This window comes from Nonomuraea sp. NPDC050733 (assembly GCF_040654215.1).
Taxonomy (GTDB): Bacteria; Actinomycetota; Actinomycetes; order Streptosporangiales; family Streptosporangiaceae; genus Nonomuraea.
Genome location: NZ_JBFAHO010000009.1, coordinates 54,365 through 164,827, shown reverse-complemented (window position 1 = coordinate 164,827; position 110,463 = coordinate 54,365). Strand labels below are relative to the sequence as shown.

Genomic DNA, 110,463 nt, shown 5'->3' with positions numbered 1-110,463 from the left:
TATTTCACGCGGCCTTCCGGCGGGCGCCCGTCTGTCACGCCGCCGAGGGGGCGCGGAAGGCCGGAGCCCCCGCCGCGCGCCGCGTTGCACGATCTTGGGCTCGGCGGCTACCCTGGGGCCATGCGAAACCGCGTCGAGCTTCAGTGGTGGCGCCGCTTCTAGGCGGCGCGAGTTTCGCACATCTTCGACGGACGGCCGCCCCGGAAGGCGGCCTTTCTCATGTCCGCCCCCGGGATTCGGCGTTGTGGCAGTTCACTCGACAGTGACTTCGACAAGGGGCAGCAGTGGAGACGAGCGGATATACCAGCGGTTACGTCACGGCCGGCGGCATCGGCGTCGAGCGCGAGACGCGCGAGGTGTCCGAGGACGCGCTCGAGGAGATCGTGAGCGCCCTCGACGTACGGCGCGGGGGCGCCTTCTCCTCCGGCATGGACTATCCCGGCCGCTACAGCAGGTGGGCGTTCGGCTACGTCGACCCCTGCGTCGAGCTCGTCGCCAAGGGCCGCACCATCTCCGCCCGGGCCCTCAACGCCCGCGGCCGCGTCGTGCTGCCCGCCGTGACGTCGTGCCTGCTGGCCGCCGGCAAGCCGGTCGAGGAGCCGACCGCCGACCGGGTCGAGGTGTTCGTCCCCGAGTCGGAGGACCTGCTGCCCGAGGAGATGCGCAGTCGCCGGCCCACCGTGTTCAGCGCGATCCGCGAGGTCATCGCCGCCTTCCGCGGCGACGACCCGCACCTCGGCCTGTACGGCTCCTTCGGCTACGACCTGGCCTTCCAGTTCGAGCCGATCAGGCAGGAGCTCGCCCGCCCCGCCGACCAGCGCGACCTCGTGCTGCACCTGCCCGACCGGCTCGTCGTGATCGACCGGCAGCGCGAGACCTGCGTCGAGCACCGCTACGAGTTCACCGTCGACGGGGCGAGCACCCGCGGACTGGAGCGCACCGGCGACTCCACGCCCATCGCCACGCCCGCCGAGATCCCGTCCGACCCGCCGAAGGGCGAGTACGCCAAGGTCGTCGCCGCGGCCAAGGAGAAGTTCAGGCGCGGCGACCTGTTCGAGGTCGTGCCCGGCCAGTTGTTCCACGCCGTGTGCACCGAGCCGGCCGCCTTCTACCGCAGCCTGCGGCACAGCAACCCGGCGCCGTACGAGTTCATCATCAGCCTCGGCGAGGGCGAGCACCTCGTCGGCGCCTCGCCCGAGATGTACGTCCGGGTCACCGGCGATCGCGTCGAGACCTGCCCCATCTCCGGCACCATCGCCCGCGGCAGCAACCCCGTCGAGGACGCCGAGGCCATCCGCACCCTCCTGACCAGCGTGAAGGAGGAGTCGGAGCTGACCATGTGCACCGACGTGGACCGCAACGACAAGTCGCGCATCTGCGTCCCCGGCTCGGTCCAGGTCATCGGCCGCCGCCAGATCGAGCTGTACTCCCGGCTCATCCACACCGTCGACCACATCGAGGGCCGCCTGCGCCCCGAGTTCGACGCCCTCGACGCCTTCCTCACCCACATGTGGGCCGTCACCGTCACCGGCGCGCCCAAGACGTGGGCCATGCAGTTCATCGAGGACCACGAGGCGACCACCCGCCGCTGGTACGGCGGCGCGATCGGTTTCATCGGCTTCGACGGCTCCATGAACACCGGCCTGACGCTGCGCACCGCCCAGATCAAGGACGGCCTCGCCACCGTGCGGGCCGGGGCGACGCTGCTGTTCGACTCCGACCCGGAGGCCGAGGAGCGTGAGACCGAGCTCAAGGCCAGCGCCCTGCTCGGCGCCCTGGCCGCCGTCAACCAGCCGCACGCCGTGGCCGCCGCGCCGGTCCGCGAGCAGCCGGGCCAGGGCATGAAGGTGCTGCTCGTCGACCACGAGGACTCCTTCGTCAACACCCTGGCCGACTACTTCCGCCAGGAGGGGGCCGACGTGGTGACGCTGCGCCACGGGTTCCCGCCGGCGACCTTCGACGAGGTCGCCCCCGACCTGGTGGTGCTCTCGCCCGGCCCCGGCTGGCCGTCCGACTTCGGCATGGCCGAGCTGATCGGCGAGATCTACGCCCGCGAGCTGCCGGTCTTCGGCGTGTGCCTCGGCCTGCAGGCGATGGTGGAGCAGGCGGGCGGCTCGCTGGAGCTGCTCGACTACCCCGAGCACGGCAAGCGGGGGCAGGTGACGCGGCTCGGCGACAGCGCGCTGCTGGAGGGGCTGCCCGCCGAGTTCACCGCCGCGCGCTACCACTCGCTGCACGCCAAGCGGCCCGGCGTGGTCGGGTTCGAGGCCACCGCGGTGACGCCGGACGGCAACGTCATGGCCATCGAGGACGTCGGCAACCGGCGGTTCGGGGTGCAGTTCCACCCCGAGTCGATCCTGACGGCCGAGGGCGGCGCCGGCGCCAAGATCATAGCCAACGTCCTGCGCCTCTCCCGCCGCTGACCCCGCCGCCCTCCACGCGGGCCCGCGCGTCTGCGACGTCCGGGCCCGCGTGGGGAACGCTGCGCGGCCGGCGGGGGAACGGCCGGCGGGGGAGAGGTGTGGGGAAAGCGGAGCGGCGGCCCGGCCGTACGCCCTAGAGTCTCCGCATGCTCCCCCTCGGCCTGCCCGACACGGTGCGTGAAGCGCTGCTCGCCCCGCTGGTCGACCACCACTGCGACGCCGTGCGCCGCGACGACCTGTCCCGGGCCCAGTACGAGCTGCTGATCGGCGGCGGCGTGCCCGCGCCGCCCGGCACCACGCACTTCGACACCCCGGTCGGCGTCGCCGTGCGCCGCTGGTGCGCCCCCGTCCTCGACCTGGCGCCGCACGCCCCGCCCGCCGTCTACCTGGCCCGGCGCGCCGAGCTGGGCGCCGGCGAGGTCAACCGGCGGCTGCTGGGGGCCGCCGGGGTGGCGGCGTTCCTCGTGGACACCGGCACGGAGAGCGGCGACCTGCTGCCGGCCGCCGAGATGGGGCGGCACGGCTCCGCCGCGGCCGACGAGGTCGTCCGCGTCGAGCAGGTCGAGCACGACGTGGCCGAGATGGCGGGCACGGCCTCCGACTACCTGGACGGCCTGGCCGAGGAGCTGTCCGCCCGCGCCGCCAGGGCCGTGGGCCTGAGCACGGTCACCGCCCACCGCCACGGCCTCGACTTCGACCCGGCCCGCCCCAGCCGCGGGTCGGTGATCGCCGCCGCGAACCGGCGGCTCGCCGACCCCAAGGAGCCGCTGACGGACCCGGTGGCGCTGCGCCACCTGCTGTGGACGTCCGTCGACGTGGCCCGGGAGCGGGGGCTGCCCCTCCAGCTCCACACGGGCGCGGGTCCCGACTCCGGGCACGCGCCGCCGCACCGGACCGACCCCGCGCTGCTGACCGGCTTCCTCCAGGCGCTCCAGCCCGCCGGCGTGACCGTCGTCCTGCTCCACTGCTACCCGTTCCACCGCCAGGCCGCCTACCTGGCCGCCACGTACCCGCACGTCCATGTGGACGTCGGGCGGGCGCTGGCCCGCACCGGCGCCGCGTCGTGGCGGATCGTGGACGAGCTGCTGGAGCTGGCGCCGTTCCACAAGCAGCTCTTCGGCTCCGGCTGCTCCGGCGTGGCCGAGACCGCCCACCTCGGGGCCGTGTCGTTCCGGCGCGCCCTGGGCCGGGCGCTGAAGGAGCGGCTCGACGCGGGGGAGTGGAGCGCCCCCGACGCCGCCCGCGTCGCGTACATGATCGGCTCGGGCAACGCCCGCCGCGTCTACCGCCTCTGACGTCGGCGGGAACGACGCGCACGGCGGGGGACGGGCGGGGCACCCCGGAGTTCGCGCCCGGCCGCCCGACCTGGTTTGCTTGGGCCGTCACATCGCCTAACCGAGCGGGGGCTCGCCATGCGCACCGTCGAACCCGAGGTCTTCATCGTCGCCCGTCCGCAGCTCGACTACGACGAGCTGGCCCGCTACCTGGGCGAGGTCGGCGGCGAGCGGTGGCTGGAGCGGCTCGACCGGGGCGACCTCGACGCGCAGAACCTCGCCGAGTTCGCCGGGCGGCTCTGCTACCGCTCGTTCGAGCCCGGTCTCAACCCCAACGTGGTCCGCATCCGCGAGAACCAGGACGAGTACCTGCGCAACATCCTGGCCAGCGCCCACGGCTCGGTCCTCGAGCACGTCAGCTTCAGCTTCGTGCTGCACAACGTCAGCCGTGTCCTGACGCACGAGCTGGTCCGCCACCGGCCGGGCGTGGCCATCTCCCAGGAGTCGCTGCGCTTCGTCCGCCTGGACGAGCTGCCGTTCTGGTTCCCCGACTGGGCCCGCGAGGACTCCGAGCTGATGGAGCGGGCCACGGCGGTGCTGGAGGAGCTGGAGCGCTTCCAGCTGTGGATGGCCGACCACTTCGAGCTGGACGAGGAGGGCAAGCCGTTCTCCGAGAAGAAGCACCGCACCTCGTTCATGCGCCGCTTCGCCCCCGAGGGCCTGGCCACCGGCCTGGTCTGGACGGCCAACGTCCGCACGCTGCGGCACACCATCGAGGCGCGCACGGCCGTCGGGGCCGAGGAGGAGATCCGGCTGCTGTTCCAGCGCATCGGGGAGCTCATGCTGAAGGAGGCCCCGGCCCTGTTCGGCGACTACGTCGTGGAGGACGGCGCCTGGGTCCCGGGCTGGCGCAAGGTCTGAGCCCGCGTCAGGCCAGGGTGGGCAGCACGTACACCTCGGCGCCCGGCGGCAGCGCGCAGTCGAGGCTGCCGAGCCCCCGCGCGTCCTCCCCGGAGACGATCATGCTGATGTGGCGGCGGATCCGCCCGTAGTCGTCGCGCAGCCGCTCCTCCAGCAGCGGATGCGTACGGCGCAGCATGTCCAGCGCCGATCCCAGCGTGGGCGAGGTGTCGGAGTCGGCCGCGACGGCGAACACCTTCACCTCGCTCCTGCCGCTCACCCAGCGCCGCAGCGAGCTGGGCAGCACGAACACGACCATGGTCACGGGTCTGGCCCGTCGGGTGCCCATGTGCTAGAGCACCGCCGCGCGCACCGTGAGGACGTCGGGCAGGTGCCTGGCCACCAGGCTCCAGCTTTCGCCGCCGTCGGTGGAGGCGTGCACCTCGCCGTCGCGGGTGCCGAAGAACAGCCCCGCCTCCGAGGCGGTCATCGCGTCGCGCAGCACGGTCACGTGCACCGGCGGCTCCGGCAGCCCGTGGTCGAGGGGCCGCCAGGTGTCGCCGGCGTCGTCGGAGCGGTAGACGCGCAGGCGGTGCTCCACCGGGGTGCGGTCGACGTCGGCCTGGAGCGGCAGCACGTACACCGTGTCGGGGCGGTGCGGGTCGACCACGACGGGGAAGCCGAAGTCCGACGGCAGGGACCCGCCCACGCCGTGCCAGGCGCCGCCGAAGTCGTCGCTGCGGTAGACGCCGAAGTGGTGCTGCAGGAACAGCCGGTCGGGCCGTGAGGGGTGCAGCGCCACCTTGTGCACGCACTGGCCGAACTCCGGGTACTGCTGACCCTCCGGCAGGAACGGCACCCGGATGCCCTGGTTGGCCGCCTCCCACGACAGGCCGCCGTCGGCGGTGCGGTAGAACCCGGCCGCCGACACCGCCACGCCCATCACCCGCGGATCGTCCGGATGCGGGACGATCGTGTGCAGGCACAGCCCGCCGCCGCCCGGCTGCCAGCGCGGCCGGTGCGGATGCTCCCACAGCCCCTCGACCAGCTCGTAGGTGACGCCGCGGTCCTCCGAGCGGAACAGCGCGGCCGGCTCCGCCCCGGCCCACACCACGTCCGGCTCCGACGGCGACGGCTGGAGCTGCCACACGCGGGCCAGCGTCGCGCCGGCCTTGTCCGGGAACGCGACCGGCGGCCGGGACGCCTCCTGCCAGGACTCGCCCAGATCGTCGGAGTACATCACCGAGGGACCGAAATGGCCGTACTCGATACCGGCGAGCAGCCGGGGCGAGGGGCCGCGCGTGTCGATCGCCACCGAGGGGACGCCGACCGTGGAGAACCGGATCGGCTGGACCTCGAACGGGCCGCCGCCGGTCGAGCGGGCGAGGAACAGCCCTTTGCGGGTGCCGATCGCGAGCATCGCGTCACTCATTGCAGACTCCCATCGCCGCCGCTGTCGCCGCGCCGTTTCTGTGCCGTCTTCCGGCCGATCGTCCTGTGGCCCCTCGCCTTTTGGGCCTGGTTTGTCGTTTTTGGTCGTCCTCTGTGCCGTCTTCCGGCCATCGTGTCACGCCGCACTCGGGGCCGCCCGGCAGTGCGGCATTCGCGTCCGGACCGTTCCCGGGACGTGATGTGATCCCGCTGAGCAGCGGCTTTGCGCAACCCGTCACCGGCGGGGGGCTACGCGACGGCGCGGGCGGGGTACGCCCACGGGACCGGCGAGGCGCGCCCGGCGGGGGAGTCCGGCGTGCCCGACAGGGGGGAGTGTCCCGTGAGGGTGGTCATCGACCTGACGCGCTGCCAGGGGTACGGCCAGTGCGCCTACCTCGCGCCGGAGGTCTTCACGATGCACGGCGAGGAGGCCGTCGCCTACGACCCCGAGCCCGACGACGCGCAGCGCGAGCACGTCCTGCGGGCCGCGGCGGCCTGCCCGGTGCAGGCGCTGCACGTCGACCGGATGGCGCTGCGGCACTGGACGGCGCCGGTCCGGCGGCTCGGCGGCGGTTCCGGAAGCGTCCGGCGCGACGGGCACATCGTGATCGTCGGCGGCTCGCTGGCCGGCGGCCGGGCGGCCGGGGTGCTGCGCAGGGAGGGGTTCACCGGCCGGCTGACCGTGATCGGCGAGGAGACGCACGAGCCGTACGACCGGCCGCCGCTGTCCAAGCAGATCCTCACCGGCCGCGCGCCCGCCGAGCACGCCCGCCTGCCCCGGCTGCGCGAGGTGGACGCCGAGTGGATCCCCGGCAACCCGGCCACCGGCCTGGACCTGGCCGCCAAGAGCGTGCGCCTGGCCGACGGCCGCGACGTGCCGTTCGACCGGGTGCTGATCGCGACGGGCACACGCGCCCGGCCCTGGCCGGACGAGGCCGAGGGCGCCCTGGAGGGCGTCCACGTGCTGCGCACCCTGGAGGACGCCGCCCGCCTGCGCGAGGCGCTGGCGGCGGGCCCCGAGCGGGTGCTGGTCATCGGCGGCGGGTTCACCGGGTCGGAGGTCGCCTCGGCCTGCCGCGAGCTGGGCCTGCCCGTGACGCTCGTCGAGCGCGGCCCCGCGCCGCTCCTCGGCGCGCTGGGCGGCGTCATCGGCCGCATCGCCGGCGAGATCCAGCGCGAGCACGGCGTGGACCTGCGGTGCGGCCTGACCGTCACCGCCCTGGAGGGCGACGACGCCGGCCGGCTGCGCCGGGCCCGCCTGTCGGACGGGAGCACGGTGGAGGCCCAGGTGGCGGTCGTCGCGCTCGGCGCGGTCCGCAACGTCGAGTGGCTGCGCGGCTCCGGCCTGGCCGCCGGCGTGTGGGGCGTGGCCTGCGACGCGGGCTGCCGCGCGGTGGACGCCAACGGGCTGGTCACCGACGACGTGTTCGTGGCCGGCGACATCGCGCGCTTCCCGCACCCGGTCTTCCACTACGAGTTCATGTCACTGGAGCACTGGGGCAACGCCGTCTCGCAGGCCGAGATCGCCGCCCACAACATGGTCAGCGACCAGGCCCACCGCTGGCCGCACCTGGCGCTGCCGGTGTTCTGGTCCAGCCAGTTCGGGGTGAACGTCAAGTCGGTGGGCGTGCCCACGCTCGCCGACCAGATCGTCGTCACGCAGGGCTCGGTGGCCGAGCGCCGCTTCGTCGCCGTCTACGGCTACCGCGGCCGGATCACCGCCGCGGTCACCTTCGACCAGGCGATCTGGCTGGAGTTCTACCAGCGGCTCATCGAGCGGGCCGCGCCGTTCCCGCCGGACTTCCGTCATGTGGACATGAGAGGCGACATGGGGCCGATGCCGGCGGAGGTCCCCGAGCGCGCGGTCGCCAGTGAGGGCGCCACCGTCGTGGTGACCGGCCACGACCCCGGCGAGCGCCGCGCCTCGCTCGTGTACGGCGAGCAGTGACCATGTCCGCGCCCGCACGCCACCGCCCCGGGAGGAACCGGAATGTCCGCAGATAGGGCGTCGGACGACGTCTTCGAGCAGATCCTCGACTTCTCCAGCCGCGCCGACCCGTACCCGCTGTACGCCGGGCTCCGCGAGACCCCGGTGGTGCGGCGCGAGGACGGCACGTGGGTCGTCAGCACGTACCGGGAGATCGTGGCGCTGCTGCACGACCCGCGGCTCAGCTCCGACCGCCGCAACCTCGCCCATCGGCCCGAGGGGGACGCGGCCGGGGCGGGCGGCGTGTCGTTCATCGGGCAGGACCCGCCCGAGCACGACCGGCTGCGGCGGCTGGCGATGCGCCACTTCGGGCCTCCGCACACGCCCGGCCGGATCGAGGCGCTGCGCCCGGAGATGCTGGCGATCACCACGGAGCTCATCGACGGCCTGGCCGGCCGCACCCGCGCCGACGTGGTGGACGACGTCGCCTACCCGCTGCCCGTCACGGTGATCTGCCGGGTGCTCGGCGTGCCGCGCGAGGACGAGTCGCGCTTCCACGCCTGGGCCGACGAGATCGTCGAGACGCTCGGCCCGGGGGAGTCGGACCGCGCCGAGCGGGAACGGGCACGGGCCGAGGCGGCCTCGAAGCTCCAGACGTACCTCGCCGACCTCGCCGCGGCGCGACGGGAGTCGCCGGGCGACGACATGCTGTCGGGCATGGTCACGTACGAGGGGCCGGAGGGCGGGATGACGCCGGCCGAGGTGGTCGCCACGTCCGCGCTGCTGCTGGTCGCCGGCCACGAGACCACGGTCAACCTCATCGCCAACGGCATGCTCACGCTGCTGCGCCACCCCGGGCTGCTCAAGCGGCTGCGCGCCGAGCCGGACCTGATCATCACCACGGTGGAGGAGCTGCTGCGGTACGAGCCGCCGGTGCACTTCCTGTCGTCGCGGGTGGCGCTGGCCGACATCCCGGTCGCCGGGACCACGATCCCGGCGGGCGCGCCGGTCGTGCTCGTCCTCGCCTCGGGCAGCCGGGACCCGGCGCACGTCAGCCACCCGGACACCTTCGACCCGGACCGCCGCTACAGCGAGCACCTGGGCTTCGGAGGCGGCATCCACTACTGCTTCGGCGCGGCGCTGGCCAGGCTGGAGGCGCAGATCGTCCTGCAGCAGCTCGTGAGCCGCCTGGTGAACCCGCGTCTGGTCGAGGACCCGCCGCCCTACCGGCCCAGCGCCACGCTGCGCGGGCCGCGGCACGTGCTCGTCGACTACGACGGGATCACTCCGGCCGCTGTCTGACGGTCCCCTCTGCGGCGGCGTCTTCTGCGGCGGCCTCCTCTGTGACGGTCTGCTCAGTGACGGGCTGCTCTGCGGCGGTCTGCTCTGCGGCGGTCTCGCCGGTGAGGATCTTGCCGGCCAGGGCGCGCAGTCCCGAGCGCTCGGCGGCCGTGAGCGGGGCGAGGGTCCGCTCCTCCACGGCCGCGACGACGGCCCGGCCCCGGTCGAGGGCGGCCCGGCCGGCGTCGGTGAGCGAGGCCCGGTAGCGCCGCCGGTCGCCCGGGTCGCGGTCGCGCTCGGCCAGCCCGTCCTCCACCAGGCCGTCCATCAGCCGGGCCATGTCGCTCGGGTCGAGCCCGAGCGAGTCGCCGAGCTCGCGCTGCGCCGCCGGGCCGTGGTCGGCCAGTGCCGCCAGCGCCGCGAACCGCCACAGGCTGAGCCCGGTCTCCGCGGCGAGCCCCTCCGCCACGGCGCGCCGGGCGGCGACCGCGACCTTGTGCAGCACGAACGTCGTGATCCCGAGCAGGGTGGGCGGCGGCTCCATGACTCCCTAGTGTAGGGTTTCACCAACCATTGGTAGTTACCCACTAATTGGGAGATCCTCGCCATGGACGCCCTCTACCCGCGCCTGCTCGTCCGCGACTTCGCCGCCTCGGTGGCCTTCTACCGGGCCGCCCTGCGTGACCTGCACGGAGTCGAGCCCGTGAAGGTCCTTCCCGAGGCGTCGTACGCCAACTGGGACATCGACCGGCAGGCCGGGCTCGTCCTGTTCGGGCGGGCCGCGATCACCGCCGCCGTCGGCACCTCGGACCTGCCGGAGACCTTCGCCGCGCAGGACACGTCCATGCTGGTGATGAGGGTGGACGACGTGGAAGCCGCCGCCGCCCGCCTGACCGGCCACGGCGCCCGGCTCGTCGCCCCGCCGCAGGACCGCCCCGCCTGGGGTCCCGCCCTGCGCACCGCCCACCTGCGCGACCCCGAGGGCAACCTCATCGAGCTCCAGTCGTACCAGCCGCCCTTACCTCCCACGTCATCGCGGCCCTTCCCTCGGGTGCCGTAACGTTTCCGCCATGGGAGCGCTTGCCGTACATCAAGAGGAGACCTTCGGTGAGCTGCTGCGCGCCTGGCGCCAGCGGCGCCGGGTGAGCCAGCTCGACCTGGCGATCGAGGCTGACGTGTCGTCCCGCCACGTCAGCTTCCTGGAGACGGGCCGGGCCCGGCCGAGCCGCGAGATGGTGATGCGGCTGGCGGAGGAGCTGGAGGTGCCGCTGCGGCACCGCAACCGGCTGCTGGTGGCGGCCGGCTACGCGCCGGTGTTCCCCGAGCGCGAGGTGCGGGCGCCCGAGATGGCCGCGGTGCGGCAGGCCCTCGACCGGATCCTCGCCGGGCACGAGCCGTTCCCCGCACTGGTCGTGGACGCCGGCTGGAACCTGGTCGCGGCCAACGCGGCGGCCGGGATGTTCATGGAGGGGGTGCCCGCCGAGCTGCTCCAGGAGCCGGTCAACGTGATGCGCCTGTCGCTGCACCCCGACGCGATGGGCGGCCGCCTGCTCAACCTCGCCGAGGTCCGCGCGTACCTGCTCAACCAGCTCCGCCGCCAGGCCGAGGCGTCCGGCCACGGGGCGCTGGCCGAGCTGCACGACGAGCTGGCCGCCTACACCTACCCCGGCGTGGAGCTGAACGTGACCCGCGTCCCCGGCCCGGCCGACATCCTGCTGCCGCTGCGCATCCGCCACGGCGACCGGGTGCTGTCGATGTTCACCACGATCGCCACCTTCGGCACGCCGGTGGAGGTGACGGTCTCGGAGCTGGCCATCGAGACGTTCTGGCCGAGCGACGAGGAGACCGCGGCGGCCTTCGGCCGCCCCGCCGCCGCGAGCTGACGCCGCCGGGAGCGGCAGGGAGCGGCAGGGAGCTGACGGGGCCGGGAGCGGCCGGGAGCCGGCGCGGCCCGGTGGTGGCGCCACCGGGCCGGCCCTCACCGCTCGTCGTGGACGATGTCGCGGTGGACGCGGGCCGGCGGCACCCCGTCGTCCTGCAGGCGCCGGACCGTCTCGTTCACCATGGCCGCCGGCCCGCACACGTACACCTCGTGCTCGGCCCACGAGTGGAAGCGCCGCGTCACCTCCGGCAGATGGCCGTGCATCCCCTCATGGTCCGGGTCGTCGGAGACCACGGGCACCACCCGCAGCCACGGGAAGGCCTTCTCCATCCGGAGAAGGTCCGGCAGGTCGTACAGCTCCTCCGCGGTCCGGGCGCCGTACAGGAGGTGGATGTTGGGGCGGCGGCCCGAGGCGATGATCTGCTCGACGATCGCCTTCAGCGGTGCGAGCCCCGTGCCGCCGGCCACGCACAGCACGTCGCGGCAGCCCTGCTCGGGCGCCGTCATCGTGCCCATCGGCGGGCCCAGCGTGATCGCGTCGCCGATGCGGGTGTCGCGGGTGAGCGTGGTCGACACCCATCCGCCCGGCACGGAGCGCACGTGCAGGCGCAGCGTGTTGTCGGGGCGGGGGGCGTTCGCGATGGAGAAGGCCCGCCACACCCGCGGCCAGCGCGGGACCTGCACGGTCACGTACTGCCCGGCCGTGTACGGCAGCCGCTGGCTGGGCTGGAGCGTGATCACCGCGATGTCGGGCGTGCGGCGTTCGTGGTCGATCACCTCCGCGACCCACCACGCGGGCGATATCCCGGCGTCCGCCTTGGCGGCCTCGATCATCAGCTCGGCCGCCGCGTTGTAGGCCGCGACCCAGGCGGCCTCGATCTCGGAGGTCCAGATGTCGGCCGCGAACGTGCGCACGGTGGCCAGCAGCGCCCTGCCGATCGCGCCGTAGTGCTCGGCGACCACCCCGTACTTGCGGTGGTCGCGCCCCAGCTGGCCGAGGAAGGAGGCCATGCTGTCGGGGCTGTCGAGGCTCCACACGATGCGGGTCAGCGCGCCGAAGAGCCGGTCGCGCTGGGTGTCCATGCCTGGCGGGAACATGCCCCGCAGGTGCGGACTCTCGGCGAACAGCCGACCGTAGAAGTACGCGGCCGCCTTGCCGGCCACGGGCTCGATGACGGAGAAGCTCTCTTTTACCAGGCGCGGATTCAACGACATTTCCACATCAACCCCACCCCATAGCCCGGAATCGCATTCCGGTCGTGTCGTTCCACCTCCCTGACGGCTCCGGGTGACGAGCGTCCGGCGGGCCCCGGCTCGGCCGATCGCTCGGAAATCGAGTCTTACACCACCACAGGGACGTCACAACCGTTTCGCACCGATACGGTGCGAACCCGAACTATGCGTAACGCTCCTGTTATTCCCCGCAGTCAAGGCGGCGCGTATTTCGGACGTGAAACGTGAATATGTATTGCATTCGCATTTTCTGACTATTTCCCGGTTTGTCAGGAACCCCTATCGGGGCAGGGCCGGGGACGGCCGGACGGATGCATGTCCGGGGGTGACATGAGCGAAACGCCGTGCGCCATGATGGCCTGGCGGACGCCGCACCACCGGACGCCGTACCGACTCGTGCCGTACCGACTCCTGCTCGCACCTGGAGATCGCATGTCCCGACCGCTGATCGGCATCACCGCCTACTTCGAGGCCGCCCGCTGGGGGGACTGGGTGCGGGAGGCGGTCCTGTCGCCCCCGGCCTACGCCAAGGCGGTCGAACGCGCCGGCGGGGCGCCCGTCCTGCTGCCGCCCCTGTCCTCGCACACCGCCGCCGACCACGTACGCGGCCTGCGCGGCGTCGTCCTGGCCGGAGGGACCGAGGTCGGCGGCGACGCCTACGGGGAGGACCAGGACGGCCGGGCCGCCCCGCCGCAGGCCCACCGCGACCGCTACGAGGTGGCCCTGGCCCGCGCCGCCGTCCAGGCCGGCCTGCCGATCCTCGCCGTCGCCCGCGGCATGCACGTGCTCAACGTCGCCCAGGGCGGCACGCTCATCCCCTGGCTGCCCGACACGCTCGGCGACGACCGCCACGGCGAGCCCGGCGTCCCCCACTCCATCCAGGTCAGCGCGTCCAGCAAGCTCGGCAAGGCCGTGGGCGACCACGTCGAGGTGGTCGCACCGCACCTGCAGTCCGTGCGCCGGCTCGGCTCGGGGCTGCTGGCCGTGGCCTGGGCCGAGGACCAGATCGTCGAGGGCGTCGAGCTGCAGGGCCACCGGTTCGCCGTGGGCGTGCAGTGGCATCCCGAGCGGGGCACGGGCGCCGCGTTGTTCGATGCGCTCGTCGAGGCGGCCCGCTAGGCTCCGACCATGCCGCTGAACCCTCAGGCGCGCGAGTTCCTCGCGCGCTACCGGCCGGACGACGGCGGCGGCCTGGACAGCCTCGACCTCGCCGCCATCCGGGAGGCGCGCGCGGCCGACCCGATGGCCGCGCACCGTGGCCCCCTCACCCGCATCGCCTCCGTCCGCGACGAGACCGCGGAGGGCGTGCCGATCCGGATCTACCGGGCCGACCGCGGCGACGGGCCGCTGCCCGTGCTCGTCTCCTTCCACGGCGGTGGCTGGGTGTTCGGCGGCGTCAAGCGCGACGACGCCACCGGCCGCGACCTCGCGCTGCGCACCGGCGCCGTGGTGGTCTCCGCCGACTACCGGCTGGCGCCCGAGCACCCGTTCCCGGCCGCGGCCGACGACGCCTGGACGGTCGTGCGCGACGTCTTCGCCCGGCCCGCCTTCTACCAGTGCGACGGCTCCGTCGCGGTGATCGGCGTCAGCGCCGGCGGCAACCTCGCCGCCGTGGCCGCATGGCAGGCCCGCGACGCCGGGCTGACGCTGACCCACCAGGCGCTCGTCACCCCGGTGCTGGACCTGGCCCGCGACACGCCGAGCTACGCCGCGTTCGGGCGTGGCTTCGGGCTGGACGCCGCCGAGATGGCCTGGTTCGCCCGGCAGTACGCGCCCGGAGCCGACCCCGCCGACCCGCGCCTGTCGCCGCTGCGGGTGCCGTCCGCCGCCGGGCTGGCGCCCGCCACGATCGTCACCGCCGAGTGCGACGTGCTGCGCGACGAGGCGGAGCGCTACGGCGAGCGCCTGACCGGGGCCGGGGTGCCCGCCGAGGTGGCCCGCTACGAGGGGGCCGTGCACGGGTTCTACTCGTTCCCGGGCCTGTTCGACCAGGCGCTGGAGGCCCGCGAGCTCGTCGCCCGCCGCCTGCGCGACGCCTTCGGCCTGGAGGGGGAGCCGTGACCGTGCCCGGCTACGAGGCGTACGAGCGGCTGCGCGTCGACCTGCCCGCCGAGGGCGTGCTGCGGGTCACGATCAGCGAGCCCCGCAGGCTCAACGCCGTCGACATGACCGGCCACCGCGAGCTGGCCTCGATCTGGCGCGACGCCGACCGCGACGACGCCGTCCGCGCCATCGTCGTCAGGGGCGAGGGCGAGGCGTTCTCCGCGGGCGGCGACCTGTCCATGATCGAGGAGATGACGCGCGACCACGCCACCCGCATGCGGGTCTTCGCCGAGGCCCGCGACATCGTCTACAACGTGGTCAACTGCTCCAAGCCGGTCGTCTCAGCCATCCAGGGCCCCGCCGTCGGCGCCGGGCTCGCGGTGGCGCTGCTCGCCGACGTGTCCGTCGCCGGGCGCACCGCCCGGATCATCGACGGGCACACCCGGCTCGGCGTCGCCGCCGGCGACCACGCCGCGATCGTCTGGCCGCTGCTGTGCGGGCTGGCCAAGGCCAAGTACCACCTGCTGCTCTGTGAGGCCGTCACCGGCGAGCAGGCCGAGCGGATGGGGCTGGTCAGCCTGTGCGTCGACGACGACCAGGTGCACGAGACGGCGCTCGGCCTCGCCTCCCGGCTGGCCGCCGGCGCCCAGGAGGCCATCAGGCTCACCAAGTACGCGCTGAACAACTGGCTGCGCATGGCCGGCCCGTCGTTCGACGCCTCGCTGGCGATGGAGTTCCTCGGCTTCACCGGACCCGACGTCGCCGAGGGTGTGCGGGCCCTGCGCGACAAACGGCCCCCGTCCTTCTCCTGATCAGGTGATGTCCCCGCGGCGGTGGGTAGGCGCAGCCTCATAGAGGACAAGGAGGTCGTCGACCTGCCGAAGCGCCGGCGCTGGACGACGACGGGCCGGTCCGCCGAGGCCGAGAACGCCGCCCCGGGGGAAGGTCCGCGGCAGGTGGTCCGCGGCCGTGCACGACCACGCGCACCGGCCACGCGCGTGGGGTGAGGGGCCGCACAGGGATCGGCGCCGGGGGCGCGGGAGGGTTGAGACCAAGCTCTCCCCGCACCGGACCCGGTCAGGCTCACGGACGATGGGCGACGGGCGACGGGCGTGCCGGTCAGGCGCGCGGGCGGCGGGCGTGGAAGACGAACGCCGGCGGCGCGTTCCGCCACACCGTGCGGCTCGGCACCACCTCCTCGAACCGCTCGGCCAGCAGCGCACGGAACCGGCGGGCCGAGCCCAGCGGGATCGCGTGCACGTACGAGAAGGTCGTGAAGGCGCCCGCCGGGCTCATCGCCGTGACGACCGCCTCCATCAGGCGCCGCTGCAGAGCGTCGGGGAAGGCCGCCCAGGGCAGGCCGCTCACCACCACGTCCGCCTGGCTCAGCCCGCGCGCCCCGAGCAGCCGCGACAGCCCGGCGGCGTCGCCGTGGACCACGTCCACCCCCGGGAAACGGGAGGCCAGCAGGCCCGCCATCCGCTGGTTGAGCTCCACCGCCAGGTGCCGGCCGCGTCCGGCCAGCCGCCGCTGGATCTCCGCGGTGAACGGCCCGGTGCCGGGACCCAGCTCGACCACCACCGGCTCGCCCCGCTCGGGCACCGGGGCGCAGACGGACCGGGCCAGCCGCCGGGAGCTGGGCGCGAGCGCGCCGACCGTGACCGGGTCGCGCAGGAACTGGCCGAGGAACAATGCGGTGTCGTTGGGCATGACTCGACCGTAGGGGCGCGGGGGACGCCGCATTATCCGCCGGATGGACATGGATCCGGCCAGTTGGAGGAGGCCGCATCCTCCGCGGGGAGGATCGGGAAACGGCGTCGCCCGGATAGTTTGCAGGGCATGCGTTGGCGTGGCGTGGCGCTCGATGCGCTGCTGGCGGTCTCCGGGATCGCGCTGGACCTCCTTCTGTCGGGCAAGGTGGTCGGGTTCGGCGACCTGCCCCCGGCCATGACCGTCCCGATGGCGGTGCTGGCCGGCCTGCCCATGGGGTTCGCCCGCACCCGGCCGCCGTGGGCGGCGCTCTGTCTGGCGGCGTTCCTCGTCTTCGCCGACCACGTGGGCTCCTACAGCTCCAACACCGCGCAGATGCTGCTCTGCGTCGCAGTCGGCCGCGTCGCCTACCGGTCCGGGCCGGGAGCCGTCGCCGTCTCCCTGGCCGCCGCCGTCCTCGCGACCGGGCTCAACCTGACCGACCCCGGCGTCCCGCTCGCCGGCAACTGGTGGATGTACACCCTGCTCGTGCCCGGCTTCCCGGCCCTGGTCGGCGGCTACCTGCGCGGCCGCTCCAGCCGGTTCGAGCCGGGCGACATCACGCCCGACGTGCTGCTCGCCGGCGCCGGGGTGGCCGTCGGGGTCCTCAGCACGTGGACGTCGTGGGACCAGGGCTCCCTGCCGGTGTGGGTGGTCGGGCTGCTGGCCGTCTGCGGCGGCCTGTCGCTCGGCGTGGCCCGCCGGCTGCCCGGCATGGTCCTCATCCTCCAGGGCGCCCTGCTCCTCTCCGCCGACCAGTACCTCCACCAGGCCGTCAACTCGTGCCTCATCCTCACCATGATCGCCCTGGGCGTGTTCGCGCTGCGGGTCGCGTCCTGGTTCTGGACCGTTGTCGCGTACGCCTCCGGCTGCGCGCTCGCCACCGTCGCCGTGGTCGACCACCAGACCGAGATCACCCCGTTCCGGGTCCTCGTGCTCATGCTCCTGGTCGTGGCGCCCATCGCGATCGGCCGTTACCTCGGCGTCCGGCAGACCGCGGCCGCCGCCGAGCGGCGGCGCGACGAGGAGTCGGCGCGGCTCGCCCTCGCCCAGGTCCGCGCCGACCAGCTCGCCGAGCGCGAACGGATCGCCCGCGAGGTGCACGACATCGTCGCCCACCACGTCGGCGCCATGGTGCTGCGGGCCGGCGCCGCCCGCTACGCCGCCCCCGAGGGGCCGGTCGCCGACGCGCTGGCCGACATCCGCGACACCGGACACCAGGTGCTGGAGGACCTGCGCGGCCTGCTCGACGTGCTGCGCGACCCCGGCGCCCGGCCCGGCCTGCTCGCCGACCCGGCCGACGTGATGCGCGAGTCCGCTGAGCGGATGGCCGCGGCCGGCCTCGTCGTCGACCTCCGCCTCGACCCGGCCACCGACCGGGCCCCGCTCGTGGCCCGCGCCTCCGCCGCCCGCATCGTCCAGGAAGGGCTCACCAACGTGCTCAAGCACGCCGGGCCCGGCACCGAGGTCGTGGTCGCCCTCACCGCCCGGGGCAAGGGACTGACCGTCGACGTCGTCAACGGCCGCCCGCCGGCGAGGATGGAGCGCCTGCCGTCCTCCGGGCGCGGGCTGGCCGGCATGCGGGAACGGGTCCGCGCCCTGGGCGGCACGCTGACGGCGGGTCCGGGCGAGAACGGCGGCTGGCGCCTGACCGCCACCCTGCCCGGCGCTCGCGACGACCCCGCCGGAACTCCGGCCGACCGGTTCCGCGCGAAGGAGGGTGTCACGTGATCCGCGTCCGGGCGGCCGACATCGCCCACCGGTGCGGCCGGGCCGACGTCTTCGTCCGTCCGGTGCGGCCCGTGCGTCATCCCGCGGGCGGACCCCGGAATAATCCGGCAGGCTGACGACCGTCCGTGTCTCCGGCCGCCAGCATGTGATCCTCACTTCTCCAGGAAGGACCACATCATGCAGGAGACCGCGCCCGCGCCGCACGGGCCCGCGCCTCAGGTATCCGCGCCTCAGGTATCCGCGTCCCAGCGGTCCGGGCAGGTGTCCGCCGGGCTGCTGTACGCGCTGCGCATCGTCGTCGTCGCCCAGGCGGCGTCCCTCCTCGTCGCCGCCTCCCTGGCCGGCCAGGCGGTCGGTGCGGGGGAGGCGATGCGCGAGTCCCACGTCATGGCCGGGATGGTCGTCCACCTGGTCGCGCTCGTGCAGGTCGTCCTCGCCGTACTCGTCTGGCGGCCGGGACGCGGCGCCGGCTGGCCCGCGCTGGCGAGCGTGGCGCTGCTCGTCGTCGGCATGGCCCAGCACGTCACCTGGCTCTGGCTCGGCGCGCACGTCCCGAACGGGGTCGCCCTGTTCGGGCTGATCGTGGCCATGCTCGTCTGGGTGTGGTCGCCGCGGGCGGGCGTCCGCCGCTAACCTCGACCGTGTGTATGTGAAGATCTGCGGGCTCAGCGAGCCCGGGCACGTGACGGCGGCCGTCGAGGCGGGCGCCGACGCCATCGGGTTCGTGCTGACCCGCAGCCCGCGCCGGGTGACGCCGGAGCGGGCGGCGGAGCTGGCCGCGCTGGTGCCCGGCCACGTGCTGACCGTGGGCGTCTTCCGGGGAGAGGACCCGGCGCAGGTGCGCGCCGCGACCCTCGCCGCCGGGCTGCGGGCCGTTCAGCTGCACGGCCACCACCCCCACGCCGACTTCACCGCGCTGAAGGACCTCGGCCTGACCCTGGTCCGGGCCGTGGACGCCGAGGCCGACCTGCGGTGCGGCGCCTACGACGAGGACCTGCTCATCGTCGACGCGCCCCGGCCCGGCTCCGGCGAGCCGTGGGACTGGGCGGCCGTGCGGGGACGCCCCTCGGGCCGCTGGCTCCTCGCGGGGGGCCTCGACCCGGCCAACGTGGCCACCGCGATCGCCGCGGCCCGGCCGTGGGGGGTGGACGTGTCGAGCGGCGTCGAGGTGGCGCCGGGCGTCAAGGACGCCGGCCTGATCCGGGACTTCCTCGCGGCGGCCCGCGATGCGCGATGACCGCCCGCCGGGCCCGAGCACGCCCGGCCCGATGAGCGACGCCCTTTCATCCCGCCTCCCCGGCCTGACCGCCGAGCAGGGACCGACCGCGGAACAGGGACCGACCGCCGAGCTGGGCCCGAGCGCCGAGCTGGGACCGACTGCGGAGCCGGGCCCGGTGCTGGCGCGGGTGCTGGCCTTCACGCACGCGTTCGCCCGGCGCAAGGCCGGGCGCGTCGTGGAGGTGCCGGGCGGCTTCGCCGTGCTGAACGACCGCTACCCCGGCTCCCACGACGACAACCGCCTCGTCATCGTGTCCCCTGCCATGGACGGGCCGGTCCGGGCCGAGGACGTGCTGCGGACCGCCGACGAGGTGCTGGCCGGACGCGACCACCGTCACGTGTGCGTGGACGACGACGCGCTGGGCGCCGCCTTCGTCCCCGCCTTCACCGCGGCCGGTTACGACCACGAGTCCAACGTGGTCATGGTCTTCCGTGGCGACCCGCCCGCCGACGTCCCCCCGGCCGAGGAGCTGACGCTGGAGGAGCTGCTGCCCGTCGTGCGCCATGACTGGCGCGAAGCCCTGCCGAGCGTCTCCGACGAGGCGGTCGACGGGCTCGCGCAGCGGGTGGCGGAGCGGCTGCGCGGCGCCGACGTGGTCCGCTTCCGCGGCGTGCGCGCCGAGTCCGGAGAGATCGCCGCCCGGGCCGAGCTCTACGTCCAGGACGGGGTCGCCCAGATCGAGAGCGTCCACACGGGCACCCGCCACCGGGGCCGGGGACACGCCCGCACCCTCATGCGGGCCCTGCTCGCCGAGGCGGCCGGCTGCGAGCCGATCTTCCTGCTCGCCGCCGAGGAGGACTGGCCGAAGGACTTCTACGCCCGCCTGGGCTTCACGGCCGTCGGCCGCACCCACGCCTTCCTCCGCGCCTGACACGCCCGCGCCTGACCGACCCCACACCGGGCACACCCACACCGGGCACACCCACGCGCTCCTCCGTGCCGGGGAACACCCGCCGGACGGGCCCGCTGCCCGGACATACGACGCAGTAGGGTCTCCAGCGTGAGCGAAACTTCCGCCGAGGACCGGATCTGGACGGTCCCCAACCTGCTGAGCTTCCTGCGACTCCTCGGCGTGCCCGTGTTCCTCTGGCTGGTTCTCGGGCCCCGGGCGGACGGGTGGGCCATCGGGGTCCTGGCGGTCGCCGGGTTCACCGACTGGCTCGACGGGAAGATCGCTCGCGCCTTCAACCAGACGAGCAGACTCGGGCGGATCATCGACCCGGCCGCCGACAAGCTGTACGTGTTCGCGACCATCCTGGCGCTGCTGGTGCGGGAGGTCATCCCGTGGTGGCTGGTGGCCCTGATCCTCGCGCGTGAGCTCTTCGTCGCATGTTTCTTCCCCGTACTCCGCAAACACGGCTACAGGGCACTTCAAGTGCATTTCCTCGGTAAAGCGGCCATGTTCAATCTCATGTACGCCTTCCCGCTCCTCTTCCTCGCCTCCCACGCCGGGTGGTATGCCGAGATGGCACGTGTCACAGGATGGGCCTTCGCCGTGTGGGGAACAGGTCTGTACTGGTGGGCGGGCGTGTTGTACGCCGTTCAGGTGCGCCGGCTCATAACTGCGACCACAAAGGAGTGATCGGGTGAAGGCGGTCGTCATGGCGGGCGGGGAGGGCACTCGGCTGCGTCCGATGACCGCCAACCAGCCCAAGCCACTGCTTCCCGTGGTCAACCGGCCGATCATGGAGCACGTGTTGCGCCTGCTCAAGCGGCACGGGGTGACCGAGACGGTGGTCACGCTCCAGTTCCTCGCCGCGCTCGTGCGCAACTACTTCGGCGACGGCGACGAGCTGGGCATGAGCCTGCAGTACGCCACCGAGGACATCCCGCTGGGCACGGCCGGGAGCGTCAAGAACGCCGCCGACCGGCTGCGGGACGACCGTTTCCTGGTGATCTCCGGCGACGCCCTCACCGACATAGATTTGTCGGATATGGTGCGTTTTCACCGAGAAAATGGGTCTCTTATTACCATTGGGTTGAAACGCGTACCGAATCCGCTGGAGTTCGGGATCGTCATCATCGACGAGGCGGGGCGCGTGCAGCGCTTCCTGGAGAAGCCCACCTGGGGCCAGGTCTTCTCCGACACCGTCAACACCGGCGTCTACGTCATGGAGCCCGAGGTCCTCGACCACGTGGCCGCGGGGGAGCCCGTCGACTGGTCCGCCGACGTCTTCCCCCGCCTGCTGGAGAGCGGCGCCCCCATCTTCGGCTACGTCGCCGACGGCTACTGGGAGGACGTCGGCACCCACGAGAGCTATCTCAAGGCCCAGGCCGACGCCCTGTCCGGCAAGGTCAGGCTGGACGTCGGCGGCTTCGAGCTGTCACCGGGCGTCTGGGTGGCCGAGTCGGCCTCCGTCGACCCCGACGCGGTGCTCAAGGGACCGCTGCTCATCGGCGACTACGCCAAGGTCGAGGCGGGCGCCGAGCTGCGCGAGTTCACCGTGCTGGGCAACAACGTGGTCGTGCGCGAGGGCGCCTTCCTGCACCGGGCCGTCGTCCACGACAACGTCTACCTCGGCCCCGGCGCCCATCTGCGCGGCTGCGTCGTCGGCAAGGGCACCGACGTGATGGCGGGCGCCCGCATCGAGGAGGACGCCGTCATCGGCGACGACTGCGTCATCGAGCCCGAGGCGTACATCTCCAGCGGCGTCAAGGTCTACCCGTTCAAGACCATCGAGGCGGGGGCCGTCGTCAACACCAGCGTCATCTGGGAGTCGCGCGGACAGCGCAGCCTGTTCGGGACGCGCGGCGTCAGCGGGCTGGTCAACGTCGAGATCACCCCCGAGCTGTGCGTACGGCTGGCCAGTGCCTACGCCACCACCCTGAAGAAGGGCGCGTACGTCGTCACCTCGCGCGACTCCTCGCTCGCGGCCAGGGCGCTCAAGCGGGCCGTGATCAGCGCGCTCACCGCCAGCGCCATCAACGTGCTCGACCTGGAGGCCGCCCCGCTGCCCGTGGCGCGCTTCCACACCGCCCGCGACGCGGCGGCCGGCGGCATCGCCCTGCGCACCACCGCCGGCGACCCGCAGAGCGTGGACATCGTCATCATGGACGACCGGGGCGCCGACCTGTCCGCCGCCGCCCAGCGCAAGCTGGAACGGGTCTTCTCCCGCCAGGAGTTCCGGCGGGCCTTCCCCGGCGAGATCGCCGAGCTGACCTACCCGGCGCGCGTCGTCGAGGACTACACCCACGAGCTGATGCGCCGGATCGACATGAGCGGCATCGCCGGCATGAAGGTGGTCGTGGACTGCGCCGGCGGGACCTCCTCCTTGGTCCTGCCGACCCTGCTCGGCCGCGTCGGCGTCGAGGTGCTCACGGTCAACGCCCGGCTCGACGACGCCTCGCCGACCGAGACGCTGGCCGAGCGCCGCCGGGACCTGCAACGCCTGTCGGAGCTCGTCAGCTCCTCCCGCGCCGCGTTCGGCGTCCGCTTCGACCCGGTCGGCGAGCGGATCGCGCTGGTGGACGAGATGGGGCAGCTCATCGGCGAGGAGCGGGCCCTGCTCGTGGTGCTCGACCTCGTGGCCGCCGAGCGCCGGGGCGGGCAGGTGGCGCTGCCGGTCACCACCACCCGGGTGGCCGAGCAGGTGTGCCGCTTCCACGGCGTGCAGGCGCAGTGGACCTCCACCGCCCTGGACGCCCTCACCTCGGCCGCCGCCGGCGAGGACATGATCTTCGCGGCGGACGGGCGGGGCGGCTTCGTCGTGCCCGAGTTCAGCCCGGCCATCGACGGGCTGGCCGCGTTCATGCGGCTGCTCGGCCTGGTGGCCCGAACCCGGCTGTCACTCAGCCAGATCGACGCCCGCATCCCCGAGGCGAGGCTGCTCAAGCGCAGCGTGCCGACGCGCTGGGCGGCCAAGGGGGCGGTCATGCGCTCGGTCATCGAGGCGGTGGAGGCCTCCGGGGAGGGACAGCGCATCGACACGACCGACGGGGTGCGCGTCGTCGGAGAGGACGGGGCCTGGGTGCTGATCCTGCCCGCCGCCACCGAGCCGGTCACCGATCTGTGGGCCGAGGCCCACGACATGGACACGGCCCAGGCCCTCATCGAGCGCTGGGCCCGCATCGTCGAGGCCGCCGCCTCCTGAGCGTCCCCTGAGGGCACCCTGTGCGTCTTCTGTGCGTCTCCTGGGTGTTTTCCGCGCGTCTCCCAGGCCCTTTACGCCCTGAGACCGGGGAAGGGGCGCCTTTTGGCCAGCTCTTGAGAGGAATGTCACCGCGTGTAACGGCCTCAAGGGTTCGCGCGGCGCCCGGCAAGATCGTATTGTGTAAAGGTGCGGCGGCATGGACCATCAGGCGCGGGCGGCGGTAGCTTTGTCACCGTCCGAACCTGTCGTCCAGCGCCCCGCCTTGACCTTTGCCGTTCAGCAGCGTAAGTTGCGGCATTCGCAAACTTGAAGAGCGAAGCGAGGCGCGCCGAGCACCGTCGCCGCGTCTTCGCGGTAGGAGGCCGAGCCGATCGATGCCGAGCGTCTACTGCACGCAGTGCGGGCACGCCAACCCCGAGGATGCCCGTTTCTGTTCCCGCTGTGGGTCACCGCTGGCCAGAGCCGAGGTCGCCGGGGACACCACCTCGACGATCTCCGTAGCGGGAATCGAGGCGTACGAGGCTGAGACAGGCGACATGCTCCTCGCCGAGCGGGCGCTGGTGGAGCAGCTGCCGCCCGGCACGGCGTTGCTCACCGTGACCAGGGGTCCCAACCAGGGGAGCCGGTTCCGCCTCGACAAGGACCTCACCACCACCGGCCGCCACCCGGAGAGCGACATCTTCCTCGACGACATCACGGTCTCGCGCCGTCATGTCGAGTTCTACCGGCACCGGGGCGGCCAGTTCTCGGTGCGCGACGTGGGCAGCCTCAACGGCACGTACGTCAACAGGGAGCGCATCGAGGAGGTGCCGCTGCACTCGGGCGACGAGGTGCAGATCGGCAAGTTCCGTCTGCTGTTCCTGATGCGGACCGCCGCCACAGCATGAGTTCGCAGGCGGCGCGCTCGCACATGAGCATCGGGGAGGTGCTCGCCCTCCTGCGGGGCGAGTTCCCCGACGTCACGATCTCCAAGATCCGGTTCCTGGAGGGCGAGGGCCTCATCGAGCCCGAGCGGAGCCCGTCGGGCTTCCGCAAGTTCACCCACCTGCACGTGGAGCAGCTGCGCTACATCCTCACCGAGCAGCGCGACCACTACCTGCCGCTGCGGGTGATCAAGGACAAGATGGCCGAGGACTTCGGCCGCCCGCGCGCCGTTCCCGACGCGGACGCCGAGCCGGAGATCCGGCTCAGCCGCGCCGAGCTGCTGGAGACGGCCGGGATCGACGACGAGACGCTCACCGAGCTGGAGGACTACGGGCTGCTCGCGGCCCGCGCCCGGCGCTACGACGAGGACGCCCTGACCGTGGCGCGCACCGTCGGGGCGCTGGCCCGCTTCGGCCTGCACGCCCGCCACCTGCGCGCCGTCAAGGCGGCGGCCGAGCGGGAGTGCGGCCTGGTTGAGCAGGCGGTCGCACCGGTGCTCAAGCGGCGCGGCCCGGGTGCCATCGGCGAGGCCGACGAGGCGGCCAGGGAGCTGTCGGCGCTGCTGCTGGACCTGCACGCCGCGCTGGTCCGCGAGGGCGTGCGCACCGTCCTGGGACGCTGACCCCGGCCGGCCCGGTCCACCGGCCCGCCCCACCGGCCCTCCCCGCCGGGCCTGACGGCCGGGCCCGTCGGTGAGATTCGGGACCGCACCGGCGGGACATACGGCACCCGCCGGGTGTTACGTTGAAATGCATAAGCGAACCAGCAATGAGCTGTGCCGGGTCGCCGGCCAGTCGAATACGGAGCAGCCCGTGTTGCAGATGGAGGTCGTGGGCGTTCGGGTAGAAATGCCCACAAATCAGCCGATCGTCCTGCTCAAGGAGGCACACGGGGAGCGGTTCCTGCCCATCTGGATCGGCATGACCGAAGCCACGGCCATCGCGCTGGCCCAGGCGGAGGAGCCCCCGCCCAGGCCCCTGACGCACGACCTGTTCAGAGACGTGCTGAGCGCGCTGGGCGTCGGCCTGCGCGCCGTCAACATCGTCGCCCTGCGCGATGGGATCTTCTTCGCCGACCTGGTGTTCTCCAACGGCGTCGAGGTCAGCGCCCGGCCGTCCGACTCGATCGCCCTGGCCCTGCGCACCGGGGCGCGCATCTTCGCCAGCGAGGAGGTCGTCCAGGAGGCCGGTGTGATCATCCCCGACGACCAGGAGGACGAGGTGGAGAAGTTCAGGGAGTTCCTTGACACGATCACCCCCGAGGACTTCGGCAGGGCGGGGTAGGTATTTCAGTGCATTTACGCTTCACGACGCGCCGAGCCGGATCGTTGACTGAGCATGGTCACGGTCCTACGGTGCAAGTGAAACCCGTGGCCGCCTTTTTACGAACCCCCAGATCAGGTCACGGGATGAGAGAAAGCCGGAGGTCCGCGTGGCGGTCAGCAGCGGCGAGGGAAAGACGGCCGGCCAGGAAGACTCGGTACGGCGCGAGAGCGCGCGTCAGCGTGCCGGGGAGCAGGGACTGCTCTTCGACGAGCGGCCGGCGTCGCTGCCGGCTGACATCGGATACCGTGGCCCGACGGCCTGCGCGGCGGCCGGCATCACCTACCGGCAGCTGGACTACTGGGCACGCACCGGACTGGTCGAGCCCACGATAAGAGCGGCGCAGGGCTCCGGCTCGCAGCGGCTCTACAGCTTCCGCGACATCCTGGTGCTCAAGGTCGTCAAGCGGCTTCTCGACACCGGGGTCTCCCTCCAGCAGATCCGTACGGCCGTGCAGCACCTGCGTGAGCGCGGGGTGGCCGACCTCGCCCAGATCACGCTCATGAGCGACGGCGTCAGCGTCTACGAGTGCACCTCGGCCGACGAGGTGATCGACCTGCTCCAGGGCGGTCAGGGCGTCTTCGGCATCGCCCTCGGCCGGGTCTGGCGCGAGGTCGAGGGCTCCCTCGCGGAGCTGCCGGGGGAACGAGCGGCGGTCGCGGACTCCGTCCCGGCCGACCACCCCGCTGACGAGCTGGCCCAGCGGCGGCGTGCGCGCCGCACAGGGTAATGTGAGAGCGCAAGGCTGACGACCCCGTGCGGGAGAGTCCCCGGGCTTCGTCCCTGGGGCGCCGAAGGAGCAACCCTCCCCGGAATCTCTCAGGCACCTGTACCGCTCGGGTGAGGCGACTCTGGAAAGCAGGCGCGCCCGCCAGGCGCGTCTCACCGACGGTGCAAGCCCTCCGGGGTGAAGCTCTCAGGTCCGCATGACAGAGGGGGAGACCCGGCATACGCCCGCGCCCTGGCGCCGGTCTCCACAGCCTCGGGAGGCATCTCCATGACCGACCTGTCAGCTCCGCCGTTCTCGGCCCGGCACATCGGCCCCTCAGCCCCGGAGCAGCAGCGCATGCTCGAGGCCGTCGGCTTCGAGTCCGTGGCCGACCTCGTGGCGGTGGCCGTGCCCGAGGCCATCAGGGCCAAGGACCGGCTGAAGCTGCCCGCCGCGGTCGGCGAGACCGGCGCGATCGCCGAGCTGCGCGCGCTGGCCGGCCGCAACCAGGTCCTCACCTCCATGATCGGCCTCGGCTACCACGAGACGGTCACGCCCGCGGTCATCCGCCGCAACCTCCTGGAGAACCCCGGCTGGTACACCGCCTACACCCCGTACCAGCCCGAGATCTCCCAGGGCCGGCTGGAGGCGCTGCTCAACTTCCAGACCGTCGTCTCCGACCTGACCGGCCTGCCCGTCGCGGGCGCCTCCCTGCTGGACGAGGCCACGGCCGCCGCCGAGGCGATGACCCTGGCCCGGCGGGCCGGCAAGGTCAAGAGCCCCGTGTTCGTCGTCGACGCCGACACGCTGCCGCAGACCAAGGCGGTGCTCGCCACCCGCGCCGAGCCGCTCGGCATCGAGCTCGTCGAGCACACCCTGGAGGGCGAGCTGCCCGAGTGCTTCGGCGTGCTCGTCCAGTACCCCGGCGCCTCCGGCCGCCTGCGCGACTTCCGCGCGGTCGCCGAGGCCGCCCACGCCTCCGGCGCCCTCGTCGTGGCCGCCGCCGACCTGCTGGCGCTCACGCTCGTCGCCGCGCCCGGTGAGCTGGGCGCCGACATCGCCGTGGGGTCCTCCCAGCGCTTCGGCGTCCCGCTCGGCTTCGGCGGGCCGCACGCCGCGTACATGTCGGTGCGCGAGGGCCTGCAGCGGCAGATGCCCGGCCGACTGGTCGGCGTCTCCGTCGACGCTGACGGCGACCCCGCCTACCGGCTCGCGCTGCAGACCCGCGAGCAGCACATCCGCCGCGAGAAGGCCACCAGCAACATCTGCACCGCCCAGGTGCTGCTCGCCGTCATCGCCGGCATGTACGCCGTCTACCACGGGCCCGAGGGGCTGCGCCGCATCGCCGCCCGCACCCACCGGCACGCCGCCGCCCTGGCCGAGGCGCTGCGCCGCGGCGGCGTCGAGGTCGTCCACGGCGAGTTCTTCGACACCGTGCTGGCCCGCGTCCCCGGCAAGGCCGCCGACGTCGTACGGCTGGCGGCCGAGCGTGGCGTGAACGTGTGGCCCGCCGACGCCGACCACGTCGCCGTCGCCTGCTCCGAGACCACCACCGCCGATCACCTGGAGCGGGTCGCGTCGGCCTTCGGCGAGACGCTCGGCCACGAGTCCGCCTCCCGCGCCGAGCTGGACGCCTTGGTCGCCGACGAGGGCCTCGACCGGCTGCCCGCCGGGCTGGCCCGCGAGTCCGGCTACCTCACCCACCCGGTCTTCCACAGCCACCACTCCGAGACCGCGATGCTGCGCTACCTGCGCAGGCTCCAGGACAAGGACATCGCGCTCGACCGGTCCATGATCCCGCTCGGCTCCTGCACGATGAAGCTCAACGCGAGCACCGAGATGGAGCCGATCACCTGGCCCGAGTTCGCCGCGATCCACCCCTACGCGCCGATCGAGCAGGCCGCCGGCTACGTCGAGCTGGTCGAGACGCTGGAGCGCTGGCTGGCCGAGATCACCGGCTACGACGCGGTCTCCATCCAGCCCAACGCCGGGTCCCAGGGCGAGCTGGCCGGGCTGCTGGCCATCCGCGCCTACCACCGGGCCAACGGCGACACCGGCCGCGACGTGTGCCTCATCCCGTCCTCCGCCCACGGCACCAACGCCGCCAGCGCCGTCATGGCCGGCATGCGCGTCGTCGTCGTGGCCTGCGACTCCGAGGGCAACGTCGACCTGGCCGACCTCGACGCCAAGATCGCCAAGCACCGCGAGACGCTCGCCGCCATCATGGTGACCTACCCGTCCACGCACGGCGTGTACGAGGAGGCCATCACCGAGATCTGCGCCAAGGTCCACGACGCCGGCGGCCAGGTCTACGTCGACGGGGCCAACCTCAACGCGCTGGTCGGCCTGGCCAAGCCCGGCGAGTTCGGCGCGGACGTGTCCCACCTCAACCTGCACAAGACGTTCTGCATCCCGCACGGCGGCGGCGGGCCCGGCGTCGGCCCCGTGGCCGTCCGCGAGCACCTGGCCGGCTACCTGCCCGGCCACCCGCTGCACAACGACTCGCCGGTCGGCCCGGTCTCGGCCGCCCCGTACGGCTCGGCCGGCATCCTGCCGATCTCCTGGGCCTACATCCGCATGATGGGCTCCGACGGGCTCACCGCGGCCACCGAGCAGGCCATCCTGTCGGCCAACTACCTCGCGCGGCGGCTGGCCCCCCACTTCCCGGTCCTCTACACCGGGCGCGGCGGGCTGGTGGCGCACGAGTGCATCATCGACCTGCGCCAGATCACCAAGGAGACCGGCGTCACCGTCGACGATGTCGCCAAGCGGCTCATCGACTACGGCTTCCACGCGCCGACCATGTCGTTCCCCGTGGCGGGCACGCTCATGATCGAGCCGACCGAGAGCGAGGACGTCGCCGAGCTCGACCGGTTCGCCGACGCCATGATCGCCATCCGCGCGGAGATCGCCAAGGTGGCCTCCGGCGAGTACGACATGAACGACAACCCGCTGCGCAACGCCCCGCACACCGCCGAGGCCGTCACCGCCGACGAGTGGACCCACCCCTACACCCGCACCGAGGCCGCCTACCCGGTGTCCTCGCTGCGCGACGGCAAGTACTGGGTGCCGGTGCGCCGCATCGACCAGGCCTACGGTGACCGCAACCTGGTGTGCTCCTGCCCGCCTCTGGAGGCGTACGAGGACTGACGTCCCGCTGTCACCGCGCGTCCCGCACGCCCGGTCCCGCCACGGCCCCTTCCCGCTCGTCGGGGAGGGGCCGCGGCGTTCCCCGCGGGGGAGGTGTCGCGGGGGTGCGGTTCCCGTGGCCGGGCCCGGCCAACCGGGACAAGTCGGCAGACATGATCGCCAGAAGTCGTTAGGCTCGGTCCGATCGTCGCCGAAGGAGCCATCTTTGACGTCCTCAGAGCTGCGGACCCCGCCTCTCGACACCGCCCGCCGCCTGGCCGAGGACGGCGACCTCGACGGCGCCGCGGCCATCCTGTCCGAGCTGGCGGCCGACCCCGACGAGCCCGACCGGGCGCAGGCCGCCGTGGGCCTGGCCGTGGTGCTGGAGGAGCGCGGCGACCTCGACGGCGCCCGCGCCGCGGCCCGGGCCGCGCTCGCCACCGGCCACCCCGAGTACGCGGCGCAGGCGGCCTGCCACCTGGCGCAGGGCTTCGAGCGGGAGGGCCGGGCCGAGCAGGCACGCGGCGCGTGGCAGGCCGTGCTGGGACTCGGCACCGCCGCGTACGTGCCGCTGGCCCACCTCGCGCTGGCCCGGCTCGCCGTACAGGCCGGAGCGCTGGACGAGGGTGAGGCGTCGCTGCGCGAGGCAGGCGCGGCGGCGGTGGCGGCCGGCGACGACGAGACGGCCGCGCACGCCGCGCAGCAGCTCGCCGACCTGATGCTGGAGCGCGGCGAGCCGGGGGAGGCGGCCGAGGTGCTGCTCGACGCGCTGGAGGCCGCACCGGCCGAGGTGGCGCCGCGGCTGCGGGTCCAGCTCGGGATCGCCCACCTGGAGATGGCGTGCGCCGAGTTCGCGGGGGCCGTCGAGGACGGCGCCGACGCGGGGACGAGCGCCCTCGCCATCGAGCTGCTGGCCCGCACACTTCCCTTACGGGGGCGGGACGACGACGCCGCGCACGTCTGGGCGTACGGGCTGGACCACGAGGACGAGACGCTGGCCGCCGACGTCCGCCTCCGCCGCGACCGCGACACGTGACGACCCTCTCCGGGTGCGCAGGGCGGCCAGGTACGGCGCCGCGGCTGCGGGGCGCTGGTCGTCCGGGGGCGAGCCCGCGGGCGCTGCGGCTCGACGCGCTCCGCCCGGCACCGGAGGGTCAGGCCGCGATCATCACGAGTCGAGATACTCGCGGTCAGCCTGCTCCACGCGGGTGACTCCTCCGTAAGCTGAGGGGGTGTCCCCCGCACTGGTCCTGCTCGACGGCGTTCGATGGCGGGGCGTGCGCGTGGTCGGCGACCGCGCGCGGACCCTGCTGGCCCTGCTCGCCCTGTCCGGGCGCGCAGGGGTCAGCGACGAGCGCCTGGTCGAGGAGTTGTGGCCCGACGAGACGCCGGCCAACCCGACCAAGGCGTTGCAGGTGGTCGTCTCGCGGACCAGGGCGGCGACCTGCGCCGATGCCGTGGTGCGGATCCCGCGTGGTTACCGCCTCGGGCTGCCCGCCGACCAGGTGGACGCGCTGCTGCTCGGCGCGCTGGTGGAACAGGCGCGGGCCGCGCTGGCCGAGGACGACACGGCGCTCGCGCGTCGCCGCGCCGAAGAGGCCATGGGTCTCGTGGCCGGCGGCATGGACGGCGGCACGGGCGCGCTCGCCGATCTGAGGGGCGTCGCAGCGGGACGGGTGTCCGAGGCGCGACGGGTGGCGGCGCTCGCGCAGGGCCGGAGCGGCGCCCACGACAAGGCGCTGCCGCTGCTGGAGGAGGCCGCGGCCGATCGGCCGCACGACGAGGAGCTGCTCGCCTGCCTGCTGCGCAGCGAGGCCGCCGTACGTGGCGCCGCCGCGGCTCTGGAGCGCTACGAGCGGTACCGCGCGGGCCTGGTGGCGCGGCTCGGCACGGAGCCAGGGCCGGAGCTCGCCCGCGTGTACGCCGCGCTCCTCGTCGCGGATCGGCCGGTCCGCGAGGGCATCCTGTACGACGGTTCCTCGCTGCTCGGCCGCGACGGCGACATCCGTGCGGTGCACGCCCTGCTGCAGACCAACCGGGTGGTCTCCGTCATCGGTCCCGGCGGGCTGGGCAAGACGCGGCTGGCTCATGTCGTCGGCAGGAACGCCGCGCAGCCCGTCGCTCACTTCGTCGAGCTGGTCGGCGTCTCCTCGCCGGAGGGCGTGGTGGGCGAGGTGGGCTCGGCGCTCGGGGTCCGGGACTCGGTCAGCGGGCGTCGTGCCCTGAGCGCCGAGCAGCGCTCCGACGTTCGCGCCCGCATCGCCCAGCATCTCGACCAGGCTCCGGCGCTGCTCATCCTGGACAACTGCGAGCATGTGATCGAGGCCGTCGCCGACCTGGTGGCGTTCCTGACCGTGACGACCCGCGACCTGCGGGTCCTCATCACCTCGCGCGCCCCCCTGTCGATCCCCGCCGAACGCGTCTACCTGCTCGGCGAGCTGCGCACGGGCGACGCGGTGGAGCTGTTCCGCCAGCGCGCCACGGCCGCCCGCCCGGGGGTCCGGATCGACGAGAGGGTGGTCGAGGACGTCGTCGCGCGCCTCGACGGGCTGCCGCTCGCGATCGAGCTGGCCGCGGCCAAGGTGCGGGTGATGTCGGTGGAGGAGATCGCGCGGCGGCTGGCGGACCGGTTCGCTCTCCTGCGCGGCGGGAACCGTGCGGCTCCGGACCGGCACCAGACGCTGCTCGCGGTCATCGACTGGTCGTGGAACCTGCTGGAGGAGCCGGAGCGGCGGGCGCTGCGGTGGTTGTCGCTGTTCGGCGACGGTTTCACGCTGGCCGCGGCCGAACACGTACTCGGCACGGACGCCCTGCACGTCGTGGACGCGCTGACCGAGCAGTCGATGCTGAGCGTCCGCGAGACGACGTACGGCCTGCGCTACCGGATGCTGGAGACCGTCAGGGAGTTCGGACGGATGCGGCTGAAGGAGGCCGGCGAGGAGGCGCCCGCGCGGGCGGCGCAGCGGGCCTGGGCGACGGCGTACGCCCTCGCACACGCGTTGGAGCTGTTCAGCCCGGCGCAGTTCGCGGCGGCCGACGCGTTGCACGCCGAGGAGAGCAACCTCGCCGATCTGCTCCGGCAGGCTCTCGGCGAGGCCGATCCCGTGACGACGGTCCAGTTGCTGGCAGGCGTCGGCGCGTTGTGGTCGATCCGCGGCGACCACGCCCGGATCTTCGTGCACCGGCACGCGATCGCCCAGGTGATCACCGGCTGGGTGCCGCCGCCGTGCCTGGTCGAGGTGGCCAGGGCCGCCATGCTGATCACGCTCGTGAACACCATGATCGTCAACGACCGCAGTGTCGATCCGCTCCGCGACTTCCTCCGTACGCTGCCCATCAGTGACACGACGAATTCCCGCGTGGCGGCGATGGCCACGGTGGCGCTCGCGTGCGACGGGGCCGACGGCGAGGTGCGCCACCGGCTGGCCGAGTTGTGCCGCAGCACGGACCATGACGTGGCCCTGGCGGCGACGCAGATGAGCGTCCACGCCTTGGAGAACGCGGGAGACGCGACCGGAGCGATCGAGGCCGCCGAGCGGACCCTGACGATGCTCCGCGAGGACGAGGGGCCGTGGTTCCCAGCGGTCATGCACGCCGAGCTGGCCCACCTCGCCATGCAGCTCGGCGACCGCCGGCGGGCGGTCGGACACGCGCGGACCGCCATCCCGGTGCTGAGCCGGCTCGGCGCCACCGACGACGAGACCCAGCTCCGCGCGGTGCTGCTGATCTCCGCGCTCGCCGACGGCGACCTCGGCACCGCGGAGAACGAGCTCGCCGAGATCAGCCGGATCAACGACAACGAGGCGGTGCTCGGCGGGGTGGCGATCGTCTCGTTGTGCGCGGCCGAGCTCGCCCTCGCCCGTGGCGAGACGGCCGCCGCGCTCGCGGAATACCGTCTGGCCGTCCAGCGGGCACAGGACATGCGCCTGCCCGGGGTGCCGCGCACGGACTTCACGCCGTGGACGATCATCGCGAGGTCGGTCACCCTGACGGCGTACGCGTACCACGCCCCGCCGGAAGACGTCCGGTACGGCGAGGAGCTGTTCGCCACCGCCCGGAGCTACGACCTGCTGACCTGGGGCAACCCCGTCATGGACTACCCGATGTGCGGCTCGATGATCTTCGCGCTCGGCGCCTGGGGGCTGCTGCGCGGAGCCATGGCCCCCCGCGACGCGATCGGGTTGCTGGTGCTGGCCGAGCGGTTCGCGTACAACAACACCATGCCCAGCATGGCCTTCGAGCGGATCGAACCGTACGCGGAGCGGGCCGCGCCCGGGATGATCGCCGCCGTGCGGGCCCGTTACGGCGACCGACGCGGCCCCGACCTGCTCGACGAGGCGCTGAGTCTCCTCGAGCAGGTCTCGGGCCGTGACGGGCGGAGGTCACATGTGCCGCTTGTAGCTGCGTACCGACAGCGGAGCGAAGATCGCGATGACGATCAGGCACGCCAGGAGCGTCCATGCCACCTCTCCGCTGACGAGGGCGCTGTTGGCCAGGTCGCGGGCGGCCGTGACCAGGTGTGAGACCGGGTTGACCCGGACGAACGCGGCCAGCCAGCCGGGCAGGGTCTCGACGGGGACGAAGGCGTTCGACAGGAACGTCAGCGGGAACAAGATCATCATGGAGATGCCCTGCACGGCCTGGGCACTCCGGGCGATCGTGCCGACCCAGGTGAAGACCCACGCCAGCGACCAGCCGGTGAAGATCGCCAGCAGGATCGCGGCGAGCACACCGCCCGCCCCGCCGCCCGGGCGGTAGCCCATCACCAGGCCCATGCCGAAGGTCAGAGTGGCCGCGATCGCGTAACGCAGCAGGTCGGCCACCATCGGGCCGGCGAGCGGCGCGATCCGGGCGATCGGCAACGACTTGAACCGGTCGAAGACGCCCTTCTCCATGTCCTCGCGCAGTTGCGTGCCCGTGGCCATGCACGTCGTCAACACGGTCTGGGCGAGGATGCCGGGGATCATCAGGGGCAGGTAGCTCTCCACGTCGCCGGCGATGGCGCCGCCGAAGATGAAGGCGAACATCGCGGTGAACAGGATGGGCTGCAGCGCCACGTCGAAGAACTGCTCCGGGTTGCGGCGCATCTTCTTGAGCGCCCGCCACGCCATCGTCAGGGTCTGGCTGAGCGTCTCCGCCAGTGAGACGCGCCGCCGGGCGGCCGCCACGCGGTCGGCGGCCCGGACCGCCTCGCGGGCGGGTGCGATCATGGTGCTCATCGGTTCTCCTCCGTGCCGGTCTCGTGCTCCCGGTCCCTCTTGTCCTCGTCCGCCTCGTGGCCGGTGAGGGCGAGGAACACCTCGTCCAGGCTGGGCTTGGCCACGCTCACCGAAGAGATCGACACCCCGGCGTTGCGCAGCGCGATCAGTACGTCGGCGGCCAGGTCGGCCTGGTCGAGGGCGACGTTGAGGCGGCCCTGCTCCGGGCTGAGGACCGGGTCGGAGCCGAGGACGCGCCGCACGACCTCCACGGCGGCGGGCACCTCGCCCGGCTCGGCGAGCAGCAACTGGAGGGCGGAGTTGCCGACCGCGGTCTTCAACTCGTCGGGGGTGCCCTCGGCGACCTTGCGGCCGTGGTCGATGACCGCGACGCGATCGGCGAGCTGGTCGGCCTCGTCCAGATACTGTGTGGTCAGCAGCACCGTGCAGCCGTCGGCGACCAGACCGCGGATGGTGTCCCACATCTGGCCGCGCGTGCGCGGATCGAGACCGGTGGTCGGCTCGTCGAGGAAGATCAGCGGTGGCCTGGTGATCAGGCTGGCCGCCAGGTCGAGGCGCCGGCGCATGCCGCCGGAGAACTGCGCGATCGGTTTGTCGGCGGCCTCCTCCAGGCCGAACTGGCCCAGCAGCTCGCCGGCGATGCGCCGGGCACGCGGCCCGGCGATGCCCTGCAGGCGGCTGAAGAGCCAGAGGTTCTCGCGGGCGGTCAGGTTCTCGTCGACCGACGCGTACTGTCCGGTGACGCCGACCAGTTGGCGGATCACGTGCGGGTTGCCGGCCACGTCGACCCCGAAGATCTCGGCACGGCCCGCGTCGATCGTCAACAGGGTGGCCAGCATCCGCAGGGTGGTGGTCTTGCCGGCGCCGTTCGGGCCGAGGACGCCGAAGATCTCACCGGGGCGGACGTCCAGGTCGATCCCGTCGACGGCGCGGTGCCGGCCGAACGTCTTCACCAGCCCTACCGCGTGTACGGCCAGATCGGTGCCCCCGTCGGAGGCCGGCCCGCCCCCGGTGCGGCCGAGTTCTGTGATGCTCATGGCTTCACTCTCGGTGGCGCCGGTTTCACGGCACCCTCGACCGGGTTTCACCGGTTTCAGGCAGAGCGCCGGTCGCCGTGACCTGGGTGGGATGCCCTCGCCCCTACGGTCGCCCGTTCTCAGGTGTCGACGAGGGGCGGCGGCGGGTCCGGGGTCCGGTCGTGGGGCGGAGCCCGATACGGTTCTCGCATGGAGGTCATGACGCCGCGCGGGCCCGCGTCGGTGCAGGTGGACGAGGCCGACAGGCCCCGGTTGCTGCTCGTGCTGACCCACGGGTCGGCCGGGGGAGTGGACGCGCCCGACCTGCTGGCCGTGCGCGACGCCGCCCTCGCGGCGGGGGCCAGCGTGGCTCGGGTGACGCAGCCGTTCAGGCTCGCCGGGGCCCGCGCTCCGGGCTCGGCGGCCCGGCAGGACGAGGCGTGGTGCGCCGTACTGGCCGAGCTGCGGTCGAAGGCGCCGGGCCTGCCGCTGGTGCAGGGTGGCCGGAGCAACGGGGCGCGGGTCGCCTGCCGTACCGCCAAGGACGTCGGGGCGGCGGCGGTGGTCGCCCTCGCGTTCCCGCTGCACCCGCCCGGCAGACCGGAACGCTCCAGAGCCGACGAGCTGCGCGGGGCGGGTGTGGACGTGCTCGTGGTGAACGGGGACCGCGATCCGTTCGGAGTGCCGGACGCCGCCGACGCGGCACGGCTCGTGGTGCTGCCGGGGGAGGGGCACGACCTGAAGAAGGACCCCGCCCGGGTGGGCGAGGTGGTCGCCGGCTGGATCATGTCGTACGCCTGACCCGGACGCCCGGACGGCCTGCGTACAGGTGGACGATCCGCGTAGGGCGCGTTGCGGGGGCCTTCCTGCGGCTGGGCGCGTGTCCGGTCTCTCGCTGGATCCTCCGCCGGGGTGGACCGTCCTCCGAGTGATCTCCACCGGGCCTCTACCAGGTGGCCCCCGCCCGAGTGGACGCTCTGCCCGGTACGGAGCGGCTGAGCCGCGGGTGTGGCCGGGGTGGTGACCGGGCGGCGCGTGCCCGGTGACCTCAGGCCCGTGACTTCAGGACTACGACGGCGGAGCCGTGACCGCCGTGTGGCCACGTCTGGTGAGGCGGCTCGCTCAGGCGGCGCCCACGACGGGGCGGTGCGGGGCGATGGCGGTGCCGCCCGGCAGCAGTTCCCCGGTGTCCTCGAACAGGACCACGCCGTTGCAGAGAAGGCTCCACCCCTGTTCGGGGTGGCACGCGACGGTGCGTGCGGCCTCACGGTCGGGCGCCTCGGCGGACGGACAGACCGGGTCGTGCGGGCACATCGGCGTGCCTCCGATATCTCGTGAAAAGCCCCCGTGGCACGGGAGCGGCTCGGGCTGTTGGACGTAGTAAGTGTGCGACGTATGTCACATAATCCGACATAGTCCGTTCGGACTGTTAGAGGAGGATGCGCGGATGGTGTGACCCTCGACACAGCGTGCCTTATGCAGGATAACGGTCCAAGCTCGACACGCCACTAGGTTCGCAACCCTTTGCCCGATCGCTGCGCGAGATCTCGACGAATGCGGCCTTTTCCTGCGGGGACGGCGGCCGGCGAGCTCCCGGCCGCCGTCGATCAGGGGAGCGCGGCGGGCCGGAGCGGCCCTTCTAGGCGCGCAGGCCCCTGAGCAGCGCGTCCAGGCCCCGCTCGAAGTCGGCGTCGGCGCGCTCGTCGCGGCGTACCCACTCGTCCACCTCGGGGTCGGCCCAGCCCGACTGCTGCACCTCCACCGCGACGCTGCCGAAGACGAACGCCCGAAGCGCCCGCACCGCCTCGGCCGCGTCGGGCAGGCCCGCCTCGGCGAGCTGGTCCGTCTGCTCCCTGATGGAGATCGCGGTGCCGCCCTTGGGCGGTTTGGTCAGCGCGAGCGCCAGCACGCCCGGGTGGTCGCGCAGCAGCTCGCGGCTGGCCCGGCACCACGCCCGGGCGGTGTCCTGCCACGTCCTCCCGGGCTCGACGTGGATGGCGGTGACGTGCTCGGCCAGCGCGTCCATCAGCGCCTCCTTGCCGAGCGGCAGGTGATGGTAGATGGCCATGGCCTCCACCTGCAGGGCGTCGCCGAGCCGGCGCATGGTGAGCCGGCGCAGGCCCTGCGTGTCGGCGATGTGCAGCGCGGTCTCGATGATGCGCTCACGGGACAGGGGAACGGGCGGCCTCTTGGCGGGCATGCGATGATCTTACTATGTAAAGGCGGTTGCCGTGGTCCGATGACGTGGTGTGTCGCGGAGAGGCGTACCCTTGTCGCGAACAACAGAGCGACTTGCGCGAAGGGGCAGAGCCGATGGCGTTTTTCCGTCCGCGGGTGAGCCGGGAGGCCGAGGTCCGCTACCACGCGGATCTGGAGATCTCCAAGAGCTATCCCGAGCTGCTGGAGAAGGCCAGGCAGGCCGAGCGGACGCTGCGTGAGCTGCGGGCCGCCGACGCCGACGAGGTGGAGCTGCTGGGCGCCGGGCTGGCGTTCGACAAGGCGCTGACCGAGGCGCTGCGGGGCGCCGAGGCGGGGCAGCGGTCCACGTTCGGCGTCCGGGCGTACGACGACCGCATCGCCCGCCGCAAGGCCAAGGCGACGCCCGCGGGGGCGATGTGGACGGCCGAGGTCGACCGGCTGCGCACGCTCCGCGAGGAGAACCGCATGTGGGGCATCCCCCGCATCCCGCGCCCGGTCCCCGCGGTCCGCTAGAGCCCGGCTCCAGCGCGTCCCGCGGCAAGGCAAGGCAGCACCGGCAGGGGCGGTCCGGCGGCTGGCAACGCAGCCCGGCAGGGCGGTCCGGCGGTCTCACCAGGCAGCGCGGCAGCAAACGGACGAGGTGTTCCGTTACGTGCGACGCATGAGAGCTGTTCAGTTTTCGGACTATGGCCCGGCCGGCGTCGTGCATGTCGCCGGGGTCGAGGAGCCGCATGCCGGGCCGGGGACGATCCGCATCGCCGTACGGGCGTCCGGATCGTCGACGGGAGAGACGTCCATCCGCTCGGGGAAGATGCGTGACGTGGTGCCCGTGACGTTCCCCTACCCGACCGGGTTCGACGCCGCCGGCGTGGTGGACGAGGTCGGCGACGGCGTCACGGGTGTCGGAGCCGGCGACGAGGTGTTCGGCATGACCGCGGCGACCGCGTCGCGGCGCCGACGCCGATCACGCGATCCTGGTCGTCTGGGCGCCGAAACCAGCCGTGTGGAGCTGGGAGGAGGCTGGTGGTGCCGCGGGCGGCGTCGACATGAGTGCCCTGGCGCCCAGTGGCCGAAGCCCCCGTGTGGCGGCGTTCACCGTCCGGGCCCTCTCCGACCGGGGTCAGGCCCCCGACGAGGAGTTTGCGCAGGAACTCGTCGAAGGCGCCACACGTGCTGTCAGGCCGCGTTGCCCGCCACCCGTCGCGGCGTGATCCGGATCGTCACGCGCACCGCTTCCGGAGGCAGTTGAAGGTATGCCTCGCCGGCCCCTTCGCCCTCGTACTTCTCCGCCAGCCTCGCCGCCAGCCGCCTGCCCTCGTCCTCGGTGACCGTCGCCACCCCTCGGATCTCGACGTACCTCTCGGGGTCCGCAAGGTCGAACACGCTGAGGCTGGCGCGTGGGTCCCGTTCCAGGTTCACGACCTTGCGCCTGCCGGCCTGGGAGGAGATGACCACGTCGTCGCCGTCGGTGCCCACCCAGACGACCGAGGTCTGGGGACTGCCGTCGGGGTTGAGGGTGGCGAGCACGCCGATGTTGGCGGCGTCGAGGATCTGCTTGGCGGAGTCGCTGAGGGTGACGCTCATGATCGGCAGCCTAATGTGACGGTCGCCTGCTCGGTCGGGCGGGCGCGGGCATGACAAAAGCCTCGGCCGTAGAGGCCGAGGCTTTCGGGGTGCGCCGGGTGGTGGCGCGGCCGGTCGTCGTCAGTGCGTGACGGCGGGTGCCGCGCCGCCGGGGGTCAGCTCGCCCAGTCGAGCAGCGGGCGGGTGTTGCTCGGGTGGCGCAGCTTGGACAGCGACTCCTTCTCGAGCTGACGGATGCGCTCCCGGGTCAGCCCCAGGTGCTTGCCGATCTCGTCGAGGGTGTGCGGCTTGCCGTCCACCAGGCCGAACCGCAGCGCCATGATCTTCGACTCGCGCGGCGAGAGGTTGTCGAGCACGCCCCGCAGCTGGTCGCCCAGCAGCTGGCGGTCGACGATCTCGGACGCCTCGGGGGAGTCGACGTCCTCGATGAGGTCGCCGATCGTGGTCTCGCCGTCCTCGCCGATCGTCGCGTTCAACGAGATCGGCTGGCGGCTGGTGCGCAGCAGCTCCTCGATCTGGTCGGGCGTCTTGTCCAGCTCCTTGGCCAGCTCCTCGGGCGTGGGCTCGCGGCCCAGGCGCTGGTGCATGTCGCGCTCGATGCGCGACAGCTTGGACAGCATCTCCAGCACGTGGACCGGCAGCCGGATCGTCCGGGCCGAGTCGGCGAAGCCGCGCTGTATGGCCTGGCGGATCCACCACATGGCGTACGTGGAGAACTTGAAGCCCTTGGTGTAGTCGAACTTCTCCACCGCCCTGATGAGACCCAGGTTGCCCTCCTGGACCACGTCGAGCAGCGACATGCCGCGGTCGGTGTACTTCTTGGCGACCGAGACGACCAGCCGGAGGTTGGCCTCCAGCATGTGGTCCTTGGCGTCCTTGCCGTCCTGGATGACCAGGTCGAGGTCCTCGCGGGCGGCGGGGGACAGGGTCGGGTCGGTCTCCAGCTTGTACTCGGCGTACAGGCCGGCCTCGATGCGCCGGGCCAGCTCGACCTCCTGGGCGGCGGTCAGCAGCGTGCGGCGGCCGATCGACTTGAGGTACGTGTGGACCGAGTCGCCCATGGCCGACTGGGTGTCGTCGAGGTCCATGACCTCGGTCTCCAGCTCGGGCTCCTCGGAGCTCATGGCGAGGGCTTCGGGGTCCGGCTCGGCGTCGGCGGACACCGGGGCGTCCGGGGCGGCCTTCACCGCGGGCCCGGCCGTGGAGCCGCCCGCGGACCTGCCGGTGGATCGGGTCGTGGACCTACCGGTGGACCGGCCGGTGGGCCTGGTGGACTTCGCGGAGACGGGCGCGTCGTCGTCGGGGGAGTCGGCCGAGGGAACGGCCGAGATGTCGGTCTTGGACCCGGCGACGCCGGAGCCGGTAGACTTCGGCTTGGCCGGGCGCTTGGTCGTGGTCTTCCTCGCGGCCGTGCGGGCGGGCCTGCCGAGGGACGGCTCGTCCTCCGCGGCCAGGCTGACACCCGCCTCGGTGAGCTCGCGCAGGATCGACCGGCCTTCGGCAGGGTTGATCCCGGCCTCGGCGAACGCGTGACGCAGTTCCGCGAGAGAAAGGTGACCCTGTGCTCGCCCTCGGTCAAGGAGCTGGTCGAGGGTCGCGGGTGGGGTCGCCACGGCGGTTCGGGGCATGAGGACACCTCCTCCATACGGAGTAGAAGCGATCAGGCAGATTGTGGTGGGGCGGTACGTGCCGCTCAGCGCACCAGTATCAATAACGCGATTTGCCGTTATTTGTTCCCGTTGGGAGGAAAAAGGGGCGGACCGCCTCTTTGGCGGCCCACCCCGCGTACGGCTGCCGGGCGGGCGGCTAGTGGCCGCTGACCTGGCCCGGGTCGCCGTCGGGGGTCACTCCCGAGGGGCCCTCGGTGACCTTCCCGGGCTCACCCTCGGGCATCGGCATGGGCTCGGCGCCCTCCATGCGCTCGTCGGTCCAGTAGTCGAGGACCGCGTCGGGGTCGGGGTTCACGTCCTTGGACACCACCACGTCGGGCGTGGACTCCGGAGCGGCCGACTCCCCGGCGAGCTCGGCCACGCGGGAACCGTCCACCTCCATCACCGCCCTGGTCTCCTCGGCGACCTGATCGAGCCTGCCCGCCGAGGCGGCCGCCGCGACCGAGACGCCGCCGACGACGATGACGCCGACGACCGCCGCGGATGCCCACATCTTGCGGGTCTGATCCATGAAGGCTCCTTCCTTGCTCTTCCCCACTATGACGCACCGGCTGGTCGTCAGGTTCCTGGGAGCGGCCCGTCCCAGGTGAAGCGGCCGCGACCCGGCCGGGCACAGGGAGACGGGCACAGGGAGACGGGCGCGGGCGCGTGCTCAGATCTGCGAGCGCAGCCGTACGAGGTCGGGCTTGCCGTTGGGCAGCAGGGGCAGGCCCGGCGTGAGGCGCAGCTCACGCGGCGCGGCGTAGGAGGGCAGCCGGTCGGCGCAGTAGGCGCGCAGCTGCGCCAGCGTCGGCGGGCGGGAGGGGTCGGCGGGCACCACCACGGCCACCACCACCTCGCCCCACTCGGGGTCGGCCCGGCCGACGACCGCCACGTCCGCCACCTCGGGGTGGCCCCCGAGCACCGTGGTCACGGCGCCCGCCACGACCTTCTCGCCGCCCGTGTTGATCACGTCGTCGGCCCGGCCCAGCACGCGCAGCCGTCCGCCGGACAGCTCGCCCAGGTCGGAGGTCACGAACCAGTCGCCGTCGCGCGGGACGGGCTCCCCCGAGCGGTACCCGGAGAACAGCACCGGCCCCGCCACGCGGATCCGGCCGTCGTCGCCCACCTTGACGTCCACGTGGTCGAGGGGCCGGCCGTCGTACACGCAGCCGCCGCTCGTCTCGCTCATCCCGTACGTCGTCACCAGCCGCGCGCCGAGGTCGCGCGCCTCGTCCAGCAGGCCGGGACGGGCCGCCGCGCCGCCGAGCAGGATCGTCGCGAACACCGACAGGTCGGCCCGCAGCTCGACCAGCCGGTGCAGCTGTGTCGGCACCAGCGAGACGTGGTCGGCGCCCGAGGCCAGCACCCGCTCCGGGTCGAACCGCTCGTGCACGACCGGCTCGGTCCCGCTGAGCAGCGCGCGGACGAGCACCTGGAGCCCGGAGACGTGGGAGGGCGGCAGGCAGCACAGCCACCGCTCACCTCTGGCCGCGCCGAGGCGCCGCAGGGACGCGGCGGCCGAGGCGCGCAGGGCCGCCGCCGAGAGCATGACGCCCTTGGGCGCGCCCGTGCTGCCGCTGGTGGCGATCACCACGGCGACGTCGGCCGGCACGCCGGAGCCGCCCTCCAGGGGCCGCCCGTCGACGTCGGAGGGGCGCAGGGCGGCGATCGCGGCGGCCTCCTGGCCCGGTGCGAGCGGCAGCACGGCCGGGCCGTCACCGCTCAGCGCGTCGCGCACCGCCGCGAACAGCTGGGGGCCCGGCGGCATGACGACGGCCCGCAACGGGCGATCCGGATGCGACGACGTGCTCGGCATGCTCGTAAGGTTAGTGGCGACAGATCGGTACTGACTCAGTGGTGACGCGGTGGTGGCAGGGCGGGACGCGCGACCCGGCACGGTCGATGGCACACGAGACGGCACGGTCGACAGCACAGGCGACAGCACAGGCGAGAGCACGGATGAAAGCGCGGACGTACGCGCGGACAGGAGCGCGGGCGTGGACGCGGACGGGGGCGTGACGCCCGGCACGGGCGGCGGCGCGAAAAAGACGGGCGACCGGACACCGCGGGGGCTGACCCGTGCCCCCGTGGTGTTCCGGATCCCGATGCCCACCCGGTTCCGCGGGCAGACCGCCCGGGAGGGCGTGCTGCTGCGCGGCCCCGCGGGGTGGGGCGAGTTCTCGCCGTTCCCCGAGTACGGGCCGCGCGAGTGCGCCCGCTGGCTGGCGTGCGCCCATGAGGCCGCCTTCGAGGGCTGGCCGGCGCCGGTCCGCGACACCGTCCCGGTCAACGCCACGGTCCCGGCCGTCCCGGCCGAGCGGGCGTTCGAGCTCGTCCGGGCGTCCGGCTGCGCCACCGCGAAGGTCAAGGTGGCCGAGCCCGGCCGGCCGTTCGCCGACGACCTGGCCAGGGTGGAGGCCGTGCGCGACGCCCTCGGCCCGTCCGGGAGGCTGCGCGTGGACGCCAACGGCGCCTGGAGCGCCGACGAGGCGGTGCGGCGGCTGAAGGAGCTCGACCGGTTCGGCCTGGAGTACGCCGAGCAGCCGTGCGCCACCCTGGAGGAGCTGGCCCTGGTGCGGCGGGCCTGCGACGTGCCGATCGCCGCCGACGAGTCGATCCGCCGCGCCGAGGACCCGCTGCGCGTGCGGGCCGCCGAGGCCGCCGACATCGCCGTGGTCAAGGTCCAGCCGCTCGGCGGGGTGCGGCAGGCGCTGCGCGTCGTGGAGGCGTGCGGGCTGCCGGCCGTCGTGTCGAGCGCGGTCGAGACGTCCGTGGGGCTGGCCGCCGGCCTGGCGCTGGCCGCGGCGCTGCCCGAGCTGCCGTACGCGTGCGGGCTGGGCACGATGGCGCTCCTGTCCGGCGACGTCACCGCCGACCCCCTCACGCCGGTCGGCGGGGTGCTGACCGTGCGGCGGCCCGAGGTGGACGAGCGGGCCCTGTCAGAGTTCGCCATCGAATCGCCCTGGTGGCTCGGCCGAATGGAGGAGGCGTCCCGGTGAACCCCGCGACCGCGCTGGCCACGGTGCTCGTCGACGAGCTGGTGCGCTGCGGCCTGACCGACGTCGTGCTCGCGCCCGGCTCCCGGTCGGCGCCGCTGGCGCTGGCGCTGCACTCCGAGTCGCGGGTACGGCTGCACGTGCGCGTGGACGAGCGGTCGGCGTCGTTCCTGGCGCTCGGCCTCGCGCGGCGCTCGGAGCGGCCGGTCGCGCTGATCTGCTCCTCCGGCACGGCCGCCGCCAACTTCCACCCGGCCGTCATCGAGGCGAGCGAGTCCGGCGTCCCGCTGCTCGTGCTCACCGCCGACCGCCCGCCCGAGCTGCGCGGCACCGGCGCCAACCAGACCATCGACCAGATGAAGCTGTACGGCACGGCCGTCCGCTGGTTCGCCGAGGTGGGCGCGCCCGAGGACCGGCCCGGCCAGGTCGCCTACTGGCGCTCGCTGGCCTGCCGCGCCTACCAGCGCGCCGCCGGCCCCGCCGCCCCCGGGCCCGTCCACCTCAACCTCGCCTTCCGCGAGCCGCTGATCCCCGACGGCGACACCACCTGGAACGAGTCGCTCGACGGCGACGCGACCGGGCCGTGGGTGCGCACCCGCGTCGCCCCGCCGCCCGTCGCCCTGCACATCCCGCCCACCCGGCGCGGCGTGCTCGTGGTCGGCGACGGCGCGGCCAACGTGCGCCGCTACGTCGCCGCCGCCGGGATGGCCGGCTGGCCCGTCCTGTCGGAGCCCAACGGCGGCGGACGCTACGGCGACCACGCCGTCTCCACCTACCACTACCTGCTGGCCACCCCGGAGTTCGCCGACACGTACGCGCCCGACGTGGTCGTGACGCTCGGCCGGCCGGGGCTGTCGCGGCCGCTGCTGTCGTGGCTGAAGCGCGCCCAGGAGCACATCGTCGTCGCCACCGACCTCGACCGCTGGCCCGACCCCACCCGCTCGGCCACCCAGGTGGCGCAGGCCGTGGAGATCCCGGTGGCCTCCGGCGACGACGGCTGGCTGCACGCCTGGCGCCACGCCGACCAGGCCGCGCGGGCGGCGGTGGACGAGGTGCTCGACACCTCGGGCACCAGCGAGCCGCGCCTGGCCCGCGACCTGGCCGACACGCTGCCCAACGGGTCCCTGCTGTTCTGCGGGTCGTCCATGCCGATCCGCGACCTCGACCAGGCCATGCGGCCCCGGCGCGGGCTGCGGCTGCTGGCCAACCGGGGCGCCTCCGGCATCGACGGGGCCGTCTCGACGGCGATGGGCGCGGCGCTGGCCCACAACGGGCCGTCGTACGCGCTGCTCGGCGACCTGTCGTTCCTGCACGACCAGAACGGCCTGGTCCTCGGGCCCCGCGAGCCGCGCCCCGACCTGTGCCTGGTGGTGGTCAACAACGACGGGGGCGGCATCTTCTCGCTGCTGCCGCAGGCGGCGCTGCGCGACCCGTTCGAGCGGGTGTTCGGCACGCCGCACGGGGTGGACCTCGGGTACGTGGCCGCCGCGACCGGCACGCCGTACCGGCTGGTGGAGGAGCTGGGGGACCTGTCCAAGGCGCTGCGGGGCGACGGGCCGCGCGTGGTGGAGGTGCGTACGGACCGGGAGGAGAACGCGGCGGTGCACGCCCGGCTGCGGGACGCCGCCCAGGAGGCGATCCGCGCGGCCCTCGCCTGAGCCGGGCTCCCGGACCGGTTTCCGGCTTCTGCGGAGCCATGAAAGTGTACCGGCTGGCCTGTATAGTTTCGGGCATGCCGAGACCGAGTTCACGCGACCGGCTCCTGGACGCGGCGGCCGAGGTGCTGCTGTCGGACGGGGCCGAGTCGCTCACGCTGGAGGCGGTCGCGCAGCGCGCGGGCGTGTCGAAGGGCGGGCTGTTCTACCACTTCCCGACCAAGCAGGCGCTGGTCAGGGCCATGGTGGCGCGGCTCACCGACGCCTTCGACGAGGCGCTGGCGCGGGCCGGCGACGGGCCGGGCGACTTCCTGCGCGCCTACGTGGAGGCCACGGTCCCCGAGACGCACACCCCGGAGGCGCCCGACCGGGTCACGGCCGCGCTGCTCGCCGGCGTGCTGGTCGACCCGGCGGGCCTGGAGCCGCTGCGCGAGCGGTTCGCCGCCTGGCAGGAGCGGCTGACCCGCGACGGCGTGGACCCCGCCGCGGCCACCGCCGTCCGGCTGGCGGTGGACGGCTGGTGGGCCGTTCGGCTGCTCGGCCTCGGCGAGCCCGACCCCGCGCTGCACGCCCGGACGCGTGCCTACCTGATGGAGCTGATCGAGCGTGCTCAGAACGACTAAGGCGCTGATGCTGGCGACGGACGTCGGGTTCGTCGTCTACTTCACCGTCACGGGCCTCGGGCTGATCCCGCCCGAATGGGCCTTCGCCGGGTACACCGACCCGGTGATGGTGGCCTGGAACTGGTCGTTCCTCTTCATCGACCTGGCCGCCAGCGCCACCGGCCTGACGAGCCTCTGGCTGCTCAGGCGCTCCGACACGGCGTCTGTGGGGTCTCCGGCGTCCGCGGGGGCCGGGGTGCCGCTCATGCTCGTGTCCCTCGTGCTCACCATGGCCTCCGGGCTCATGGCCGTCGCGTTCTGGACGCTGCGCGGCGACTTCTCCCTGGCCTGGTGGATCCCGAACCTCTACCTCATGCTGTTCCCGCTGCCCGCCGTCGTGGCGCTGGTCGTCGCGCCGCGCGGCAGCCCCGCGACCGGAGGGTGACGGCTCCCCGGCCGGGCCGGGTATCCGGATGCCGTATATCCGGATGCGGGCGAGCCGGGGCGCCCGGCAGACTGGGCGGCGTGATCGTCAGCGCGTACGAGGGCCCGGAGGACCTGCGGGCCATGCAGGAGCTGTGCAGCCGCCTCTGGTCGCCCGGGTCGCGGTGGCACGTCGGCGACCTCGCCTGGGGCAGGTTCCAGCACACCGGGCGGGAGTCCGAGTGGCCGACCCGGCTGTGGCGCGACGGCGGCCGGACCGTGGCCTGGGGGTGGATCGACCTGCCCGGCTCCCTCGACCTGGCCGTGGACCCCGCCCGGCCGGAGCTGGCGGGTGAGGTGCTGGAGTGGTTCGCCCGCACGGCGCCCGCCGGGACGCTCCACGTGACCGTGCTCGACGCCGAGACGCATCTCGCCGCGGCCCTCCAGGAGGCGGGCTACCGGCCGGCCGGCGACGGTCCCTTCTTCCGGCACCTGCTCCGTGACCTGGCGGACCTGGCCGAGCCCGCCCCGCCCGCGGGCTACCGGCTGCGGGCCGTGGAGGAGGCCGACGTGCCGGGGCGCGTGGCGGCGCACCGGGCCGCGTTCCACCCGTCGCGGGTGACCGAGGAGAGCTACCGGGCCGTGCGGGCCGCCTGGCCGTACCGTGCCGGGCTGGACGTGATCGCCGTGGCGCCGGACGGCGAGGTCGCCGCGTACTGCCTGGTCTGGCTGGACGAGGCGCGGCGCGTCGCGGAGATCGAGCCCATCGGCGCCCTGCCCGCCCACCGCCGCCGCGGGCTCGCGCGGGCGGTCTGCCTGGCCGGGCTGCGCGCGGCCCGGGAGGCGGGCGCCGAGCTGGCGGTCGTGTACGCCCGGGGGGACGACGCCTACCCCGCACCGGAACGGCTCTACCGGTCGATCGGCTTCCGCCCGGCCGCCCGCACCGTCACCTGGGTCAGGGACCGCCCAGGAGGCGGGTGACCTCCTCGGCCACCACGGCGCAGGCGTCCGCCGCCGGGTCGATCAGCGGGAAGTGACCGGCGTCCTCGATCAGCCTCAGCCGCACCGCATCACCCGCTCCGGCCGCCGCGCGCACGTAGGCCCCGGTGACCTCGACCGGCACCACGATGTCGGCCCGGCCGTGGACGATGGTGGTGGGGACGCCGGTGGGCAGGAGCGCCGACGGGTCGGCGGACCGGCGCCGCTCCTCGAAGCGTTCCGGGCCGCCCAGGAGCTGGAGCGCGGCGCCGGAGCACACGGACAGCTCGCGCGCGGTCCTGAGGTCGGCGATCGGGGCGAGCGCCACCACGCCCGCGACGGACGAGCCGGGGCCGGGAAGCCGCCACGGCGACCCCTGCGGCAGCACGTGGCGGGCCGCCGCCCACAGCGCGAGGTGACCACCCGCCGAATGCCCGGTCACCACGATGCGGCTCACGTCCACCGAGGACAGGCCGCCCACCCGGGACAGGCCTCCCACCGGGGACCGTGCGTCCTCCCGGGACTGCGCGTCCCTCTGGGGCGGTGCGTTCGTGACGAGGCCGGGCAGGGCGTCCATGGCGGCGGCAACGTCGTCGAACGTCTCCGGCCAGCGTCCCGCCACCCCGGGCCCGGCGCCTCCCCGCCGGTACTCGACCGAGGCCACCGCGAACCCCCGCCGCGTGAGGAAGGCCGCGAAGGGCGACACGTGCCGCCGGTCGTAGGCGGCCCGCCACGCGCCCCCGTGCAGGACGGCGACCAGAGGCGCCCCGGCCCCGCCGCCGCCCCGTGGGGCGTAGAGGTCGACGACCTGGTCGGGGTGCCGGCCGTACGGGACGGTGACGTCCGGCTCCACGTGCGGGTGGGAGAAGGCCGACTCCTGCTCGGCGGCGTCCCGCTCCCGCGCCGCGATCACGACGGGACCGTCACGGCGGGACCGTCACGGCGCCAGCACCTCGGCCAGCACGCGCGCCGCCCGATCCACGTCCGCGAACGACACGTACAGCGGAGTGAAGCCGAACCTCAGCACGCCCGGATGCCGGAAGTCGCCGACGACCCCGCGGGCGATCAGCGAGGCCATCACCTCACCCGCGCCGGCGCAGCGCAGCGCGACCTGGCTGCCCCGCTCCGCGTGCGCGGCCGGGGTGATCGGCTCGACGCGCCCCGCGGGCACGTACGCCGCGACGCACTCCAGGAAGAAGTCCGTCAGGGCCAGGCTCTTGTCCCGCACCGCCTCGATCGAGACCCCGTCCCACACCTCCAGCGCCGCCTCCAGGGCGAGCATCGACAGGATGTCGGGAGTGCCCACCCGGCCCCGCCGCGCGCCGTCGGCGGCCTCGTACCGCGGCGACATGCCGAAGGGCTCCCGGTGGGAGTTCCAGCCGGGCAGCGGGGAGTCGAAGCGGGGTTGAAGGTCCCGGCGGACGTACAGGAAGGCGGGCGAGCCGGGGCCGCCGTTGAGGTACTTGTAGGTGCAGCCGACGGCGAGGTCGACGCCGTGCTCGTCGAGACCGACCGGGAGCGCGCCCGCGCTGTGGCACAGGTCCCACACCACCAGGGCGCCCGCGGCGTGCGCGGCGGCCGTCACACCCGGCAGGTCGTGCAGTCGCCCGCTGCGGTAGTCCACGTGGTTGACCAGGGCGGCGGCGGTGCGCGGGCCGAGGGCGGCCGGCAGGTCGCGCGGGTCGGCGGCGACCAGCCGGCGGCCGGTCATCCGCGCGGCCGACTCGGCGATGTAGCCGTCCGTGGGGAACGTCGTCGCGTCGACGACGATCTCGTCCCGCTCCGCGCCGGCCATCCGCACCGCGCCCACCAGCGCCTTGAAGACGTTGACGCTGGTCGAGTCGCCGGCCACGACCTGGCCGGGCGCGGCGCCGACCAGCGGGGCGATGCGGTCGCCGACGCGCTCCGGCGCCGTCCACCAGCCGGACTCCGTCCAGGACCGGATGCGCAGCCGCCCCCACTCCTTGGCCACCACGTCGGCCACCCGGCCCGGAACGGTGGCGGGCAGGGCGCCGAGGGAGTTGCCGTCGAGGTAGACGGTGTCGTCGTCGAGGACGAACTCGGCGCGCTTGGCACGCAGCCCGTCCGACTCGTCGAGCTTGCGGGCCTTCGCCGGCAGGTACGCGGGATCAGACATGGCTGCGCGCCGTCCACAGCTCGGGGAAGACGTACTTGGCGGCCCGTCTCTCCAGCCAGGCCACGCCCGCCGAGCCCCCGGTGCCGGTCTTGGCCCCCATGGCGCGCCGGGTGGCCACCAGATGGTCGTTGCGCCAGCGCCACACCTGCTCGGCGACGTCCGTCAGCGCCTCTCCCAGCCGCGCCAGGTCGCTGTCCCGGTCACCGGAGTAGATCTCGGCCCACACCGCCTCGACCTCGGCGCGGGGCTCGTACCGCTGCGACAGGTCCCTCTCCAGCACGGCGCGCGGCACGGCGTGACCGCGGCGGGCGAGGAGGTGCAGCACCTCGTCGTACAGGCTCGGCTGGTGCAGCGCCTTCTCCAGCTCCTCGTGGACGCGCGGCGCGCCCCGGTGCGGCACCAGCATGGACGCCGACTTGTCGCCGAGCAGGAACTCCATCCGCCGGTACATCGCCGACTGGAAGCCGGAGCCCTCGCCGAGCGCCGCCCGGTACGCGTTGAACTCGGCCGGGGTGAGCCGCGCCAGCGGCCGCCAGGAGGCGTTCAGCGCCTCCAGCTCGCGCACGCTGCGCTCCAGCGCGGCCACGGCGACGGGCAGCCGGTCCTCGCGCAGCGCGCGGCCGGCGGTCTCCCACTCGTGGACGATCACGGTGAACCACAGCTCCATGACCTGGGTCGTGACCAGGAACGCCATCTCGCCCGGATCATCGGACAGGGGGTGCTGGAGGTGGGTGAGGACGTCCGCCCGGACGTAGTCCTCGTAGGGGGTCGTGCCCGCGAAGTCGAGGTTCGGGGAGTCCGAACCGATGCCGGCTTCTCGGGACCGTGTGCGATGCGTCATCGCTGTCTCCTCGAGACGTGCCACCGGGTAGCGGTCCGCTCCCTTCCTCTCGGCGCTGGAGCCCCGGTCCCCTCGGACCCGGTCGCCGCGGACGGCGCCGAGCCCATCAGGCATGATGCGTGATCTGTCCCGATCTGGCAAGGGTCAGCCCTGGCCGGCGTGCGTGTGGCCGTGCGCCACCTCCGGCGGGCACGGACCCGGCGTGGCCGCGCGGCCGTCCCGCCGCCACTCCGCCACCGCGATCGCGAAGGCGACCAGCAGGCCGGCGACCGCGGCGCCCAGGGCCACGGTCACGGCCTCGGAGATGTCGCCGCCCGTCGAGGAGAGGACCAGGTAGTACACGCCGGGCAGCGCCGCCGTGCCGACCGCCCCGCCGAGGCGCTGCCCCGTCTGCAGGGCGCCGCCGGCCGCGCCCGCCATCCGCACCGGCACGTCCTTGAGCGTCATCGTCACGTTGGGCGAGATCACGAAGCCGCTGCCGATGCCGCCGACGAGCAGCGCGGGGATCGCGGCCCACACGGCGACGCCCGGCGAGGCGAAGCCCAGCAGCAGCGCCGCCGCGGACAGCCCGACCACGACCGCGGCGAGCCCGAGCACGGTCAGCAGCCGCCCCAGCCGCTCCACCAGCCGCCCGGCGACGACCGCCGCGCAGGCCGAGCCGATCGCGAACGGCGTGACGCACAGCCCGGACATCAGCGGCGTGAAGCCCCGTCCGTTCTGGAAGTAGAGCGCGAAGACCAGCCAGACGCCGCTGAAGCCGATGAAGTACACGGTCGCCAGCGCCGCCCCGGGCGCGTAACCGCGGGTCTCGGTGATCAGCTTGGGGGCGAGCAGCGGCTCGGCGCCGCGCGCCGCGACGCGCCGCTCCCACAGCGCGAACGCCACGAGGAGCGCCGCCCCGACGGGGAACATCCACCAGAGCCGCTGGACGCCGCCCGAGTCGGCCTGCACGAGCGGGAACATCATCAGGAACACGCCGGCGCCCAGCAGCACGACCCCCGTCAGGTCCAGCGCCCCCCGCGGGGCGCTGCGGCCGTGCGGCAGCAGCCGGGCGGCGAGGACGAGCGCGGCCACCCCGATCGGCACGTTCACGAAGAAGATCCAGCGCCAGCCCTGGTCGCCGCCCGCCAGCGCGAGGATCACGCCGCCGGTGATGGGGCCGACCGCGCTGGAGATCCCGACGGTGGCGCCGAAGAAGCCGAACGCCCGGCCGCGCTCCGCGCCCCGGAACAGCTGCTGGATCAGCGCCGAGTTCTGGGGGGCCAGGCAGCCGGCGGCGACGCCCTGGGCGAGCCTGGCCAGGACCAGCAGCCCGATGGTCGGCGCGGCCCCCGCGGCCATGCTGCACAGCACGAAGGCGCTCAGCGCGACCAGGAAGATGCGCCGCCGGCCGATCGCGTCACCCAGCCGCCCGGCCAGCACCAGGGAGAGCGCGAACGTCAGCGCGTACCCGGACACCACCCACTGGACCTGGGCGGGCGAGGCGTGCAGGTCGCGCTGCATGGACGGCAGCGCCACGGCCACGATGGTCACGTCCAGCAGGATCATGAAGCCGACGACGAGGGTGACCGCGAGGGCCTTCCACCGGCGCGGATCCGGTCCGGCGTTCGCGGGCCCTGATTGCATGGGACCTCCCTCCGAGGCGGTGGCCGCGGACGGGCCCGGCCTGGACGCCGGTCCCGGGCGGCATGGACGACCTGCGGTGATCGGGGCAGAGACGCGGATCACGCCTCTGGGGTGAACAACGCCGATCCGGCGGTCCGCATTTCGCTCCCTCCGCTGTTCCCCGCGCCCTGCCCCTCATGCGCGGAGGCGTCGGGCACCTGCTGGGCGGCGGCGTACGCGGGGTGGCGCAGCTGCTGGAGGCGGCCCGCCGGGCTCAGCCCCGGGACGGGATGCCGGGTGGGATCGAACCGGGTGGGCACGGCCGCGTCGGGCATGGCCGGCGGCAGGAGCTTGACGAGGCCGAAGAGGAGCCAGGGTCCCGCCGGGGCCGCGACGAGGAGGTCGAGGACCAGCGGCTCCTTCGCCACGGCGGCGGAGAGCGCGTCGAAGCGCGCCGGCAGCGGCCGGTCCGCGCGGGGAGCGCCCCGAGCAGCACCCGCCGGCCCCCGTCGTCGCGCGCGCCGCGGGCCTCGTACGGGAAGAGTGAGCCGTACAGGCCGGGCGCCCACCGGGTGGCGGGCCGCAGGAGGCGGCGCCCCAGCGTGGTGCGGCCGGTGGTGGCGAGCAGCAGCTCGGCGTCGGCGTCCGCCTGCCGCCAGCGCAGCGCGATGCCGAGGATGTCCGGCAGGGGCGGCGGCAGGCCGGCCGAGCGCGAGAGGCGGGCGATGCCGCGCAGCTCCAGCCGCTCGTCGAGGAACGGGCTCCCCCAGGTGCGGGCCGCGTCGCCGTGCAGGTGGAGCTCGGCGTCGAAGAGCAGCCCGTGGGGGTGCAGCGGGCGGCCCCCGCGCAGGCCCGCCGCCAGGCGGAATCCGGCCGCCAGTGCGGCCCCGGTGGTGGTCATGAGCGGCCCTGCCATGGCTCCCCCTGCGATCGCCGGTGTCGTTCGCCGGCGTGACCGCTACCCGGGGCGCGGAAGGGTGAACAGGGGTCAGCGCTCGATCAGGGTGACCTCCAGGGAGTAGTGTGAGGCGCGGTAGACGTGCGAGCCGTGCTCGACCGCCCGGCCCTGGTCGTCGTACGTGGTGCGGACCATGGTGAGCAGCGGCGCCCCGCGCCGCTCCCGCAGCAGCCTCGCCTCGGTCTGGCCCGCCGCGCGGGCCCCGATGCGCTGGTTGGCGACCCGCATGCGCACACCCGCCCCGCGCAGCAGCTCGTACAGGCCCCGGTCCTCCAGGTCGGAGGCGCCGAGCTGGGCCAGGCCGAGCGGCAGCCAGTTGTGCAGCAGGGCCAGCGGCTCGCCGGCCGCGAACCGCAGGCGTTCGAGGTAGAGCGTCTCCGAGCCCGGCTCCACGCCCAGGATGGCCGCGATGTCCTCGTCGGCGGGGCGCGGCTCCAGCGCGAGGACCTGGGTGGCGGGCTCCTGCCCCGAGCGGCGCAGGTCGTCGTACAGGCTCGTCAGCTCCACCGACCGCTTGACCTGGCCGTGGACCACCTGCGTGCCGACGCCGCGCTTGCGCACGAGCAGGCCCTTGTCCACGAGATACTGGATGGCCTGGCGGATGGTGGGCCTGGACAGGCCGAGCTTGTCGGCCAGCAGGATCTCGTTGTCGAGCCGGGCGCCGGGCGCCAGGTCGCCTCGCCGGATCGCTTCGGCGATCTGCTCGGCCACCTGGAAGTAGAGCGGCACGGGGCTGGATCGGTCCAGGTCGATCGCCAGATTCGCGGTCATGCCGATCAGGTTAACGCAGGTCATAATGTCCAGACAAACCAGACGGGCATGGGCGTCATGAGGCATGATCGGAAGGGGGGAGCCCGCGGGAATGGGCAGGGGAGCCCCGAGGGTGCTGTAAGGCCGTGATGGGGAGGACGCATGGACGCCACGCGACACGAGGACACGCCGTTCCCGCACGACGCGCTGCTGGAGACGGCCGGAGAAGCGGCCAGGGCCGTCGGTCCGCGGCTGCGCAAGGCGTTCCGCTCCCGCCCGGAGGTGGCCACCAAGAGCGACTTCCACGACCCGGTGACCGAGCACGACAAGGCGGCCGAGGAGACGATCCGCGCCGTCATCGAGAGCCGGTGGCCCGGCAGCGCCGTCCTGGGCGAGGAGGGCGGCGAGAGCGGCTCCGGCCCGCTGCGCTGGTACGTCGACCCGATCGACGGCACCGCCAACTTCGCCGCCGGGCTGCCCTTCTTCTGCGTCTCGATCGCCGCCGCCGTGGAGGGCGAGCTGGTCGCGGGCGTCGTGTACGACCCGGTGCGCGACGACGAGTTCACCGCCTCGACGGCGGGCGCCTGGTGCAACGGCACGCCCATCCGCAGCACCGGCGCCAGCCGCGACCGGGAGGCGATGCTGCTGACCAGCTATCCGACGCCCCGCGACCTGGCCGCCCGGCGTGACGAGGCGATGCGGCGCTACGGACGGCTGCTGGAGTCGTTCGCGGCGGTGCGCCGGGTGGGCAGCGCCGCGCTCAAGCTCGCGCACGTCGCAGCCGGGTGGGCGGACGTCGCGTACGGCACGGGCGCCAGCCCGTGGGACGTGGCCGCCGGGGCCCTGATCGTCCGGCAGGCGGGCGGCGTCTACCTGGGCGACCCGCTGGTCAAGAGCGACTACCTCGCCTGCGTGGGCGGCTTCGACCTGGCCGCCTCCGCCCTGGCCGACCTCGCGCCCTGACCACCGGCCACGCGGCGGCGGGCCGCGCCGTTCACGGTGTGGCCGGCCCGCCGGAGCTCCAGTACGGTCGCCGGCCCGATCCCGGACGAGGCGCCGGTGACGAGGCATGCCTTCATCGTTCACACCTCCCAGGTGACGGGCAGACGGTGCACGCCGTAGATGAGCATGTCGGAGCGCATGGCGATGTCGGCGGCGGGGACCGCCAGGCGCAGCGTGGGGAACCTGGTGACCAGGGCGGGCAGCACCACCCGCAGCTCCACCCGCGCCAGCTGCTGGCCGAGGCACTGGTGGACGCCGTGGCCGAAGGCGACGTGTCCGGCGGTCGAGCGCAGCAGGTCGAGCGTGTCGGGATCGGTGAATCGGGCGGGATCGCGGTTGGCCGCGGGAATCGACACGGTCACGGTTTCGCCGGCCCTGATCTGCTCGCCGTGCAGCTCGAGATCCTCCAGCGCGGTGCGGACCGTGAACGGGATGACGCTCAGGTAGCGCAACAGCTCCTCGACGGCGCGGTCGGCGATGCCCGGGTCCGCGCGCAGGAGCTCGAGTTGGCGGGGGTTGCCGAGCAGCGCGAAGGTGCCGAGCGCGAGCATGTTGGCGGTGGTGTCGAGGCCGGCGCCCAGCAGCGTGAAGCCGATGTTGACCAGCTCCTCGTCGGTGAGATCGCTCGTGGTCAGGCCGCTGATCAGGTCGTCGGTGGGGTTGGCCCGCTTGTCCTGCACCAGCTCACCCATGAAGCCCAGTACGGCGGCGTAGGCGGCCGCCGTCTCCTCGGGCGTGGAGCCGAGGCGGAAGAGATCGAGCACGTGGCCCTGGAAGCGGGCGCGGGCCGCGTACGGCACACCGAGCAGCTCGCAGATCACCTGGGCGGGGATCGGCTGCGCGAGCGCCTCGACCAGGTCGATCGTCGGCCCGGCCTGCTCCATGGCGTCCAGGTGTTCGGCGGTGATGTCCTGGATGTGCTCGGTGAGCATACGCATGCGACGGACGGTGAACTGGCCGGTGAGCAGACGCCGGTACGGGCTGTGTTCGGGGGCGTCCATCGAGCCGAACATGCCGGGCGGCGCCGGCCGGTTGCCGCCGGGAGCGCCGGGGACGGGCAGGTGCCGCAGCTCGAGCCGCACGCTGAAGCGCGGATCGGCCAGCACCTCGCGCACCAGGGCGTGGCTGGTCACCAGCCAGCCCTCGTGTCCGTCGGGGTAGCTCATCCGGCTCAGCGGGCCGCGCTCGCGCAGCCCGGCGGGCGGATCGAACGGCCGTTCGCCTGATCGTTCGGTCGGCAATGACGGGATCATGTCGGTCTCCTGTCGTTCGCGATGCTGGAACGTTAGGAGTAGGTTTCACCCGTCGACAACGTGAAATGGACAGACGGCCAGGTGGAAGCGATATCAGAGGTGCAATGACCTTGATGTTGAATGCACCGGATCGGAGATGAGATGCCGGGAGGCCGGCTGAGCTATGAGGACCGGCGGCGTATCGCCGCAGGGCTGTCGGCCGGGCACAGCTACGCCGAGATCGCCCGCGACCTGGAGCGGCCCAAGTCGACGATCAGCCGCGAGGTCGCTCGCAACGGCGGGGCCGGCCATTATCGGGCCAACCTGGCACAGCAGGCGACCAGCTGGCGGGCCCGCCGCAAGCCCGGCCCGCTCCCGGCCGCGCCGGTGGCCGCCGACACCCACGGGCGTGACCTGGAGGCGGTGCGCCAATTCGAGGAGCGCTTCGCCGGAATGATGATCCAGACCGGGGTCCCGCCGATGGCGGCCAGGGTGTTCGTCAGGCTGTTCACCAGCGACGCCGGGAGCTGCACCGCCGCCGAGCTCGTCGCCCTGCTGCAGGTCAGTCCCGCCTCCATCTCCAAGGCCGTCGGCTGGCTGGCGGCGCGCGGCCTGCTCAGGCGCGAGCGTGACGGCCGGCGCGAGCGCTACGTGATCGACGACACCATCTGGTACCAGACGTGGCAGGCCAGCGTCCGGTCGATGATGATGTGGCGTGACCTCGCCCAGGAGGGCGGCGAGCTGCTCGGGGCCGACAGCCCGGCCGGCACCCGGCTGTGCACCACGAGCCGGTTCTTCCAGCTCCTCGGCCACGACATGGTCCAGGCGGCCGAGCACTGGCGGCGAACCCTCCGCTGAGGGCAGGACGCCGCGGATCACACCCCTGTCCTCGCACTCTTCTCCGCGAGGATGCGGGCCGCCGTCTCGTGCGGCGGGTAGCCGAGCGTGAGCCCGCGCACCGACAGCGGCGCCCGCCGGAACCCTTCCTCGGCGTCGTCGCGGAGCACGTAGCGCAGGGCGGGGGAGGACGTGCGGTGCGCGGCCAGGGCCTCGGCCTCCGCCTCTGCCAGGTCGCCCGGCAGCGCCCGCCGGTAGTCCGCGATCAGCGCGTCCACGTCGAACAGGTCCCCGTACGACTCCGACACCCCCGCCACCACCCGCACCAGCCCCTCCCCGTCCCGTCCGCCGGCCCGCTGGGCCCGGTAGACAAGGGCGGTGCCGCCGCTGCGGGTGAACCAGCGCATCGCCTCCTCCACCGGCAGCGTGAACACCCCGAAGGGCTTGCGCCCGTACAGCAGCGCCTCGGCGATCCACCGGTCGCACCACCGCTCGTCCCGGTACGGCGACGGCGCGCCCGGGCCGGCCGTCAGGCCCTGTGCCAGCACCGGGTTCCAGGTGGACACGAGAGGGCTGCTGAAGCGCGGCATCCGCGGGCCGTCGCAGCGGCTGAGCAGGTAGCCGTACCAGATCGCCAGCACCTCGACCCGCCGGCCGGGGCGGAAACGCTCGTAGACGCCGTTCATCACCTGCCCGTTGTCGGCGTGGCGCCACGGGCCCGGCGGGACGGGCCCGTCCGCGGGCACCGGGGGCGTCCGGTAGTCGGGACGCAGCATCCACGTGTAGGCCACGGCGTCGGCCCTTCCCGGTCGGCGTATGCATGACGGGTCTAGATCACGAGGTGGCCATCGTGCATCAACCGCGGGTATGTTGCAACACACCAGGTCTCAGCCGAGATCACTCTCACTGTCGTGGGGGATCCGACGTATGCATGCGATCGTGGCGGCGCGGCTCGCGGCGCTCAGGAGCGCCCGGCGCATGTCCATGAGGACGGCCGCCGAGGCGGCCGGGCTGAACACGTCCACGGTCTACCGCATCGAGCACGGGCACGTGGCGCCGCGCGAGTCCACCACCGCCACCCTGCTGGAGCTGTACGGCGTGCACGATCCCGCCCAGCGGTGGCACGTGCTGGCACTGCTGCGCGGCGAGCGCAAGCCCGGCTGGTTCGACGCGCCCGAGGTGCCGCTGTGGCTGTCGCGGTTCCTGGCGCTGGAGGACGAGGCCGAGACGGTCCGCGCGTACGCGCCCATGTTCGTCCCCGCCCTGCTCCAGACGCCTGCCTACGCCGAGGCGACGGTCCGCGCGTGCAGCCCGCCGGGGATCACGCCCGAGCAGATCACGGCCGGCGCCGGCCTCATCCTGCGTCGGCAGCGGCTGCTCGACCGCGACGGCGGCCTCCGCCTGAGGACGGTCCTCGACCGCAAGGCGCTGCTGGACCCGCCGCTGGCGCGACGGGAGGACCGGGTGGAGCAGGTGGACGCGGTCGTGTCGGCGGGCGGGCGGCCCGGGGTGAGCGTCCAGGTGAGCCGTCCGTGCACCGAGACCGGCCATCTCTACCACGGGCCGCCGTTCACGCTGCTGGGGTTCGCCGGTCGGGGGCGGCCCGACGTGCTGGTGCTGCACCTGCTGCACGGCTCGACGGTGGTGGACGACGCCGAGACGGTCGAGGCGCACCACGAGGCGTTCGCCCGGCTGTCGCTGTCGGCCCACGACGCGGGGGAGAGCCAGGGCGTGCTGCACGAGATCCGCGCCGAGCTGTCCGCCTGACCGGCCGCGCCCGCCTGGCCGGGCCGCGCCCGTCCGATCCGCCGAGCCCGTCCGATTCACCGAGCCCGCCTGGCCCGTCGCGCGATGGCATGATGCGGCGTGGCGGGCCCGGTCAGCCGTCCGGGGGCTCGTGGTCTCTGCGGTGCTCGCCTGCCCGCCGTACGTGCTCGATCATGAGGTGCTCGGCCGCGGCGCCGTCGCCCCGCTCCAGGGCCGCCAGGATGCCCTCGTGCGCCTCCAGCTGGCCCGGCACCTGGGCCGGGTCCAGCCACAGCGAGGCCGCGGGGGGCACCGGGAAGCTGTCGTGCACCGCCCGGGCCTGCTGGCCCAGGAAGGCGGGGCCGCCGATGTCGGCGATGCGCAGGTGGAAGTGCCTGCTCTGCTCGCCGAGGCGGTTCAGCCGTCCCTCGGCGGCGTCGCGCGCCATCGCGGCGTGCAGCTCGCGCAGCCACTCCAGCTCCTCCGGCGTGACGCGGCTGGCGGCCAGCCGGGCGCCCAGCCCCTCGACCACCGCGCGCAGGCCGTAGAACTCCTCCAGCGCGTCGTCGCCCAGGTCCACCACCGTGGCGCCGTGATGCGCCTCGTAGCTGATCAGCCGGTCCTTCTCCAGCCGGCGCAGCGCCTCGCGGACCGGCGTCACCGACACCCCGAGCCGGCGCGCGATCGCCGCCGCGCGCAGCGCCGTCCCGCCCGGGATGCGGGCGGAGCGGATCTCCTCGGCCAGCACGCCGTAGACGTAGTCCGCCTTGCTCATGGGGGGACGCGGCTCAGGGGTCGGCATGGCTTCAGTCTCCCTCACGAAGTGCCCAGGTTGACCGGAAAGGTATTTCTTATACGTTATAAGTCATGACGAGCCTCGCCGACCTGCGGGTCATCGACGCCGCGACGCTGTTCGCGGGCCCCTCCGCCGCGATGATGCTGGGCGACTTCGGCGCCGACGTGATCAAGATCGAGCACCCGCGCCGCGGCGACCCGTCGCGCGGGCACGGTGCCTCGGTGGACGGCGTCGGGCTGTGGTGGAAGTCCCTGTCGCGCAACAAGCGCGCCGCCGCGGTGGACCTCTCACAGTCCGAGGGGCAGGAGATTCTGCGCCGCCTCGTGGCGCGCTCCGACGTGCTCGTCGAGAACTTCCGGCCCGGAACGCTGGAGCGCTGGGGGCTCGACCCCAAGGACCTGCTGGAGCTCAATCCCCGGCTGATCGTCGCCCGTATGACCGGCTTCGGGCAGAGCGGGCCGATGGCCCGGCAGCCAGGGTTCGGGACGCTGGCCGAGGCGATGAGCGGGTTCGCGGCCATGACCGGCGAGCCGGACGGGCCGCCCACGCTCCCGCCGCTCGCGCTGGCCGACGGCATCGCGGGCCTCGCGATGTCGTACGCGATCATGGTGGCGCTGCACGCCCGCGAGCGCACCGGGCGCGGGCAGGTGGTGGACATGGCGATCATCGAGCCGATCATGGGCCTGCTGGGCCCGCAGATGACCGCCTACCGGGCGCTCGGGGCCGTGCCCCGCCGCACCGGCAACCGCTCCAGCAGCAACGCGCCCCGCAACACCTACCGCACCCGCGACGGCCGCTGGCTGGCCGTGTCCACCAGCGCGCAGGCCGTCGCCGAGCGCGTCGTCACGCTCGTCGGCCGGGCCGACCTGGTGGCGCAGCCGTGGTTCTCCAGCGGCAGCGGCCGGGTGGCGCACGTGGACGAGCTGGACGAGGCCGTCGCCACCTGGATCGCCGCCCGCGACGCCGACGAGGTCATCGCCCGCTTCGAGGAGGCGCAGGCGGCGGTCGCGCCGATCTACGACGTCCGGGACATCGCCGAGGACCCGCAGTACGCGGCGCTGGGGACGTTCGTCGAGCTGCCCGACGAGGAGCTGGGTACGGTGACGATGCAGAACGTGCTGTTCCGGCTGTCGGACACGCCCGGCGAGGTGCGCTGGCCCGGCCGGTCGCTGGGGCGCGACACGGACGAGGTGCTGGGGGAGCTGGACTACGGGGCCGAGGAGATCGCGGGCCTGCGCGGCAAGGGCGTGATCGCATGACGTCGCCGTCGTCCCGGCCGCCCGCCGGCTCCTGGCTGCCCGCGGTCTCCTGGTTGTACGTGCCGGGGGACCGGCCGGAGAGGTTCGCCAAGGCCGCCGCGTCGGGGGCGGACGTGGTGATCATCGACCTGGAGGACGCGGTCGTCCCCGCCCGCAAGGACGAGGCCCGCGCCAACGCCGCCGCCTACCTGCGTGAGCGCGCCGCCGGGGACGCCGGTGCGGTGGCCGTCCATGTCCGGGTCAACGACGTGACCACCGCGAGAGGGCTGGACGACCTGGCCGCGCTCGCCGGCCTGCCGGGGCTCGGCGGCGTCCGGCTGCCCAAGGTGGAGTCCGCCCGGGTGCTGGACGCGCTCGACGGCCTCGTGGTCCCGGCGTACGCGGTGCTGGAGTCGGCCGCCGGGATCCTGTCGGCCCCTGCCGTCGCCGCCCATCCGCGGGTCGCCGGCGTGGCCCTCGGGGAGCAGGACCTGGCCGCCGAGCTGTCCGTCACCGACGAGACCGCCCTGAACCACCTGCGGCTCCAGGTCGTGCTGGCCGCGGCGGCGGCGGGCCTTCCGCCCGTGCCCATGTCGGTCTATCCGGACGTACGCGACGAGGCGGGGCTGCTGGCGTCGTGCGCCGCGGGGCGGGGGATCGGGATGTTCGGGCGGGCGGCGATCCACCCGCGTCAGATCCCGGCGATCCGGCGCGCCTTCACGCCCACGGCGGAGGAGACCGCGCGGGCCGCGGAGATCGCCGAGGCGGCCGAGCTGGCGGAGCGGGAGGGGCTGGGGGCGGTAGCCCTGCCGGACGGCCGCTTCGTGGACGCCCCGATCGTCGCCCGCGCCCGCCGCACCCTGGCCCTCGCTCGCCGCCTCACGCCGCCACCCGCCTAGCTTCTCGCGGACCTTGCGGCCCGTACGTGCCTCCATCGCCGCACCTCGCGGGCTCCTGTGACGGTCCGTGACGGGGTGGTGGTGAACGTGGGCGCCGAGCAGCTCGGCGCGGAGGCGCGGCGGGAGCGGTCAGGGGATCCAGCGGGTGGAGAGCTCCGCGTCCTCCGGGGCCGGGCCCGGCAGGGCGGCGTGGGAGGCGGGCACGCGCAGGGCGTCGAGCAGCAGCGCCAGGTAGCGGTGGCGCAGTTGCCCGGTGCGCTGCTGATCGCCCAGCTTCACCGACGCCACCTGCTCGAACAGCAGCGCGATGTCCGCCGTCGTGACGTCCGGACGCAGCACCCCCGCCTCCACGGCACGCGCGTGGACCCGGGTCGCGAGGTCCGAGGCGCGGGCCGCCGCCGCGCCCAGCTCCGGCGTGGGCTGGAAGGTGCCGGCCAGCTTGACGGTCAGCGAGCTGCTGTCGGCGTCCACGATGCCGCGCATGTAGCCGGCGAACGCCTCCCACGGGTCCCCCTGGTCGTCGAGGGCCCGCTCCGCCACCGCGCTGTAGCGGCTCAGCCCGTCGAGGCACAGCTTGCGCAGCAGGTCCTCCTTGCCGGGGTAGCGACGGTAGAGTGCGCTGATCCCGACGCCGGCCCGCTCCGCCACCGCCGAGATGGGCGCCCCCGGGTCAGAGGTGAACACGGCCCGCGCCGCCTCCAGGATCAGCTCGTCGTTCCGCGCGGCCTGCGCCTTGCGCCCGCTCATGGATGAGGTCGTCATACCTCCAGCATATTGGAACGGAAACTTCCGTTCAGGGTATCGCCGATCCGCACGCATTGGTCCGCATGTCTATACAAAGAGTTGACATTGATGTACAACCGGGGCGAGCCCGATGGTCATGGAGGTGTCCTGTGAGACGAACCCGTGTCGTGCTGGCCCTGCTCTGCGCTTTGACGCTCGGCGCCTGCTCCTCCTCCGGCGGGGCCGGCACGGAGAGTGCTCCCGCCTCCGGCTCCGCGCCGCCCGCGGCCGGCGGCGCCACCTTCGCCGTCATCACCCACGGCGGCGCGGGCGACGCCTTCTGGGACGTGGTCAAGAACGGCGCCGAGGCGGCCGGCAAGCAGTACGGCGTCACGGTGACGTACCAGGGCGACGGCGACCCCGGCAAGCAGTCCCAGCTCATCGACCAGGCCGTCTCGCAGAAGGTGGACGGTCTCGTGGTCTCCATGGCCAACCCCGACGCGCTGAAGGAGGCCGTCGGCCGCGCCGTCGCCGCCGGCATCCCGGTCGTGACGATCAACTCGGGGGCCGACTCGTCCAAGGCGTTCGGCGCGATCACCCATGTCGGCCAGTCCGAGGACGTGGCGGGGCGCGGCGCCGGCGAGCAGCTCAGGGCCGCGGGCGTCACCAAGCTGCTGTGCGTCGTCCACGAGGCCGGCAACGTCGGGCTGGACCAGCGGTGCAAGGGCGCCGAGCAGGGGCTCGGCGGCACGGTGGAGCGGCTCCAGGTGGACGTGGGCAACCTCGCCGACGTCACCTCCAAGGTCACCGCCAAGCTCCAGTCCGACAAGCAGGTGAACGGCGTGCTCGCGCTCAACCCGGCCGTCGCGATCGCCGCGCGCGACGCCGTGAAGGACTCCGGGTCGCCGGCCAAGCTCGCCACGTTCGACCTGTCCGGCGACGTGGTGACGGCCGTCAAGGACAGCGAGATCCTCTTCGCGGTGGACCAGCAGCAGTACCTCCAGGGCTGGCTGCCCATCACCTTCCTCACCCTGTACGACCGGAACCTCAACACCGTCGGCGGCGGCCTGCCGGTCAACACCGGCCCCGGCTTCGTCACCAAGGACAACGCCGAGCAGGTCGCCAAGCTCGCCGAGGCGGGCACCCGATGACCCGTGCCGGAGAGCGGTCATGACCGCGGTGGCCGGCGGCGCCGACGAGCGGGTCGCCGGCGCCGGCCTGCTGCGGCGGCTGCTCATCCGCCCCGAGCTCGGCGCGGTCGTCGGGATGGTCGCGGTGTTCGCGTTCTTCGCCGCGCAGTCGGCGGTGTTCCGCTCGCCCGAGGGCGTCGCCAACTGGCTCGATCCGGCCGCCACGCTCGGCATCATGGCCGTGGCCATCGCGCTGCTGATGATCGGCGGCGAGTTCGACCTGTCGGCCGGCGTCCTGACCGGCACGAGCGGCCTGATCCTCGTCACGCTCGCCACCCGCTACGGGCTGGACGTGTGGACGGCGATGCTCGTGAGCCTCGTCGTGGCGCTGGCCATCGGGTTCGCCAACGGGATGATCGTCACCAGGACCCGGCTGCCCAGCTTCATCGTCACCCTCGGCACGTTCCTCATGCTCCAGGGCGTCAACCTCGGGGTCACCAAGGCGCTCACCGGCACCGTGCAGGTCAGCGGGCTGCGCCGGGCGGCCGGCTACGAAGGGGCGCGCACGGTCCTGGCGGGCACCGTCGAGATCGGCGGCACCCCGTTCCGCGTGGCGATCCTGTGGTGGCTGGCGGTCACCGCCGTCGCGACCTGGGTGCTCATGCGGTCCCGGGCGGGCAACTGGATCTTCGCGGTCGGCGGCGACGAGCAGGCGGCGCGGGCCGTGGGCGTACCGGCCGCGCGCACCAAGATCGCGCTGTTCATGACGACCGCGTTCGCCGCCTGGCTGGTCGGCTCGATCCTCGCGCTGCGCTACACCTCCGTGCAGGCCAACATCGGCATCGGGCAGGAGTTCATCTACATCATCGCCGCGGTGATCGGCGGCTGCCTGCTCACGGGCGGGTACGGCTCCGCGATCGGCGCCTCCATCGGCGCGGTGATCTTCGGGATGGCCGACAAGGGCATCGTGTTCCTGGGCTGGGACGCCGACTGGTTCAAGTTCTTCCTGGGCGCCATGCTGCTGCTGGCCACGCTCGCCAACCGCCTGGTCAGGCGGTACGCCGAGGAGGTGAAGCATTGATCATCGAGACCCGTGGCATCGGCAAGACGTTCGGCTCGGTGCTGGCCCTGCGCGACGTGTCGATGGGGGTGGGCGCGGGCGAGGTCACCTGCGTGCTGGGCGACAACGGCGCCGGCAAGTCCACCCTCATCAAGATCCTGTCGGGGGTGCACCGGCACGACGCCGGGACGTACCTCGTGGACGGCGCGGAGGTGCGGCTGGGCAGCCCGCGCGAGGCGCTCGACCGCGGCATCGCCACCGTCTACCAGGACCTCGCCATGATCCCGCTGATGTCAGTGTGGCGGAACTTCTTCCTCGGCTCCGAGCCGCGCAAGGGCATCGCCTTCGACGTGGCGAAGGCCCGCAGGGTCGCCCGGGAGGAGCTGCGGGCCATGGGCATCGACATCCGGGACGTGGACCAGCCGGTCGGCACGCTGTCGGGCGGCGAGCGGCAGTCGGTGGCGATCGCGCGGGCCGTCCACTTCGGCGCCCGGGTCCTCATCCTCGACGAGCCGACCTCCGCGCTGGGCGTCAAGCAGGCGGGCGTCGTGCTCCGGTACGTCGCCCGGGCCCGCGACCGGGGGCTCGCAGTGGTGTTCATCACCCACAACCCGCACCACGCCTACCCGGTCGGCGACCGGTTCCTGCTGCTCAACCGCGGGACGAGCCTCGGCGAGTACGGCAAGGCCGACATCACCCGGGAGGAGCTGACGGCGCTGATGGCCGGGGGAGCGGAGCTGGAGGAGCTGACGCACGAGCTGCGGCGGGAGTGAACCGCACCATCCTCACCCGCGGGAGCGGGCCAGCGGCAGGATGACGTGGTCGACGAGGCGGCGGGCCAGGTCGCCGTCCACCGGCTCGCCGGTGATCAGGCCCCGGAAGAACAGGGTCGCCGGCCCGAGCTGCCACAGCAGCTCGGTGTCGGCGGCGGCCGCCAGCTCCCCTCTCTCCCACGCCCGCTCGAACACCCTCATCGCCAGCCGCCTGCGGCCCGCCACGTAGTGCCGGTCCACCGCGGTCGCCAGCTCGGCGTTGTGCCGGATCTCGCCCACCAGGCCCGCGACGACGTCGCCGAGCGGCTCCAGTTCGGCGACGAGGAACTCCATCAGCGCCAGCAGGTCTCCCCGCAGGCTCCCGGTGTCGGGCACCTCGGGCAGCGGAGAGGCGGCGTTGACGAACGCCGCCACCACGAGCTCCGCCTTCGACGGCCACCGCCGGTAGACGGTCTGCCTGCTCGCCCGGGCCCTGGCCGCGACCACGTCGACGCTCAGCCGGTCGTAGCCTGTCTCGCGTAACACATCGAGGGCGGCGCCGAGCAGCTCGGCCTCACGTGCGGGACCTCCCCGCAGAGGGGTCACGGACATGACCACCAGAGTAAGCGCGATGCCGCCCCGACTGTAAGAGCTGTCAAGGCGCGGACCGTGTCCCGATGCCTGCCCGTCTGCCCGCCGGTCAGCGCAGTGACGTGAAGAAGGCGCGGACGTCCTCGGCGAAGACCTCCGGCTGCTCCAGCGCCGCGAACGTGCCGCCGCGCTCGTGCTCCACCCAGCCCACGATGGCGTTGTCGCGCTCGGCGAAGCGGCGGATCGGCCGCAGGATGTCCTTCGGGAACACCGAGATCGACGTGGGCACCGTCGCCGGCTTGAGTTCCCACTCGACGCTGGTGTCCTGGTCGGTGTCGGGTGTCTCCACGAAGGAGCGGGCCGCCGACCCGGCCGTGTTGGTCAGCCAGTAGAGCATGACGGTGGTGAGCAGCCGGTCGGCCGGGACCTCCTCGTCGCTCCACTCGTGGTAGACGCCGGCGAACCACGCCAGCAGCGCCACGGGGGAGTCGGCCATGCCGTACGCGAACGTCTGCGGCCGGGCCGACTGGATGAGCTTGTAGGCGTACTGGTCGCTCAGGTAGCGCTCGCGGAACGCCATGCGCTCCTGCTCCACCTCGGTCAGCCCGTCCAGCTCGCCCGGCGCTCCGATCGGGAAGCAGATGATCCCGTTGCCGTGCATGCCCACCACCCGATCGGGGGCGAGCACGCCGATCTCGCGGGAGATCCACGTGCCCCAGTCGCCGCCCTGCACGCCGAACCGCTCGTGGCCGAGCCGCGTCATCAGCTCCAGCCACGCCTTCGCGATCCGGGTGGAGCCCCAGCCCAGCTCGCGAGTGGGACCGGACAGCCCGTAGCCGGGCAGGGACGGGATGACCAGGTGGAAGTCGCGGCTGAGCGGCTCGATGACGTCGAGGTACTCGACCGGGGAGCTGGGCCAGCCGTGCGTGATCAGCAGCGGCAGCGCGTCCTCCCGCTCGGAGCGGATGTGCAGGAAGTGGACGCGCTGGCCGTCGATCTCGGTGACGAACTGGTCGTGCGCGTGGAGCTCGGCCAGCGCGCCGTCCCAGTCGTATCCGGTGCGCCAGTGCCGGACGAGGTCCTTCAGGTGGGCGAGCGGGACACCGTGTCCCCAGCCCATCCCCGGGACCTCGTCCGGCCAGCGCACCCGGTCGAGCCGCCCCCACAGGTCGTCGAGGTCGGCGCGGGCGGGCTCGAAGCGGAAGGGGCGGATGTCGTTCGGGGTCAAGCCATGCCTCCATCGTCTCGGTACGGTGTACCGTACACCATACGGTTCAATGGACGCAAACGGTCGCCGGCGCGGTCAGCGGTCGTGGACGGTGACGACGTAACCGTCGGGGTCGGCGAAGGAGAACGTCCGGCCGAACGGCCCGTCCACCGGCTCGGCCACGATGGGCACGCCCGCCGCCGCCAGCTCGTCGCGCAGCGCCTGCGCGTCGTCCGCCTTCAGCCACAGCGCCACGCCCAGGCCCGGACGCGGCGTCGCGTCCAGATCCACGCCGGGCAGCGGCTCACGCACGGCGAACGGGATCGGCCGCGTGGCGAACACCACCGCGTGCGGCGGGCCGGCGGGGTCCCGCTCCAGGCCGAGGTGGTTCTCGTAGAACGCGGCGGACGCCTCGAGGTCGCGAACCTGCAGTGCCACGAAGTCGATTCCGGTGACGGTCATGATGTGCCTCTCATGTCAGAACTTTGACATGAAGGACTGTATGTCAGAATGCTGACATGGAGCAAATCGGCCTGGATCTCGACCGGAGCGTCGGCTATCAGCTCAAGCGCGCGCACGCCGCCCTGCGCGCGGCCATGGACGCCGTCCTGCGACGCCATGGGCTCACCACGCCCCAGTACGCCTGCCTGGAGCTCCTCGACCAGCGGCCGGGGCTGTCGAACGCCGAGCTGGCCCGGGGGGCGTTCGTCACGCGGCAGTCGATGAACGTGGTCCTGCGCAATCTCCAGGACGCCGGCCTGGTGGAGCGCCCGCAGGCCGCGCCGCACGGCCGGGCGCTGCCGGCCACGCTGACCGAGGCCGGCGGCGCCCGGCTGCTCGCGGCCCGCGCGGACGTCCTCGACGTCGAGCGGCTCATGGTTCGCGGCCTGGACCCCGCCCGTACCGGTCTGGTGGTGGACGCCCTGATCGGCATGGCCGCCGCCCTGGGGGAGCCCGCCCCAGACAGTTGATCTACGATGTAAAGGCGGTAGCGTGGTGACGTGTCCTCTTCGTACCTCACCCTGAAAACCGGCATCGAGCACGAGACGGAGGCGCGGCGGTCCCGGTTCGTATGCGCGATGGCGCCGGTGAGCGGGGTGGAGGAGGCGCAGGAGTTCATCGCCGGGCGCCGCAGGGCCCATGCGGGAGCGACGCACAACTGCACCGCGTACGTGATCGGGCAGCGCCTGCAGAAGGGCGACGACGACGGCGAGCCGGGCGGCACGGCCGGCACCCCCATGGTGCAGGCCCTGGTCGGCCGGGGATTCAGCGACGTGGTGGCGGTCGTCACCCGCTACTTCGGCGGCGTCCTGCTGGGAGCCGGCGGCCTGGTCCGGGCGTACGGATCGGCGGTGACGGAGACGCTGGACCGGGCGGAGGCCGTCCGCATGGTGCCGGCCCGGCTGGTGCGCGTGTCGGTGGCGCACGACCAGGCGGGCCGCGTCGAGAACGGCCTGCGCGCCTCACGGTACGCCGTGCGGGACGTCGCCTACGGGGCGGCCGTCGAGTTCGCGGTCGCGGTGGGCGAGGACGAGGTGCCGGCGTTCACGGCGTGGCTGGCGACGCTCACGGCGGGGCGGGCCCGCGTGGAGACCGGCGAGGGCATCCACGTCCCCGGCTGACGCCGCACGGGCCGGGGTCAGCCCTCCAGCGCGTACTGCATGACGCGGAACTTGGCCTGGGCCTCGGCCAGCTCCGAGCTGGGGTCGGAGTTGCCCATGATGCCGCCCCCCGCGAACAGCCGGGCGCGGCGCCCTTCCACGACGGCCGAGCGCAGGGCGATGCCCCACTCGCCGTCGCCGTGGGCGTCGATCCAGCCCACCGGACCGGCGTACCCCGCGCGGTCCATGCCCTCCAGCTCGCGGATCACCTCGATCGCCGTGCCCGTCGGCGTGCCGCCGACGGCGGCGGTCGGGTGCATGGCCGCCACGACGTCCAGCACGGACGCCCCGTCGGCCAGCCGCCCGGTGACGTGGCTGGCCAGGTGCTGGACGTTCGGCAGGACGAGCAGCTCCGGCTCGTCGGGCGTGTGCAGCGAGGAGCACAGCGGCGCGAGCGTCTGCCGGACGGACGCGATGGCGCACTCGTGCTCGTGGCGGTCCTTCTCCGAGGCGAACAGGGCCGTGCCGCGGGCGAGGTCGTCGGCGGCGCTGGTGCCGCGCGGCGTCGTGCCGGCCAGGACGAGCGACTCGATGTGCTTGCCGGTACGGCGGACCAGCAGCTCGGGCGTCGCGCCGACGAGGCCCGCGACGGAGAAGGTGTAGCACTCCGGGTAGCGGCGGCTGAGCCGGTCCAGCAGCAGCCGGATGTCGATGGGGCGCTCGGCTGTGGCCAGCAGGTCGCGGGCCAGCACCACCTTCTCCAGCTCGCCGGCGCGGATGCGGCGGGCGGCCCGGGCCACGATGGCCTCCCACTCGGGCGCGGTCAGGCTGCCGTCGCTGTAGCGGATGCGGCCCGGCGTGCGGATCGGGGTGAACGGCTGCAGGCCCGGCTCGCCGACCGTGGTCAGCCAGGCGCGGCCGTCGCGGCGGGCCAGGATCGTCCGGGGCACGATCAGGGTGGAGCCGGGCGCGTCCTCGTCGAAGGTGAACGTGCCGAAGGCGACGGGCCCGGAGCCGGGCGTCTGGACGGCGTCCTCGATGCGGGCGTCGCCCAGCACGTCGGCCAGCCACTGGCGGGCCCACGCGAAGCGGCGCGGCCCCGGCGGCACGGTGACGCGAGCGGCCTCCCCCCAGCCGACGAGCCCCTCGCCGTGACGGATCCACGCGAACGGCGCGGTCCTCGGCAGGGAAGCCAGCAGGTCACCGGGGTCGCCCACGGGGGTGGTGCGAACCGGTAGCGGGCGGGTGGTTCCGAGCGCGACACTCACCCAAGACACTCTATGCGGGAACTGAACACGTTCGACTGTGACCCCCTGGAATGGGTGGTAACGGTCATGGATCCAAGAAAAACCTCGACATTTGCCAATTTGGGGTCCTAGCGGGCTGGACCCCTGGGCCCGCCGGGCCTCGGGGCGACTGTCAAGCCGCGATATGAAGTCGGTTGTGAAATGGCCGACCTTCCCCGCCGGTCATAGCCGGTCCAAGATCGGGTCCCTACCTTGAGGGCCATGATCCCTCGCCTGCTCGCCGCCCTGGTCCTCCTGTCCGGCCCCGGTGCCGTGCAGGCCGCCGCGCAAGTCGCCGCGCGGGCCGACACCGGCGTCCCGGCGCCGACGTCGATGGTGGCTCTGGGCGACTCGATCTCCGCGGGGTTCAACGCCTGCGGCTGGTACGTCTCGTGCACCTCCCGCTCCTGGTCGGCCGGCGACAACGCCGACGTCGCCAGCCACTACCTGCGGCTGCTGCGGCTCGACGGCGACCTTCGCGGGCACAACCGCAACCTCGCCGTGCCCGGCGCGACCAGCGCCGGCCTGATGAGCCAGGTACGCCAGGCGATCGACCTCAAACCCGGCTACGTGACGATCCTCATCGGCGCCCAGGACGCGTGCGTGGGCACCGAGCGGGAGATGACGCCGGTGGAGGTGTACCGGCAGCGGCTGGACGCGGCGCTGGCGGCGCTGCGTGACGGGGTGCCCGGCGTGCGGGTGTTCGTGGCCGGCATCCCGGACCTGCGGCGGCTGTGGCACGTCGGCAGGGGCAACGTGCTCGCCCGCACGTTCTGGACGGGCGGGCGGATCTGCCAGTCCATGCTGGCCCGCCCCTCGTCGGTCAAGCGCGCCGACGTCGCGCGGCGCGAACGGGTGCGGAATCGGGTGATCGCCTACAACCAGGCGGCGGCCGAGGCGTGCGCCGCGCTGGGGGAGGCCTGCCGTACGGACGAGGGGGCGGTGTTCCGGTTCCGGTTCACGCTCGACCACATCAGCAAGTGGGACTTCTTCCACCCGAACGTCGCCGGGCAGCGGGCGCTGGCCGAGACGACGTTCGGCCACGGCTTCGCATGGCTGGACGGCCGGTAGAAGCCCCGGACGGCCCTTTCCCTTCCCGCGGTCGTCAGCGGCACTGGGTGAGCATGGCCTGCTTGTCGGCCGGGATGACCGGCACACCGTACTTGAGCGCGACCTGGGCGAACCGGGTCACGTACGCGCAGCGGATGCGGCGCCGGGGCGGCAGCCAGCTCGCCGGGCCTGAGGCGTCCTTCTGCTCGTTGGCGGCGCCGTCCACGGGCAGCAGGTTGAGCGGGTCGTTGGCGAAGTCCAGACGCTTGGACATCGGCCAGCGGGTGGCGGCCATCCGCCAGGCGTAGGCGAGCGGGACCACATGGTCCACCTGCACCTCGTCGGCGCGGGCCTTGCGCCACTCGATGGACCGGCCCGTGTACGGGTCGGTCAGCCGCATGGCCACCACCTCGCAGCGGGAGCCCTTGCGGTAGCGGACCTCCTGGCCGTCGCGGGTCAGCAGGTCGTCACGGGTACGGCAGCCGTTGCCCGCGTACGGGACGCCGGAGGCGGTGTCGGCCCAGTTGTCGCCGTACCGGGTGCGCGCGTACCCCGTGGAGGGGCCGCGGCCCTTGACACGCAGGCGGGAGATGAGCTTGCGGGCGGCGGCCCGGTCGGCGCCGGAGGTGACGGGGGCCAGGCCGGGGCGGGTGCCGCCGGCGTTGGCGAGCGGGCTGGTGGCGGTGTTGACGGCGGAGCCGGTGGCCTGGGTGCTCTTCGCGGTCCCGAACAGGGAGACCACGAGGACGCCTCCCGCGATGAGCGCGACCGTGTCCTTCGTGCTCAAGCACGCCTCCGAAGTGGGGGTGACGGGGTGTTGGGCACAGATCTCTAGAGAGATTCCCGCCATGGCCGACTTTGACACGGTAAGGCATGGACATCGGGCAGGGCAGGAAGGTGTGACTTGCACGGCCCGAACCCGCGTGACGTCGGCCTCAGCGGGTGATCGTGCGAAGGGATTCCACACGACCCGGGCCGGCCGGGTCGGTGTCCCACCGGTGCGGCCCGCAGGAAACCTGCGGGCCGCGCTGCGCCGTCCGGCCGCGACGCCGGCGCCGGGGTGAAGTGAGGTGCGGTTACGCGGACGAGGCGGGGGCCTGGTTCACGGCCGGGCCGTGCAGGTCGTACGCCATCCGTCCCGGCTCCTCCCGGTCACGGCCGGCGCCGGCCTCACGGGCGGCCTCGCCGTCAAAATCGTCGCCGGCCTCGTCCGCGCTCTGCGGATCGTCCTCGTCCCGGGGGTCGTCCTGCGAAGAGTCCTCGGGGCCGTCCGGGGTCTCCGGGGTGGCGGCGGTCGCGGGTTCCGGCTTGACCCAGGTGCCGTTGCGGCGGGCCAGCAGCTCCTCCAGCAGGGCGTCCCACTGCGCGCCGACGGCGTCGATGTCGTACGTGCGGGCCGTCTCCAGCGCGCCGGCGGCCAGCCGGCGGCGCAGGTCCTCGTCCTCGATCACCCGCATGATCGACGTCGCCAGGTTGGCGTTGGTACGCGGCTTGACGAGCAGCCCGTCGACCTCGTCGGTGATCATCTCCTTGGGCCCGTGCGGGCTGTTGAAGCTGACGATCGCCAGCCCCTTGGCCATGGCCTCCAGGATCGTCATCGGGAAGCCCTCGTGGCGCGAGCTCAGCACGAAGATCGACGCCTTCTCCAGCTCAGCGCCCACGTCGGACGTCGGGCCGGGCAGCACGACCTTGCCCTCCAGGCCGGCCTCGGCGATCTGGGTGCGCAGGTTGTCCTCCTGCGGACCGGCGCCGAAGATGCGCAGCTGCCAGTCGGGGTGCGCCTGCGCGACCTGCTCCCAGGCGGTGATCAGCCGGTGGAAGCCCTTGAGCCGGGTCATCCGGCCGACGGCCACGACGACCTTGGCGTCCAGTTTGGACACGCCGCCCTCCATGGGCGGCACGGCGTTGGGGATCCGCACCAGGCGCTTGGGCTTCTTGGGCAGCGTGGCGCGATAGTCGCGCAGGTCGGCCTTGGTCAGCGTGGTGAGCGCGTCGAAGCGGCGGTAGCGCCACTTGATGAGCTCCTGCATCGGCTCCACCTGCGTGCGCAGGGCCACGTGCTCCTGGCCGACCGTGATGACGCTGGGCAGGGCGAGCTGGGCCATGGCCAGGTTGAGGCCGGGCCGGGTCGCCATGAGCACGCCGGTGTCCAGCGAGCGTATGTAGCGGGCCAGCTTGAGGTCGGTCCACAGGTTGAACCGGTGGTAGGCGGTCTCCTCCTTGGGGATCAGCCGGCTCGGCATCTTCGACAGCATCGCCCGCACGGGATCCGGGCTGGGGTTCAGCCGGTCGTCCAGGAAGCGGAACTTCACCCGCGGGTCGATCGGGAAGAACGGCTGCTCGGCTTCCTTCAGGATGGAGACGATCTCCACGTCGTGCTCACGCGCCAGGTAGCTGGCCAGGTTGAACACGGTTCTGATCGTCCCGCCCATGCCGTTGGCGTGCAGCAGCAGGATCCGGACCTGATGAAGGGAGGGGGGCGGCGCCTTGCGCACCTTGCGCCGGTTGTAGCCCTTGTACAGCCGGACCATCGCCGACCTGCCCTTGCGTGCCAGTGCGCGCACCTGCGGGATCCCCCTTGGCTCGAGAGTGTCACAACACACGTGGCCGGTGGTGAGCCATTCTCACCACCGGCTTATTGTCTCGCTTCGGCGGAGTGCACCATTCATCCCCGTGGCACTATCCCCACCTATGATCATTAGACGCCCCAAATGCCGCTAAGGTTGCACCGGTGATGGAGCCGAGATCTTGCGCCACGTGCGCGTGAGCGGCCCGGGACGGAGAGTGCGCGGGGGGCGGGCAGCCGGGCCGGGGCCGCGGCTGCCCGTCATCTCACCGGCTACGCCTCGTCCGGCTTCCGGCTGTCCTTCTTGGCGTCCTTGACCTGCCTGCTGGTCTTGATCGCTTCCTTCTTGGACTTGCCGGACTTGGTCGCCGGTTTCTTCTTGGCCTCTGCCATCGTTTCCCCCGAGTGGCTATGGTGCCCGAATGGCACACTAGGCCGCTTAATACCCGTTTAGCGCTGAAACCCGACATCGCATCATGGGCGAGTCCAGTCAGGGCTGCCCCATACGCCGCAAAGTGTCACAGCAGAGGCAGTTGTTCGGCCGCCGGAGGCTTGGCGGCCGGTGTGTCCGCGGGGCGCGGCCGGCGGACGCGGCGGGTGCGGCCGGAGGTGGTGGCGCCGACCCCGTGGTGCTCGGCCAGGCGCCTGACCTGCTCCGTGATCCGCCGCTGGTACGCCTGCGGCGCGTAGGCGCCTCTGCCGTACAGCTCCAGGTAGCGCGGCACGAGGCGCGGGTGCTCGCGGGACAGCCACGTCAGCCACCACTCGCGCGCCCCCGGCCGCAGGTGGAGCACGATCGGCGCGATGTGCGTCGCGCCCGCCTCGGCGATCTCCTTGACCGTGCGGTCGAGCTGGGCGGGGGAGTCGGTGAGGTAGGGCAGGATCGGCGCCATCAGCACCCCGCAGTCGATGCCGCGCTCGTTGAGCGTCGCGCACACCTCCAGGCGCCGGCGCGGGTCGGGGGTGCCGGGCTCGGCGGAGCGCCAGGCGTCGGCGTCGAGGAAGCCGACCGAGACATTGGCGCTGACGTCGGTGACCTCGGCCGCCTCGGCGAGCAGGTCGAGGTCGCGCAGGATCAGCGTGCCCTTGGTGAGGATCGAGAACGGGTTGGCGGCGTCGCGCAGCGCCTCCAGGATGCCCGGCATGAGCCGGTAACGGCCCTCGGCGCGCTGGTAGCAGTCGACGTTGGTGCCCATGGCGACGTGCTCCCCGCGCCAGCCGGGGGCGGCCAGTTCCCTGCGGGTCAGCTCGGCAGCGTTGACCTTCACGACGATCTTGGAGTCGAAGTCCGCCCCGGCGTCGAGGTCGAGATAGCGGTGGGTGTTGCGGGCGAAGCAGTAGACGCAGCGGTGGCCGCAGCCCCGGTAGGGGTTGATCGTGCGCTCGAACGGGACGCGGCTGGCGGCGGGCACCCGGTTGATGATCGAGCGGGCGTGGATCTCGTAGAACGTCATCCCCCGGAACTCGGGGGTGTCGAACGTGCGCGTGACCGCGCCGCGGGCGAACAGCGGCACGACCGGATCGTCCGCATCGGTGCCCGTCAGGCGGAGATTGTCCCAGCGCATGTCCTTGATTGGAACATAAGTTCGATGATGATCGCAAATGGAAAGAGGCGGCAATTACCTGACAGGGCGGGGGCTAATGATCTTCAGGGTTGGGCAGAACACCCGCACAGAGCTTGCGTTCCGGAGGTGCACCCATGGCCTGGTCGCAGGACGAGGAGCGATTGCTGGCACAGATCGAACGGCACCTCGTCGACGACGATCCCCGTCTCGTGGCACGACTGGAGTCGTTCAACGAGCGAGTCCGACGCAACGAGGCCAAGGCCACAGGCCAGGGCCGGCTCCGGCCGAGGCCGCGCCGCTCGACGGTCATCATCCTGATCAGCTGGGTGCTCATCGCCACGCTCGTGGCTACCCTGCTGGTCATGGTCCTCCAGCACGGAAGCGCCACGTCCTTCTGATCCGCATTTCCCCATCTCGGCCCATGTGTAGCCGTCTTGGGTGGATTTTTGAGCCTTTGTTGGATGATCGGGCCCGGAGCTCCCGCCGGGGGCGAGGCTGGAGCGATCGGGTCGTCCGCCGGTGCGGTTCCCCACCGTGCACGGCTTGGCCTGCTCCGACAGCGGCGCTCACGGGTGAACAGACGCCCCGTCTCGCCATAGGTCTCTCTTTGTAGTCAATGCCCCACCGAACTCCACTGGCCATGGGCTGCTCGCGTACGTACACTCGTAGACGAGTATTCGTACACGAGCAACCGATCGGAGGCGCGCGAGATGGCGAAGCGGCGGAAGGTGGGAAGCCTGCTGGCCCTCGCCGTGCTGTCCGTCATGGCACAGCGCCCGATGCACGCCTACGAGATGGCCTCCGTCCTGCGGGCCCGCGGCAAGGACCAGGACATGGCGATCAAGTGGGGGTCCCTCTACACCGTCGTGCACAACCTGGCCCGGCACGGCCTGCTGCGCGAGGCGGGCAGCGACCGGCAGGGCGGCCGGCCCGAACGCACCGTCTACGAGATCACCGCCGAGGGCCGCGCCGAGCTGGCCGACTGGACGCGCGAGCTGCTGGCCGACCCGGAGGAGGCGCCGCGCAGGTTCGAGGCGGGTCTGTCGGTCATGGGCGGGCTTCCGCCCGAGGAGGTGACCGCCCTGCTGCGCCGGCGGCTCGACGCCCTGGAGCAGCTCGTCGCCGCCCAGCGGGCGGCGCTGGAGCACGACGCGGGTGACCTCCCGCGGCTGTTCGTCCTGGAGTCGGAGTACGGCCTGGCGATGCGCGAGGCCGAGGCCGCCTGGACCCGGTCGCTGCTGGAGGAGCTGGCCGCGGGCACGTTCCCCCGGCTGGAGGAGTGGCGGGCCTTCCACGGGACGGGCCACCTGCCCGCGGACGTCGCCGAGATGGCCGAAAGGGGGAGCGTCACGGACTGACCTGAACACGGAGGAGGGCCCCGGAGGAGGTGCGGGAACACCGCCGCCGGAGCCCTCGAAACCTCGAAGCGAGACCCGCGCGGGCGGATCCCGGCCACGAGATGGCACTCGCAAGCATATCCGGGCCTCCCCGCGTGGACCTGCACGCCCACACCACGGATGGGGAATGACCATGCGCAACATGAAGACCGTCGTCGAGCACGTGACCTCCGCCGACGGCACCGCCGTCGCCTACCGCCGGCTCGGTGACGGGCCCGGCCTGGTGCTGCTGCACGGAGCCATGCAGACCGGGCCGAGCAACATCGAGCTGGCCCGCGCCCTGGCCGGCTCCCACACCCTCTACGTGCCCGACCGCCGCGGACGCGGCGCCAGCGGCCCCCGGCGTCCCGGCCACGGCGTGCGCCAGGACGTCGAGGACGTCTGCGCGCTGCTCGACGCCACCGGGGCGCGCGACGTGGCCGGGGTCAGCTCGGGCGCGATCATCGCCCTGCTCACCGCGCTGTCCCGGCCGGACGTCCGCCGCGTCGTCGCGTTCGAGCCGCCGCTGGACATCGACGGGTCCAACGACACGGGCTGGCTGGCGCGCTTCGACCGGGAGATCGCCGAGGGGCGGACCAGCGCCGCGCTCGTCACCGGCATGCTGGGCACCCGCATGGGTTCGCCGGTGTTCCGGATCATGCCCCGCCGCCTGATGGAACGGCTCACCACCACGTTCGTCGAGCGGCAGGAGCGGACCGGGACGGGGGAGGAGGCCGGCTTCCGCGAGCTGGCCCCCACGATCCACCACGACGCGCGGTTGGTCGCCGAGACGGCCGGCCTGCTGCCCCGGCTGCGGGAGCTGCGGGCCGAGGTGCTGCTGCTGGGCGGGTCCAGGAGCCAGGCCTACCTGAGGAAGAACCTCACCGCGCTGGAGGGCGTGCTCCCGGACGCCCGGCGGGTCGTCCTGCGCGGCCTGGACCACAACGCCACCGGCAACGCCGCCGCGGGCGGGAAGCCGGAGGCGGTCGCCCGCGAGATCGACCGCTTCCTGTCCTGAGTCCCAGGGCTAGAGGCCGCGCAGGAAGGCGGCGGCGATCGGCGCGGCGACCTTGCCGCCCGTGCCGCCGCCCTCCACCACCACCGCGAACGCCACGTCGCCCTTGAACCCCATGAACCAGGCGTGCGTCTCCAGCTTCTCGCCGGTGCCGTACTCGGCGGTGCCGGTCTTGCCGTGGGTGCCGGCCGGCAGGCCCGCGCCCTTGGCGGTGCCCTTGGTGACCACGGCGGCGGTCAGCTCGTGCATGGACTCCTTGACCCCGTCGGGCAGCGGGTGCTCCTCGGCCTTCTGCGGGAGCCCGGGCACGAGCGTCGGCGGGCGCCAGGTGCCGTCGGCGATGGCGGCGGCCACCGACGCCATCGACAGCGGGCTGGCCGTGATCCGGGCCTGCCCGAACGCCTCGGCGGCGAGCTCGGCGTCGGACTGGGCGCGCGGGAGACTGGCCTTGGTGGCGGGCACGCCGATGTTGAGTGGCTGGTTGAAGCCGACCGACTCCGCCGTCCGCAGCAGCTTGTCGGCGCCGAGCCGCCGCTCGGCCATCGGCGCGAACGTGGTGTTGCACGAGTGGGCGAAGGAGTCGAGGAACGACAGCGACCCGAACTCCTCCTCCTCGGAGTTGCGGATCTTCAGCCCGCCCACGGTCGCGTACTTGGGGCAGGTGACCGAGTCGCCGGGTGCGACGCCCGCGGCGAGCAGCCCGATCGCCGTGACCGCCTTGAAGGTGGAGCCCGGCGGGTAGCGGCCGTCCAGGGCCCGGTTGAAGCCGCCCACGTTGTTGACCACGGCCAGGATCTCGCCGGTGCTCGCCTTCACGGCGACCATGGAGGTGGGCTTCTTGACGTCCTTGACCGCGGCGACCGCGGCGGCCTGGGCGCGGGGGTCGAGGCTGGTCTTCACCGGCTCGCCGTCGGTGCCCTCGATGGTGTGCAGGGTCTTGCCGCCGGTCTGGATCTGGGTCGTCGGGGTGCCCGCGAGCTTCTTCTGGAACGTCTCCTGGAGCCCGCCCCGGCCCACGGCCTGGCCGACCTTGTAGGCGCTGCCGAGCTTGGCGACGTCCTTCTTGGTGGCCTTGTCCAGGTAGCCGACGAGCTGCTGCACCGAGCCGCCGGCCTTGCCGTCGTCGATGCGCCCGCCGTCGGCGTCGGTGATCTCCGCCCGGTCCGGCCAGTTGGTCTTGATCTTGAACGACGCGCCGGCCGTCAGCGACGGGTGCAGCGCGGCCGGTGTCCAGTCCACCTTCCAGGCACGGTCGGCGACCTTGAGGTCGAGCCGTCCCTCGTAGGTCCACTCGCCGATGTTCTTGAGCTTGAGCGTCGCGGTGTACGGGACGCGGGCCCGGTCGTCGGTCTCGGTGACCTTGCCCAGCTTCACCCGCGTGGACTCGACGGCCAGGGCGGTGCGCATCTGGTCGTAGGCGGTCAGCGGCTGCGATGCGGCCAGCTGGGCCCGCATGGCCGCCGTGTCACCCGCCTGCCAGGCGGTGGCGAAGCGCTGTGCCGTCTCGGCCGGGCTGCCCTGGGTGCGCAGCAGGTAGTAGGCGCCGCCCCCGGCGGCGCCGACCACCAGCACGGTGATGCCGGAAACGATCGCGATGGTACGGCCACGCGCCACTGGTCAGCCCCCTGGTCCTCGGCAGCGCTTGCTGGGTGCACGAGCTTAGCCGCGCCCACCGCCCGCCGGGTCCGATGCGACGATCTTCGCTGCGGTCTCCGGCCCGTCGGAGCCGTTGGCCGAGGCCTTGATGCTGGCGGCGTAGGCGGGCACGTACTCCTGGCCGGACAGCTGCTGGATGGCGGCCATGATCTCGTCGGTGACCCGCCGCCGGTCGCGGGCCTTGGTGTGGTCGCCGTCGAACGTCATCGGCTCGCCGATCCGGATGCCGATCCTGGCCGGGCGGGGCACCTTGGCGCCGACCGGCAGCACCTTCTCCGTGCCGCTGAGCGCGACGGGGAGCACCGGCGCGCCGGTGCGCAGCGCCAGCCAGGCCACGCCGATCTTGCCGCGGTAGAGGCGGCCGTCGGGGGAGCGGGTGCCCTCGGGATGGATGCCGAACAGCTCGCCCCGCTCCAGCACCTCGGTGGCCGCGTCGAGCATGGCCTGCGCGGCGTGCGCGCTGTCACGGTCGATGGGCAGACTGCCGCCCAGGCGCATGAACCAGCCGGAGACCGGGTTGCCGGAGAAGTACTCGTTCTTGGCGACGAACGTCACGGGCCGCGGCAGCAGCGTCGGCAGCAGGAACGAGTCGAGGACGGACAGGTGGTTGGCGGCCAGGATCGCGGGGCCCGTCCTGGGCACATGCGCCGCGCCGGAGATGTGCGGGCGGCACATCACATGGGCCAGCGGCGTGGCGGCGAACTTGACCACTTGGTACAGCAATGGGCTCTCCTGGCTGATCGTCGGTCGGCCACCCCACCATAAGGCAGGCGCCCCGGCCGGAGCCGGGGCGCCTGGAAAAGCTGATGAGGCCGATGTGGCGGTCGCCTCCTCGGCGAGATGCACAACACGGCTCCAGCCGAACGGTATTCCGTGAAGGCGGTATTTTGCGGCCCGGGGGACACAGACCACATCGGCCTCATGACTCTAACGGACATCCGGTGACGCGTATTCCACCGGGCCCAAAGATTCGGTCAGGTCCTGGTCCAGTGTGGCTGTGCGACGTCGAAGACCCGCAGCTCACGGCCACGGAGCGCCACTTCGGCGAACTGCCACAAAATCGCCCCCGTCGGCGCGTGGACCACGATCGAGGGGCCCAGCGGCATCTGCAGCAGCCCGGCGCTCCAGCGCGGCACCCCCGGCGCGAGGAACCGCTCCAGCGGCACGGCGTGCACCGAGGCCACCTCGCGCGGGTCCGCCACGGGCCGCTGCCGGCCGCCGAACGCGACGACCGGGGTGATCACGAACCCGGAGTCGGTGACGTAGTCGTCCAGCAGCCCAGCCACCCGCACGCCGCTGACCGCGGTCTCCTCGGCCAGCTCGCGCAGCGCCGCCTCGACCGGCTGCTCGCCGTCGTCCAGCCGGCCGCCGGGCAGCGCCCACTGGCCCGCGTTGCGGCCGTGCGGCGAGCGCCGGATGAGGATCGTGTACGGGTCGCCGGCGTCGTCCTCCAGCACGCACACGGTGACGGCGGCGCGGCGGACGCCGGGGGCGGGCGGCACCTCGCGGCGGGGGAAGGCGGCCAGGCGGGCGGTGACCAGCTCGCGCAGCTCGTCCATCGGGGGAAGCACCGGCTCAGGATCGCACGGGCGGCTCAGGACGGCGCCTCCGGGAGCCGTACGGTGACGCTCAGGCCGCCCTCCGGGCGGGCCTCGGCCGTGACCGTGCCGGCATGCGCGTCGCAGATGGCCCGCACGATCGACAGCCCCAGCCCCGAGCCGCGCGCCGAGCGCAGCCGGTCGCCCTGGAGCCGCCTGAACGGCTCGAACAGGTCCTCCACCTCGTACGGCGGGACGGTCTGGCCGGTGTTGTCCACCTCGACCACCGCGTGGCCGGCCTCCGGGCGCACCCGCACCCACACCTGGCCGTCGCGCACGTTGTACTTCGCCGCGTTCTCCACCAGGTTGAACAGGCACCGCTCCATCAGCAGGGGATCGCCCAGCGCGAGGGCCGGGCGCAGGTCGGCGTGCAGGGTGAGGGGCCGCCTGCGCCCGGCGAGGTCGAGCTGCTCCAGCACGATGCGCGCCACCTGGGCCACGTCCACGGTCTTGCGCACGCCCAGCTCCTGCTCGGACTGGGCGAGCAGCAGCAGCCCCTCGATGAGCCGCTCGTAGCGGGCGTTGGTGCCGAGCAGGGCCCGCGCCAGCGCCTTCAGGTCCTCCGAGGCGGCCGGCTCCTCCAGCGACACCTCCAGCACCGTGCGGTTGATGGCCAGCGGGGTGCGCAGCTCGTGCGAGGCGTTGGCGATGAAGCGCCGCTGCCCCTCGAACACCCGGTGCAGCCGGTCGAGCATCGCGTCGAACGTGTCGGCCAGCCGCTTGACCTCGTCGGGCGGTCCGTCCAGCGCGATGCGCTCGTGCAGGTTGCTCTCGGAGAGCCTGCGGGCCGTCTCGGTCACCCGGTCGAGCGGGCGCAGCGCCCGGTCGGCGACCAGGTAGCCGAGCACCACCGCGAGGACGCCGAGCAGCACCATGATGGCCGCCGAGGAGCGCAGCATGTCGTCCAGCACGGTCGCGGCCCGCTGCCGCACGTCCCCCTTCACCTGCTGGAACATCACGTCGTCGGACGGCGCCTGGGTGACCGTCACGAGCGGCTTGTTGGTGACGATCTTCGTGAAGCCGAGGGAGAACTGCTGGCTCAGCGCCCGCGCGGTCAGCAGGTACGTGGACCACAGCAGCAGCGACCCGGCCAGGAAGAACAGCCCGCCGTACAGGATCGTCAGCCGCATCCGCAGCCCGAGCCGGTGCCACAGCCGGACGCGGCCCGGCGGCCGGTCCCGCCGCCGGTCGCGCCGGGGCCTCCACCGGCCGAGGGGCGCCCTCACAGCCGGTACCCCTGACCCGGCAGGTTCTCGATCAGCGGGGGAGAGCCGAGCTTCCTGCGCAGCGAGGTGAGCGTGACCCGCAGCACCCCGCTGGCCGCGTCGGCGTACTCGTCCCACGCGCTCCTGCGCAGCTCCGCCGAGGTGACCAGCCGCCCGTCCGCGCGCAGCAGCGCGTGCAGCACGTCGAACTCCTTGCGGTTCAGCACGATCGGCCGCCCGTCGCGGGTGACCGTGCGGCGGCCCGGGTCCAGCCGCACGCCCGCCCGCTCCAGCGGCGCCGGGCCGTCCCGCCGGGAGCGGCGCGACAGCGCCCGGATCCGCGCCACCAGCTCGGCGAACGTGAACGGCTTGATCAGGTAGTCGTCCGCGCCCAGCGACAGCCCGTCCACCCGGTCGCGCACCCGGCCGGCCGCGGTCAGCATGAGCACCCGGCCCGCCGCGTCCCCTCCCGCCAGCTCCCGGCACACCTCGTCGCCGTGCACCTCGGGCAGGTCGCGGTCCAGCACCACCACGTCGTACGGGACGTACGTGGCCAGCTCCAGCGCCTCCTGCCCGTCGTAGGCCACGTCGACCGCGATGGCGTGCAGCCGCAGCCCCCGCGCGATGGCGTCGGCCAGCTCCTCTTCGTCCTCCACGACGAGCACCCGCATCCCGGGCCCCCTTTCCGTCCCGCACTGACCTTGGCGGATCGGGTGTTAGCGGCGGATAAGGGCGCCTGGGGCGGCTTATCGCCGTTTAGCACCCGCCCCGCTGGAGTGAGGCTCGCGCCGCGGCGAACGTCCGGCGGCGCCCGCGAAGGAGCGACAACGATGAACCTGCGATTCCTGCTGGCGGCCGTCTGCGCGACGGCGGCCCTGTCCGGCCTGTCCGCGTGCGGCGGCGGCACACCGGCCGCGGACGGAGTGGCCGGCGTGGCGAGCACCGGTGGAGCGAGCGCGAGCACCGGCGGCGCGACCGCCTCCGCCGCGCCCTCCATGGACCCGAGGGACGCCCAGCTGAAGTTCGCGCAGTGCATGCGCGAGCACGGCATCGAGATGGACGACCCGGAGCCCGGCGGCGGCATCCGGATCAAGTCCCGCAAGGGCGACGAGGCCAAGATGCAGGAGGCCCAGAAGGCGTGCGGGCACTTCATGGAGGCCGCGGTCGGCGAGGCCAAGGGCAAGATGGATCCGAAGGCGCGCGACCAGGCGCTGAAGTTCGCCCAGTGCATGCGCGAGAACGGCATCGACATGGCGGACCCGTCCACCGACGGCCGGATCGAGATCAAGGTCAAGCCCGGGACGCCCGAGGAGAAGGTCGAGGCCGCCCACGCGGCGTGCAAGGAGTTCGAGCCCGGCGGCGGCCCCCGATGAGGAAGGGGCTCGCGCTCACCGGAGCCGGGGTGCTCGCCGTGGCCGCCGCGTGGACGGCCGTGGCCGTGCTCGGCGACGGCGGCACCGGCGCGGCGGCCCCCGCGCGGCAGGCCGTACCGGCGACGGCGGAGATCACCCGGCAGGACCTCGTGGACACCAAGACCGTCACCGGGGCGCTCACGTACTCCGGCGAGCGCCAGGTGACCACGGGTGCGTCCGGCACGGTGACGTGGGTGGCCGCCGAGGGGGCCGTGGTGCGCCGCGGCCACGCGCTGCTGTCGGCCGACCGCGAACCGGTCGTGCTCATGTACGGCAAGCTGCCGCTGTACCGGGAGCTGCGCCAGGGCGTCTCCGACGGGCCGGACGTCGAGCAGCTGGAGCGCAACCTCAAGGCCCTCGGCCACGGCGACTACCTGACCGTGGACGAGCACTTCAGCTACGCCACGTACCTCGCGGTCAAGGAGTGGCAGGACGACCGGGGGCTCCCGGAGACGGGACGGGTGGACGCGTCGCAGGTGGTGTTCCTGCCGTCGGTCGTCCGCGTCACCGACGCGGCCGTGGAGGTGGGCGACCGGCTCACACCGGGCCGCCGCACCCTGACGGTCAGCGGCGTGCGCCGGCTGGTCCACGTGGACCTCGACGCCGACGACCAGGCGCTGGCCCGCAAGGGCGCGAAGGTGACCGTGGAGCTGCCCGGCGGCGAACGCGTCTCCGGGAAGATCACCTCGGTCGGCACGGTCGCCGAGACCAGCGGACAGGGCCAGGACCAGAACGTCACCGTGGACGTCGACATCACCCTGGCCAAGACACCCAGGACCCGCCTCGACCAGGCGCCGGTGGAGGTCGAGATGGAGAGCGAGCGGCGCGAGGGGGTGCTGTCCGTGCCGGTCGAGGCGCTGCTGGCGCTGCGCGAGGGCGGGTTCGGCGTCGAGGTGGTCGAGGGCGGCGCGACCCGGATCGTGGGCGTGCGGACCGGCGCGTTCGGCGGCGGCCGGGTCGAGGTCGAGGGCGCCGGGCTGGCGGAGGGCATGAAGGTCGGGGTGCCGTCCACATGACCGGCACCCTTTCCGAGGGCCTCGCCGCGGGCTCCGGCGCGGAATCCGGCGCGGCCTCGGGTGCGGCATCGGGCTCGGGCGCGGGCTCGGGCGCGGTGTCGTACGTGGTGGAGCTGCGGGGCGTGACCAAGGTCTACCCCGAGGACGTGCGGGCGCTGCGCGGCGTGGACCTGGCCGTGGCCGACGGCGAGCTGCTGGCCATCGTCGGCCGGTCCGGGTCCGGCAAGTCGACCATGCTGCACATGGTCGGCACCCTCGACCGGCCCACCTCGGGGACCGTCCGCGTCGACGGGCACGACGTCGCCACGCTGTCCGACCGCGAGCTGTCGGCGCTGCGCGGCCGCACGCTGGGGTTCGTCTTCCAGCAGTTCCATCTCGGTCCGGGCCTGAGCGCCCTGGACAACGTGGCCGACGGCCTGCTCTACACCGGCACCCCGCGGCGGGTCCGGCGCGAGCGGGCCGCCGCCGCCCTGGAACGGGTCGGCCTCGGCCACCGGCTGGGTCACCGGCCGTACCAGCTGTCGGGCGGCGAGCAGCAGCGCGTGGCCGTCGCCCGCGCCGTCGCCGGCGACCCGCGGCTGCTGCTGGCCGACGAGCCCACCGGCAACCTCGACTCCGGCGCCGGCGCGGAGGTCCTCGGAGTGCTGCGCGACCTGCACGCGGCCGGCACCACCATCGCGATCATCACGCACGACGCGGAGATCGCGGCCTGGTGCCCCCGCCGGGTGCGCCTGCTCGACGGCCGCATCGACGGCGACGAGGGTGACGGGACCGCCCCGCCGGCCGAGATCACGAAGGGGGTCCGGGGATGAGCCGGGGAGCCACGAAGCGCGGGCCCATGACCCGCGCCTCCGGAGCGCGCGGGCCGAGGCCGGCCCGGCTGAGCCCGGCAGACGTGCTGCGGGTGGGGGCCGCCGGGCTGCGGGCCCGTCCCACCCGGGTCGTCCTGTCGGCGCTGGGCATCGCCATCGGCATCGCCACCATGGTCGCGGTCATCGGCATCTCGTCGTCCTCCCGCGAGCAGCTCATGCGGCAGCTCGACCGGCTGGGCACCAACCTGCTGACCGTGTCGCCGGGGCGCACGATGTTCGGCGAGGAGGCGGAGCTGCCCGTCACCGCCGTGGACATGGTCAAGCGCGTCGGCCCGGTGCGCACGGCCTCGGCCACCGGCTCCGTCAAGGCGACCGTCCGTCGTACCGACCGCATCCCCGAGGCCGTGACCAGCGGCATCTCCGTGCAGGCCGCCACCACCGAGCTGCTCACCACGCTGGAGGGCAGCGTCGCGAAGGGCGCCTGGCTGAACGCCGGCACCGAGCGTCGGCCCGCCGTCGTCCTCGGCTCCGAGGCCGCCGCCCGGCTCGGCATCGACCGCACCGGCGTGCGGGTCTGGACGGGCGGACGGTGGTTCACGGTGGTCGGGATCCTGCGGACGATGCCGCTGGCACCGGAGATCGACCGCTCGGCCCTCGTCGGTTTCCCCGCCGCGGAGAGCCTCCTCGGGTTCGGGGGACACCCCACGACGATCTACGAGCGGTCGGCGGAGGAGGCGGTCGAGGCGGTCCGGAACGTGCTGGCCCGCACGGTCAACCCCGAGAACCCGGGCGAGGTCGAGGTCAGCAGGCCCTCCGACGCGCTGGCCGCCCGGGCCGCCGCGGCCGGCGCGTTCACGAACCTGCTGCTCGGCCTCGGCGCCGTCGCGCTGCTGGTCGGCGGTGTCGGGGTGGCCAACACGATGGTCATCTCGGTGCTGGAGCGGCGCAGGGAGATCGGGCTGCGCCGGTCGCTGGGCGCGACCCGGGGGCAGGTGCGGGTGCAGTTCCTGACCGAGTCGCTGCTGCTGTCGGCGCTCGGCGGGATCGCGGGGGCGGCGCTGGGGACGCTGGCCAGCGCCGGGTACGCGCTGGCGCGCGGCTGGCCGCCGGTGGTGCCGCCGTGGGCGATCGGCGGGGCGGTCGCGGCCACCCTGGTCATCGGCACGATCGCCGGGATCTACCCGGCGATGCGCGCCGCCCGCCTGTCGCCGACGGTCGCACTGGCCGCCACCTGAGGGCGGCTGCCCGTCCGCCGCCAGCTGAGGGCCGCCGTCATGTGCGGGCGCGGCCGGGCGCGCCGCCGGGAGTCGTGGGCTCCGGGTACGGCCTCCCCGCGGTGGGAGGCCCGTACCCGGGCGTCCGGTCCGCGCGGGTCAGGGGCTGATCCGGCCGGCGCCGGCTCCGCCGGTCACGATGGTCTTGACGCCGGAGGCCGCGTCGAGCGGGTAGGAGTACGGGATCGTGGCGACGCTGCCGCCCGCGTCGCCGCTGCCGGAGTTGACGAAGTGGTTGTTGCGGGCCACCAGGTTGGCGGCGGGCGAGCTGCCCTCACCGCGGTGGAAGGGGTCGTCGGTGTTCTCGAAGTAGTTGCCCTCGACGAGCACGCCCGCCTCCTTGGTGGAGGCCACGCCGTAGCTGCCGATGCCGGAGTAGTAGTTGTTGTAGACGTGCACCGGGTTGCCGAAGCGCACCCGCGGGTGGCGCTGGTTGGTGCCGTCGAACCAGTTGTGGTGGTACGTCACCCGCAGGTGGCCGCGGTCCTCCGAGCCGTTGTCGTCGCTGTGGCCGAGCAGCATGGTCTTGTCGTGGTCGGAGAACTTGTTCCAGGAGACGGTGACGTAGTCGCTGGCGCGCTTGATGTCCACCGCTCCGTCGTAGCCGTTGCTGAAGGAGTTGTGATCGATCCACACCCGGGTCGAGTACTGCACGTTGATGCCGTCGTCGTTCCAGTTGCGGAACGTGAGGTTGCGGATGATGACGTTGGAGGCGCTGGCGACGTTGAACCCGCAGCCGGAGATCGTCGCCCCGGAGTTGCCGAGGACGGTCTTGTTGGAGGTCACCTTCAGCATGCCGGAGCAGGAGATCGTCCCCGAGACCCGGATCACGGCGGCCGAGCCGGAGGACAGGGCCGTCTTGAGAGCGGAGGCGGAGTTCACGGTCGTCGGGGGCGTGCCGCCGCCGCCCGTGGTGCCGCCGCCCTGGCCGGCCCAGCCGACGGGAGAGGTCTCGGCGGCCAGGGCCGCGGCCGGATCGTCGGAGTGCGGTACGGCGGAGGCGGGCGCGGCGAGCGCGGTGACGGCGGCCGCCGCGGCGGCCAGGCCGGTGATCAGGCCAGTGATCAGGGTGGGGGTGCGTCCTCGTGTGCTCATCGCTGAGCTCCTCTGCGGAGGTGACCTCGCGGTCACGGGAAAGCGGTTGCACACACGGTAGGAAAGCGCTTTCCGTAGGTCAATGCCGGCCGTCGGGCGGGCCCGTCACGGCCGGCATGAGGGCTGGTCGGGGCGGCTCAGGCTGAGCCGGCGGTCGAGAAAGTTTCAGGCGCCGCCCGGCCCGCGACCGGCGCCGGGTCACCGAGCTCCGGCGGCAGCCGCCGGGCGTGCACCACGTCCAGCCGGGACACCGCGCGGGTCAGCGCCACATACAGCCGGTTGAGCCCCCGCTCCTCCGCCTCGGCGATCGCGGCCGGCTCGGCCAGCACCACATGGTCGTACTCCAGCCCCTTGACCAGCGAGACCGGGACCACGCTCAGCCGCTTGCCCACGTCCAGCCCGGCGTCCCACAGCGCGGCGGTCAGCGCCTCGGCGTCCGCGTCGGCGGCGACGACCCCGACCGACCCCTCGAACTCCAGCGCCTCCCGCGCCGCCGCCACCACGCCCCGCTCCAGCCCCGGAACCCGGGTCACCCGCAGCCGCCCGTCCGAGCGGTACGAGCGGGTCGCCGGCACGCCCGCGTCCAGGGCGGCCAGCAGCCGGTTCGCCAGCTCCACGACGACCGCCGGCACCCGGAAGCCCGTGGTCAGCTCCACCACCCGCGCCTCCGGCTTGCCCAGCGCCGCCATCAGCTCCGGCCACGACCGGGCCGCCCACGGCGTCGTGCCCTGGGCCAGGTCTCCCAGCACGGTGAGCGAGCCGTGCTCGGCGCGCCGGGCCACGGCGCGGCACTGCATGGGGGACAGGTCCTGCGCCTCGTCCACGATGACGTGGCCGTAGCCGCGCGGGCGCTCCAGCAGGCCGGCGACCTCGTCGATCAGCACGAGGTCGGCCGCCGACCACTTCGCGCTCTTGTACGTGCGCGCCGGCCGCTCCCACACGACGGCCGCCCACTCGCCCGCGCCCAGCGGCCCGCCTTCGCCGCCGGCGGGCGTCCACCGGCCGGACAGCACCTCGTGCACCACCTGCTCGGCCCGGACCGCCGGCCAGACCTCGTCGAGCCACGCCGCGATCGCGCGGCCCGTGCGGCGCTCCCAGGCGGCGTTGGGGCTGTGACCACGCGCCTCGGCCTGGCGGCGCATCAGCGCCACCACCCGGGCCCGCACCCGCTCCCGCCCGGTCGCGTACGGCAGCGCGTCACGCCGGGTGTCGTCCACGACGCGGCGCAGCTCGTCCTCCTCCACCCGCCACCGGAACGACCCCTCGGTCACCACCACCGGCTCGACCGGCTTCGAGATCCGCCCGTACAGGGCCCGGCGCAGCACCTCGGCCATCCGGGCGTCGTGCTTGACCGCCGCCGCCCGCACGTCGTCCCGGGCCTTGACCGGCACCGTGGCGATGAGCCCGTCCAGCGTCGTCTGCTCCACGTCCACCTCGCCCAGCGCGGGCAGGACCGCCGCGATGTAGCCGAGGAAGGCGCGGTTGGGGCCGAGGACGAGGACGCCGCCGCGCTGGAGCCGCTGCCGGTACGCGTACAGCAGGTACGCCGCGCGGTGCAGGCCCACGGCGGTCTTGCCGGTGCCGGGCGCCCCCTGCACGCCGATCGAGTCCTCCAGGCCGGTGCGGACCAGGTCGTCCTGCTCCGGCTGGATCGTGGCGACGATGTCGCGCATCGGACCGACGCGCGGCCGCTCGATCTCGGCCGCCAGCAGGCGGCTGCGGCGCTCCTCGCCGCGCCCCAGCCGCTCGTCCTCGTACGACGTCAGCGTGGTGTCCGACCAGCCGAACCGGCGGCGCACCGCCACCCCCTGCGGGTCCCGCGCGCCGGCTCGGTAGAAGGCCCGGGCGACGGGCGCCCGCCAGTCGATGACGACCGGCGGGCCGCCGTGCTCGCCGGGGATGTGCCGCCTGCCGATGTAGTACGTCCGGCCGTCGTGCCCGTCCGCGTCCGCGGCCCCCGTGCCCTCCGCGGCCCCCGTGCCCTCCGTGGGCGCGGCGCCGTCCCGGCGCTCGAAGGTGAGGCGGCCGAAGAACGGCGGGCCGTCCGGCTCCTCGGTCAGCTCCTTGGCCAGGCTCTTGAGGTAGCGGCCGAGCCGCTCGGCGCTGTAGCGGTCACCGGCGACGGTCTCGCCGACGATCACGTTGTCCCGCGCGGCGTCGAGCATGCGGCGCAGCCCCGCCCGGCACGTCTCGACGTACCGCCGCTCCTGCTCCAGCCCGTCCACGCCGTTCTCCAGCTCGTCCATGTGCGCCCCTCCGGAAAGTGTTAACCTGGTCAATATATTAACCAGGTTAACGCTTTGCTAGAGTGGATCCATGACAGGACTGAGGCAGCAGCATCGGCAGCGCGTCCACGAGGCGATCTCGGAGGCCGCCATCTCGCTCTTCCTGGAGCGCGGCTTCGACGAGGTGCCGGTCACCGAGGTGGCGGCCGCGGCGCGCGTGTCGAAGCCGACGCTGTTCAAGTACTTCCCGACCAAGGAGGACCTCGTCCTGCACCGCATCGCCGACCATCAGGGCGAGGCCGCCCGCGTGGTGCGCGGCCGGGCGGCGGGCGAGACCCCCCTGGCAGCGCTGCGCCGTCACTTCCTCGACGGGCTGGCCCGCCACGAGCCGGTCACCGGGCTCAACGACCACCCGGCGGTGGTGGCCTACTACCGCCTCGTCTTCTCCACGCCGAGCCTGGCGACACGGGTGTTCCAGTACATGGCCGTGGACGAGAGCGCCCTGGCCGAGGCGCTGGCCGAGACCATGGACCGGCTGACGGCCGACCTGCTGGCCGCTCAGACGCTGGCCACGCAGCGCGTGCTCGCCCGGCGCTCCTGGGAGGCGCTGGTCGCCGGCCGCCCGATCGCCGAGGTCGAGCCGGAGGCGGTACGCGCCGCCGAGCTGGCCTTCTCGCTCCTGGGGGCCGGGCACGCCGCCGGCTGACGCCGGTCCAGGGCTACGACCCTTCGTCCTGGCGACCTGCCTCCTCGACCGCGGTCTCGTGCAGGCGCAGCCAGCTCAGCCCGCCGGGCCGGCGCTCGAACACGGCCGTCGAGCGCCGTCCCGCGCCGCCCTGCCACTCCTCGTACGCGGCCACCACCACGGCCCCGGCGGCGGCGACCACGGTGACGTGGCGGATCTCGATCCGGGCTCCGGGCACGCCCCCGTACATGGCCTCGACCTCGGTCAGCACCTCGGCCCGTGACAGCAGCCGCCCGTCCGGGGCCGCGAGCGTGAAGGCCGGGGCGTGGGCGCCGGCGAACCTCGCGAACTCGTCACGCGGCACCGTCCCCGCCAGCCAGCGCTCGATCACCCGGTGATGCCGCACGACCTCGGCCCGCACCTCCTCCAGGTGCTCGGGCGGCCTCATCGGGCGGCCCCCAGCCGCGCGGTGAGCCACTCCTGCGGCGCGGTGACCCGCGTCCCCGGCCGCCCTGCCGCCCCGTCCGCGCCGTACAGGTCGCGGCCGTGCGCGGCGATCCAGCGGTACGTGCCCGTCACCCCCGCCGCAGCCCCGGGCCCCAGCGCCGCCGACAGCCCCGCCTCGAACGCCGCCACGTCCAGCTCCTCGTACCGCGCGCCGGCGGCGGCGGCCAGCTCGGCACCCGTGACGGGCGGGCCACCCACGCTCAGCACGGCACCCTCCGGGTCGTCGCCCGTGAGCGCGGCCAGCGTCGCGGCGGCCAGGTCGGCGTGGCTCAGCCAGGACACCGGCACGTCGCCGGGCACCGGATAGCGGAGCACGCCCCGCTCCACCAGCGGCCCCCACACCCCCGGCGCCGCCAGGTTCTCCAGGTACAGCGGCGGGCTCAGCACCACCGACGGCACCCCCGACCCGAGCGCCGCCGCGGCGGCCTCCCTCCTCGTGTCGAACGCCGCGACGCCCGTGGCCCGCGCCGGCAGCCGGTTGCCGGTGTTGAGCACCAGCCGCCGCACCCCCGCCGCCGCCGCGGCCCCGAGCACGTTCCGGACGTATGTCTCCACCCGCTCCGCCTCGAACACCAGCGGCAGCGTCACCGACACGTGCGTCACCCCGTCCAACGCCTCCCGGACCCGCGCCGCGTCTCCGAGGTCCGCCGCGAACGGCTCCACCCCGTCCGGCGCCGACCCCGTGCGGGACAGCCCGCGGACCTCGTACCCCTCGGCGGCCAGACGCCGCGCCACGGCGCCGCCCTGCGCGCCCCCCGCTCCGATGACCAGAATCCTCATGCCGCCCAGCCTCCAGCCGCCCGGCCGGTACGCTCCATAAACGGAAATCCGATGAACGTTAAGGATCGTCCGTACACGTCTTCGACGAACCAGCGCGGCGTCGCCGCGGGCGGCACCATCCGCTCACGCGGTCCGCACCCGCGGGCGCCCTCGCCGTGGCGGACGTGCAGGTTGCCGTGTAGTCGCGGGCGGTCGGGCGGACTTCCCAGCGGTCGCGAGTCCCTGCCGCCACCCGGCGAACAGCCGATCCGCCTGCTCTACGGTGGGCGGAATGGCGCGGGCGCTCCTGGACGAGCTGTCCGCCTTCACGTCTTGACCATACTACGTTAAAAGAAGTATTGTCGCTGCGCTCATCAAGATCATGTATTGATGGAGGCAGCTCATGATTTCAGGCGGCATTCTCGCGTCCGTCCTGCTGGCCGGCGCGATCACCGGGGCGCCACCACCGGACCGGCCCGGGTTCGGCGTAGCGTCCGGCGCCGTCACCCTGATCACCGGTGACCGCGTCGTGGTCACCGGTGGCGGCGTACGCGTGGAGCCCGGGTCGGGCAGGCGGAGCGGATTCACCCGGCAGGTGATCGAGGGCCACCTGCACGTGATCCCGTTCGATGCCCGTCCCCTGATAGCCCAGGGCGTCCTGGACCCGCGGCTGTTCGACGTCACGCAACTGCTGGCGTGGCGCTACGGCGACGCCGACCGGCCCGACATCCCCATGATCGTCCAGTCGGCGGACGTGCCGGGGGCACGGCGGCTCACCGGGCTCGGCATGTCCACCCTTCAGATCCCCAAGAAGGACGCCGCCCAGACCTGGAAGGAGCTTACCGGCGGCCCTCAGGCATTGGCGGCCGGCAAGGGAAGACTTTGGTTGGACGGCCTGCGTTCCTGGACGCTCGACAAGAGCGTCAAGCAGATCGGCGCCACCGAGGCATGGAAGCAAGGGATGACCGGCCAGGGCGTCACGGTGGCCGTACTGGACTCCGGCTACGACCCCGACCACCCCGACCTCAAGGGCGTGGTCACCCACGAGCGCAACTTCTCGGATGAGCCCGACATCCGCGACACCTTAGGGCACGGCACGCACGTCGCCTCCACCGTGGCCGGAGCCGGGGAGCAGTACCGGGGAGTGGCCCCCGGTGCCCGGCTCGCCATCGGCAAGGTCGGCGGCCGCAACGGCCCCTCGGACTCCGCGATCCTGGCGGGCATGCAATGGGCAGCCACCGAGGTCAAGGCCAAGGTCGTCAACCTCAGCGCGGGCAGCACCGACACCCCGGAGCTCGACCCCGTCGAACAGGCGGTGAACACACTGTCCGAACAGACCGGCACGCTGTTCGTCATCGCCGCGGGCAACGACGGCCGCCAGGCCCCGGTGTCCAGTCCCGGCAGCGCCGACGCCGCCCTGGCCGTGGGCGCGGTCGACGACGAGGACCAGGTCGCCTCCTTCTCCTCCAAGGGCCCACGCGAGGGCGACCACGCGATCAAGCCGGACATCACGGCCCCCGGCGTGGACATCATGGCCGCCAAGGCGGGCGGCGGGCACGTGGAGTACAGCGGCACCTCCATGGCCGCGCCGCACGTGGCGGGGGCTGCGGCGATCATGGCCCAGCGGCATCCCGACTGGACCGGACGGCAGCTCAAGGCCGCCCTCATGGGCAGCGCCGCGGCCACGAAGGGCGCGACACCGTACGAGCAGGGCACCGGACGCGTGGACCTCACACGAACCCTGGCCCAGCAGGTCGTGGCCGAGCCCGCCGGCCTGTGGGCCGCCTTCCCCTGGAACGGAGAAGGCGAGCGGGTCTCGACCAAGACGATCACGTATGCCAACTCCGGCGTCACCCCCGTCACCCTGGAGCTCGGCACGCAGGGCGGTGAGGTGCTGAAGCTGGCGCGGGAACGCCTCGAGGTGCCGGCCCACGGCACGGCATCCGTCACGCTGACCATCGACGCCACCGGCAAGGCCCCGGGCGACTACCCCGGCATCGTCACCGCCGTCTCCGGCCAGGGCGAGATCCGCACGCCGGCCGGCGCGTACGTCGAGCCGGAGTCGTACGACGTGACCATCACCGCCATCGGCAGGGGGCCTGGTGACTCCTTCGTCTTCGCCCAGCTCTACGACCCGGAAACCGGCGCGGTCCGGCCCCTGGTGTTCCAGGACGGCACGGCGAAGGTGCGTCTGCCCAAGGGACGCTGGAACATCTACGCCGACTTCTCCGAAACCACCTCGCTGACGGTCATCCACACCGCTCTGCGGGTCGACGGCGGCGACCGGCGGATCTCGCTGGACGCCCGTCAGGGCCGGCCGGCCGGCTTCGCCGTCGACGACCCCACGGCCGTGCCCAGGAACCTTACCGACTTCCAGATAAGGCTCGGCAAATGGTCGATGGGCTGGCGGGGCAGCTTCGATCCCACCAAGGAGTTCTTCGCTGTGCCCGCGCGCGAGGCCGGCTTGAGCTACCAGCTCAGGTCCATCTGGGACACCACGGGCGGCACCGTCTACGACCTGGTCGACGCGCGCGCCGACGGGCTTCCCGCCGACATGGGGCAGCGAGCCCGGCGCGCGGAGCTGGCGAAGGTGGAGGCGACGTTCCTCGCCTCCGGTGTCGCGGCGCAGGGGCGGCCGCACTTCGCCCCCAGGTTCGGCGACGAGCGTGCCGGGTTCCAGGCGACACTCCCGAAGGACGTGGCGCTCCCCGGCACCGTGACCTACTACCGCACTCCCGGGCTCACCTGGGACAGTACGTTCGACACGGGCACGTCCCTGATGTGGGACACCGGCAAGGTCGCCAAGCACGGCCTGACCAAGGAGGTGTGGAACGCCACCGTCACCGGTCCCTCGTTCGCGAAGCAGAACGGAGCCCGTACCGGCGACGTGCTGACCTTCGACGCCGGCCGTCTGTTCGCTGACGGCGCCGAGGGCAGGACCGGCACGGACAACGCCGCGACCGGCACCGCCGCCCTCGCCCGCGACGGGCGGACGATCGCCGAGACCCCGCTCGCCGGCTGCCTGAACGAGCCCTGCACGCTCACCGCCACGCTGCCCGCGCAGCCGGCCGAGTACACGCTCACCACCTCGATGCGCAGGCAGGGTCCGCACACGGCACTGTCGTCGAGCGTGGAGTCGGTCTGGACGTTCACCTCCGCGAACACGCCCGAGCGGCGGCCGCTGCCGCTGATCGCGGTCCGCTACGCCCCGGCCGGTCTCGACTCGTTCAACCGCGCCCGTCCCGGCACGGTGACCAGGCTGCCCGTCCGGGTGGAGCGTAATCCGGGCGCGCCCCAGGCCGGGGTGACGTCGCTCAGGCTGGAGATGTCCTCCGACGACGGCGCCACCTGGCATCCCCTGCCGAGCGCTCCGGCCGGCTCCGGCTGGACGGCGGCCGTGCCCAACCCGCGCACGGCCGGATTCGTCTCCCTGAGGGCCACGGCGACGGACGTGTCGGGGACGACGGTCAAGCAGACCGTCATCCGCGCCTACGCCGTCAGCTGACAGGCGGGATCGGTGCGAGGCGCTGAATGTCCGTACGGAGGTGAAAGACCCCATCCATCGTCCGTGCCGTCGTAGCGGCGGCCGGCTCGTACGCGAGCCATGGAAGAAGCGGATCACGCGCGCCGGCGGGCCGGACGCCACCACGAGCAGTACGGGTGCTCGGCGGCCGCGTGCGCGCGTGAGGTTGAAATACGAGGAGACCGACCATTAACACCGTCAGCAAGACCGCCTTGGCCCTGGCTGCGACGGCCGTGCTCAGCGGCTGCGGGGGCGACGCCGAACAGGCAGGGAAGAGCGCATCACCTCCCTCGAAGTCGGCCGCGGCTCCACAGGAGAAGAGGCGCCAGTTCGAATCCGTCAAGGCGGATTGCATGAAGCAGCATGGCTTCAAGTACATCGCCTACGTGCCGGCGGAAGATCCTCTCACCGACGACGAGCGCAAGCGCAGAGCCGGCGACTATGCGGCATTGAAGGCTCAACGGGCGAAGTACGGCTTCGGGGTCTTCTCGGTATATGTCTACCCGAAGGCCCCAGACAGTCCCGACAACATGCCCGACCTCTCAGGGGCCGACCCCAACGGGGATATCTGGACGAAGCTCTCACCGGCTCAGCGCAGCAGCTACTGGAAGGCCGTGAGTGCCTGCGCTGTGATTGCGGCCAAGCAGGTTCTCGGCAAGAAGGTGGCGTCCGACATGGACCTGTTCGAACAGTTCTCCGCCGCCTCGGACAAGGCAAGTGAGCGCGAGATCGACGGCGACGCCGAGCTCGTCAAGCTGGCATCGAGCATGGCCACGTGCCTGACGGGCAAGGGATACAAGGTCTCGGGCACCAAGCCGATGGACATGCAGCAGCGCGGCCGCAACGCATTCCTCGAACAGGAGGATGAGATCGGCCGCAGGCAGCGCGAGGACGTTCCGGACGTGCCGCAGCCCCACAAGAAGGGCGAGATCGTGCGGACCTTCGGAGCCAAGCTCACGCCCGCCGAGGCCAAGCCGTACCTGGCCAAGGAGATCAAGGCCGCGCTGGACGATCTGGAGTGCGGCAAGGACTTCTATCGGGTCTACACCCCCAAGTCGGAGGCCATCGATCAGCGGGTCGCCGAGGAATTCGGAAGCTGAGGCGGTCACGCTTCCGGGCCCCGGCTGAAGGCAGCGAGTACAACCGGCGGGGTCGGCGAGCTTCGGGCGGCGTACGGCAGCTTTCCGAGCTCGCCGAGTCCCATGACCGCATGGTGAACGTGACGGTGGGGCCGCGTGGGTCAGGTGCAGGGCATCAAGCTCGACCCCCGGGTGTACCGCAGGCTCTCGCCGTCGCAGCTCGCCGGCGCTCTGGTTCTCAGGGATTGGAAGCTGCACCCAGTCTCAACTATGCGTGGAGAAGCGCTCTATGAGCGGCTCGTAGTCGTGCTCGGGGAACAGGATCGGCAGTGTATCGAGCATGTTCTCGATGCGGGCGCGCACACCCTCGAACTCCTCACTGTCCAATGGCGCCCGGGTGAACAAGAACTGCCACTCGAAGGCGCCCTTGGTCAGTTGAAGCATGTCCAGGTACTCCGCGTAGCCGACGTCCATCTTCCAGGCTCCATAGCGAGGCTCGGCCACCCACCAGATCTCGGGTTCGTTCCCGCCTGGAAGCAGCCGCAGTGCCGCATAGTGACCCGTACCCGTGATGGGGTGCTCATCGATGATGCGCAGTTGCGACGGCGGGAAAAGCTCCTTGCCTTCCCACGACTCGATCCACGCCTCCCCCTGCCTCGGGCTGCTCGCCCGTGCGATGTGGGTGAGGTAGAACTCACCGTTGACGTACGGCCCTTCACCCATCCACTGCCGCCCCAGCTCCCGAAAGCGCAGACCACACCGCTCCAGCGCGGCGGGAGGCTTGACCTCCTGCTCACCCACGAGCGCTGCCCACGAGGCGGCGACATCGGTGAAACTCCCGTCGAGCTCACTCTGCAAGGCGCGGAGGACCTTGATCCGGGGATGGTTGTCCAGGTCGCCGCAGACCTTGCGCCAACCTGCCTCGTACGCCGTCAGTTCCGCCACCTCACACCGTCCAACGCTCGATGACCAACCAGCCGCCGGCAACGGTACAAGGCGGCAGGCACCACAGCGGCCCGATCCTCGATCTATCTGCCGGCTAGATCAGGTGTTCGCTCAGGCTGGTCCGGCAGCGCAACTCGATGCGACTGACTTCCGCTTTTGCCCGGGGGCGGCGCCGCCCTCGACTGTCATGGATGATCACGCCTGGAGCGCAGCCTCCACCTCAGCAGTTCTTGGCCGAAGGTGCGCAGAATTGGACCTCGGGATAGCGCGGGGAGGGCTTGTCCAGCAGCGGCTGCGGCTTGCCGCGCAGGTGCAGGTCGAGGAAGGCGGCGACGTACTTGCGGGTGATGTCCATCGAGCGGGTTTCCTTCAGGCCGCCGCCGAGGTCCACGCCGAGCTGCTGGAGCAGCATGTCGTAGTCGGTGAAGGACGGGTGCAGCGCCCCCTTCACCACCAGCCAGCGTTTCCACCCGGTCAGATGCTCCCAGTCACGTTTCCAGGTGCTGTCGTCTGAGGGGGCGCCCATCAACAGGAACGGTCGCGCCAGTCCGCTCTCGGGGATCGGGAGGAACATGCTGCCGTCCATGTTGATCCCGGCGCGCACCCGGAAATCCTTCAACATGGTCTCCGGGACGGCGGCCCCTCCGATGGACTGGCCCACCATCGCGATCCGGGCCGGATTGATCAGGGCGCTGCCCTTCCACTTGGGGCGCGGACCGGTCAACTGGTCGAGCACGAAAGGGATGTCGATCGCCCGGCCCCGGATCACTCTTTGGCCGAAGTCGTCGTCGTTGACGTTCGCGCAAGCGGCACAGGTAGCAACCCGCCCGTCAGGGAAGGTGGTGGCGAAGTTCTCGTTGGTGTGGTCAATGCCGGCCACCACATACCCTCTGCTCGCCAGGTCCTCGGCCAGACCCGTGAGTGAACTGCGAGGCCAGGTGAAGCCAGGCGACAGCACCACGAGCGGCAGACCGCGCCGACGTCCCGCCGGCTCAGCGTCGGTGAAGGCATTCGTCCGGGTCCAGCTCAGCCCTTCTGGCGGTATGTTCTCCAGTTCCTTGATCCCCGAGCCCTTCAAGAGCAGCTCCGACTCCTTGGGGGTGACGTACGGCGCGCGCCGCCCGGCACGCGCCGCGGTCGGGTACCACAGGGAGACCATGAGCTCCCTCGCCTTGGCCGCGGGAACCCACGGGTCGGGGCGAGAGGTGTCGATCAAGTGCAGGGATGTCGTGCCGACCCGGTGGGGGCCGGTCGGTTTGGGGATATACGGCGCGCTGGGTGCCGCGGCAGCGGCGGGGGCCGGCGCCGAGGCGATGGAGGCCGTGAGGGCGAGCAGCCCGGCGACGGCGGCCAGAAGTACGGGCCTTTTCCGCGCCGGGTGAGGGTTGTCGTGTGCCATAAAGTCGATCTTGCGGTTTCGGATCGGCGCCGGCATCGGCCGTTCATCCATAACCTCCTCGGCCGAACGGTTGATCTCCAGACGTCGAGCCCCGGCGCTCCCCGTGAACGACCCGCTGACCGACCGGGAGCTGGACGTTGTGCGGCTGGTGGCCAGGGGGCGCTCCGACCACGAGGTGGCCGTGGAGCGGTTCGTGTCACTGTCGACGGTCGAGACGCACTCGGGCAGCATCTTCGCCGAACTCGGTGTCAGGAACCGGGTGGAGGGCCTGCGCCTTCTCGCGGTGCTCTTGGCTAACCGCTTGGTTTGTGGACGTCCCGCTCACAGGGGGTCCACCACTGGGCTGGTGACGGTGCTGTACATACTGCGTTCCAGCCTGCGTGATCTCGACCTCCCCACGGCGGGGGCTCAACCCCTGTCACCGGTTCGGCCCGAGCGTGACGACGAGTCCTTCCTCGGCCGCCAGCACCTCGCCGTCGAACTCCTTGCGGGCGGCGGCCACGCTGGCGGCCCGGTCGTTGCCCGGCCAGAAGTGGGTGAGCATCAGCCGGCGGGCACCGGCGCGACCGGCCCACTGACCGGCTTCCATGGAGGTCAACAGATTGCGGGTGGGGCGGTCGGTCTCACCCTCGCGGTCGGTAGCCTCGACGATGAACAGGTCGGCGTCGTGGCCGAGTTGGGCAAGCTCGGGGGCCGGGCCTGTGTCACCGGTGTAGGCCAGCGCAACACCGTCAGCCTCTATGCGGATGCCGGAGTTGGGCACATAGTGCGGCAGTGGCAATCCGGTGAGAGTGAACGGCCCCACGCGGTGGCTGCCGGGCAGGTGATGCACGTCGAAGACCGTGTGGAGGTCGACATCGGGCTCCAGCCCGCTGAGCCGGTCGAGCACGCCTGGCGGGCAGTACAACGGCAGCCTCGGCCCACCGGAGTTGCCGTACAACCGCATCCGGAACAACCCGTGCAGGTCGATGCAGTGGTCGGGGTGCTCGTGGGTGATGACGACAGCGTCCACCGCGCCGTCCGGCCACTGCGCGAGTAGTCGCGGCAGCGTGGCGTAGCCGAGGTCGAGCAGCAGGCGGTAACCGTCCCACTCCACCGCGAACCCGCTGCAGGCTCGGCCCGGCTCGGGAAACGCACCGCAACTGCCAAGAACGGTCATTTGTCGCATCCGTACATGATTCCAGTTCTCCCTACCGGCTGATGCCGGTCAGTGAGACGTTTCCCGTGACTTCTTCGGCGTGGCGGAGGACCGCCAGGCGGCGCTGGGCCTGGCGGTCCTGTTGTTGTTGCGGCACCTGTCACCCCGCGACGCGTCAGGAGCACCTATCCGCTGACCAGAATCCTCATGCCGCCCAGCCTCCAGCCGCCCGGCCGGTACGCTCCATGAACGGAAATCCGATGAACGTTAAGGATCGTCCGTGGACGGTGATCTGCTGAGCGAGCTGCTGGGGCCGTTGCGGCTGCGCGGCGTCTTCCACAGCCGCTGGTCGGCGCGGGCCCCCTGGGGCGTGGCGGGGGAGCGCGAGAGCTGCGCCCTGATCCACTACGTGCGGGCGGGCGCGTGCACGGTCGAGCTGCCGGACCAGGAGCCGGTGCGGTTGCGGGCGGGCGACCTCGCGGTGTTCCCGCACGGGGCGGCGCACCGGCTGGCCGACGCGCCCGGCCGGGCCACCGTGCCGCTGGAGAGCGTCCTGCCCACGCGCCCCCCCGGCAAGACCCGCACCGTCCGCATCGACGGTCCCGGAGCAGAGACGGTCATGCTGTGCGGCGGGCTGCACTACGACGCCGCGGCGGCCTCCCCGCTGTACCGGGCGCTGCCGCCCGTGCTGCTGCTCGACCGCGAGTCGCTGACCGGCCAGCCGCTGCTGCGCGGCACCCTGGACGGGCTCGCGGGTGAGTGGGACCGGGACGAGCCGGGGCAGGCGCTGGTGGCGTTGCGGGGCTTCGAGCTGGCCTTCGTGCTGGCGCTGCGGGCCGCGCTCGTGGACGGCTCGGCCGCCGCCCGGCCCGTCCTCGGGGCGCTGCGGCACCCGGCCGTCGGGGCGGCGCTGCTGGCCGTGCAGAGCCGGTTCGGCGAGCCGTGGACGGTGGAGAGGCTGGCGGCGGAGGCGGGGATGTCGCGGTCGGCGTTCGCGGCCACGTTCCGGCGGCTGGTGGGTGAGGCGCCGATGCGGCACCTGACCGCGCGCCGGATGCAGGAGGCGGCGCGGCTGCTGGAGGAGACGTCGCTGCCGCACGACGCCATCGCGCGGCGCGTCGGGTACGGGTCGGTGGTGGGCTTCCACCTGGCGTTCCGGCAGTGGTACGGCACGACGCCGGGCGGCCACCGCCGGGGCCACGGCCCTGGAGCCCGCGCCACGTCCTGAGCCGGGGCCGTCAGGAGAGGGGGCGCGGGGGAGGGAGGCGGAGGCGGTCGACCGCCTCGCGGCGGGTGCGTTCCGGGCGGCGGTCGTAGCGGGCCGTCGTGGCCGGCGAGGAGTGCCCGACCAGCGCCTGGGCCGTCGCCAGGTCCACGCCCGCGTCCAGCAGCTCACCGATGAACGTGCGCCGGAAGTCGTGCGCCGTGCGCCGCGACGCCCCGGCCTGGCCGAGCCGCCGCGCCAGGATGTCGGCGATGCCCTGGCCCGTCAGCCCCACCGGCCGTCCGTCACGGGTCCGGACGCGGCCCGCCTTGCTGATCGGGCTGAACAGCGCCCCCGGCCCGCCGCCCCGCACCGCGAGCCACCGCTCCAGCAGCCCGATGGCGTCGGCCGTCAGGTACACCATGCGTTCCTTGTCCCGCTTGCCGCGCACCCGCAGCGAACGCCCGCCCGGGTCGTAGTCGGCCAGCGACAGCCCGCCGATCTCGGCCCGGCGGCAGCCCGTCGAGTACAGCACCGCGATGAGCGCCGCGTCGCGCACACCGGCCGGCGAGTCGTCGCAGGCGGCCAGGGCCGCGCCGACCACCTCCGGAGGCACGTGCTGGCCGGTGGGCAGGCGGCTCTGCCGTACCGGGGCGAGGTCGGAGGCGCGCGCGTACTCCTCGGCGCTGCTCCGGCCCAACCGCCATGACTCCTTCAGCACCCGGCGCAGCGCGACGAGATGCTTGTTGACGTACGCCGCCGACCAGCCCTGATCGGTCAGCAGCGTCCGGATGCGCACCGTGTGCTCGTAGCGGAGCAGGTGCCAGGGCTGGCCGGCGCCGGTGGCGTTCTCGTCGCCGGTGAGCAGCCGGGCGAGCCGGTCGAGGCAGCCGCGCATCGTGCGGCGGGACTCGGGGCTCGTGAGCGAGTCGAGGTAGACGTGGTACGGGTCGCGCGCCGGCTCGACGGGCGACACCCAGGCGCCGGCAGCTCCGGCGCCGGGGACCCAGGCATCGCGATCTCCGGCGTGGGGAACTCCGGCGTGGGGAACTCCGGCGTCGGGAACTCCGGCGTCGGGAACGAGGCCGGACACGGCGGGGAGGCTCACGCCGCAGATCTTAACCGCCGATCACGTCCTGACCGCCGATCACGCTCCGGGCGGTGCGGTCGGCGGGCGGTCCGTGGTGAGGCGCCCGGCCTGGTCGAGGCCCACCTGGGTGGCCCGCCGCAGGTAGTCGGCGATCAGCTCCAGCTCCGCGTCCGTGTAGGAGCGCAGCACCTCCCCGTACGCCCCGCCGGGCGTGTCCCACGCCTGCCCGATCCGCTCCCGCACGCCCGGCGCGAGCCGCACCAGCGACCGCCTGCGGTCCTCCGGGTCGGCCTCCCGCACCGCCAGGCCCGCCTTCTCCAGCCGGTCCACCAGCCGGGACGCCGAGCCGGCCGTCAGCCCGGTGAGCCGGGCGATGTGACCGGTGCTGACCGGCCCGGCCTCCAGGTCCAGCAGGGCCACGCACTGCAGGTCGGTGGGGTGCATGCCGAGCCGGTCGGCCATGGCCTGGTTGAACAGCGCGTACGCCGCGTAGTGGCGCTGGCTCTCCGCGATGATCCGCTCCAGCAGCTCGTGCCGATTTGACATGACCTCTCCCACCACGAATTATGTGTCTCACGCAATATATGCGTCACGAATGCATTTCAGAAGGAACCATGACCATTCTCGTCACCGGCGCCCGCGGCGCCGTCGCCCGCCACCTCACCGCGCTCCTGCGCGAGCGCGGCGCCGAGGTCCGGGAGGCCTCCAGTGTCCCCGCTCCCGGCCTGCCCGGCCGCGTGGTGTGCGACCTGAACGACCCGTCCACGTTCGCGGACGCGCTCAAGGGCGTCACCTCCGTCTTCCTGTACGCCACCGCCGCCCACGTCGACGCCTTCGTCCGGGAGGCTGCCGAGGCCGGGGTCGAGCACATCGTCCTGCTGTCCTCGGCCTCCGTGCTCAACCCCGAGGCGGAGACCAACCCCCTGGCCGCCTCGCACCTGGACGTGGAGCGCGCCCTGGTGGCCGGCCCGGTGCGGACGACGCTGCTGCGGCCCGGCTCGTTCTCCTCCAACGCGCTGGCCTGGTCCTGGGCCGTCAAGTCGGGCCAGCCGGTCAGCCTGCCGTACCCGGGGGCGCACAACGACCCCATCCACGAGGCCGACGTCGCCGCCGTGGCGCTCGCCGTGCTCTCCTCGGACGGCGGGCACGGCGACGCGCACACGCTCACCGGCCCCCGCTCCGTCACGTTCGCCGAGCAGCTCGACATCCTGGCCGCCGTCACCGGGCGGCCCGTCGAGATCCGCCGGGTCAGCGGCGAGCAGTGGAAGGCGGAGATGGCCGAGCACCTCGACGCCGGCTTCGCGGACGCGCTGCTCGACTACTGGCGCTCCACCGACGGCACGCCCGTGGAGATCAACGACGCGGTCGAGCGGCTGACCGGCCGCCCCGCCCGCGACTTCGAGACCTGGGCCCGCGAGCACGCCGCCGACTTCCTCCCGGCCGGCTGAGGGCGCCGTCCCCGGGGGTCAGCCGGCCGGGCGCAGCCCGGCGACCCCCTCCAGGAGGCGGTCCACGTCCGAGCGGTCGTTGTAGTGGACCAGTCCCGCCCGCACCGCGCTCCCCGCGTCCCGGATGCCGAGCGCGCCCGTCAGCTCCCAGGCGTAGTTGTGGCCGTTCCACACGTTCACCCCGCGCCCGGCCAGGTGCTCGGCCACCTGACGCGGCGTCAGCCCGGCCACCGTGAAGTACGCCGTCGCCGTCCGCCGCGCGGGCTTGCCGTACAGGGTGACGTGCGGCAGCGCCTCCAGCCCGGCCAGCAGCACCGCGAACAGCTCCAGCTCGTACGCCTCCGCGGCGGCCATCGAGGCGAGCAGCCGTTCGCGGCGCGAGCCCGTGCCCGGCACCATCGCGGCCAGGTGGTCCACGGCCGCCGTCACCCCCGCCAGGTCGGCGAAGGCCGCCGTGCCCGTCTCGAACCGCTCCGGCACCGTGTCCGGCGACGAGGCGAGCTTGTCCGGCCGCAGCCGCTCCAGCAGCGACGGGTCGGCCACCACCGCGCCGACGTGCGGCCCGGACCACTTGTAGGCGCTGGTGGCGTAGAAGTCGGCGCCCAGCACCCGCATGTCCACGGGGCCGTGCGCGGTGGCGTGCACGCCGTCCACGTACGTCAGCGCCCCGGCCGTGTGCGCCGCCGCGCAGATCGCGGCCACGTCCGGGCGGGTGCCCAGCACGTTGCTCGCCGCGCTCACCGCCACCAGCCGCGTCCGCTCGCCGACGAGGTCCCGGTACTGCTCCGCCGGCAGCTCGCCGGTCACCGGGTCCACCTCGGCCCAGCGGATCGTCGCGCCCGTCGAGGTCCACGGGCGGACGTTGGCGTCGTGGTCGAGCCGCGACAGCACGACCTCGTCCTCCGGGCCCCAGTCCTTGGCCAGGGTCGCGGCGATCCGGTAGGTGAGGGTCGTCATGTTCGGGCCGAGGATCACGCCTTCGGGCCGGCCGCCGACCAGGTCGGCCACCGCCGCGCGGCACGCGGCCACGAGGGCGTCGGAGCGGTGGCTCGCGGGGAAGGCGCCGCCGACGTTGCCGATGCCGGAGCGGTAGGCGCCGGCGATGGCGTCGATGACGGCCTGCGGGGTCTGGGTGCCGGCGGCGCCGTCGAGGTAGGCGTGGCCGTCGGACAGGGCGGGGTAGGCGGCGCGGATCTTCTCGTGCGGAAAGCGCGTGGGCGGAAGGAGCATGAAAGGGTCATGCTCGCGGCCGTGACGCCTCAACCGCTCGCCCGGGTACGTAACGCCCATACCGGGGAAGAATGGGATAAGGCGACCACCTGTCACCCGGGGCCGGAGCGGCCCCGGCACCGGCCCGCGCACCGAGCACGGTTGGGTAGCGTGGACGGTGGTGGCCTGCCTGTAGCGAGGAGAGTGTCGTGTCCCAAGCAGCAGAGGTTCTCGAACTGGACGACGGAGTCGCCGATTCTCCGGCGGTCAGCGCCGACTCCGTCAAGACCTATCTGACGGCGATCGGGCGGGTTCCGCTGCTGTCCGCGGAGCAGGAGATCGACCTGGCCAAGCGCATCGAGGCCGGCCTGTTCGCCCGCGAGCGCCTCGACAGCGAGCGCGACCTGCCCGCCGACCTCCGCGCCGACCTCGAACTGATCGCCGCCGACGGCGGCCGCGCCAAGCAGCGCATGCTGGAGGCCAACCTGCGGCTGGTCGTCTCCATCGCCAAGCGCTACACCGGCCGCGGCATGCTCTTCCTCGACCTCATCCAGGAGGGCAACCTCGGGCTGATCCGCACGATCGAGAAGTTCGACTACCGGCTCGGCTTCAAGTTCTCCACCTACGCCACCTGGTGGATCAAGCAGGCCATCACCCGCGCCATGGCCGACCAGGCCCGCACGATCCGCATCCCGGTCCACATGGTCGAGTTGATCAACAAGGTGGCCCGGGCGCAGCGACGTCTCCAGTCCGACCTCGGCCGCGAGCCCACGCCCGAGGAGATCGCCGCCGAGACCGACCTGCCCGCCGAACGGGTGGCCGAGGTCCAGGCGTACGGCCGCGAGCCCATCTCCCTGCACACGCCGCTCGGCGAGGCGGGGGAGAGCGAGTTCGGCGACCTCATCGAGGACACCGAGGCGGTCTCGCCGGCCGACGCCGTGTCGTTCACGCTGCTGCAGCAGCAGCTCCGCGACCTGCTCGACGAGCTGAGCGAGCGGGAGGCGGGCGTGATCTCGATGCGGTACGGCCTGGTCGACGGCAAGCCCATGACGCTGGACGAGATCGGCCGCGTCTACGGCGTCACCCGGGAGCGGATCCGCCAGATCGAGGCCAAGACGATGTCCAAGCTCCGCCACCCGTCGCGGGCCCGCGCCCTGCGCGACTACCTGACCTGACCGGTCCCGCCGGCCCCGAGCCTCCTCCAGCGTGAGGCCCGGGGCCTCACGGTGCGCGCCTTCGTGCCCAACGCGGAACGAACTCTTCCGCATTGCTCTCTAACGTGGTCCGAGACCACTGAGGAGGGGCACCATGATCGAGTTTTCCTGGCCCGAGGTCAGCGCGCGCCGGCTGGAGCGGCAGGGGCTGGCCGAGCCGGCGGCGGGCGGCACACCCGGAGGGGTCGTGGGCGCCATGTGCGGGGCGCACGCCCAGGTCATGTCGGCCGCCGAGCTCTCGGTCGGCCTGCGGCTCGGCGGCGCCACCCGCTCGGCGGTGCGCGAGGCCCTGTGGGAGACGCGCGAGCTGGTCAAGACCCACGGCCCGCGCGGCACCGTCCACCTGCTCCCGGCCGCCGACCTGCCCCTGTGGGTCAGCGCGTTGTCGGAGCTGCCGCCGGTGCTGCCGTCCGCCTCCGAGCACGTACGGATGACGGACCGGCAGACCGAGGAGGTGGTGGAGGCGATCCGCGTCGCCGTGGACGGGCGTGCGCTGACGATCGACGAGCTGGGGGACGCGGTCGTCGCCGCCACGGGGCCGTGGGCGGGCGACCTGGTGATGCCCGCGTTCCAGACGATGTGGCCGCGCTGGCGGCGGGGGCTGGTGACGGCGGCGCACCGGGGGGCGTTCGTGTACGGCCCGCCCCGCGGCCGCAAGGTCACCTACACCGGCCTGCCCGAGGGGATCACCCTTCGTACCTCCGACCCGTCCGGCGACGGCGCGGCGGGCGACGGCGGGGCGGGTGCCGGCGCGGTTGAGCTGCTCAGGCGCTACCTCACGGCCTACGGTCCCGCCACACCCCAGGAGTTCGCCCTGTGGCTGGGGGCGCCGCGGTCGTCGGCGGTCCGGCTGTTCGCCGCGGCGGAGCTGGAGGAGGTGCGGCTGGAGGGCCGCCCGGCCTGGGTCCTGCCGGGCGACACGGAGGTCCCCGGCGGTCCGCCGCGGGGCGTGCGGCTCCTGCCGTACTTCGACGCCTATGTCGTGGCCGGCAGGCCGCGTGAGCTGCTCTTCCCGGGCGCGGCGGCGGAGCGGGCGCTGAACGGCGGCCAGGCGGGCAACTTCCCCGTGCTGCTGGTGGACGGCGAGGTGGCGGGGGTGTGGCACCAGCGGCGCTCGGGCCGGCGCCTCCACGTGACGGTCGAGCCGCTGCGCCCGCTCACCGCGGCCCGGTCGCGCGAGCTGGACGACCAGGTGGCCCGGCTGGGCGAGATCCTGGAGGCGCGGCCGGAGCTGACCATCGGTCCCGTCACCACCGGCGCCCACGCCTGACCCGCGCTCCGGCGTCAGGCGGCGGTGGTGCGGTCGACGACCGCGGTGGCTTCGACCTCGACCAGATGGTCGGGGACGTCCAGCGACGCGACGCCCAGCAGCGTGGCCGGCGGCACCGGGGTGACTCCCAGCTTCGCGGCCGCCCGAGCGACCCCCTCCAGGAACTGGGACAGCTTGTCGGGGGTCCAGTCGACGACGTAGACGGTGAGCTTGGCCACGTCGTCGAAGGAGGCGCCGACCCCGGCCAGGGCGGTGCCGATGTTGAGGTAGCACCGCTCGACCTGAGCGGCGAGGTCGCCCTCGCCGACCGTGGCCCCATCGGCGTCCCAGGCCACCTGCCCGGCGATGAAGATCAGGTTCGACCCGGTCGCGATCGACACCTGCCGGTACGCGTCGATCTCCGGCAGTCCGGCGGGGTTCACCAAAGTGATGGCCATGCTGTGCTCCTGGTCTCTTGTGGTTACTCAGGAACTGTAAGAGAGTGTGCGATGACATGGAAGAACGCACTTTTCAGTGACTGGGGAACCTCATGGTGACCAAGCAGTTCCAGGGCTCGCTCAAGGAAGCGGACCTGAGACGAGCGGACTCCCTGGCGCGGGAGATCTTCTCGGACGTCGCCAACAAGTGGGCGCTCCTGATCATCGACATCCTGGGTGAGCGCACCCTGCGCTTCGGCGAGGTGCGGAACGGGATCGAGGGCATCAGCCACAAGATGCTCACCCAGAACCTGCGCATGCTGGAGCGCAACGGCCTGGTCGAGCGGAACGTGCACCCCACCGTGCCGCCGCGCGTCGAGTACACCCTCACCGAGCCCGGCCGGGCCCTGCGGCAGACGGTCCACACCATGTGCGACTGGACCCACCAGTACCTCGGTCACATCGAGGACTCCCGCCGCCGCTTCGACGCCTGACGGGCGGACAGCCCCTACCCGGACGCCACGACCTCGCCGGCCGTGACCTGAGGAGGGTTCGGAAGCAGGGACGCGAGATTCTCCCGCACGAAGGTCTCGGCCCTCTTGGTGGACTCCTCGGCTCCGGCCTGGTCCTCGTAGACGCTGGTGGACAACATCACCCCGTCCCCGGCGTCGATCCAGTAGTAGGCAACGAACCCGGGAACCTCGCGGATGATCGGCACGAACCCCTCGCTCACCCGGCGTCCCGCCTCGGCGGGATCGGTCACCCCTTCGTATCGCCGTACGGTTGCGTACATGGCCGACCGCCTCCCCGGGCCCACGATCTCCCCACGAGGGACGACATACCCGTGCCACGCGTCTTCGGAAGCCAAGGGGCCGTAAACGAATGACGCGCGTGCCGCTCAGCTCAGCCAGTCGTTCACCCCTGCCCTGAGCCGGGCCTTGACCGCCTCCGGGGCGAACGACGCGTCGATCGAGGCCCGGGCGAACCCGGCCAGCTCCTCGTCCCCGTACCCGAACACCTCCCGCAGCCGCCCGTACTCCTCCGCCAGCGCCGTCTCCCCGTCGGTGTTGACCGTGACGGCCAGGCCGGCGTCACGCAGGCGCGGCAGGGGATGCTCGGCCAGCGACGGAACGAGCCCGAGCAGCACGTTGGACGTGGGGCAGACCTCCAGCGGCACCCGCCGCTCCCGCAGCTCGGCCACCAGGTCCTCGTCGTCGAGGACGCGGATCCCGTGGCCGAGCCGCTCGGCGTGACCGAGCGTCAGCGCCTCCCGGACGCTGTCCGGCCCGGCCGCCTCGCCCGCGTGGTGGACCATCCGCAGCCCGGCGTCCCTGGCCCCGGCCAGCACGCCCGCGAACGGCGCCAGCGGGTGACTCTCGTCGCCCGCCAGCCCGACGCCGATCACCCCGTCGTAGCGCCGGGCCAGCTCCACCGTCCGCCGCAGCCGCTCCACGGGCCGCCGCCGGGAGTGGTCCAGCAGCACCCGGCACTCGATCCCGTACCGCGACGACCCCTCGGCGAGCCCGTCGAGCACGGCCTCCAGCGGCATCTCCAGCGCCCCGACCCGCTCGCCGTGCGAGGCGGCCGTGAACGTCACCTCCGCGTAGCCGGTGCCCTGCGCCGCCTCGTCCTCGCAGAACTCCAGCGCCACCCGGCGGAAGTGCTCCGCCCTGACCAGCAGCCCGCGCACCCGGGCCCGCTGGTCGGCGAACTCGCGGAAGCTCCGGAACGGCCCCTCCGGCTCGGGCGGCCCGCCCAGCTCCCGTACGGTCTCGGGGCGCACGGTGCTCTCCAGGTGGACGTGCAGGTGCGCCTTCGGCAGCCGGGCGACGTCCCTCGGCTCCGGCCCGCCGGTCCCGGCGTGTCCTACGGCGCTCGTCAGATGCTCTCTCACGTGCGCGAACTCTACGAAAGCCGCGACACCCGGCGCCATCCTTTTTGCGGGTGCGGGACGGCTCGGTCCAGCGGGAACGCCGCTACCTGGGGGAACAGACGACTCGTCTTGACAATTAAATTTTTCGGTGCCATCGTTCAGGCATGCACGATGTGGCGGTGATCGAAGACCCCGCGGCGGCGGAAGCGTCGCTCGACCCCATGCGGTCCAGGCTCCTGGCGGAGCTGGTCGAGCCCAACTCGGCGACCACGCTGGCGGCCCGGGTCGGCCTGGCCAGGCAGAAGGTCAACTACCATCTGCGGACCCTGGAGAAGCACGGGCTCGTCGAGCTCGTCGAGGAGCGCAGGAAGGGCAACGTCACCGAGCGCGTGATGCGCGCCACGGCGGCCTCCTTCGTCATCTCGCCGGTGGCGCTGGCCGCCGTGCAGCCCGATCCGAACAGGTCGCCGGACCGGCTGTCGGCGGGCTGGCTGCTCGCGGTGGCCGCCCGGCTCGTCCGTGACCTCGGTGAGCTCGTCACCGGCGCGGTCAGGGCCCGTAAGCGGGTGGCGACGTTCGGCATCGACGGCGAGGTGCGGTTCGCCTCGGCGGCCGACCGGGCGGCGTTCGCAGAGGAGCTGACCTCGTTCGTGACGGCCCTCGTCGGCCGCTACCACGACGAGAGCGCCGAGGGCGGGCGCCCGCACAGACTCGTCGTCGCCGTCCACCCCTCCGTCGGCTCCGCGAGGTCCGCCCAGTCCGCCCAGTCCGCCCAGGGCGAGGCGCCGGTCGGGAC

At 73.1% G+C, this 110,463-nt stretch carries 103 protein-coding genes, 4 pseudogenes and 1 riboswitch (1 of these 108 running past the window's edge); of the genes and pseudogenes, 59 read left to right on the top strand and 48 right to left on the bottom strand.

Annotated features, from left to right (window positions below):
* The first annotated feature begins 284 nt into the window (after positions 1-284).
* From AB0H64_RS18275 to thyX, 3 genes are all read left to right on the top strand, one after another.
* Positions 285-2,423 (top strand): anthranilate synthase component I, encoded by a 2,139-nt coding sequence (locus AB0H64_RS18275; RefSeq protein ID WP_357625513.1) that lies wholly within the window; start codon positions 285-287, stop codon positions 2,421-2,423.
* 146 nt (positions 2,424-2,569) lie between these two features.
* Positions 2,570-3,718, top strand: coding sequence for an amidohydrolase family protein (locus AB0H64_RS18270; RefSeq protein WP_357625510.1), 1,149 nt, complete (start codon positions 2,570-2,572; stop codon positions 3,716-3,718).
* Between the two features lie 117 nt (positions 3,719-3,835).
* Positions 3,836-4,618 carry an FAD-dependent thymidylate synthase gene (thyX, locus tag AB0H64_RS18265; protein ID WP_355444591.1) on the top strand — a complete coding sequence of 261 codons (783 nt, stop codon included), beginning with the start codon at positions 3,836-3,838 and terminating at the stop codon, positions 4,616-4,618.
* A gap of 7 nt (positions 4,619-4,625) precedes the next feature.
* On the opposite strand, the gene AB0H64_RS18260 is transcribed toward thyX, so the two are convergent.
* Complete coding sequence (locus tag AB0H64_RS18260) at positions 4,626-4,946, bottom strand: hypothetical protein (RefSeq protein ID WP_310709927.1); 321 nt, start codon at positions 4,944-4,946, stop codon at positions 4,626-4,628.
* Between the two features lie 3 nt (positions 4,947-4,949).
* Positions 4,950-6,029: an exo-alpha-sialidase gene (locus AB0H64_RS18255; RefSeq protein ID WP_357625506.1), complete on the bottom strand. Its 1,080-nt coding sequence runs from the start codon at positions 6,027-6,029 to the stop codon at positions 4,950-4,952.
* Positions 6,030-6,368: 339 nt separating this feature from the next.
* Here AB0H64_RS18255 and AB0H64_RS18250 point away from each other — a divergent pair, with 339 nt between their 5' ends.
* Both AB0H64_RS18250 and AB0H64_RS18245 read left to right on the top strand, forming a co-directional pair.
* Positions 6,369-7,976, top strand: a complete 1,608-nt coding sequence (locus AB0H64_RS18250) for an FAD-dependent oxidoreductase (protein ID WP_357625504.1) — start codon at positions 6,369-6,371, stop codon at positions 7,974-7,976.
* 42 nt (positions 7,977-8,018) lie between these two features.
* The gene (locus AB0H64_RS18245) at positions 8,019-9,257 is read left to right on the top strand and encodes a cytochrome P450 (protein WP_357625501.1); all 1,239 of its coding nucleotides are present in this window, start codon (positions 8,019-8,021) and stop codon (positions 9,255-9,257) included.
* Here the strand turns inward: AB0H64_RS18245 and AB0H64_RS18240 are convergent.
* Positions 9,238-9,780, bottom strand: a complete 543-nt coding sequence (locus tag AB0H64_RS18240; RefSeq protein WP_357625498.1) for a MarR family winged helix-turn-helix transcriptional regulator — start codon at positions 9,778-9,780, stop codon at positions 9,238-9,240. The genes AB0H64_RS18245 and AB0H64_RS18240 overlap by 20 nt on opposite strands.
* Before the next feature lie 63 nt (positions 9,781-9,843).
* Here AB0H64_RS18240 and AB0H64_RS18235 point away from each other — a divergent pair, with 63 nt between their 5' ends.
* Positions 9,844-10,296, top strand: a complete 453-nt coding sequence (locus AB0H64_RS18235; RefSeq protein ID WP_357625495.1) for a VOC family protein — start codon at positions 9,844-9,846, stop codon at positions 10,294-10,296.
* 10 nt (positions 10,297-10,306) lie between these two features.
* Positions 10,307-11,119, top strand: a complete 813-nt coding sequence (locus AB0H64_RS18230) for a helix-turn-helix transcriptional regulator (protein WP_357625492.1) — start codon at positions 10,307-10,309, stop codon at positions 11,117-11,119.
* A gap of 95 nt (positions 11,120-11,214) precedes the next feature.
* Here AB0H64_RS18230 and AB0H64_RS18225 read toward each other — a convergent pair whose 3' ends face one another.
* Positions 11,215-12,333, bottom strand: coding sequence for an FAD-binding oxidoreductase (locus tag AB0H64_RS18225; protein ID WP_357625489.1), 1,119 nt, complete (start codon positions 12,331-12,333; stop codon positions 11,215-11,217).
* Positions 12,334-12,783: 450 nt separating this feature from the next.
* On the opposite strand from AB0H64_RS18225, the gene AB0H64_RS18220 reads away from it, so the two are divergent.
* Genes AB0H64_RS18220 through AB0H64_RS18210 form a run of 3 tightly spaced genes read left to right on the top strand, consistent with a single transcriptional unit; the run spans position 12,784 to position 15,206 of the window.
* Complete coding sequence (locus AB0H64_RS18220; protein WP_357625486.1) at positions 12,784-13,470, top strand: gamma-glutamyl-gamma-aminobutyrate hydrolase family protein; 687 nt, start codon at positions 12,784-12,786, stop codon at positions 13,468-13,470.
* Between the two features lie 9 nt (positions 13,471-13,479).
* Positions 13,480-14,412 carry an alpha/beta hydrolase gene (locus AB0H64_RS18215; protein ID WP_357625483.1) on the top strand — a complete coding sequence of 311 codons (933 nt, stop codon included), beginning with the start codon at positions 13,480-13,482 and terminating at the stop codon, positions 14,410-14,412.
* Positions 14,409-15,206, top strand: a complete 798-nt coding sequence (locus tag AB0H64_RS18210) for an enoyl-CoA hydratase/isomerase family protein (protein ID WP_357625480.1) — start codon at positions 14,409-14,411, stop codon at positions 15,204-15,206. The genes AB0H64_RS18215 and AB0H64_RS18210 overlap by 4 nt, the downstream gene beginning before the upstream one ends.
* A 307-nt stretch (positions 15,207-15,513) precedes the next feature.
* Here the strand turns inward: AB0H64_RS18210 and AB0H64_RS18205 are convergent, their stop codons facing one another.
* Positions 15,514-16,104: a methyltransferase domain-containing protein gene (locus AB0H64_RS18205; protein WP_357625477.1), complete on the bottom strand. Its 591-nt coding sequence runs from the start codon at positions 16,102-16,104 to the stop codon at positions 15,514-15,516.
* A 129-nt stretch (positions 16,105-16,233) separates the two neighbouring features.
* Between AB0H64_RS18205 and AB0H64_RS18200 the strand changes: the two genes are divergently transcribed.
* From AB0H64_RS18200 to AB0H64_RS18140, 13 genes and pseudogenes are all read left to right on the top strand, one after another.
* Positions 16,234-17,874: a sensor histidine kinase gene (locus AB0H64_RS18200; protein WP_357625474.1), complete on the top strand. Its 1,641-nt coding sequence runs from the start codon at positions 16,234-16,236 to the stop codon at positions 17,872-17,874.
* A 177-nt stretch (positions 17,875-18,051) separates the two neighbouring features.
* A complete protein-coding gene (locus tag AB0H64_RS18195) occupies positions 18,052-18,507 on the top strand; it encodes a hypothetical protein (protein ID WP_357625470.1) in 456 nt (151 codons plus the stop codon).
* Positions 18,508-18,517: 10 nt separating this feature from the next.
* Positions 18,518-19,111 (top strand): phosphoribosylanthranilate isomerase, encoded by a 594-nt coding sequence (locus AB0H64_RS18190; RefSeq protein ID WP_357625467.1) that lies wholly within the window; start codon positions 18,518-18,520, stop codon positions 19,109-19,111.
* A gap of 31 nt (positions 19,112-19,142) precedes the next feature.
* Positions 19,143-20,024 (top strand): GNAT family N-acetyltransferase, encoded by an 882-nt coding sequence (locus AB0H64_RS18185; RefSeq protein WP_357625464.1) that lies wholly within the window; start codon positions 19,143-19,145, stop codon positions 20,022-20,024.
* A 129-nt stretch (positions 20,025-20,153) separates the two neighbouring features.
* Entirely contained in the window at positions 20,154-20,735 is a 582-nt protein-coding gene (locus AB0H64_RS18180) for a CDP-alcohol phosphatidyltransferase family protein (RefSeq protein WP_357625461.1), read from the top strand.
* 4 nt (positions 20,736-20,739) lie between these two features.
* On the top strand, positions 20,740-23,244 hold the full coding sequence (locus AB0H64_RS18175) for a mannose-1-phosphate guanyltransferase (protein ID WP_357625458.1): 2,505 nt from the start codon (positions 20,740-20,742) through the stop codon (positions 23,242-23,244).
* A gap of 374 nt (positions 23,245-23,618) precedes the next feature.
* A complete protein-coding gene (locus tag AB0H64_RS18170) occupies positions 23,619-24,131 on the top strand; it encodes an FHA domain-containing protein (protein WP_357625455.1) in 513 nt (170 codons plus the stop codon).
* Positions 24,132-24,154: 23 nt separating this feature from the next.
* The gene (locus tag AB0H64_RS18165) at positions 24,155-24,790 is read left to right on the top strand and encodes a MerR family transcriptional regulator (protein WP_357625452.1); all 636 of its coding nucleotides are present in this window, start codon (positions 24,155-24,157) and stop codon (positions 24,788-24,790) included.
* Positions 24,791-24,980: 190 nt separating this feature from the next.
* Positions 24,981-25,451 carry a bifunctional nuclease family protein gene (locus AB0H64_RS18160; RefSeq protein ID WP_090771501.1) on the top strand — a complete coding sequence of 157 codons (471 nt, stop codon included), beginning with the start codon at positions 24,981-24,983 and terminating at the stop codon, positions 25,449-25,451.
* Positions 25,452-25,599: 148 nt separating this feature from the next.
* Complete coding sequence (locus AB0H64_RS18155; protein ID WP_357625448.1) at positions 25,600-26,220, top strand: MerR family transcriptional regulator; 621 nt, start codon at positions 25,600-25,602, stop codon at positions 26,218-26,220.
* 19 nt (positions 26,221-26,239) lie between these two features.
* A riboswitch (glycine riboswitch) is annotated at positions 26,240-26,335 on the top strand.
* Positions 26,336-26,487: 152 nt separating this feature from the next.
* Positions 26,488-29,349, top strand: coding sequence for an aminomethyl-transferring glycine dehydrogenase (gene gcvP, locus AB0H64_RS18150; protein WP_357625446.1), 2,862 nt, complete (start codon positions 26,488-26,490; stop codon positions 29,347-29,349).
* Positions 29,350-29,554: 205 nt separating this feature from the next.
* On the top strand, positions 29,555-30,364 hold the full coding sequence (locus AB0H64_RS18145; RefSeq protein WP_357625443.1) for a hypothetical protein: 810 nt from the start codon (positions 29,555-29,557) through the stop codon (positions 30,362-30,364).
* Between the two features lie 196 nt (positions 30,365-30,560).
* Positions 30,561-32,024, top strand: a pseudogene (locus AB0H64_RS18140) (BTAD domain-containing putative transcriptional regulator); the annotation flags it as partial.
* Between the two features lie 1,686 nt (positions 32,025-33,710).
* On the opposite strand, the gene AB0H64_RS18135 reads toward AB0H64_RS18140, so the two are convergent.
* Both AB0H64_RS18135 and AB0H64_RS18130 read right to left on the bottom strand, forming a co-directional pair.
* The gene (locus tag AB0H64_RS18135) at positions 33,711-34,547 is read right to left on the bottom strand and encodes an ABC transporter permease (protein ID WP_357625440.1); all 837 of its coding nucleotides are present in this window, start codon (positions 34,545-34,547) and stop codon (positions 33,711-33,713) included.
* On the bottom strand, positions 34,544-35,584 hold the full coding sequence (locus tag AB0H64_RS18130) for an ATP-binding cassette domain-containing protein (RefSeq protein WP_357625437.1): 1,041 nt from the start codon (positions 35,582-35,584) through the stop codon (positions 34,544-34,546). The genes AB0H64_RS18135 and AB0H64_RS18130 overlap by 4 nt, the downstream gene beginning before the upstream one ends.
* Before the next feature lie 189 nt (positions 35,585-35,773).
* Here AB0H64_RS18130 and AB0H64_RS18125 point away from each other — a divergent pair, with 189 nt between their 5' ends.
* Positions 35,774-36,364, top strand: a complete 591-nt coding sequence (locus tag AB0H64_RS18125; RefSeq protein ID WP_357625434.1) for an alpha/beta family hydrolase — start codon at positions 35,774-35,776, stop codon at positions 36,362-36,364.
* A gap of 321 nt (positions 36,365-36,685) precedes the next feature.
* Here AB0H64_RS18125 and AB0H64_RS18120 read toward each other — a convergent pair whose 3' ends face one another.
* The gene (locus AB0H64_RS18120) at positions 36,686-36,877 is read right to left on the bottom strand and encodes a DUF5999 family protein (protein ID WP_175590377.1); all 192 of its coding nucleotides are present in this window, start codon (positions 36,875-36,877) and stop codon (positions 36,686-36,688) included.
* Between the two features lie 325 nt (positions 36,878-37,202).
* On the bottom strand, positions 37,203-37,763 hold the full coding sequence (locus tag AB0H64_RS18115; RefSeq protein ID WP_357625430.1) for a TetR/AcrR family transcriptional regulator C-terminal domain-containing protein: 561 nt from the start codon (positions 37,761-37,763) through the stop codon (positions 37,203-37,205).
* A 113-nt stretch (positions 37,764-37,876) separates the two neighbouring features.
* On the opposite strand from AB0H64_RS18115, the gene AB0H64_RS18110 reads away from it, so the two are divergent.
* Together AB0H64_RS18110 and AB0H64_RS18105 are read left to right on the top strand one after the other, a co-directional pair.
* The gene (locus tag AB0H64_RS18110) at positions 37,877-38,275 is read left to right on the top strand and encodes a hypothetical protein (protein ID WP_310709868.1); all 399 of its coding nucleotides are present in this window, start codon (positions 37,877-37,879) and stop codon (positions 38,273-38,275) included.
* A gap of 148 nt (positions 38,276-38,423) precedes the next feature.
* A pseudogene (locus tag AB0H64_RS18105) lies at positions 38,424-38,814 on the top strand (alcohol dehydrogenase catalytic domain-containing protein); the annotation flags it as partial.
* A gap of 124 nt (positions 38,815-38,938) precedes the next feature.
* Here the strand turns inward: AB0H64_RS18105 and AB0H64_RS18100 are convergent.
* The 4 genes from AB0H64_RS18100 to AB0H64_RS18085 all read right to left on the bottom strand — a co-directional run bounded on the left by AB0H64_RS18100 (position 38,939) and on the right by AB0H64_RS18085 (position 42,814).
* On the bottom strand, positions 38,939-39,346 hold the full coding sequence (locus tag AB0H64_RS18100; protein WP_357625426.1) for a PPOX class F420-dependent oxidoreductase: 408 nt from the start codon (positions 39,344-39,346) through the stop codon (positions 38,939-38,941).
* Positions 39,347-39,501: 155 nt separating this feature from the next.
* Positions 39,502-40,974, bottom strand: coding sequence for an RNA polymerase sigma factor (locus AB0H64_RS18095; RefSeq protein WP_357625423.1), 1,473 nt, complete (start codon positions 40,972-40,974; stop codon positions 39,502-39,504).
* Positions 40,975-41,152: 178 nt separating this feature from the next.
* Positions 41,153-41,527, bottom strand: coding sequence for a hypothetical protein (locus AB0H64_RS18090; protein ID WP_357625420.1), 375 nt, complete (start codon positions 41,525-41,527; stop codon positions 41,153-41,155).
* Positions 41,528-41,668: 141 nt separating this feature from the next.
* Positions 41,669-42,814 (bottom strand): AMP-binding protein, encoded by a 1,146-nt coding sequence (locus tag AB0H64_RS18085; protein WP_357625417.1) that lies wholly within the window; start codon positions 42,812-42,814, stop codon positions 41,669-41,671.
* A 271-nt stretch (positions 42,815-43,085) separates the two neighbouring features.
* On the opposite strand from AB0H64_RS18085, the gene AB0H64_RS18080 reads away from it, so the two are divergent.
* The 5 genes from AB0H64_RS18080 (at position 43,086) to AB0H64_RS18060 (ending at position 47,655) form a co-directional block, all read left to right on the top strand.
* Positions 43,086-43,997, top strand: a complete 912-nt coding sequence (locus AB0H64_RS18080; protein ID WP_357625729.1) for an o-succinylbenzoate synthase — start codon at positions 43,086-43,088, stop codon at positions 43,995-43,997.
* Positions 43,994-45,652 (top strand): 2-succinyl-5-enolpyruvyl-6-hydroxy-3-cyclohexene-1-carboxylic-acid synthase, encoded by a 1,659-nt coding sequence (gene menD / locus AB0H64_RS18075; RefSeq protein WP_357625413.1) that lies wholly within the window; start codon positions 43,994-43,996, stop codon positions 45,650-45,652. The genes AB0H64_RS18080 and menD overlap by 4 nt, the downstream gene beginning before the upstream one ends.
* 74 nt (positions 45,653-45,726) lie before the next feature.
* A complete protein-coding gene (locus AB0H64_RS18070) occupies positions 45,727-46,272 on the top strand; it encodes a TetR/AcrR family transcriptional regulator (RefSeq protein WP_357625410.1) in 546 nt (181 codons plus the stop codon).
* Complete coding sequence (locus AB0H64_RS18065; protein ID WP_357625407.1) at positions 46,256-46,696, top strand: DUF5360 family protein; 441 nt, start codon at positions 46,256-46,258, stop codon at positions 46,694-46,696. Before AB0H64_RS18070 ends, AB0H64_RS18065 begins: the two co-directional genes overlap by 17 nt.
* Positions 46,697-46,776: 80 nt before the next feature.
* Positions 46,777-47,655, top strand: a complete 879-nt coding sequence (locus tag AB0H64_RS18060; RefSeq protein WP_357625404.1) for a GNAT family N-acetyltransferase — start codon at positions 46,777-46,779, stop codon at positions 47,653-47,655.
* Here AB0H64_RS18060 and AB0H64_RS18055 read toward each other — a convergent pair.
* From AB0H64_RS18055 to AB0H64_RS18030, 6 genes are all read right to left on the bottom strand, one after another.
* Positions 47,630-48,565, bottom strand: coding sequence for an alpha/beta hydrolase (locus AB0H64_RS18055; protein WP_357625401.1), 936 nt, complete (start codon positions 48,563-48,565; stop codon positions 47,630-47,632). The two genes, AB0H64_RS18060 and AB0H64_RS18055, sit on opposite strands and share 26 nt — an antisense overlap.
* 24 nt (positions 48,566-48,589) lie before the next feature.
* Positions 48,590-49,789: a kynureninase gene (gene kynU / locus AB0H64_RS18050; protein ID WP_357625398.1), complete on the bottom strand. Its 1,200-nt coding sequence runs from the start codon at positions 49,787-49,789 to the stop codon at positions 48,590-48,592.
* Positions 49,782-50,630, bottom strand: coding sequence for a tryptophan 2,3-dioxygenase family protein (locus AB0H64_RS18045; protein ID WP_357625395.1), 849 nt, complete (start codon positions 50,628-50,630; stop codon positions 49,782-49,784). The genes kynU and AB0H64_RS18045 overlap by 8 nt, the downstream gene beginning before the upstream one ends.
* Before the next feature lie 144 nt (positions 50,631-50,774).
* Positions 50,775-52,256 (bottom strand): MFS transporter, encoded by a 1,482-nt coding sequence (locus AB0H64_RS18040; RefSeq protein WP_357625392.1) that lies wholly within the window; start codon positions 52,254-52,256, stop codon positions 50,775-50,777.
* A gap of 253 nt (positions 52,257-52,509) precedes the next feature.
* Positions 52,510-53,151: a hypothetical protein gene (locus AB0H64_RS18035; RefSeq protein WP_357625389.1), complete on the bottom strand. Its 642-nt coding sequence runs from the start codon at positions 53,149-53,151 to the stop codon at positions 52,510-52,512.
* Between the two features lie 72 nt (positions 53,152-53,223).
* The gene (locus AB0H64_RS18030; protein WP_357625386.1) at positions 53,224-53,964 is read right to left on the bottom strand and encodes a GntR family transcriptional regulator; all 741 of its coding nucleotides are present in this window, start codon (positions 53,962-53,964) and stop codon (positions 53,224-53,226) included.
* A gap of 141 nt (positions 53,965-54,105) precedes the next feature.
* Here AB0H64_RS18030 and AB0H64_RS18025 point away from each other — a divergent pair, with 141 nt between their 5' ends.
* The gene (locus tag AB0H64_RS18025; protein WP_357625383.1) at positions 54,106-54,906 is read left to right on the top strand and encodes an inositol monophosphatase family protein; all 801 of its coding nucleotides are present in this window, start codon (positions 54,106-54,108) and stop codon (positions 54,904-54,906) included.
* A gap of 119 nt (positions 54,907-55,025) precedes the next feature.
* On the opposite strand, the gene AB0H64_RS18020 is transcribed toward AB0H64_RS18025, so the two are convergent.
* Complete coding sequence (locus tag AB0H64_RS18020) at positions 55,026-56,198, bottom strand: cytochrome P450 (protein WP_357625380.1); 1,173 nt, start codon at positions 56,196-56,198, stop codon at positions 55,026-55,028.
* A 141-nt stretch (positions 56,199-56,339) separates the two neighbouring features.
* On the opposite strand from AB0H64_RS18020, the gene AB0H64_RS18015 reads away from it, so the two are divergent.
* On the top strand, positions 56,340-57,035 hold the full coding sequence (locus tag AB0H64_RS18015) for a helix-turn-helix domain-containing protein (RefSeq protein WP_357625377.1): 696 nt from the start codon (positions 56,340-56,342) through the stop codon (positions 57,033-57,035).
* Positions 57,036-57,052: 17 nt separating this feature from the next.
* Here the strand turns inward: AB0H64_RS18015 and AB0H64_RS18010 are convergent, their stop codons facing one another.
* A complete protein-coding gene (locus tag AB0H64_RS18010) occupies positions 57,053-57,805 on the bottom strand; it encodes a hypothetical protein (protein WP_357625375.1) in 753 nt (250 codons plus the stop codon).
* Between the two features lie 136 nt (positions 57,806-57,941).
* Between AB0H64_RS18010 and AB0H64_RS18005 the strand changes: the two genes are divergently transcribed.
* Complete coding sequence (locus AB0H64_RS18005; protein ID WP_357625373.1) at positions 57,942-58,781, top strand: helix-turn-helix transcriptional regulator; 840 nt, start codon at positions 57,942-57,944, stop codon at positions 58,779-58,781.
* Positions 58,782-58,893: 112 nt separating this feature from the next.
* Here AB0H64_RS18005 and AB0H64_RS18000 read toward each other — a convergent pair whose 3' ends face one another.
* Complete coding sequence (locus AB0H64_RS18000; protein WP_357625371.1) at positions 58,894-59,535, bottom strand: GntR family transcriptional regulator; 642 nt, start codon at positions 59,533-59,535, stop codon at positions 58,894-58,896.
* A gap of 92 nt (positions 59,536-59,627) precedes the next feature.
* Between AB0H64_RS18000 and AB0H64_RS17995 the strand changes: the two genes are divergently transcribed.
* Together AB0H64_RS17995 and AB0H64_RS17990 are read left to right on the top strand one after the other, a co-directional pair.
* Entirely contained in the window at positions 59,628-60,815 is a 1,188-nt protein-coding gene (locus AB0H64_RS17995) for a CoA transferase (RefSeq protein WP_357625369.1), read from the top strand.
* Positions 60,812-61,693 (top strand): CoA ester lyase, encoded by an 882-nt coding sequence (locus AB0H64_RS17990; RefSeq protein ID WP_357625367.1) that lies wholly within the window; start codon positions 60,812-60,814, stop codon positions 61,691-61,693. The genes AB0H64_RS17995 and AB0H64_RS17990 overlap by 4 nt, the downstream gene beginning before the upstream one ends.
* A gap of 129 nt (positions 61,694-61,822) precedes the next feature.
* Here AB0H64_RS17990 and AB0H64_RS17985 read toward each other — a convergent pair whose 3' ends face one another.
* Positions 61,823-62,455, bottom strand: coding sequence for a TetR/AcrR family transcriptional regulator (locus AB0H64_RS17985; protein ID WP_357625364.1), 633 nt, complete (start codon positions 62,453-62,455; stop codon positions 61,823-61,825).
* A 131-nt stretch (positions 62,456-62,586) separates the two neighbouring features.
* On the opposite strand from AB0H64_RS17985, the gene AB0H64_RS17980 reads away from it, so the two are divergent.
* From AB0H64_RS17980 to AB0H64_RS17970, 3 genes are read left to right on the top strand one after another with little or no spacing between them, the layout of a single operon-like run.
* Positions 62,587-63,567 carry a sugar ABC transporter substrate-binding protein gene (locus AB0H64_RS17980; RefSeq protein ID WP_357625362.1) on the top strand — a complete coding sequence of 327 codons (981 nt, stop codon included), beginning with the start codon at positions 62,587-62,589 and terminating at the stop codon, positions 63,565-63,567.
* Positions 63,568-63,586: 19 nt separating this feature from the next.
* Positions 63,587-64,627 (top strand): ABC transporter permease, encoded by a 1,041-nt coding sequence (locus AB0H64_RS17975; RefSeq protein WP_357625359.1) that lies wholly within the window; start codon positions 63,587-63,589, stop codon positions 64,625-64,627.
* The gene (locus tag AB0H64_RS17970) at positions 64,624-65,379 is read left to right on the top strand and encodes an ATP-binding cassette domain-containing protein (protein WP_357625356.1); all 756 of its coding nucleotides are present in this window, start codon (positions 64,624-64,626) and stop codon (positions 65,377-65,379) included. Before AB0H64_RS17975 ends, AB0H64_RS17970 begins: the two co-directional genes overlap by 4 nt.
* A 12-nt stretch (positions 65,380-65,391) precedes the next feature.
* Here AB0H64_RS17970 and AB0H64_RS17965 read toward each other — a convergent pair whose 3' ends face one another.
* The 3 genes from AB0H64_RS17965 to AB0H64_RS17955 all read right to left on the bottom strand — a co-directional run bounded on the left by AB0H64_RS17965 (position 65,392) and on the right by AB0H64_RS17955 (position 67,618).
* On the bottom strand, positions 65,392-65,970 hold the full coding sequence (locus AB0H64_RS17965) for a TetR/AcrR family transcriptional regulator (protein WP_357625354.1): 579 nt from the start codon (positions 65,968-65,970) through the stop codon (positions 65,392-65,394).
* A gap of 88 nt (positions 65,971-66,058) precedes the next feature.
* On the bottom strand, positions 66,059-67,177 hold the full coding sequence (locus AB0H64_RS17960) for an epoxide hydrolase family protein (protein ID WP_357625353.1): 1,119 nt from the start codon (positions 67,175-67,177) through the stop codon (positions 66,059-66,061).
* Between the two features lie 75 nt (positions 67,178-67,252).
* Positions 67,253-67,618: a VOC family protein gene (locus tag AB0H64_RS17955; RefSeq protein ID WP_357625350.1), complete on the bottom strand. Its 366-nt coding sequence runs from the start codon at positions 67,616-67,618 to the stop codon at positions 67,253-67,255.
* 56 nt (positions 67,619-67,674) lie between these two features.
* Between AB0H64_RS17955 and AB0H64_RS17950 the strand changes: the two genes are divergently transcribed.
* Both AB0H64_RS17950 and AB0H64_RS17945 read left to right on the top strand, forming a co-directional pair.
* On the top strand, positions 67,675-68,127 hold the full coding sequence (locus AB0H64_RS17950; RefSeq protein WP_357625347.1) for a MarR family transcriptional regulator: 453 nt from the start codon (positions 67,675-67,677) through the stop codon (positions 68,125-68,127).
* A 30-nt stretch (positions 68,128-68,157) separates the two neighbouring features.
* Complete coding sequence (locus tag AB0H64_RS17945; protein WP_357625345.1) at positions 68,158-68,778, top strand: YigZ family protein; 621 nt, start codon at positions 68,158-68,160, stop codon at positions 68,776-68,778.
* A 17-nt stretch (positions 68,779-68,795) separates the two neighbouring features.
* Here the strand turns inward: AB0H64_RS17945 and AB0H64_RS17940 are convergent, their stop codons facing one another.
* A complete protein-coding gene (locus tag AB0H64_RS17940; protein WP_357625342.1) occupies positions 68,796-70,025 on the bottom strand; it encodes an isochorismate synthase in 1,230 nt (409 codons plus the stop codon).
* A 240-nt stretch (positions 70,026-70,265) separates the two neighbouring features.
* On the opposite strand from AB0H64_RS17940, the gene AB0H64_RS17935 reads away from it, so the two are divergent.
* Positions 70,266-71,114, top strand: coding sequence for an SGNH/GDSL hydrolase family protein (locus AB0H64_RS17935; RefSeq protein ID WP_357625339.1), 849 nt, complete (start codon positions 70,266-70,268; stop codon positions 71,112-71,114).
* A gap of 34 nt (positions 71,115-71,148) precedes the next feature.
* Here AB0H64_RS17935 and AB0H64_RS17930 read toward each other — a convergent pair whose 3' ends face one another.
* The 3 genes from AB0H64_RS17930 to AB0H64_RS17920 all read right to left on the bottom strand — a co-directional run bounded on the left by AB0H64_RS17930 (position 71,149) and on the right by AB0H64_RS17920 (position 75,224).
* Positions 71,149-71,880, bottom strand: coding sequence for an HNH endonuclease family protein (locus tag AB0H64_RS17930; RefSeq protein WP_357625337.1), 732 nt, complete (start codon positions 71,878-71,880; stop codon positions 71,149-71,151).
* Positions 71,881-72,169: 289 nt separating this feature from the next.
* Positions 72,170-73,657 carry a glycosyltransferase gene (locus AB0H64_RS17925; protein WP_357625334.1) on the bottom strand — a complete coding sequence of 496 codons (1,488 nt, stop codon included), beginning with the start codon at positions 73,655-73,657 and terminating at the stop codon, positions 72,170-72,172.
* Positions 73,658-74,177: 520 nt separating this feature from the next.
* Positions 74,178-75,224: an Rv2578c family radical SAM protein gene (locus AB0H64_RS17920; RefSeq protein ID WP_357625332.1), complete on the bottom strand. Its 1,047-nt coding sequence runs from the start codon at positions 75,222-75,224 to the stop codon at positions 74,178-74,180.
* Positions 75,225-75,358: 134 nt separating this feature from the next.
* Between AB0H64_RS17920 and AB0H64_RS17915 the strand changes: the two genes are divergently transcribed.
* From AB0H64_RS17915 to AB0H64_RS17905, 3 genes are all read left to right on the top strand, one after another.
* Positions 75,359-75,622, top strand: a complete 264-nt coding sequence (locus AB0H64_RS17915) for a DUF3040 domain-containing protein (RefSeq protein WP_357625330.1) — start codon at positions 75,359-75,361, stop codon at positions 75,620-75,622.
* 312 nt (positions 75,623-75,934) lie between these two features.
* A complete protein-coding gene (locus tag AB0H64_RS17910) occupies positions 75,935-76,582 on the top strand; it encodes a PadR family transcriptional regulator (protein WP_357625327.1) in 648 nt (215 codons plus the stop codon).
* A 172-nt stretch (positions 76,583-76,754) separates the two neighbouring features.
* The gene (locus AB0H64_RS17905; protein ID WP_357625325.1) at positions 76,755-77,618 is read left to right on the top strand and encodes an alpha/beta hydrolase; all 864 of its coding nucleotides are present in this window, start codon (positions 76,755-76,757) and stop codon (positions 77,616-77,618) included.
* A gap of 9 nt (positions 77,619-77,627) precedes the next feature.
* Here AB0H64_RS17905 and AB0H64_RS17900 read toward each other — a convergent pair whose 3' ends face one another.
* The 5 genes from AB0H64_RS17900 to AB0H64_RS17880 all read right to left on the bottom strand — a co-directional run bounded on the left by AB0H64_RS17900 (position 77,628) and on the right by AB0H64_RS17880 (position 82,745).
* Positions 77,628-79,229, bottom strand: coding sequence for a penicillin-binding transpeptidase domain-containing protein (locus AB0H64_RS17900; protein WP_357625323.1), 1,602 nt, complete (start codon positions 79,227-79,229; stop codon positions 77,628-77,630).
* A 45-nt stretch (positions 79,230-79,274) separates the two neighbouring features.
* Positions 79,275-79,994 carry a lysophospholipid acyltransferase family protein gene (locus tag AB0H64_RS17895; protein ID WP_357625321.1) on the bottom strand — a complete coding sequence of 240 codons (720 nt, stop codon included), beginning with the start codon at positions 79,992-79,994 and terminating at the stop codon, positions 79,275-79,277.
* Positions 79,995-80,245: 251 nt separating this feature from the next.
* Positions 80,246-80,842: a CoA pyrophosphatase gene (locus AB0H64_RS17890; RefSeq protein WP_357625319.1), complete on the bottom strand. Its 597-nt coding sequence runs from the start codon at positions 80,840-80,842 to the stop codon at positions 80,246-80,248.
* 23 nt (positions 80,843-80,865) lie between these two features.
* A complete protein-coding gene (locus AB0H64_RS17885) occupies positions 80,866-82,095 on the bottom strand; it encodes a HAMP domain-containing sensor histidine kinase (protein ID WP_357625316.1) in 1,230 nt (409 codons plus the stop codon).
* The gene (locus AB0H64_RS17880; protein ID WP_357625311.1) at positions 82,092-82,745 is read right to left on the bottom strand and encodes a response regulator transcription factor; all 654 of its coding nucleotides are present in this window, start codon (positions 82,743-82,745) and stop codon (positions 82,092-82,094) included. The genes AB0H64_RS17885 and AB0H64_RS17880 overlap by 4 nt, the downstream gene beginning before the upstream one ends.
* A gap of 159 nt (positions 82,746-82,904) precedes the next feature.
* Between AB0H64_RS17880 and AB0H64_RS17875 the strand changes: the two genes are divergently transcribed.
* Genes AB0H64_RS17875 through AB0H64_RS17860 form a run of 4 tightly spaced genes read left to right on the top strand, consistent with a single transcriptional unit; the run spans position 82,905 to position 86,549 of the window.
* The gene (locus AB0H64_RS17875) at positions 82,905-83,447 is read left to right on the top strand and encodes a hypothetical protein (protein ID WP_357625309.1); all 543 of its coding nucleotides are present in this window, start codon (positions 82,905-82,907) and stop codon (positions 83,445-83,447) included.
* Entirely contained in the window at positions 83,444-84,502 is a 1,059-nt protein-coding gene (locus tag AB0H64_RS17870) for a peptidoglycan-binding protein (RefSeq protein ID WP_357625307.1), read from the top strand. Before AB0H64_RS17875 ends, AB0H64_RS17870 begins: the two co-directional genes overlap by 4 nt.
* Positions 84,499-85,314: an ABC transporter ATP-binding protein gene (locus tag AB0H64_RS17865; protein ID WP_357625304.1), complete on the top strand. Its 816-nt coding sequence runs from the start codon at positions 84,499-84,501 to the stop codon at positions 85,312-85,314. The genes AB0H64_RS17870 and AB0H64_RS17865 overlap by 4 nt, the downstream gene beginning before the upstream one ends.
* Positions 85,311-86,549 (top strand): ABC transporter permease, encoded by a 1,239-nt coding sequence (locus AB0H64_RS17860; protein WP_357625301.1) that lies wholly within the window; start codon positions 85,311-85,313, stop codon positions 86,547-86,549. The genes AB0H64_RS17865 and AB0H64_RS17860 overlap by 4 nt, the downstream gene beginning before the upstream one ends.
* Before the next feature lie 138 nt (positions 86,550-86,687).
* On the opposite strand, the gene AB0H64_RS17855 is transcribed toward AB0H64_RS17860, so the two are convergent.
* Positions 86,688-87,683 (bottom strand): right-handed parallel beta-helix repeat-containing protein, encoded by a 996-nt coding sequence (locus AB0H64_RS17855; RefSeq protein ID WP_357625299.1) that lies wholly within the window; start codon positions 87,681-87,683, stop codon positions 86,688-86,690.
* A 137-nt stretch (positions 87,684-87,820) separates the two neighbouring features.
* The gene (locus tag AB0H64_RS17850; protein ID WP_357625296.1) at positions 87,821-89,929 is read right to left on the bottom strand and encodes an ATP-binding domain-containing protein; all 2,109 of its coding nucleotides are present in this window, start codon (positions 89,927-89,929) and stop codon (positions 87,821-87,823) included.
* A gap of 70 nt (positions 89,930-89,999) precedes the next feature.
* Here AB0H64_RS17850 and AB0H64_RS17845 point away from each other — a divergent pair, with 70 nt between their 5' ends.
* Complete coding sequence (locus tag AB0H64_RS17845; protein ID WP_357625293.1) at positions 90,000-90,614, top strand: TetR family transcriptional regulator; 615 nt, start codon at positions 90,000-90,002, stop codon at positions 90,612-90,614.
* Positions 90,615-90,627: 13 nt separating this feature from the next.
* Here the strand turns inward: AB0H64_RS17845 and AB0H64_RS17840 are convergent, their stop codons facing one another.
* On the bottom strand, positions 90,628-91,041 hold the full coding sequence (locus tag AB0H64_RS17840) for a DUF4440 domain-containing protein (protein WP_357625290.1): 414 nt from the start codon (positions 91,039-91,041) through the stop codon (positions 90,628-90,630).
* Positions 91,038-91,880 carry an NmrA family NAD(P)-binding protein gene (locus tag AB0H64_RS17835; protein ID WP_357625288.1) on the bottom strand — a complete coding sequence of 281 codons (843 nt, stop codon included), beginning with the start codon at positions 91,878-91,880 and terminating at the stop codon, positions 91,038-91,040. Before AB0H64_RS17835 ends, AB0H64_RS17840 begins: the two co-directional genes overlap by 4 nt.
* Before the next feature lie 382 nt (positions 91,881-92,262).
* On the opposite strand from AB0H64_RS17835, the gene AB0H64_RS17830 reads away from it, so the two are divergent.
* A complete protein-coding gene (locus AB0H64_RS17830) occupies positions 92,263-95,364 on the top strand; it encodes a S8 family serine peptidase (RefSeq protein ID WP_357625286.1) in 3,102 nt (1,033 codons plus the stop codon).
* Between the two features lie 371 nt (positions 95,365-95,735).
* Positions 95,736-96,482, top strand: coding sequence for a hypothetical protein (locus AB0H64_RS17825; RefSeq protein WP_357625285.1), 747 nt, complete (start codon positions 95,736-95,738; stop codon positions 96,480-96,482).
* Between the two features lie 243 nt (positions 96,483-96,725).
* Here AB0H64_RS17825 and AB0H64_RS17820 read toward each other — a convergent pair whose 3' ends face one another.
* Together AB0H64_RS17820 and AB0H64_RS17815 are read right to left on the bottom strand one after the other, a co-directional pair.
* Positions 96,726-97,406 carry a hypothetical protein gene (locus AB0H64_RS17820; RefSeq protein WP_357625282.1) on the bottom strand — a complete coding sequence of 227 codons (681 nt, stop codon included), beginning with the start codon at positions 97,404-97,406 and terminating at the stop codon, positions 96,726-96,728.
* Positions 97,407-97,626: 220 nt separating this feature from the next.
* Positions 97,627-98,856 (bottom strand): alpha/beta hydrolase, encoded by a 1,230-nt coding sequence (locus tag AB0H64_RS17815; protein WP_357625280.1) that lies wholly within the window; start codon positions 98,854-98,856, stop codon positions 97,627-97,629.
* A gap of 52 nt (positions 98,857-98,908) precedes the next feature.
* Here AB0H64_RS17815 and AB0H64_RS17810 point away from each other — a divergent pair.
* A pseudogene (locus AB0H64_RS17810) lies at positions 98,909-99,058 on the top strand (helix-turn-helix transcriptional regulator); the annotation flags it as partial.
* 165 nt (positions 99,059-99,223) lie between these two features.
* Here the strand turns inward: AB0H64_RS17810 and AB0H64_RS17805 are convergent.
* Positions 99,224-99,964: an MBL fold metallo-hydrolase gene (locus AB0H64_RS17805; RefSeq protein ID WP_357625277.1), complete on the bottom strand. Its 741-nt coding sequence runs from the start codon at positions 99,962-99,964 to the stop codon at positions 99,224-99,226.
* 259 nt (positions 99,965-100,223) lie between these two features.
* Between AB0H64_RS17805 and AB0H64_RS17800 the strand changes: the two genes are divergently transcribed.
* On the top strand, positions 100,224-101,171 hold the full coding sequence (locus tag AB0H64_RS17800; protein WP_357625275.1) for an AraC family transcriptional regulator: 948 nt from the start codon (positions 100,224-100,226) through the stop codon (positions 101,169-101,171).
* Between the two features lie 10 nt (positions 101,172-101,181).
* Here the strand turns inward: AB0H64_RS17800 and AB0H64_RS17795 are convergent, their stop codons facing one another.
* Positions 101,182-102,255: a tyrosine-type recombinase/integrase gene (locus AB0H64_RS17795; protein ID WP_357625272.1), complete on the bottom strand. Its 1,074-nt coding sequence runs from the start codon at positions 102,253-102,255 to the stop codon at positions 101,182-101,184.
* A 39-nt stretch (positions 102,256-102,294) separates the two neighbouring features.
* Complete coding sequence (locus tag AB0H64_RS17790; RefSeq protein ID WP_357625269.1) at positions 102,295-102,783, bottom strand: MarR family transcriptional regulator; 489 nt, start codon at positions 102,781-102,783, stop codon at positions 102,295-102,297.
* Between the two features lie 68 nt (positions 102,784-102,851).
* On the opposite strand from AB0H64_RS17790, the gene AB0H64_RS17785 reads away from it, so the two are divergent.
* Positions 102,852-103,685 (top strand): NAD(P)H-binding protein, encoded by an 834-nt coding sequence (locus tag AB0H64_RS17785; RefSeq protein WP_357625267.1) that lies wholly within the window; start codon positions 102,852-102,854, stop codon positions 103,683-103,685.
* An 18-nt stretch (positions 103,686-103,703) separates the two neighbouring features.
* On the opposite strand, the gene AB0H64_RS17780 is transcribed toward AB0H64_RS17785, so the two are convergent.
* Positions 103,704-104,915 (bottom strand): cysteine desulfurase-like protein, encoded by a 1,212-nt coding sequence (locus AB0H64_RS17780; RefSeq protein WP_357625265.1) that lies wholly within the window; start codon positions 104,913-104,915, stop codon positions 103,704-103,706.
* A gap of 248 nt (positions 104,916-105,163) precedes the next feature.
* Between AB0H64_RS17780 and AB0H64_RS17775 the strand changes: the two are divergent.
* Positions 105,164-106,069 (top strand): annotated as a pseudogene (locus AB0H64_RS17775) (RNA polymerase sigma factor); the annotation flags it as partial.
* A 133-nt stretch (positions 106,070-106,202) separates the two neighbouring features.
* The gene (locus tag AB0H64_RS17770) at positions 106,203-107,378 is read left to right on the top strand and encodes a winged helix DNA-binding domain-containing protein (protein WP_357625263.1); all 1,176 of its coding nucleotides are present in this window, start codon (positions 106,203-106,205) and stop codon (positions 107,376-107,378) included.
* Positions 107,379-107,392: 14 nt separating this feature from the next.
* Here the strand turns inward: AB0H64_RS17770 and AB0H64_RS17765 are convergent, their stop codons facing one another.
* Positions 107,393-107,815 (bottom strand): RidA family protein, encoded by a 423-nt coding sequence (locus tag AB0H64_RS17765; RefSeq protein WP_357625260.1) that lies wholly within the window; start codon positions 107,813-107,815, stop codon positions 107,393-107,395.
* A gap of 92 nt (positions 107,816-107,907) precedes the next feature.
* Between AB0H64_RS17765 and AB0H64_RS17760 the strand changes: the two genes are divergently transcribed.
* Entirely contained in the window at positions 107,908-108,288 is a 381-nt protein-coding gene (locus AB0H64_RS17760; RefSeq protein WP_357625257.1) for a helix-turn-helix domain-containing protein, read from the top strand.
* 14 nt (positions 108,289-108,302) lie between these two features.
* Here the strand turns inward: AB0H64_RS17760 and AB0H64_RS17755 are convergent, their stop codons facing one another.
* Both AB0H64_RS17755 and add read right to left on the bottom strand, forming a co-directional pair.
* Positions 108,303-108,587, bottom strand: coding sequence for a hypothetical protein (locus AB0H64_RS17755; RefSeq protein ID WP_357625255.1), 285 nt, complete (start codon positions 108,585-108,587; stop codon positions 108,303-108,305).
* A gap of 105 nt (positions 108,588-108,692) precedes the next feature.
* On the bottom strand, positions 108,693-109,688 hold the full coding sequence (add, locus tag AB0H64_RS17750) for an adenosine deaminase (RefSeq protein ID WP_357625252.1): 996 nt from the start codon (positions 109,686-109,688) through the stop codon (positions 108,693-108,695).
* Positions 109,689-109,831: 143 nt separating this feature from the next.
* Between add and AB0H64_RS17745 the strand changes: the two genes are divergently transcribed.
* A protein-coding gene (locus tag AB0H64_RS17745) for a helix-turn-helix domain-containing protein (RefSeq protein ID WP_357625249.1) crosses the window boundary here: on the top strand, positions 109,832-110,463 show its 5' portion. Its footprint extends 10 nt past the window's final position; only the first 632 of its 642 coding nucleotides appear in the window; it begins with the start codon at positions 109,832-109,834; its stop codon lies beyond the right edge, outside the window.

What these genes read in the sequence shown, in the direction of transcription:
- AB0H64_RS18240 (WP_357625498.1), bottom strand. Translation starts at nt 9,780, where the DNA reads ATGGAGCCGCCGCCCACCCTGCTCGGGATCACGACGTTCGTGCTGCAC.
- AB0H64_RS18225 (WP_357625489.1), bottom strand. Translation starts at nt 12,333, where the DNA reads ATGTCGTTGAATCCGCGCCTGGTAAAAGAGAGCTTCTCCGTCATCGAG.
- AB0H64_RS18255 (WP_357625506.1), bottom strand. Translation starts at nt 6,029, where the DNA reads ATGAGTGACGCGATGCTCGCGATCGGCACCCGCAAAGGGCTGTTCCTC.
- gcvP (WP_357625446.1), top strand. Translation starts at nt 26,488, where the DNA reads ATGACCGACCTGTCAGCTCCGCCGTTCTCGGCCCGGCACATCGGCCCC.
- AB0H64_RS18260 (WP_310709927.1), bottom strand. Translation starts at nt 4,946, where the DNA reads ATGGGCACCCGACGGGCCAGACCCGTGACCATGGTCGTGTTCGTGCTG.
- AB0H64_RS17950 (WP_357625347.1), top strand. Translation starts at nt 67,675, where the DNA reads ATGGAGCAAATCGGCCTGGATCTCGACCGGAGCGTCGGCTATCAGCTC.
- AB0H64_RS17870 (WP_357625307.1), top strand. Translation starts at nt 83,444, where the DNA reads ATGAGGAAGGGGCTCGCGCTCACCGGAGCCGGGGTGCTCGCCGTGGCC.
- AB0H64_RS18015 (WP_357625377.1), top strand. Translation starts at nt 56,340, where the DNA reads ATGCCGGGAGGCCGGCTGAGCTATGAGGACCGGCGGCGTATCGCCGCA.
- AB0H64_RS17860 (WP_357625301.1), top strand. Translation starts at nt 85,311, where the DNA reads ATGAGCCGGGGAGCCACGAAGCGCGGGCCCATGACCCGCGCCTCCGGA.
- AB0H64_RS18130 (WP_357625437.1), bottom strand. Translation starts at nt 35,584, where the DNA reads ATGAGCATCACAGAACTCGGCCGCACCGGGGGCGGGCCGGCCTCCGAC.
- AB0H64_RS18100 (WP_357625426.1), bottom strand. Translation starts at nt 39,346, where the DNA reads ATGAGCGTCACCCTCAGCGACTCCGCCAAGCAGATCCTCGACGCCGCC.
- AB0H64_RS18085 (WP_357625417.1), bottom strand. Translation starts at nt 42,814, where the DNA reads ATGCCGAGCACGTCGTCGCATCCGGATCGCCCGTTGCGGGCCGTCGTC.
- AB0H64_RS17995 (WP_357625369.1), top strand. Translation starts at nt 59,628, where the DNA reads ATGACGAGCCTCGCCGACCTGCGGGTCATCGACGCCGCGACGCTGTTC.
- AB0H64_RS18185 (WP_357625464.1), top strand. Translation starts at nt 19,143, where the DNA reads ATGAGCGACGCCCTTTCATCCCGCCTCCCCGGCCTGACCGCCGAGCAG.
- AB0H64_RS17805 (WP_357625277.1), bottom strand. Translation starts at nt 99,964, where the DNA reads ATGACCGTTCTTGGCAGTTGCGGTGCGTTTCCCGAGCCGGGCCGAGCC.
- AB0H64_RS17770 (WP_357625263.1), top strand. Translation starts at nt 106,203, where the DNA reads ATGATCGAGTTTTCCTGGCCCGAGGTCAGCGCGCGCCGGCTGGAGCGG.
- AB0H64_RS18220 (WP_357625486.1), top strand. Translation starts at nt 12,784, where the DNA reads ATGTCCCGACCGCTGATCGGCATCACCGCCTACTTCGAGGCCGCCCGC.
- AB0H64_RS18045 (WP_357625395.1), bottom strand. Translation starts at nt 50,630, where the DNA reads ATGACGCATCGCACACGGTCCCGAGAAGCCGGCATCGGTTCGGACTCC.
- AB0H64_RS18035 (WP_357625389.1), bottom strand. Translation starts at nt 53,151, where the DNA reads ATGGCAGGGCCGCTCATGACCACCACCGGGGCCGCACTGGCGGCCGGA.
- AB0H64_RS17920 (WP_357625332.1), bottom strand. Translation starts at nt 75,224, where the DNA reads ATGCGCTGGGACAATCTCCGCCTGACGGGCACCGATGCGGACGATCCG.
- AB0H64_RS17785 (WP_357625267.1), top strand. Translation starts at nt 102,852, where the DNA reads ATGACCATTCTCGTCACCGGCGCCCGCGGCGCCGTCGCCCGCCACCTC.
- AB0H64_RS18270 (WP_357625510.1), top strand. Translation starts at nt 2,570, where the DNA reads ATGCTCCCCCTCGGCCTGCCCGACACGGTGCGTGAAGCGCTGCTCGCC.
- AB0H64_RS17830 (WP_357625286.1), top strand. Translation starts at nt 92,263, where the DNA reads ATGATTTCAGGCGGCATTCTCGCGTCCGTCCTGCTGGCCGGCGCGATC.
- AB0H64_RS18115 (WP_357625430.1), bottom strand. Translation starts at nt 37,763, where the DNA reads ATGCCCGCCAAGAGGCCGCCCGTTCCCCTGTCCCGTGAGCGCATCATC.
- AB0H64_RS17990 (WP_357625367.1), top strand. Translation starts at nt 60,812, where the DNA reads ATGACGTCGCCGTCGTCCCGGCCGCCCGCCGGCTCCTGGCTGCCCGCG.
- AB0H64_RS17850 (WP_357625296.1), bottom strand. Translation starts at nt 89,929, where the DNA reads ATGGACGAGCTGGAGAACGGCGTGGACGGGCTGGAGCAGGAGCGGCGG.
- AB0H64_RS17905 (WP_357625325.1), top strand. Translation starts at nt 76,755, where the DNA reads ATGCGCAACATGAAGACCGTCGTCGAGCACGTGACCTCCGCCGACGGC.
- AB0H64_RS18205 (WP_357625477.1), bottom strand. Translation starts at nt 16,104, where the DNA reads ATGCCCAACGACACCGCATTGTTCCTCGGCCAGTTCCTGCGCGACCCG.
- AB0H64_RS17790 (WP_357625269.1), bottom strand. Translation starts at nt 102,783, where the DNA reads ATGTCAAATCGGCACGAGCTGCTGGAGCGGATCATCGCGGAGAGCCAG.
- AB0H64_RS18040 (WP_357625392.1), bottom strand. Translation starts at nt 52,256, where the DNA reads ATGCAATCAGGGCCCGCGAACGCCGGACCGGATCCGCGCCGGTGGAAG.
- AB0H64_RS18030 (WP_357625386.1), bottom strand. Translation starts at nt 53,964, where the DNA reads ATGACCGCGAATCTGGCGATCGACCTGGACCGATCCAGCCCCGTGCCG.
- AB0H64_RS18125 (WP_357625434.1), top strand. Translation starts at nt 35,774, where the DNA reads ATGGAGGTCATGACGCCGCGCGGGCCCGCGTCGGTGCAGGTGGACGAG.
- AB0H64_RS17760 (WP_357625257.1), top strand. Translation starts at nt 107,908, where the DNA reads ATGGTGACCAAGCAGTTCCAGGGCTCGCTCAAGGAAGCGGACCTGAGA.
- AB0H64_RS17815 (WP_357625280.1), bottom strand. Translation starts at nt 98,856, where the DNA reads ATGGATGAACGGCCGATGCCGGCGCCGATCCGAAACCGCAAGATCGAC.
- AB0H64_RS17975 (WP_357625359.1), top strand. Translation starts at nt 63,587, where the DNA reads ATGACCGCGGTGGCCGGCGGCGCCGACGAGCGGGTCGCCGGCGCCGGC.
- AB0H64_RS18245 (WP_357625501.1), top strand. Translation starts at nt 8,019, where the DNA reads ATGTCCGCAGATAGGGCGTCGGACGACGTCTTCGAGCAGATCCTCGAC.
- AB0H64_RS18235 (WP_357625495.1), top strand. Translation starts at nt 9,844, where the DNA reads ATGGACGCCCTCTACCCGCGCCTGCTCGTCCGCGACTTCGCCGCCTCG.
- thyX (WP_355444591.1), top strand. Translation starts at nt 3,836, where the DNA reads ATGCGCACCGTCGAACCCGAGGTCTTCATCGTCGCCCGTCCGCAGCTC.
- AB0H64_RS17755 (WP_357625255.1), bottom strand. Translation starts at nt 108,587, where the DNA reads ATGTACGCAACCGTACGGCGATACGAAGGGGTGACCGATCCCGCCGAG.
- AB0H64_RS18165 (WP_357625452.1), top strand. Translation starts at nt 24,155, where the DNA reads ATGAGCATCGGGGAGGTGCTCGCCCTCCTGCGGGGCGAGTTCCCCGAC.
- AB0H64_RS18110 (WP_310709868.1), top strand. Translation starts at nt 37,877, where the DNA reads ATGGCGTTTTTCCGTCCGCGGGTGAGCCGGGAGGCCGAGGTCCGCTAC.
- AB0H64_RS17935 (WP_357625339.1), top strand. Translation starts at nt 70,266, where the DNA reads ATGATCCCTCGCCTGCTCGCCGCCCTGGTCCTCCTGTCCGGCCCCGGT.
- AB0H64_RS17840 (WP_357625290.1), bottom strand. Translation starts at nt 91,041, where the DNA reads ATGAGGCCGCCCGAGCACCTGGAGGAGGTGCGGGCCGAGGTCGTGCGG.
- AB0H64_RS17985 (WP_357625364.1), bottom strand. Translation starts at nt 62,455, where the DNA reads ATGACGACCTCATCCATGAGCGGGCGCAAGGCGCAGGCCGCGCGGAAC.
- AB0H64_RS18000 (WP_357625371.1), bottom strand. Translation starts at nt 59,535, where the DNA reads ATGAGCAAGGCGGACTACGTCTACGGCGTGCTGGCCGAGGAGATCCGC.
- AB0H64_RS18135 (WP_357625440.1), bottom strand. Translation starts at nt 34,547, where the DNA reads ATGAGCACCATGATCGCACCCGCCCGCGAGGCGGTCCGGGCCGCCGAC.
- AB0H64_RS18020 (WP_357625380.1), bottom strand. Translation starts at nt 56,198, where the DNA reads ATGATCCCGTCATTGCCGACCGAACGATCAGGCGAACGGCCGTTCGAT.
- AB0H64_RS18090 (WP_357625420.1), bottom strand. Translation starts at nt 41,527, where the DNA reads ATGGATCAGACCCGCAAGATGTGGGCATCCGCGGCGGTCGTCGGCGTC.
- AB0H64_RS18120 (WP_175590377.1), bottom strand. Translation starts at nt 36,877, where the DNA reads ATGTGCCCGCACGACCCGGTCTGTCCGTCCGCCGAGGCGCCCGACCGT.
- AB0H64_RS17865 (WP_357625304.1), top strand. Translation starts at nt 84,499, where the DNA reads ATGACCGGCACCCTTTCCGAGGGCCTCGCCGCGGGCTCCGGCGCGGAA.
- AB0H64_RS18095 (WP_357625423.1), bottom strand. Translation starts at nt 40,974, where the DNA reads ATGCCCCGAACCGCCGTGGCGACCCCACCCGCGACCCTCGACCAGCTC.
- AB0H64_RS18005 (WP_357625373.1), top strand. Translation starts at nt 57,942, where the DNA reads ATGCATGCGATCGTGGCGGCGCGGCTCGCGGCGCTCAGGAGCGCCCGG.
- AB0H64_RS17845 (WP_357625293.1), top strand. Translation starts at nt 90,000, where the DNA reads ATGACAGGACTGAGGCAGCAGCATCGGCAGCGCGTCCACGAGGCGATC.
- AB0H64_RS17965 (WP_357625354.1), bottom strand. Translation starts at nt 65,970, where the DNA reads ATGTCCGTGACCCCTCTGCGGGGAGGTCCCGCACGTGAGGCCGAGCTG.
- AB0H64_RS17910 (WP_357625327.1), top strand. Translation starts at nt 75,935, where the DNA reads ATGGCGAAGCGGCGGAAGGTGGGAAGCCTGCTGGCCCTCGCCGTGCTG.
- AB0H64_RS18170 (WP_357625455.1), top strand. Translation starts at nt 23,619, where the DNA reads ATGCCGAGCGTCTACTGCACGCAGTGCGGGCACGCCAACCCCGAGGAT.
- AB0H64_RS18025 (WP_357625383.1), top strand. Translation starts at nt 54,106, where the DNA reads ATGGACGCCACGCGACACGAGGACACGCCGTTCCCGCACGACGCGCTG.
- kynU (WP_357625398.1), bottom strand. Translation starts at nt 49,789, where the DNA reads ATGTCTGATCCCGCGTACCTGCCGGCGAAGGCCCGCAAGCTCGACGAG.
- AB0H64_RS18230 (WP_357625492.1), top strand. Translation starts at nt 10,307, where the DNA reads ATGGGAGCGCTTGCCGTACATCAAGAGGAGACCTTCGGTGAGCTGCTG.
- AB0H64_RS17855 (WP_357625299.1), bottom strand. Translation starts at nt 87,683, where the DNA reads ATGAGCACACGAGGACGCACCCCCACCCTGATCACTGGCCTGATCACC.
- AB0H64_RS17955 (WP_357625350.1), bottom strand. Translation starts at nt 67,618, where the DNA reads ATGACCGTCACCGGAATCGACTTCGTGGCACTGCAGGTTCGCGACCTC.
- AB0H64_RS17875 (WP_357625309.1), top strand. Translation starts at nt 82,905, where the DNA reads ATGAACCTGCGATTCCTGCTGGCGGCCGTCTGCGCGACGGCGGCCCTG.
- AB0H64_RS18195 (WP_357625470.1), top strand. Translation starts at nt 18,052, where the DNA reads ATGCAGGAGACCGCGCCCGCGCCGCACGGGCCCGCGCCTCAGGTATCC.
- AB0H64_RS17835 (WP_357625288.1), bottom strand. Translation starts at nt 91,880, where the DNA reads ATGAGGATTCTGGTCATCGGAGCGGGGGGCGCGCAGGGCGGCGCCGTG.
- AB0H64_RS18070 (WP_357625410.1), top strand. Translation starts at nt 45,727, where the DNA reads ATGCCGAGACCGAGTTCACGCGACCGGCTCCTGGACGCGGCGGCCGAG.
- AB0H64_RS17825 (WP_357625285.1), top strand. Translation starts at nt 95,736, where the DNA reads ATGAAGCAGCATGGCTTCAAGTACATCGCCTACGTGCCGGCGGAAGAT.
- AB0H64_RS18215 (WP_357625483.1), top strand. Translation starts at nt 13,480, where the DNA reads ATGCCGCTGAACCCTCAGGCGCGCGAGTTCCTCGCGCGCTACCGGCCG.
- AB0H64_RS17780 (WP_357625265.1), bottom strand. Translation starts at nt 104,915, where the DNA reads ATGCTCCTTCCGCCCACGCGCTTTCCGCACGAGAAGATCCGCGCCGCC.
- AB0H64_RS17765 (WP_357625260.1), bottom strand. Translation starts at nt 107,815, where the DNA reads ATGGCCATCACTTTGGTGAACCCCGCCGGACTGCCGGAGATCGACGCG.
- AB0H64_RS17915 (WP_357625330.1), top strand. Translation starts at nt 75,359, where the DNA reads ATGGCCTGGTCGCAGGACGAGGAGCGATTGCTGGCACAGATCGAACGG.
- AB0H64_RS17880 (WP_357625311.1), bottom strand. Translation starts at nt 82,745, where the DNA reads ATGCGGGTGCTCGTCGTGGAGGACGAAGAGGAGCTGGCCGACGCCATC.
- AB0H64_RS18200 (WP_357625474.1), top strand. Translation starts at nt 16,234, where the DNA reads ATGCGTTGGCGTGGCGTGGCGCTCGATGCGCTGCTGGCGGTCTCCGGG.